The 109,710-nt window shown below is 67.1% G+C and carries 115 protein-coding genes, 1 tRNA gene and 1 pseudogene (2 of these 117 cut by a window edge); 50 read left to right on the plus strand and 67 right to left on the minus strand.

Annotated elements, in window-relative coordinates; genetic code table 11:
• Positions 1-418 carry the 5' portion of an aspartate-semialdehyde dehydrogenase gene (locus ACE3TH_RS06100; protein WP_374598351.1) on the minus strand. 629 nt of this gene lie to the left of the window's left edge, so only the first 418 of its 1,047 coding nucleotides appear in the window; its start codon is at positions 416-418; its stop codon lies beyond the left edge, outside the window.
• Between the two features lie 218 nt (positions 419-636).
• Here ACE3TH_RS06100 and zapE point away from each other — a divergent pair, with 218 nt between their 5' ends.
• Both zapE and ACE3TH_RS06110 read left to right on the plus strand, forming a co-directional pair.
• On the plus strand, positions 637-1,740 hold the full coding sequence (zapE, locus tag ACE3TH_RS06105) for a cell division protein ZapE (protein ID WP_374598352.1): 1,104 nt from the start codon (positions 637-639) through the stop codon (positions 1,738-1,740).
• A gap of 69 nt (positions 1,741-1,809) precedes the next feature.
• On the plus strand, positions 1,810-2,337 hold the full coding sequence (locus ACE3TH_RS06110) for a hypothetical protein (protein ID WP_374598354.1): 528 nt from the start codon (positions 1,810-1,812) through the stop codon (positions 2,335-2,337).
• A 7-nt stretch (positions 2,338-2,344) separates the two neighbouring features.
• Here the strand turns inward: ACE3TH_RS06110 and ACE3TH_RS06115 are convergent, their stop codons facing one another.
• From ACE3TH_RS06115 to ACE3TH_RS06160, 10 genes are all read right to left on the minus strand, one after another.
• Positions 2,345-3,631: a folylpolyglutamate synthase/dihydrofolate synthase family protein gene (locus tag ACE3TH_RS06115; protein ID WP_374598356.1), complete on the minus strand. Its 1,287-nt coding sequence runs from the start codon at positions 3,629-3,631 to the stop codon at positions 2,345-2,347.
• Positions 3,632-3,641: 10 nt separating this feature from the next.
• The gene (gene accD, locus ACE3TH_RS06120; RefSeq protein ID WP_374598358.1) at positions 3,642-4,571 is read right to left on the minus strand and encodes an acetyl-CoA carboxylase, carboxyltransferase subunit beta; all 930 of its coding nucleotides are present in this window, start codon (positions 4,569-4,571) and stop codon (positions 3,642-3,644) included.
• Between the two features lie 9 nt (positions 4,572-4,580).
• The gene (trpA, locus tag ACE3TH_RS06125) at positions 4,581-5,411 is read right to left on the minus strand and encodes a tryptophan synthase subunit alpha (RefSeq protein WP_374598559.1); all 831 of its coding nucleotides are present in this window, start codon (positions 5,409-5,411) and stop codon (positions 4,581-4,583) included.
• Positions 5,408-5,827 carry a hypothetical protein gene (locus tag ACE3TH_RS06130; RefSeq protein WP_374598360.1) on the minus strand — a complete coding sequence of 140 codons (420 nt, stop codon included), beginning with the start codon at positions 5,825-5,827 and terminating at the stop codon, positions 5,408-5,410. The genes trpA and ACE3TH_RS06130 overlap by 4 nt, the downstream gene beginning before the upstream one ends.
• Positions 5,824-6,276: a hypothetical protein gene (locus tag ACE3TH_RS06135; RefSeq protein ID WP_374598362.1), complete on the minus strand. Its 453-nt coding sequence runs from the start codon at positions 6,274-6,276 to the stop codon at positions 5,824-5,826. Before ACE3TH_RS06135 ends, ACE3TH_RS06130 begins: the two co-directional genes overlap by 4 nt.
• Positions 6,277-6,280: 4 nt before the next feature.
• Positions 6,281-7,465: a tryptophan synthase subunit beta gene (trpB, locus tag ACE3TH_RS06140; RefSeq protein ID WP_374598561.1), complete on the minus strand. Its 1,185-nt coding sequence runs from the start codon at positions 7,463-7,465 to the stop codon at positions 6,281-6,283.
• Positions 7,466-7,538: 73 nt separating this feature from the next.
• Positions 7,539-8,168: a phosphoribosylanthranilate isomerase gene (locus ACE3TH_RS06145; protein WP_374598364.1), complete on the minus strand. Its 630-nt coding sequence runs from the start codon at positions 8,166-8,168 to the stop codon at positions 7,539-7,541.
• Between the two features lie 31 nt (positions 8,169-8,199).
• Positions 8,200-9,414 carry an NAD(P)/FAD-dependent oxidoreductase gene (locus tag ACE3TH_RS06150; RefSeq protein WP_374598366.1) on the minus strand — a complete coding sequence of 405 codons (1,215 nt, stop codon included), beginning with the start codon at positions 9,412-9,414 and terminating at the stop codon, positions 8,200-8,202.
• A gap of 52 nt (positions 9,415-9,466) precedes the next feature.
• Entirely contained in the window at positions 9,467-10,156 is a 690-nt protein-coding gene (locus tag ACE3TH_RS06155) for a pseudouridine synthase (RefSeq protein ID WP_374598563.1), read from the minus strand.
• 80 nt (positions 10,157-10,236) lie between these two features.
• On the minus strand, positions 10,237-11,139 hold the full coding sequence (locus ACE3TH_RS06160; RefSeq protein ID WP_374598368.1) for a class I SAM-dependent methyltransferase: 903 nt from the start codon (positions 11,137-11,139) through the stop codon (positions 10,237-10,239).
• 73 nt (positions 11,140-11,212) lie between these two features.
• Between ACE3TH_RS06160 and recQ the strand changes: the two genes are divergently transcribed.
• Positions 11,213-13,090: a DNA helicase RecQ gene (recQ, locus tag ACE3TH_RS06165; protein WP_374598565.1), complete on the plus strand. Its 1,878-nt coding sequence runs from the start codon at positions 11,213-11,215 to the stop codon at positions 13,088-13,090.
• Here recQ and trxA read toward each other — a convergent pair.
• The 7 genes from trxA to ACE3TH_RS06200 all read right to left on the minus strand — a co-directional run bounded on the left by trxA (position 13,087) and on the right by ACE3TH_RS06200 (position 23,173).
• Complete coding sequence (gene trxA / locus ACE3TH_RS06170; protein WP_374598369.1) at positions 13,087-13,425, minus strand: thioredoxin; 339 nt, start codon at positions 13,423-13,425, stop codon at positions 13,087-13,089. The genes recQ and trxA overlap by 4 nt on opposite strands.
• A 109-nt stretch (positions 13,426-13,534) precedes the next feature.
• Positions 13,535-16,981 carry a double-strand break repair helicase AddA gene (gene addA / locus ACE3TH_RS06175; RefSeq protein ID WP_374598371.1) on the minus strand — a complete coding sequence of 1,149 codons (3,447 nt, stop codon included), beginning with the start codon at positions 16,979-16,981 and terminating at the stop codon, positions 13,535-13,537.
• The gene (addB, locus tag ACE3TH_RS06180; RefSeq protein ID WP_374598373.1) at positions 16,978-20,049 is read right to left on the minus strand and encodes a double-strand break repair protein AddB; all 3,072 of its coding nucleotides are present in this window, start codon (positions 20,047-20,049) and stop codon (positions 16,978-16,980) included. Before addB ends, addA begins: the two co-directional genes overlap by 4 nt.
• The gene (gene murU / locus ACE3TH_RS06185) at positions 20,046-20,741 is read right to left on the minus strand and encodes an N-acetylmuramate alpha-1-phosphate uridylyltransferase MurU (RefSeq protein ID WP_374598567.1); all 696 of its coding nucleotides are present in this window, start codon (positions 20,739-20,741) and stop codon (positions 20,046-20,048) included. Before murU ends, addB begins: the two co-directional genes overlap by 4 nt.
• A gap of 20 nt (positions 20,742-20,761) precedes the next feature.
• Positions 20,762-21,850, minus strand: a complete 1,089-nt coding sequence (amgK, locus tag ACE3TH_RS06190; RefSeq protein ID WP_374598375.1) for an N-acetylmuramate/N-acetylglucosamine kinase AmgK — start codon at positions 21,848-21,850, stop codon at positions 20,762-20,764.
• Positions 21,843-22,310 (minus strand): tRNA (adenosine(37)-N6)-threonylcarbamoyltransferase complex ATPase subunit type 1 TsaE, encoded by a 468-nt coding sequence (gene tsaE, locus ACE3TH_RS06195; protein ID WP_374598377.1) that lies wholly within the window; start codon positions 22,308-22,310, stop codon positions 21,843-21,845. The genes amgK and tsaE overlap by 8 nt, the downstream gene beginning before the upstream one ends.
• Positions 22,307-23,173, minus strand: coding sequence for a GNAT family N-acetyltransferase (locus tag ACE3TH_RS06200; RefSeq protein WP_374598379.1), 867 nt, complete (start codon positions 23,171-23,173; stop codon positions 22,307-22,309). Before ACE3TH_RS06200 ends, tsaE begins: the two co-directional genes overlap by 4 nt.
• 104 nt (positions 23,174-23,277) lie before the next feature.
• Here ACE3TH_RS06200 and ACE3TH_RS06205 point away from each other — a divergent pair, with 104 nt between their 5' ends.
• Positions 23,278-25,392, plus strand: coding sequence for a prolyl oligopeptidase family serine peptidase (locus tag ACE3TH_RS06205; RefSeq protein WP_374598381.1), 2,115 nt, complete (start codon positions 23,278-23,280; stop codon positions 25,390-25,392).
• Positions 25,393-25,496: 104 nt separating this feature from the next.
• On the opposite strand, the gene ACE3TH_RS06210 is transcribed toward ACE3TH_RS06205, so the two are convergent.
• Positions 25,497-25,835: a hypothetical protein gene (locus tag ACE3TH_RS06210; protein WP_374598383.1), complete on the minus strand. Its 339-nt coding sequence runs from the start codon at positions 25,833-25,835 to the stop codon at positions 25,497-25,499.
• Between the two features lie 210 nt (positions 25,836-26,045).
• On the opposite strand from ACE3TH_RS06210, the gene ACE3TH_RS06215 reads away from it, so the two are divergent.
• Together ACE3TH_RS06215 and ACE3TH_RS06220 are read left to right on the plus strand one after the other, a co-directional pair.
• Positions 26,046-26,897, plus strand: a complete 852-nt coding sequence (locus tag ACE3TH_RS06215) for an alpha/beta hydrolase (protein WP_374598385.1) — start codon at positions 26,046-26,048, stop codon at positions 26,895-26,897.
• A gap of 110 nt (positions 26,898-27,007) precedes the next feature.
• The gene (locus tag ACE3TH_RS06220; protein WP_374598569.1) at positions 27,008-28,453 is read left to right on the plus strand and encodes an AMP nucleosidase; all 1,446 of its coding nucleotides are present in this window, start codon (positions 27,008-27,010) and stop codon (positions 28,451-28,453) included.
• A 1-nt stretch (position 28,454) separates the two neighbouring features.
• Here ACE3TH_RS06220 and ACE3TH_RS06225 read toward each other — a convergent pair whose 3' ends face one another.
• From ACE3TH_RS06225 to ACE3TH_RS06245, 5 genes are all read right to left on the minus strand, one after another.
• Positions 28,455-28,958, minus strand: coding sequence for a phasin (locus ACE3TH_RS06225; RefSeq protein WP_374598387.1), 504 nt, complete (start codon positions 28,956-28,958; stop codon positions 28,455-28,457).
• Positions 28,959-28,978: 20 nt separating this feature from the next.
• The gene (locus tag ACE3TH_RS06230; RefSeq protein ID WP_374598389.1) at positions 28,979-29,734 is read right to left on the minus strand and encodes a creatininase family protein; all 756 of its coding nucleotides are present in this window, start codon (positions 29,732-29,734) and stop codon (positions 28,979-28,981) included.
• Positions 29,735-29,842: 108 nt separating this feature from the next.
• A complete protein-coding gene (locus ACE3TH_RS06235; protein ID WP_374598391.1) occupies positions 29,843-30,439 on the minus strand; it encodes a TetR/AcrR family transcriptional regulator in 597 nt (198 codons plus the stop codon).
• Positions 30,439-32,031 carry a DHA2 family efflux MFS transporter permease subunit gene (locus tag ACE3TH_RS06240; protein ID WP_374598393.1) on the minus strand — a complete coding sequence of 531 codons (1,593 nt, stop codon included), beginning with the start codon at positions 32,029-32,031 and terminating at the stop codon, positions 30,439-30,441. Before ACE3TH_RS06240 ends, ACE3TH_RS06235 begins: the two co-directional genes overlap by 1 nt.
• A gap of 4 nt (positions 32,032-32,035) precedes the next feature.
• Positions 32,036-33,130, minus strand: coding sequence for an HlyD family secretion protein (locus tag ACE3TH_RS06245; RefSeq protein WP_374598395.1), 1,095 nt, complete (start codon positions 33,128-33,130; stop codon positions 32,036-32,038).
• A 162-nt stretch (positions 33,131-33,292) separates the two neighbouring features.
• On the opposite strand from ACE3TH_RS06245, the gene nth reads away from it, so the two are divergent.
• A complete protein-coding gene (gene nth / locus ACE3TH_RS06250; protein WP_374598571.1) occupies positions 33,293-34,018 on the plus strand; it encodes an endonuclease III in 726 nt (241 codons plus the stop codon).
• Here nth and ACE3TH_RS06255 read toward each other — a convergent pair.
• Together ACE3TH_RS06255 and ACE3TH_RS06260 are read right to left on the minus strand one after the other, a co-directional pair.
• Positions 34,015-35,073, minus strand: a complete 1,059-nt coding sequence (locus ACE3TH_RS06255) for a serine hydrolase domain-containing protein (RefSeq protein WP_374598397.1) — start codon at positions 35,071-35,073, stop codon at positions 34,015-34,017. The two genes, nth and ACE3TH_RS06255, sit on opposite strands and share 4 nt — an antisense overlap.
• A gap of 43 nt (positions 35,074-35,116) precedes the next feature.
• Positions 35,117-36,001 (minus strand): RimK family alpha-L-glutamate ligase, encoded by an 885-nt coding sequence (locus tag ACE3TH_RS06260; RefSeq protein WP_374598399.1) that lies wholly within the window; start codon positions 35,999-36,001, stop codon positions 35,117-35,119.
• A gap of 45 nt (positions 36,002-36,046) precedes the next feature.
• On the opposite strand from ACE3TH_RS06260, the gene ACE3TH_RS06265 reads away from it, so the two are divergent.
• Complete coding sequence (locus ACE3TH_RS06265; protein ID WP_374598401.1) at positions 36,047-37,081, plus strand: adenosine kinase; 1,035 nt, start codon at positions 36,047-36,049, stop codon at positions 37,079-37,081.
• Here the strand turns inward: ACE3TH_RS06265 and ACE3TH_RS06270 are convergent.
• Genes ACE3TH_RS06270 through ACE3TH_RS06280 form a run of 3 tightly spaced genes read right to left on the minus strand, consistent with a single transcriptional unit; the run spans position 37,068 to position 38,405 of the window.
• A complete protein-coding gene (locus ACE3TH_RS06270) occupies positions 37,068-37,613 on the minus strand; it encodes a Smr/MutS family protein (RefSeq protein ID WP_374598403.1) in 546 nt (181 codons plus the stop codon). The genes ACE3TH_RS06265 and ACE3TH_RS06270 overlap by 14 nt on opposite strands.
• 10 nt (positions 37,614-37,623) lie before the next feature.
• The gene (locus ACE3TH_RS06275) at positions 37,624-37,884 is read right to left on the minus strand and encodes a helix-turn-helix domain-containing protein (protein WP_374598405.1); all 261 of its coding nucleotides are present in this window, start codon (positions 37,882-37,884) and stop codon (positions 37,624-37,626) included.
• A 23-nt stretch (positions 37,885-37,907) separates the two neighbouring features.
• Positions 37,908-38,405: a DUF2975 domain-containing protein gene (locus tag ACE3TH_RS06280; RefSeq protein ID WP_374598573.1), complete on the minus strand. Its 498-nt coding sequence runs from the start codon at positions 38,403-38,405 to the stop codon at positions 37,908-37,910.
• Between the two features lie 533 nt (positions 38,406-38,938).
• Between ACE3TH_RS06280 and rdgB the strand changes: the two genes are divergently transcribed.
• On the plus strand, positions 38,939-39,541 hold the full coding sequence (gene rdgB / locus ACE3TH_RS06285; RefSeq protein WP_374598407.1) for an RdgB/HAM1 family non-canonical purine NTP pyrophosphatase: 603 nt from the start codon (positions 38,939-38,941) through the stop codon (positions 39,539-39,541).
• Between the two features lie 29 nt (positions 39,542-39,570).
• Here rdgB and ACE3TH_RS06290 read toward each other — a convergent pair whose 3' ends face one another.
• The 4 genes from ACE3TH_RS06290 to ACE3TH_RS06305 all read right to left on the minus strand — a co-directional run bounded on the left by ACE3TH_RS06290 (position 39,571) and on the right by ACE3TH_RS06305 (position 43,495).
• Entirely contained in the window at positions 39,571-40,260 is a 690-nt protein-coding gene (locus tag ACE3TH_RS06290; protein ID WP_374598409.1) for a thioredoxin family protein, read from the minus strand.
• A gap of 15 nt (positions 40,261-40,275) precedes the next feature.
• Positions 40,276-42,492, minus strand: a complete 2,217-nt coding sequence (locus tag ACE3TH_RS06295; protein WP_374598411.1) for a protein-disulfide reductase DsbD family protein — start codon at positions 42,490-42,492, stop codon at positions 40,276-40,278.
• Between the two features lie 85 nt (positions 42,493-42,577).
• Positions 42,578-43,021 carry an OmpA family protein gene (locus ACE3TH_RS06300; RefSeq protein ID WP_374598576.1) on the minus strand — a complete coding sequence of 148 codons (444 nt, stop codon included), beginning with the start codon at positions 43,019-43,021 and terminating at the stop codon, positions 42,578-42,580.
• A 132-nt stretch (positions 43,022-43,153) separates the two neighbouring features.
• On the minus strand, positions 43,154-43,495 hold the full coding sequence (locus ACE3TH_RS06305; protein ID WP_374598413.1) for a YMGG-like glycine zipper-containing protein: 342 nt from the start codon (positions 43,493-43,495) through the stop codon (positions 43,154-43,156).
• 188 nt (positions 43,496-43,683) lie between these two features.
• On the opposite strand from ACE3TH_RS06305, the gene ACE3TH_RS06310 reads away from it, so the two are divergent.
• Together ACE3TH_RS06310 and ACE3TH_RS06315 are read left to right on the plus strand one after the other, a co-directional pair.
• Complete coding sequence (locus ACE3TH_RS06310) at positions 43,684-44,643, plus strand: diacylglycerol kinase family protein (RefSeq protein WP_374598415.1); 960 nt, start codon at positions 43,684-43,686, stop codon at positions 44,641-44,643.
• Complete coding sequence (locus tag ACE3TH_RS06315; RefSeq protein WP_374598417.1) at positions 44,643-45,494, plus strand: metallophosphoesterase; 852 nt, start codon at positions 44,643-44,645, stop codon at positions 45,492-45,494. The genes ACE3TH_RS06310 and ACE3TH_RS06315 overlap by 1 nt, the downstream gene beginning before the upstream one ends.
• A gap of 73 nt (positions 45,495-45,567) precedes the next feature.
• On the opposite strand, the gene ACE3TH_RS06320 is transcribed toward ACE3TH_RS06315, so the two are convergent.
• Both ACE3TH_RS06320 and ACE3TH_RS06325 read right to left on the minus strand, forming a co-directional pair.
• Positions 45,568-45,894, minus strand: coding sequence for a hypothetical protein (locus ACE3TH_RS06320; protein ID WP_374598419.1), 327 nt, complete (start codon positions 45,892-45,894; stop codon positions 45,568-45,570).
• Between the two features lie 74 nt (positions 45,895-45,968).
• Complete coding sequence (locus ACE3TH_RS06325; protein ID WP_292172962.1) at positions 45,969-46,349, minus strand: DUF883 domain-containing protein; 381 nt, start codon at positions 46,347-46,349, stop codon at positions 45,969-45,971.
• A 144-nt stretch (positions 46,350-46,493) separates the two neighbouring features.
• Between ACE3TH_RS06325 and ACE3TH_RS06330 the strand changes: the two genes are divergently transcribed.
• Together ACE3TH_RS06330 and maiA are read left to right on the plus strand one after the other, a co-directional pair.
• Positions 46,494-47,147: a fumarylacetoacetate hydrolase family protein gene (locus tag ACE3TH_RS06330; RefSeq protein WP_374598421.1), complete on the plus strand. Its 654-nt coding sequence runs from the start codon at positions 46,494-46,496 to the stop codon at positions 47,145-47,147.
• Entirely contained in the window at positions 47,144-47,776 is a 633-nt protein-coding gene (maiA, locus tag ACE3TH_RS06335) for a maleylacetoacetate isomerase (protein WP_374598423.1), read from the plus strand. The genes ACE3TH_RS06330 and maiA overlap by 4 nt, the downstream gene beginning before the upstream one ends.
• Positions 47,777-47,821: 45 nt before the next feature.
• On the opposite strand, the gene ACE3TH_RS06340 is transcribed toward maiA, so the two are convergent.
• Entirely contained in the window at positions 47,822-48,712 is an 891-nt protein-coding gene (locus ACE3TH_RS06340; protein WP_374598425.1) for an alpha/beta fold hydrolase, read from the minus strand.
• Between the two features lie 62 nt (positions 48,713-48,774).
• Between ACE3TH_RS06340 and ACE3TH_RS06345 the strand changes: the two genes are divergently transcribed.
• Complete coding sequence (locus ACE3TH_RS06345) at positions 48,775-49,407, plus strand: glutathione S-transferase family protein (RefSeq protein WP_374598427.1); 633 nt, start codon at positions 48,775-48,777, stop codon at positions 49,405-49,407.
• A 12-nt stretch (positions 49,408-49,419) separates the two neighbouring features.
• On the opposite strand, the gene ACE3TH_RS06350 is transcribed toward ACE3TH_RS06345, so the two are convergent.
• Entirely contained in the window at positions 49,420-50,772 is a 1,353-nt protein-coding gene (locus ACE3TH_RS06350; protein ID WP_374598429.1) for a peptidoglycan DD-metalloendopeptidase family protein, read from the minus strand.
• 383 nt (positions 50,773-51,155) lie between these two features.
• Here ACE3TH_RS06350 and ACE3TH_RS06355 point away from each other — a divergent pair, with 383 nt between their 5' ends.
• The 7 genes from ACE3TH_RS06355 to ACE3TH_RS06385 all read left to right on the plus strand — a co-directional run bounded on the left by ACE3TH_RS06355 (position 51,156) and on the right by ACE3TH_RS06385 (position 57,252).
• Entirely contained in the window at positions 51,156-54,398 is a 3,243-nt protein-coding gene (locus ACE3TH_RS06355; protein WP_374598431.1) for a YdbH domain-containing protein, read from the plus strand.
• An 80-nt stretch (positions 54,399-54,478) separates the two neighbouring features.
• Positions 54,479-54,664, plus strand: coding sequence for a YnbE family lipoprotein (locus tag ACE3TH_RS06360; RefSeq protein WP_296167400.1), 186 nt, complete (start codon positions 54,479-54,481; stop codon positions 54,662-54,664).
• Between the two features lie 18 nt (positions 54,665-54,682).
• A complete protein-coding gene (locus tag ACE3TH_RS06365) occupies positions 54,683-55,045 on the plus strand; it encodes a DUF1318 domain-containing protein (RefSeq protein WP_374598434.1) in 363 nt (120 codons plus the stop codon).
• A 14-nt stretch (positions 55,046-55,059) separates the two neighbouring features.
• The gene (locus ACE3TH_RS06370; protein WP_374598435.1) at positions 55,060-55,314 is read left to right on the plus strand and encodes a hypothetical protein; all 255 of its coding nucleotides are present in this window, start codon (positions 55,060-55,062) and stop codon (positions 55,312-55,314) included.
• Positions 55,315-55,345: 31 nt separating this feature from the next.
• Positions 55,346-56,158 (plus strand): tryptophan 2,3-dioxygenase, encoded by an 813-nt coding sequence (locus ACE3TH_RS06375; protein ID WP_374598437.1) that lies wholly within the window; start codon positions 55,346-55,348, stop codon positions 56,156-56,158.
• Positions 56,159-56,245: 87 nt separating this feature from the next.
• On the plus strand, positions 56,246-56,731 hold the full coding sequence (locus tag ACE3TH_RS06380; RefSeq protein WP_374598439.1) for a PA2169 family four-helix-bundle protein: 486 nt from the start codon (positions 56,246-56,248) through the stop codon (positions 56,729-56,731).
• Positions 56,731-57,252, plus strand: coding sequence for a GNAT family acetyltransferase (locus tag ACE3TH_RS06385; protein WP_374598441.1), 522 nt, complete (start codon positions 56,731-56,733; stop codon positions 57,250-57,252). Before ACE3TH_RS06380 ends, ACE3TH_RS06385 begins: the two co-directional genes overlap by 1 nt.
• Positions 57,253-57,308: 56 nt before the next feature.
• Here ACE3TH_RS06385 and rplS read toward each other — a convergent pair whose 3' ends face one another.
• From rplS to ACE3TH_RS06400, 3 genes are all read right to left on the minus strand, one after another.
• Positions 57,309-57,737, minus strand: coding sequence for a 50S ribosomal protein L19 (gene rplS / locus ACE3TH_RS06390; RefSeq protein WP_296167389.1), 429 nt, complete (start codon positions 57,735-57,737; stop codon positions 57,309-57,311).
• A gap of 1 nt (position 57,738) precedes the next feature.
• A complete protein-coding gene (gene trmD / locus ACE3TH_RS06395; RefSeq protein ID WP_374598443.1) occupies positions 57,739-58,503 on the minus strand; it encodes a tRNA (guanosine(37)-N1)-methyltransferase TrmD in 765 nt (254 codons plus the stop codon).
• An 83-nt stretch (positions 58,504-58,586) separates the two neighbouring features.
• Positions 58,587-59,813 carry an NAD(P)/FAD-dependent oxidoreductase gene (locus ACE3TH_RS06400; RefSeq protein WP_374598445.1) on the minus strand — a complete coding sequence of 409 codons (1,227 nt, stop codon included), beginning with the start codon at positions 59,811-59,813 and terminating at the stop codon, positions 58,587-58,589.
• A gap of 122 nt (positions 59,814-59,935) precedes the next feature.
• On the opposite strand from ACE3TH_RS06400, the gene ACE3TH_RS06405 reads away from it, so the two are divergent.
• Positions 59,936-60,829, plus strand: coding sequence for a hypothetical protein (locus ACE3TH_RS06405; protein ID WP_374598447.1), 894 nt, complete (start codon positions 59,936-59,938; stop codon positions 60,827-60,829).
• 485 nt (positions 60,830-61,314) lie between these two features.
• Positions 61,315-61,515 (plus strand): hypothetical protein, encoded by a 201-nt coding sequence (locus tag ACE3TH_RS06410; RefSeq protein ID WP_374598449.1) that lies wholly within the window; start codon positions 61,315-61,317, stop codon positions 61,513-61,515.
• 80 nt (positions 61,516-61,595) lie between these two features.
• Here the strand turns inward: ACE3TH_RS06410 and polA are convergent, their stop codons facing one another.
• On the minus strand, positions 61,596-64,511 hold the full coding sequence (gene polA / locus ACE3TH_RS06415) for a DNA polymerase I (RefSeq protein ID WP_374598451.1): 2,916 nt from the start codon (positions 64,509-64,511) through the stop codon (positions 61,596-61,598).
• A 48-nt stretch (positions 64,512-64,559) separates the two neighbouring features.
• Positions 64,560-66,221 carry a thiamine pyrophosphate-binding protein gene (locus tag ACE3TH_RS06420; RefSeq protein WP_374598453.1) on the minus strand — a complete coding sequence of 554 codons (1,662 nt, stop codon included), beginning with the start codon at positions 66,219-66,221 and terminating at the stop codon, positions 64,560-64,562.
• A 100-nt stretch (positions 66,222-66,321) separates the two neighbouring features.
• On the opposite strand from ACE3TH_RS06420, the gene ACE3TH_RS06425 reads away from it, so the two are divergent.
• A complete protein-coding gene (locus tag ACE3TH_RS06425) occupies positions 66,322-66,459 on the plus strand; it encodes an entericidin A/B family lipoprotein (RefSeq protein ID WP_374598455.1) in 138 nt (45 codons plus the stop codon).
• 61 nt (positions 66,460-66,520) lie between these two features.
• Here the strand turns inward: ACE3TH_RS06425 and truA are convergent, their stop codons facing one another.
• The 6 genes from truA to ACE3TH_RS06455 form a co-directional block, all read right to left on the minus strand.
• Entirely contained in the window at positions 66,521-67,267 is a 747-nt protein-coding gene (gene truA, locus ACE3TH_RS06430) for a tRNA pseudouridine(38-40) synthase TruA (RefSeq protein WP_374598457.1), read from the minus strand.
• Between the two features lie 12 nt (positions 67,268-67,279).
• Positions 67,280-68,218: a methionyl-tRNA formyltransferase gene (gene fmt / locus ACE3TH_RS06435; protein ID WP_374598459.1), complete on the minus strand. Its 939-nt coding sequence runs from the start codon at positions 68,216-68,218 to the stop codon at positions 67,280-67,282.
• A 70-nt stretch (positions 68,219-68,288) separates the two neighbouring features.
• Positions 68,289-68,516, minus strand: coding sequence for a hypothetical protein (locus ACE3TH_RS06440; RefSeq protein ID WP_296167416.1), 228 nt, complete (start codon positions 68,514-68,516; stop codon positions 68,289-68,291).
• On the minus strand, positions 68,516-69,106 hold the full coding sequence (locus ACE3TH_RS06445; RefSeq protein WP_374598461.1) for a peptide deformylase: 591 nt from the start codon (positions 69,104-69,106) through the stop codon (positions 68,516-68,518). Before ACE3TH_RS06445 ends, ACE3TH_RS06440 begins: the two co-directional genes overlap by 1 nt.
• A 57-nt stretch (positions 69,107-69,163) precedes the next feature.
• Entirely contained in the window at positions 69,164-69,511 is a 348-nt protein-coding gene (locus tag ACE3TH_RS06450) for an acyl-CoA thioesterase (protein WP_374598578.1), read from the minus strand.
• A gap of 96 nt (positions 69,512-69,607) precedes the next feature.
• Positions 69,608-69,684: transfer RNA gene (locus ACE3TH_RS06455), tRNA-Arg, on the minus strand.
• 154 nt (positions 69,685-69,838) lie between these two features.
• Here ACE3TH_RS06455 and ACE3TH_RS06460 point away from each other — a divergent pair.
• The 3 genes from ACE3TH_RS06460 to arfB are packed head-to-tail and all read left to right on the plus strand — an operon-like array spanning position 69,839 to position 72,026.
• On the plus strand, positions 69,839-71,167 hold the full coding sequence (locus ACE3TH_RS06460) for a hypothetical protein (RefSeq protein ID WP_374598463.1): 1,329 nt from the start codon (positions 69,839-69,841) through the stop codon (positions 71,165-71,167).
• Positions 71,164-71,625 (plus strand): YaiI/YqxD family protein, encoded by a 462-nt coding sequence (locus ACE3TH_RS06465; RefSeq protein WP_374598465.1) that lies wholly within the window; start codon positions 71,164-71,166, stop codon positions 71,623-71,625. The genes ACE3TH_RS06460 and ACE3TH_RS06465 overlap by 4 nt, the downstream gene beginning before the upstream one ends.
• Positions 71,622-72,026 carry an alternative ribosome rescue aminoacyl-tRNA hydrolase ArfB gene (gene arfB, locus ACE3TH_RS06470; protein ID WP_374598467.1) on the plus strand — a complete coding sequence of 135 codons (405 nt, stop codon included), beginning with the start codon at positions 71,622-71,624 and terminating at the stop codon, positions 72,024-72,026. Before ACE3TH_RS06465 ends, arfB begins: the two co-directional genes overlap by 4 nt.
• A gap of 14 nt (positions 72,027-72,040) precedes the next feature.
• Here arfB and ACE3TH_RS06475 read toward each other — a convergent pair whose 3' ends face one another.
• From ACE3TH_RS06475 to ACE3TH_RS06485, 3 genes are all read right to left on the minus strand, one after another.
• Entirely contained in the window at positions 72,041-72,565 is a 525-nt protein-coding gene (locus tag ACE3TH_RS06475) for a hypothetical protein (protein ID WP_374598469.1), read from the minus strand.
• Positions 72,566-72,646: 81 nt separating this feature from the next.
• Entirely contained in the window at positions 72,647-74,248 is a 1,602-nt protein-coding gene (gene ubiB / locus ACE3TH_RS06480) for a 2-polyprenylphenol 6-hydroxylase (protein WP_374598471.1), read from the minus strand.
• Positions 74,236-75,012 (minus strand): class I SAM-dependent methyltransferase, encoded by a 777-nt coding sequence (locus ACE3TH_RS06485; protein ID WP_374598473.1) that lies wholly within the window; start codon positions 75,010-75,012, stop codon positions 74,236-74,238. The genes ubiB and ACE3TH_RS06485 overlap by 13 nt, the downstream gene beginning before the upstream one ends.
• A gap of 113 nt (positions 75,013-75,125) precedes the next feature.
• On the opposite strand from ACE3TH_RS06485, the gene ACE3TH_RS06490 reads away from it, so the two are divergent.
• Entirely contained in the window at positions 75,126-75,425 is a 300-nt protein-coding gene (locus tag ACE3TH_RS06490) for a 4a-hydroxytetrahydrobiopterin dehydratase (RefSeq protein WP_374598475.1), read from the plus strand.
• Positions 75,426-76,220 (plus strand): SDR family oxidoreductase, encoded by a 795-nt coding sequence (locus ACE3TH_RS06495; protein ID WP_374598477.1) that lies wholly within the window; start codon positions 75,426-75,428, stop codon positions 76,218-76,220.
• 140 nt (positions 76,221-76,360) lie between these two features.
• Here the strand turns inward: ACE3TH_RS06495 and ACE3TH_RS06500 are convergent, their stop codons facing one another.
• The 4 genes from ACE3TH_RS06500 to ACE3TH_RS06515 form a co-directional block, all read right to left on the minus strand.
• Positions 76,361-77,713, minus strand: coding sequence for an amidohydrolase family protein (locus ACE3TH_RS06500; RefSeq protein ID WP_374598479.1), 1,353 nt, complete (start codon positions 77,711-77,713; stop codon positions 76,361-76,363).
• On the minus strand, positions 77,713-79,197 hold the full coding sequence (locus ACE3TH_RS06505; RefSeq protein WP_374598481.1) for an amidohydrolase: 1,485 nt from the start codon (positions 79,195-79,197) through the stop codon (positions 77,713-77,715). The genes ACE3TH_RS06500 and ACE3TH_RS06505 overlap by 1 nt, the downstream gene beginning before the upstream one ends.
• A 139-nt stretch (positions 79,198-79,336) precedes the next feature.
• Positions 79,337-80,266 (minus strand): electron transfer flavoprotein subunit alpha/FixB family protein, encoded by a 930-nt coding sequence (locus tag ACE3TH_RS06510; RefSeq protein ID WP_374598483.1) that lies wholly within the window; start codon positions 80,264-80,266, stop codon positions 79,337-79,339.
• Positions 80,267-81,031, minus strand: coding sequence for an electron transfer flavoprotein subunit beta/FixA family protein (locus tag ACE3TH_RS06515; RefSeq protein WP_374598485.1), 765 nt, complete (start codon positions 81,029-81,031; stop codon positions 80,267-80,269).
• Positions 81,032-81,151: 120 nt separating this feature from the next.
• Between ACE3TH_RS06515 and ACE3TH_RS06520 the strand changes: the two genes are divergently transcribed.
• Positions 81,152-81,481 (plus strand): hypothetical protein, encoded by a 330-nt coding sequence (locus ACE3TH_RS06520; RefSeq protein WP_374598487.1) that lies wholly within the window; start codon positions 81,152-81,154, stop codon positions 81,479-81,481.
• Between the two features lie 9 nt (positions 81,482-81,490).
• Here ACE3TH_RS06520 and ACE3TH_RS06525 read toward each other — a convergent pair whose 3' ends face one another.
• Entirely contained in the window at positions 81,491-82,063 is a 573-nt protein-coding gene (locus ACE3TH_RS06525) for a cob(I)yrinic acid a,c-diamide adenosyltransferase (protein WP_374598580.1), read from the minus strand.
• A 5-nt stretch (positions 82,064-82,068) separates the two neighbouring features.
• Complete coding sequence (locus ACE3TH_RS06530; protein WP_296169316.1) at positions 82,069-82,275, minus strand: twin transmembrane helix small protein; 207 nt, start codon at positions 82,273-82,275, stop codon at positions 82,069-82,071.
• Positions 82,276-82,395: 120 nt separating this feature from the next.
• On the opposite strand from ACE3TH_RS06530, the gene ACE3TH_RS06535 reads away from it, so the two are divergent.
• Positions 82,396-83,517, plus strand: coding sequence for a hypothetical protein (locus ACE3TH_RS06535; protein WP_374598489.1), 1,122 nt, complete (start codon positions 82,396-82,398; stop codon positions 83,515-83,517).
• 93 nt (positions 83,518-83,610) lie between these two features.
• Here ACE3TH_RS06535 and ahcY read toward each other — a convergent pair whose 3' ends face one another.
• Complete coding sequence (gene ahcY, locus ACE3TH_RS06540) at positions 83,611-85,002, minus strand: adenosylhomocysteinase (RefSeq protein ID WP_374598491.1); 1,392 nt, start codon at positions 85,000-85,002, stop codon at positions 83,611-83,613.
• Positions 85,003-85,176: 174 nt separating this feature from the next.
• On the opposite strand from ahcY, the gene bioB reads away from it, so the two are divergent.
• Both bioB and ACE3TH_RS06550 read left to right on the plus strand, forming a co-directional pair.
• Positions 85,177-86,184, plus strand: a complete 1,008-nt coding sequence (gene bioB, locus ACE3TH_RS06545) for a biotin synthase BioB (RefSeq protein ID WP_374598582.1) — start codon at positions 85,177-85,179, stop codon at positions 86,182-86,184.
• Positions 86,185-86,218: 34 nt separating this feature from the next.
• Positions 86,219-86,617 carry a Tat pathway signal protein gene (locus ACE3TH_RS06550; protein ID WP_374598493.1) on the plus strand — a complete coding sequence of 133 codons (399 nt, stop codon included), beginning with the start codon at positions 86,219-86,221 and terminating at the stop codon, positions 86,615-86,617.
• Between the two features lie 9 nt (positions 86,618-86,626).
• Here the strand turns inward: ACE3TH_RS06550 and ACE3TH_RS06555 are convergent, their stop codons facing one another.
• A complete protein-coding gene (locus ACE3TH_RS06555; protein WP_374598495.1) occupies positions 86,627-87,601 on the minus strand; it encodes an ABC transporter ATP-binding protein in 975 nt (324 codons plus the stop codon).
• 187 nt (positions 87,602-87,788) lie between these two features.
• On the opposite strand from ACE3TH_RS06555, the gene ACE3TH_RS06560 reads away from it, so the two are divergent.
• The 4 genes from ACE3TH_RS06560 (at position 87,789) to ACE3TH_RS06575 (ending at position 89,355) form a co-directional block, all read left to right on the plus strand.
• On the plus strand, positions 87,789-88,085 hold the full coding sequence (locus tag ACE3TH_RS06560) for a hypothetical protein (RefSeq protein WP_374598497.1): 297 nt from the start codon (positions 87,789-87,791) through the stop codon (positions 88,083-88,085).
• Between the two features lie 70 nt (positions 88,086-88,155).
• Entirely contained in the window at positions 88,156-88,395 is a 240-nt protein-coding gene (locus tag ACE3TH_RS06565) for a zinc-finger domain-containing protein (protein WP_374598499.1), read from the plus strand.
• A gap of 44 nt (positions 88,396-88,439) precedes the next feature.
• The gene (locus ACE3TH_RS06570; RefSeq protein ID WP_374598501.1) at positions 88,440-88,910 is read left to right on the plus strand and encodes a PaaI family thioesterase; all 471 of its coding nucleotides are present in this window, start codon (positions 88,440-88,442) and stop codon (positions 88,908-88,910) included.
• A 55-nt stretch (positions 88,911-88,965) separates the two neighbouring features.
• Complete coding sequence (locus ACE3TH_RS06575; RefSeq protein ID WP_374598503.1) at positions 88,966-89,355, plus strand: hypothetical protein; 390 nt, start codon at positions 88,966-88,968, stop codon at positions 89,353-89,355.
• 16 nt (positions 89,356-89,371) lie between these two features.
• On the opposite strand, the gene ACE3TH_RS06580 is transcribed toward ACE3TH_RS06575, so the two are convergent.
• The 3 genes from ACE3TH_RS06580 to ACE3TH_RS06590 all read right to left on the minus strand — a co-directional run bounded on the left by ACE3TH_RS06580 (position 89,372) and on the right by ACE3TH_RS06590 (position 92,247).
• Positions 89,372-90,448 carry a hypothetical protein gene (locus tag ACE3TH_RS06580; protein ID WP_374598505.1) on the minus strand — a complete coding sequence of 359 codons (1,077 nt, stop codon included), beginning with the start codon at positions 90,446-90,448 and terminating at the stop codon, positions 89,372-89,374.
• A gap of 81 nt (positions 90,449-90,529) precedes the next feature.
• Positions 90,530-91,291, minus strand: coding sequence for an ABC transporter permease (locus tag ACE3TH_RS06585; protein ID WP_374598584.1), 762 nt, complete (start codon positions 91,289-91,291; stop codon positions 90,530-90,532).
• Between the two features lie 2 nt (positions 91,292-91,293).
• A complete protein-coding gene (locus tag ACE3TH_RS06590; protein WP_374598507.1) occupies positions 91,294-92,247 on the minus strand; it encodes an ABC transporter ATP-binding protein in 954 nt (317 codons plus the stop codon).
• A gap of 70 nt (positions 92,248-92,317) precedes the next feature.
• On the opposite strand from ACE3TH_RS06590, the gene ACE3TH_RS06595 reads away from it, so the two are divergent.
• The 3 genes from ACE3TH_RS06595 to ACE3TH_RS06605 all read left to right on the plus strand — a co-directional run bounded on the left by ACE3TH_RS06595 (position 92,318) and on the right by ACE3TH_RS06605 (position 95,196).
• Entirely contained in the window at positions 92,318-93,229 is a 912-nt protein-coding gene (locus tag ACE3TH_RS06595; protein WP_374598509.1) for a DUF1206 domain-containing protein, read from the plus strand.
• Between the two features lie 81 nt (positions 93,230-93,310).
• Positions 93,311-93,859, plus strand: coding sequence for a lipocalin family protein (locus tag ACE3TH_RS06600; protein ID WP_374598511.1), 549 nt, complete (start codon positions 93,311-93,313; stop codon positions 93,857-93,859).
• Positions 93,860-93,873: 14 nt separating this feature from the next.
• Positions 93,874-95,196: a sorbosone dehydrogenase family protein gene (locus tag ACE3TH_RS06605; RefSeq protein ID WP_374598513.1), complete on the plus strand. Its 1,323-nt coding sequence runs from the start codon at positions 93,874-93,876 to the stop codon at positions 95,194-95,196.
• Positions 95,197-95,268: 72 nt separating this feature from the next.
• On the opposite strand, the gene ACE3TH_RS06610 is transcribed toward ACE3TH_RS06605, so the two are convergent.
• Positions 95,269-95,862: a hypothetical protein gene (locus ACE3TH_RS06610; RefSeq protein ID WP_374598515.1), complete on the minus strand. Its 594-nt coding sequence runs from the start codon at positions 95,860-95,862 to the stop codon at positions 95,269-95,271.
• Between the two features lie 331 nt (positions 95,863-96,193).
• Here ACE3TH_RS06610 and ACE3TH_RS06615 point away from each other — a divergent pair, with 331 nt between their 5' ends.
• The 6 genes from ACE3TH_RS06615 to ACE3TH_RS06640 all read left to right on the plus strand — a co-directional run bounded on the left by ACE3TH_RS06615 (position 96,194) and on the right by ACE3TH_RS06640 (position 102,077).
• On the plus strand, positions 96,194-97,993 hold the full coding sequence (locus ACE3TH_RS06615) for a long-chain-acyl-CoA synthetase (protein ID WP_374598517.1): 1,800 nt from the start codon (positions 96,194-96,196) through the stop codon (positions 97,991-97,993).
• Positions 97,994-98,070: 77 nt separating this feature from the next.
• Positions 98,071-98,940, plus strand: a complete 870-nt coding sequence (motA, locus tag ACE3TH_RS06620; RefSeq protein ID WP_374598519.1) for a flagellar motor stator protein MotA — start codon at positions 98,071-98,073, stop codon at positions 98,938-98,940.
• Between the two features lie 111 nt (positions 98,941-99,051).
• Positions 99,052-99,333 (plus strand): hypothetical protein, encoded by a 282-nt coding sequence (locus ACE3TH_RS06625; protein ID WP_374598521.1) that lies wholly within the window; start codon positions 99,052-99,054, stop codon positions 99,331-99,333.
• Positions 99,334-99,486: 153 nt separating this feature from the next.
• Positions 99,487-99,822: a hypothetical protein gene (locus tag ACE3TH_RS06630; protein WP_374598523.1), complete on the plus strand. Its 336-nt coding sequence runs from the start codon at positions 99,487-99,489 to the stop codon at positions 99,820-99,822.
• Positions 99,819-101,633, plus strand: a complete 1,815-nt coding sequence (gene mnmC, locus ACE3TH_RS06635; protein ID WP_374598524.1) for an FAD-dependent 5-carboxymethylaminomethyl-2-thiouridine(34) oxidoreductase MnmC — start codon at positions 99,819-99,821, stop codon at positions 101,631-101,633. The genes ACE3TH_RS06630 and mnmC overlap by 4 nt, the downstream gene beginning before the upstream one ends.
• Before the next feature lie 30 nt (positions 101,634-101,663).
• Entirely contained in the window at positions 101,664-102,077 is a 414-nt protein-coding gene (locus ACE3TH_RS06640; protein WP_374598526.1) for a DUF6491 family protein, read from the plus strand.
• Here the strand turns inward: ACE3TH_RS06640 and scpA are convergent.
• A complete protein-coding gene (gene scpA, locus ACE3TH_RS06645) occupies positions 102,074-104,218 on the minus strand; it encodes a methylmalonyl-CoA mutase (protein ID WP_374598528.1) in 2,145 nt (714 codons plus the stop codon). The two genes, ACE3TH_RS06640 and scpA, sit on opposite strands and share 4 nt — an antisense overlap.
• Positions 104,215-105,615, minus strand: a complete 1,401-nt coding sequence (locus tag ACE3TH_RS06650) for a methylmalonyl-CoA mutase family protein (RefSeq protein WP_374598530.1) — start codon at positions 105,613-105,615, stop codon at positions 104,215-104,217. The genes scpA and ACE3TH_RS06650 overlap by 4 nt, the downstream gene beginning before the upstream one ends.
• A gap of 634 nt (positions 105,616-106,249) precedes the next feature.
• Here ACE3TH_RS06650 and ACE3TH_RS06655 point away from each other — a divergent pair.
• The 4 genes and pseudogenes from ACE3TH_RS06655 to ACE3TH_RS06670 all read left to right on the plus strand — a co-directional run.
• Positions 106,250-106,519, plus strand: a pseudogene (locus tag ACE3TH_RS06655) (Arm DNA-binding domain-containing protein); the annotation flags it as partial.
• Between the two features lie 231 nt (positions 106,520-106,750).
• The gene (locus ACE3TH_RS06660; protein WP_374598586.1) at positions 106,751-107,578 is read left to right on the plus strand and encodes a tyrosine-type recombinase/integrase; all 828 of its coding nucleotides are present in this window, start codon (positions 106,751-106,753) and stop codon (positions 107,576-107,578) included.
• 46 nt (positions 107,579-107,624) lie between these two features.
• On the plus strand, positions 107,625-107,816 hold the full coding sequence (locus ACE3TH_RS06665; RefSeq protein ID WP_374598532.1) for a hypothetical protein: 192 nt from the start codon (positions 107,625-107,627) through the stop codon (positions 107,814-107,816).
• Positions 107,813-108,751: a hypothetical protein gene (locus tag ACE3TH_RS06670; RefSeq protein ID WP_368925184.1), complete on the plus strand. Its 939-nt coding sequence runs from the start codon at positions 107,813-107,815 to the stop codon at positions 108,749-108,751. Before ACE3TH_RS06665 ends, ACE3TH_RS06670 begins: the two co-directional genes overlap by 4 nt.
• Positions 108,752-108,757: 6 nt before the next feature.
• Here ACE3TH_RS06670 and queE read toward each other — a convergent pair whose 3' ends face one another.
• On the minus strand, positions 108,758-109,405 hold the full coding sequence (gene queE / locus ACE3TH_RS06675; RefSeq protein ID WP_368925185.1) for a 7-carboxy-7-deazaguanine synthase: 648 nt from the start codon (positions 109,403-109,405) through the stop codon (positions 108,758-108,760).
• An 84-nt stretch (positions 109,406-109,489) separates the two neighbouring features.
• Positions 109,490-109,710, minus strand: partial view of a helix-turn-helix transcriptional regulator gene (locus ACE3TH_RS06680; RefSeq protein ID WP_368925187.1) — the 3' portion only. Its footprint extends 184 nt past the window's final position; the window shows 221 of its 405 coding nt (coding positions 185-405); its start codon lies off the right edge, out of view; its stop codon occupies positions 109,490-109,492.

The raw sequence follows: 109,710 nt of genomic DNA on the forward strand, positions 1-109,710 counted from the left end.
TCAGAGCCACGACCAGCTGCGCCGTCGAGCAGTTGGGGTTGGCGACGATGTTTTTCTTGGTGGCCAGCTTGATGTCGTCGGGGTTCACCTCCGGCACGATCAGGGGCACGTCTGGGTCCATGCGGAAGGCCGAGGAATTGTCGATGACGATGGGACCCAGCTTGCCGATCTTCTCGGACCAGGCGCGCGAGGCGTCGCCGCCGGCGCTCATCAGGACCAGGTCGACCTGCGAGAAATCGAAGCTGTCGATATCCTGGCATTTGATCGTCTTGTCGCCCCAGGACACCTCGACACCCTTGGACCGGCGCGAGGCGACAGCGTGCATCTCGGCCACAGGGAAGTTCAGCTCTTCCAGGATGTTCAGCATTTCGCGCCCGACGTTGCCGGTAGCGCCCACGATGGCGACCTTGTAGCTCATATTGGTGTGTCCTTCGGACGCCCTATCGCTCGCCGCGCGGCGGCTCGCTGCTTGAGGGCTTTGGGGGTAGTGCGGGAGGTTCCTGCATGTAGGCCTTCCGGGACGCGAAGCAACGGTTTTTGGCGGATGAACGGTCAAGTTCACGGCTAAGTGGCATTTGGCCCCCTATGCGGCGGGTCCGGCTTCCCCCTGTTGCTAGACGCCGTTAAGCGAGGGCCATGACGTCGCGCATCCGCTCCGCCTATGACATCCGCATCGAGGAAGGGGTCATCGCGCCCGATCCGGCCCAGGCTCCGCTGATCGCGGCGATGGAGCGGCTGGAGGAGGATTTGGCCCGGCGCGGTCTGTTCGGCGGCCTGCCCGAGGTGCGGGGGCTCTACATCTGGGGTCCGCCGGGGCGGGGCAAGTCCATGCTGATGGATCTGTTCGTCACCTCGACGCCCGAGCCGAAAAAGCTGCGGGCCCACTTCCACGCCTTCATGGCCCGCATCCACGATCTGGTCCGTCAGTGGCGCGAGGGGGATGCGAAGACCCGCAAGGCCGTCTTCGGCACGCACAAGGGGGACGACCCCATTCCACCGATCGCCGCCCTGATCGCGTCGGAGGCAAGGCTGCTATGCTTTGACGAGCTGCAGGTCACCGACATCGCGGATGCCATGATCCTGGGACGGCTGTTCGAGGCTCTGTTCGAGAAGAAAGTGGTCCTGGCCGTCACCTCCAATCGCGCGCCGGACCAGCTGTATCTGAATGGCATTAACCGCCAGCTGTTCGTGCCCTTCATCGAACAGATCGAGGCGCGGTGCGAGGTCGTGTCCCTGACCGGCGACCGCGACTGGCGCCTGCATCGGCTGACTGGTGGCAAGGTCTGGTTTTCGCCCATGGACGAAGCGGCGCGACAGGGGTTCGAGGACCTGTGGAGTGACCTGCGCGGCGGCGAGCCTGAGGAGCCCGCGCACCTGACCGTCTTGGGCCGCGACGTGGTCGTTACGCGTACCGCCGGCAGCATAGCCCGCGCCACCTTCGCCGAACTATGCGGCAGACCGCTGGGCCCGCAGGACTATCTGGCCATAGCCGCGCGCTTCCATACCCTGTTCCTGGAGGATGTGCCCTTGCTGACGCCGGCTAATCAGCAGGAGGCGCGTCGCCTGGTGACCCTGATCGATGCCCTGTACGAAGCCGGGACGCGGCTCGTCACTCTGGCCGCCGCCGCGCCCGAAGCGCTTTATCCCGAGGGCGTGGGAGCATTCGAGTTCGAGCGTACCGCGTCGCGCCTGAACGAAATGCAGGCGGCCGACTGGATGACACGCGAGCGGTCGGTCTAGGCTTCGGCCTTAATTCCGCTGGACCCTGCGGTGCAACTGCATGGTCAGACAGTCTGAGAGACCTCGCCTATGCGCCTGCCCGCCCTGATCGCCGCCCTGGCCCTGAGTGCCGCTCTGCCGACTGCGTCGCTGGCCCAGACACCAACACAGACGCCCGCAGCGGCACCGGCCCCCGCCGTCGGCGTCACGGTGGCCGACGCCCGAGCCTGGCTAACGGGCTTGGGCGGATCGGTGGGTGAGCCGGAAGCGGTGACCGGCGCCCAAATCCTGCGCGTGGCCGACGAGCCCCTGCCCTGGAACCTGACCTTCTATGCCTGTTCGACCCTGTGCGATGATCTGCAGTTCAGCGCCGTCTTCACCGGCCCCCTGACCATCGAACAGGCCAATCAGTGGAACCTGCAAAGCCGCTATCTGAAAGCCGCCTTCTCTCCGGCCCCGGCGTCCGGCGGCAACCCCAGCATCGTCCTACAGTACGACGTCCTTCTGACCCAAACCGGCCCGGAGCAGCTTCAGGAGCCGACGGTCATCTGGCTCCAGCAACTGCGTGGATTTGCTCGTATGCTGACGGGCGAGACGGTGGCTCCGGCGCAGCCGTAACCGCCAGTCAGTTGGGCCACGTCTCGCGGCTGGCCCCCAGCACCTCGCCTGCGAGATACAACGAGCCGCAGATAACGACACGCCCGGCCCCGAGGGCGAGGGCCCGCGACAGGGCCTCCTGAACCGAGGTCATAGGCGTGGCCCCCAGGCCGTGACCACGTGCCACCGCTGCGAGCGCTTCGGGCTCTGCTGCTGCGCCGTCGAAGGGTACGGTGAAGACGTGGGCAGCGCTGTCGCTAAAGGCGTCAAAGAAGCCGCCCGCATCCTTGTTGCCCAACATGCCGACGATCAGGGCCAGAGGGCGAGGCGCTTTCGCCTGTCGCTGAGCCAGGGCCTCGGCCAAGGCGCGAGCGGCATGGGGGTTGTGCCCGCCGTCCAGCCACAGTTCGGCATCCGCCGCACGCGCCATCTCGCCATAGGTGCCTGTCGTGAGACGCTGCATCCGTGCGGGCCAGCGTACGGCGGTCAGGCCCTCGACGATGGCGTCCTCCGGCAGGTCCAGCTCAAGCGCCACGGCGACAGCCAGCCCGGCATTATCGATCTGATGCGCACCGACGAGCGCAGGCAGCGGCAGGTCCAGAAACCGCTCCTGATCCTGATAGGCCATACCGCCCCGCTCGGCGAAGGCGTCGAAGTCCGTGGCCATGACAGTGAGCGGGCAGTGCACCGCCTCGGCGGCCACGGTGATGGCGTCCATCGCGTCTTCGGACTGACGACCGATCAGGCCGCGCGCGCCGGGCTTGAGGATGCCCGCCTTTTCTACAGCAATGCCGCGCAGGGAGGTGCCCAGGAACTCGGCATGGTCCAGATCGACGGGGGTGATGACGCTGAGCAGCGGGCGCGCGATGACGTTGGTCGCATCCAGCACTCCGCCCAGGCCGACCTCGACGATAGCCAGGTCGGCGGGCGTCTCGCTCATGGCCAGAAAGGCGGCGGCGGTGGTGCTTTCGAAGACGGTGGCTTCGCCTCCAGAAAGCGAAGTGACGCGCTCGATCCGGTCCAGGATGGCGTTCAGCGGCGCATCCTCGATCAGCCGCCCCGCCAGCCGGATGCGCTCGTTGAACCGCACCAGATGCGGCGAGGTATAGGTGTGGACCGTCAGCCCGGCGGCCTCGGCGATGGCGCGGATGAAGGCGACGGTCGAGCCCTTGCCGTTGGTCCCGGCCACGTGAATGACCGGCGGCAACCGGTCCTGCGGATCGCCCAGGGTGGCGCAGAGCAGGCGCATCCGGTCCAGAGACAGGTCGATCCGCTGGGGATGACGGGCGCGGAGCCTTTCGGAAATCGGGTCCATCGACGCGGGATCAGGCCGCGCGACGCTGGCCGTCCATCAGCATCGACAGAATGCGTCCCAGGGTGGCCGGCAGGTCGGCGCGGGTCACGACCTTGTCGACCATGCCTTTTTCCTGAAGGTATTCGGCGCGCTGGAAACCCGGCGGCAGTTTCTCGCGGATGGTCGCCTCGATCACGCGTGGTCCGGCAAAGCCGATCAGGGCCCCCGGCTCGGCCAGATGAACGTCACCCAGCATGGCATAGCTGGCGGTCACGCCCCCGGTGGTCGGGTCGGTCAGGACGACGACGAAGGGCAGTTTTGCCGCCTTCAGCTCCTGAATGGCCAGGGTCGTGCGCGCCATCTGCATCAGGCTGAGCGCGCCCTCCTGCATGCGGGCGCCGCCGGCGGCGGTATAGCAGACCAGCGGCACGCCGCGGCTGACAGCCTCCTGTGCCGCCTTGATGAAGGCCTCGCCCGCGGCCATGCCCAGCGAGCCGCCCATGAAGGTGAAGTCCTGGACGATGACCACGGCGGGCGTCCCGGCCAGCTTGCCGAAGCCGATGGCCATGGTGTCCTTGCGGCCCGCGGCCTTGCGGGCCGCGGCCAGACGGTCCTTGTAGGGTTTGCCGTCCGAGAACTTCAGCGGATCCTCGGGCACGTCGGGCGTGTCGATTGACTGATACTTGCCCTCATCGAAGGTGGCGGCCAGGCGCGTCGGGGCGTCGATCCGCATATGACGACCCGACGGCGTGACCCACAGGCTCGCTTCCAGATCCGGGCGATACAGCATCTCGCCGCTGTCCGGATCCTTGACCCAAAGGTTGTCGGGCGTCGCATCGCGACGGTTGACGATCTTGCGCACGCCGGGAGCAAAGCGCGACAGCCAGCCGCCACGCTTTTCGGCAGGCTTGACGGCCTCGGGTTTTGCGACGGGGGCGGCGGGTTTGGTCTTGTCGATCATGGCGCGGCTTTAGACGGTTTCCGGCGTCCGCGCATCCCTGACCGCATCGGCCAGCTGGCGGACCTTGGCCAGAACGCGCGGGGCAGCAGGTTCGTTCGCGTCCAGGGCGGCGGCGACCTCGTCGACCAGAACCGAGCCGGCCACGACAGCATCGGCGACGCGGGCGATCTCGGCGGCCCGCTCGGGCGTCTTGACGCCAAAGCCGACGGCGACGGGCAAGCCCGAGGCCTTGCGCACCCGCTCGACGGCCGGGGCAACCGACAGGGCCTGGGCCTCCTTGACGCCCGTCACACCCGCGACCGAGACATAATAGACGAAGCCTGATGTCCGCTCGGCGATGATCTTCAGTCGCGCATCGTCCGAGGTCGGCGTGGCGAGGCGGATCAGGGACACCTGGGCCTCGTCCAGTGCATCCGTCAGAGGCGCAGCTTCCTCCGGCGGGCAGTCCACGACGATCACCCCATCCACACCACTGGCGGCCGCGTCGCGCGCGAAGGCCTCATAGCCGTAGGACTCGATCGGGTTGAGATAACCCATCAGGATCAGGGGTGTATGCGCGTCGCCCTGCCGAAAAGCGGCGGCGAGGTCGAGAGTGCCCTTCAGCGTCAGCCCGGCCTGAAGCCCGCGCAGTGCGGCGCGCTGGATCGGCGGACCTTCGGCCATCGGATCGCTGAACGGAAAGCCCAGTTCGATGATGTCGGCCCCGGCGGCAGGAAGGCCGCACAGGATCTCCAGTGCCTGATCGCGTGTGGGGTCTCCCGCCATGACATAGGCGACGAAACCGGCGCGGCCTTCGGCCTTCAGCGCGGCGAAGCGGGCGTCGATACGGGCTGTGGTCATGGCGCGACCGAACCGTTCGAAGTCTGACATGGCTGATCGGGTTCGACCATCAATCCGATGTAAGCGGGGATGCCTGGCGCAGGCTGGGGATGTTGCCGAAAATCCCAGAAGCCGGCCACAGTCAACCGGTCGCAGCTTGCTGCGGCGTTCGCCTTTTGAAAGAGGATGATGTTGGCCTGTCCCCCCGCCGGAATCCAGCCGGCCGAGCGGACCTGCTGTAGCTGCGCATTGAACTGGGTGGCGGCTTCTTCCATCGGAAAAGTGATGCACTGCATCGCCTGATTTCCCCGGCTGATGACGTCACGCATGCCGCCACAGTCGGGAGCGGGCGTTGTCCCTGGTACGAAGGGCAGGGTGGTGGCGGATGGGTTTTGCGAGGTTAGGGCCAGGGCGAGAGCAGCGGCGATGAAGCTCATTGTGCGGGAGCGCTTTCAGCTGGTGCGGTCGAGCAGATGTCGCCCGGAATAGTTGCGAAGGCCAAATAGGCCGGAGCGCCGGGCGCGGGAACACGGCTCTCGTCGGTGAAGGCTCTCATTTGAAATGCGTCGCATCCACCGCCATCGCGACGGCGCACGTAGACAATCAGATTCTCGTCGCCAGCGCCGACCAGCCACCCCTGTTGCGCAAAGTCGCTCGTATAGGCATCGGCCACGGCCTGCATCCCTGCCTGCGTCGATGCAACACAGAAGGCGATGCGTGCCAGCTCAGCCAAGCCACCGCACGTGGGATCGACCGTCGTCCCGGCAACATTTGGAAGCTCCACATTCAGTGCCGGGCGCGTGGTGTTTTCGGCAGCCTGAGCGGCCTGCGAGGGAGCCACTGAAAACAGGCTGGCTGAAATCGCGACGATTGCCAAAATACTCATGCGCTCAAATCTCCACGCCCAGATGGGCCGCTACGGCAAAGATATCCTTGTCGCCCCGTCCGCACATGTTGAGCACCACATCGCCGCCCTTGCCAATCTCGCTGGCGATCTCGCCGATGCGGGCCAGGGCGTGGCTGGGCTCAAGAGCCGGGATTATCCCCTCCAGCTTGGCGCACAGCTGGAACGCGTCCAGCGCCTCGGCGTCGGTGGCGGCGCGGTATTCGGCGCGGCCCATGTCCTTCAGCCAGGCATGCTCCGGCCCGATGCCGGGATAGTCCAGTCCGGCGGAGATCGAATGGCCCTCAAGGATCTGGCCGTCTTCGTCCTGAAGCAGATAGGTGCGGTTGCCGTGCAGAACGCCGGGTCGACCGCCCTGTAGCGAGGCCGCATGGTCAGGCCCGTCCAGCCCGCGGCCGGCGGCCTCGACCCCGATCAGCCGCACCCCGGCATCGTCGATGAAGGGGTGGAAAAGGCCGATGGCATTGGAGCCCCCGCCGATGGCCGCGACGCAGGCATCCGGCAACTTGCCCTTGCGGGCCAGCATGGCGGCGCGCGTCTCCTTGCCAATCACGCTCTGGAAGTCGCGGACCATGGCCGGATAGGGGTGCGGGCCAGCCGCCGTGCCGATCAGATAATAGGTGTCCTCGACATTGGTGACCCAGTCGCGCATCGCCTCGTTCATCGCGTCCTTCAGCGTGCCACGGCCCGAGGTCACCGGCACCACCTCGGCCCCCAGCAGCTTCATGCGAAAGACGTTGGGCGACTGACGCTCGACATCGGTCGCGCCCATGTAGACGACGCATTTCAGGCCGAACCGGGCGCAGACGGTGGCGGTAGCCACGCCGTGCTGACCGGCCCCGGTTTCGGCGATGATCCGTGTCTTGCCCATCCGCATGGCCAGAAGGATCTGGCCCATGCAGTTGTTCACCTTGTGCGCGCCGGTGTGGTTCAACTCATCGCGCTTGAACCAGATGTTCGCGCCTTCGAAATGGTCGGTCAGTCGCTCGGCCAGATAAAGCGGGCTGGGCCGACCGACATAGTCGGTCAGGAAGCCATCCAGCTCGGCTTGGAACGAGGGATCCGCCTTGGCCGCCTCATAGGCCGCCGTCAGCTCGTGCACGAGCGGCATCAGGGTCTCGGCGACGAACCGACCGCCATAGGGGCCGAACCGGCCCTCGGTGTCGGGCATGGCGTACTGGTTGGGGATGATGGCGTTCACAGGCGTGATCTCGCAGGCAGCGAAGGCGGAAATGCGGTCTCCGTCACACAGCCTGAAGGAACGCCGCGATCCGGGCTGCGTCCTTAACACCGGGGGCGCTTTCGACGCCAGAGGACACGTCCAGCATCGGTGCGCCACTGATCGCCGCAGCCCGGGCCGCATTCTCGGGGTTCAGTCCGCCGGCGAGGAACCAGGGGCGGAGATAGGTGCGCCCTTGCATCATGGACCAGTCGAACCGCGCGCCCATGCCGCCGGGCAGCGTCGAGCCCTCAGGCGGGCGGGCGTCGAACATCAGATGGTCGGCCACATTGTCCCAGAGATCGGCGACCTCAAGATCGGCGGGCACCGAGATAGGCAGGGCCTTGATGATCCCGGCTCCGGTCAGACTGCGCGCCTGCTCTGCCTGTTCAGGGGTCTCTCGCCCATGCAGCTGGATCAGGTCCGGTTTCAGGATCAGGGCTATCTCGGTCAGCAAGGCGTGGTCAGCGCCAACCGTCACAGCCACGATCTTCGCTCGTCCGCGCGCCCGCTCGAACAGGGTCGCGGCATGCAGCGGGTCGATGTGGCGCGGGCTTTTTGGAAACACGACCGCCCCCACGAAGGCTGCGCCATGGTCCAGCGCGGCATCCAGGGTGTCGGGCGTCGTCAGGCCGCAGATCTTGACGTCAGTCATGAGTGGCAGGTGCGCTCCCCGTCGGCGGTGGTCAAGGGGCGTAGAGGTCCGCATCCGGATCGGTCTTGCCGCGGATCGCCGCCGCGACGATTTGGCTGGCGATCACCGAATAGGTGATGCCGTTGCCCCCCAGGCCCATGACGGCCCAGCTGTGGTCCATGTCCGGAACAGGGGCGATCGAGGGCAGGCTGTCGCTGCTCTCGCCGAAGGCGGCAGCCCAGCTGTAGTCCACCTCGAACTCCAGGTCGGGAAGAATGCCTTTCAGCTTGGCGGCGATCGTGTCGCGCTTGCGCTTCCGCTTGGCCTGGTCCTCATGGGCGTCGGGCGATTCCTCGTCCTCGCCGCCGACGATCAGCCGACCGTCACCGCCCATGCGGAAATAAAGATAGGGGTCGGACGCTTCCCAGACGAGGGTGTCCTTCAGCCACCGGGGACAGGTCGCGCGCGGCTTGGAGGCCAGGGCCCAAGAGGAAATGATCCTCGCGCCCGGCGTCGGCACGCCCTCGGGGAACTCGTAGCCGCAGCAGAAGATCAGATGTTTCGCCCGCACCGCGTGGCCGGCGTCGGTCAGCAGGGTAACTCCATCCGGATCGCTCACCGCCTTCATGACTTCGACCGGAGAATAGACCCTGGCCCCGTTGGCCTCGGCCCGGCGCAGCAGGCCGGCGGCCAGACGTCCCGGATCGGCACTGGCCGAGCCCGTGTTGAATATGGCCCCGGTACGATCGATGCCGAACCTGTCGCGCAGTTCGGCGGGCCCGACATAGGTGCTGTCCAGACCGATGGCGGCGCGGGCCTCGGCCTCGGCCTCCAGCGCGCGATGCCCATAGGTGTCGCCGGCCAGATAGAGCGACGACTGTTCCTTCAGGCCGCAGACGATCCGCTCTTCGGCGACGATCCGCTTCAGCGCCTGAACCGCATCGAACGACCGCAGATAGGCCCGTCGCGCCTTCTCCGCCCCGATCTTTTCGGTCAGGGCGGTCAGCGGCAGGTCGATTTCCCACTGCAGCATGGCGGTCGACGCCAGGGTCGACCCCGTCAGCGGTGGACGACGATCCAGCACCGCCACGGAATGATCCCGGCTCAGTTCGCGTGCCATGAAGGCCCCGGTGACGCCGGCCCCGACGATGGCGACATCGACGGAGATAGCCTCCTTCAAGGGATGCACGGGTACCCCCAGGCCCGGGCTGTCCGCCCAGAGCGGTCGGCTGGTCCGCAAATCCCGCTTGTTTGTCGCGCCGCTCATGTTGGTCGTCTCCAGGGCGCAGGCTAAAGCGGCAACGAGCCTTGCGGTTCCGTCAGGCGAAAATCAGCGCAGTCTCGTCCGGCGTCATCAGCCGCCACTGGCCGGGTTCCAGGTCGCCCGGCAGGCTCAGCCCCCCGATCCGCTCGCGGTGCAGGGCTTCGACATGATTGCCGACCGCCGCGAACATGCGGCGCACCATGTGATAGCGCCCTTCCGTCACCGTCAGCCGCGCCTCGGTCGGCGACAGCACCTCCAGAGCGGCAGGCGACAGGGGCTTGTCCTCGCCCTCCAGCACCAGACCGCCCGCCTCGAACATCGCCTGTTCGGTGCCCACCAGCGGTCGGGCCAGGGTGGCGCGGTAGACCTTGGCCACATGGCGTCTGGGCGAAATCACCCGATGCAGCAGGTCGCCGTCGTCGGTCAGCAGCAAGAGGCCCGTCGTCTGCTTGTCCAGCCGCCCGATGGTCGAGATGGCCGGGTCGCGCCTACGCCAGCGGTCGGGCAGGACGTCATAGACCAGCGCCCCGTCCTCCTTGCGCGAACAGGTCATGCCCAGCGGCTTGTGCAGCATCATGACCAGCCCGGCGGGCGGGTCCAGCGGACGGCCGTCCACCTGCATCCGGCTCGGCAGATCGGGCGTGACGCTGATGCGCCTGGACACATCGGTCAGCTCGACCCCGTCCAGCATGATGCCGCCCGCCCGACCCAGCCGCGCCATCTCTGTGCGCGAGCCATACCCCATCGAGCCCAACAGCTTGTCCACTCGGCTTGTTGGGACTTTCTCGTTTGCCCTATCGCCCGTCGAGCTAGTTGAAGGCAGGGTCACTTCACTGCCTCGAACAGTTTGTAGCCGCCCGCATCGGCGACCATGCGTACGCGCTTGAAGGCGGCATTCAGCTCGGCCTCATAGGGCAGGTGCCGGTTGGCGACGCACCACAGGACGCCGCCCTTGCCCAGCATCTCGGCGGCCTTGCGGATGAAGGCCTGACCCAGGCGGCGATCCTCAGCCCCGCCGTCGTGGAAGGGCGGGTTCATGACCACGAAGTCCAGATCGCCCGCGGCGTCCAGCGTGCGAACGTCGGCCCAGTCGATGGTGACGCGGGCGTCCTCGACATTGCGCCGCGATGCCTCGACTGCGCGCCGGTCCAGATCGAGCATGTGCAGGCTCGTCACGGCGTCTGACTTCAGCACGACAATGCTCAATGCCCCGTAGCCACAGCCCAGGTCCGCCCCGCGCCCCTTCATCGGCGGCAGGTACCGGGCCAACAACAGCGATCCGGCATCGATCCGGTCCCAGGCGAAGACGCCCGGCTGTGACCAGGCGTCCAGCCCCTCGACCAGGCGCGGAGCGCCTGCCGCAATGGCTTCATCCAGACCTGTCGCCGTCTCGGGCGCGGTGACGGCACAGCGGCGATGGTGAGCCTTGGCGGTCTCTCCGACGGTGACGCCCAGCGCCTCCAGCTCCTTCTTCAGGCGCGAACCGCCCTTGTCCTTGGCCGCCATGACGTCCAGCCGCCCACCGGGCTTCAGCGCCCGCAGCGCCAGGGCCAGGGCATAGCGCCGCTCCAGCACGCCGGGCGGGGCGTAAATCATGATGTCGTCGACCGAGCCTGGCGCGACGTCTTCCAGCGAAGCCGAACCGGGGATCAGGGGTGAGACCTGGGTCGCGCTACCGGGCGGATCGAAGACAGCGGGCGGCCGGCCATAGAGGAGGGTGATGGTCATCTTGGCCTCCTTATCCGCTTTCAGGCCAGAGGCGAAGCTGGCGAGCCCGGAACAAATCCGGCACAAGGCCCCGATGCTGGCCGACTCAGTCCGTAACGCCCCCCTGCCTACCCTTGGCGACGCCCGCGCGACCCTGGAGCGGGTCTGGGGACATGCCGATTTTCGTGGACTGCAGTCAGAGGTCGTTGCGGAGATTCTGGCTGGCCGGAATGTGCTGGCGGTATTGCCGACCGGCGGGGGCAAGTCCGTCTGCTATCAAATCCCGGCCATGCTGCGCCCCGGTCTGGGGCTGGTCGTCTCGCCCCTGATCGCCCTGATGACGGATCAGGTCGAGGCGCTGAAACAGCAGGGCGTGGCCGCGGCGCGGCTGGATTCGGGCGTCTCGATGGACGACCGGTCGGAAATCTGGCGTCAGGCGCGGGCGGGTCAGCTGGACCTGCTCTATGTCTCACCCGAGGGACTGGCGCAGCCGCATCTGATCGATCGGCTCCGCGATCTGCCGCTGTCGCTGATCGCAATCGACGAGGCCCACTGTGTCTCGCAGTGGGGACATGACTTCCGGCCCGACTATCGTGGCCTTGGGCGGCTGGCTGACCTGTTTCCGGATGTGCCGCGCATCGCCGTGACCGCCACCGCCGATGCCCGCACGCGCGAGGACATCGTCGCCTCCCTGCGGCTGGACGGGGCCCGGGTGCTGGTCGACAGCTTCGCCCGCCCCAACCTGCAACTGTCCGCCGAGCGCAAGGAGAACGGCTCGCGCGCCAGGGCCGACGGCCATGTGATCGAACTGGTCCGCCAGCGGCGGGGCAAGTCCGGCGTCGTCTATTGCGGCAGCCGCGACGGCTGCGAGCGGGTGGCCGGGGCCCTGCGCGACGCCGGCGTCAATGCCATCGCCTATCATGCGGGCATGGATGCCCGTCAGCGCGACCGCCTCTTGGCCCGCTTTCTGGCCGAGGACGGGGCAGTCATGGTCGCCACCATCGCTTTCGGCATGGGGGTGGACAAGGCCGATGTCCGCTTCGTCATCCACGCCGATCCGCCCGGGTCGCTCGAGGCCTATTGGCAGGAGATCGGGCGCGCGGGCCGCGACGGCGAACCGGCCGAGGGCATCACGCTCTACGGTCCCTCCGACATCGCCTGGACGCTGAAGCGACTGGACGGTCGGCCGATGGCCGAGGAGGTCAAGGCGGTGCAGGCGTCGAGGGCACGCCGCCTCTATGCCATGCTGGATGGCGCGACCTGTCGCTCCCAGGCCGTGCGCCGCTATTTCGGAGAGACGGACGCGCGAGTCTGCGGCGTCTGCGACCTGTGCCTCGATCCGCCCGCCGTGTTCGATGCCACGGTACTGGCCCAGAAGGCCCTGGCGGCAGTCCAGCGCCTGGGCGAGCGGTTCGGCAAGACCCGCATCATCGATCACCTGCTGGGCAAGACGCGGGACGTCCAGAGCTGGGAGACGGCGCTGTCGACCTGGGGCATCGGGGCAGACACCGCCACCCACACCTGGCGTGACGTGGTCGATCACCTGATGTTCGACGGCCTGCTGGTCGAGGATCCCAACGAGGGCAAACCCCTGATCCGGCTGGGCGACCCGGAGGCCGTGCGTGCGGTCTATCGCGGCGAGCGGATCGTGGAGGTCCGCAAGGCACCGGCCCGTGCCTCAACGTCTCCGCGCGAGCGCACCCGCACCGGCCGCAACGCCGCGCTGGAGACCATGGACGCCGATGTCCGCGCCCGCTTCGAGGCCTTGCGCGCCTGGCGCCGCGACCGCGCCGCCGAACAGCGCGTGCCCCCCTATGTCATCTTCCAGGACAAGACCTTGCTGGAAATCGCGATCCGACAGCCTCGCGATCTCGCCGTGCTCGCCAGTATCGCCGGCGTCGGTCAGTCCAAGATCGAACGCTATGGATCAGCCGTAGTGGATCAGCTCGCCCGGACGGCCGAAAGCCTCTAGGCGGCAGATGGACCGATGCCGGCCTCGGCCAGCCATTCGACGATCTTGCCCTTGGGCATGGCACCGACCTTCATCGAGGTCATCTGACCGTCCTTGAACAGCATCAGGGTCGGGATGCCCTTCACGCCCAGTTTAGACGGGATCATGGGAGAGTCGTCGATGTTGACCTTGGCGATGGTCACCTGGCCGGACAGTTCGTCGGCGATCTGCTCCAGGGCCGGGCCGATTTGCTTGCAGGGGCCGCACCACTCGGCCCAGAAATCGACCAGCACAGGCGTGCTGGACTTCAGAACGTCAGCGTCGAAGCTGTCGTCGGTGACTTTGACGGTGGCCATGAGAAACGATCCTTCTGGCCCGCTGGGCGGGCTGATTGCAGAGCCCTGAGTCGGGCCGTTGGCGGGAATGTGGGGATGCGGGCCGCTCCGGTCAACGCGCCTTTCGGACCTAGTGCGACAGTGCGGCAGCCAGCAAGGTATCGGGCACCGGCATCAGCCTGGGCCCATCGGTCCAGACCAGCGCAGCTTCGACCGGGCGATCCGGATAAAGCTGTCTCAGGATAGAGACATACAGCGCGGCTTGAAGCACATAGGCCGGGTCGGCGTCCTCAATCCGGTCCGGCGCAGGTCGGTTGCTCTTGAAATCGACGACCAGAATGCGGTTCGGCTCGATCACCAGCCGATCCATGCGTCCCGAGATAGGTATGCCCTCCACGATGCCGGTCAGAGCCACCTCGGCGCGCGATCCCTGCCCGAACACGGGCGCGAAGCGAGGGTCGTCGAGAACGCCGAAAGCGGCCTCGATCATCTCCTGTCGTTGAGCCTCGTGGATGTCCCGTTCACGCGACAGCATGCGCGACGCCGCTTCCGGCCGGCCGCCAGGCGCGATATCCGGCAGCCTCTCCAGCAGGCGGTGGATCAGGTCACCCCGGCGGAACCGGCCCAGCAACGCACCTGATTCCGCTAGAGGCGACGGCGCAGCGATACGAACGGCACCCTCCATCGTCGAAGGCGACGCAAAGCGGGCGGCGGTGTCGGGTGCTGGTGTCGCGCGCGCCCAGGCCGGGACCTCGATCCTGGCAGCGACAGCGCCGACACCCGCCGCAAGAACGTCCGGATCGACGCCGAACCGCTGCCGCCCGTCGCCGATGTCGCGCACCTGTGCACCCAGCCGCTCGAAGGTCTCGGTCAGGACCGCCCACCAGCTGCCCTCGTCATAGCCGAGCTTCGACTTGCCGCTGCCGCGTCCCAGGATCACGATCCGGTCTCGTGCCCGCGTGAGCGCCACATAGAGCAGGCGCAGGGTCTCGGCATCGACCCGGTCCTGACGCGCCTGACGCGCCTCGCCCGACGCCTCGCAGTCTTCCTTTTCCGAGCCGGGGCACATCAGCCAGGCCTCGGTGCCGTCCGGTTGTTCCACCGCCATCAAGGTCGGCCCCTGCGCTTTGGCCCGCGCCGTGGTGTCCGGCAGGATGACGATCGGGGCCTCCAGCCCCTTGGCCCCATGCACCGTCATGACCCGCACCTCGCCCCGCGCCCCCTCCAGCTCGCGCTTCACCTCGACGTCAGCCGCCTCCAGCATGGCCAGGCAGGTTTCCAGATCGGTCGCGCCGCGCTGTTCGGCGGCCAGAACCTGGTTCAGCGTTTCGTCGATCGCCTCCTCCGCCTCGCGCCCCAGCCGGGTCAGGAAACGCGCCCGGCCCGAGACGCCGGTGTCGTCCACCCGGTTCAGCATGGCCGAAAAGAAGGCGAAGGGATCGCGATCCCGCGTCTCGATCGCAAAGGCCAGGAGGTCGCGTGCCCGCCGCCACTCCGGACGCTCGTCCGCCCGCGCCTGCAGTTCGCGCCACAGCCTGCGCCGCTTGGGATCGGCCCCGGCCAAGGCATAAAGCCCCGCCTCATCTACGTCGCAGAAGGGACTGCGCAGGATGCCCGCCAGGCTGAGGTCATCGTCAGGATAAAGGACGACCCTTGCCATAGCGATCAGGTCGTCGAAGACGATGTGCGACGACAGCTTCAGCCGGTCCGCCCCCGCCACCGGAACCCCTGCGGATTTCAGGGCGCGGATGATCTCCTCGAAGGTCGCATCGCGGCGGCGGACCAGCACCAGAAAGTCGCCGTAGCCACAGCGGCGAAGCTCGCGCCTGCCCTTGTCCTGAACCGCCACGCCGGTCTCGACTTGGCGCTTGATCTCGCGGGCCAGGTCGCCGGCCATCCGCTTGCGCGCGCTCTGGACCGGCTCCTGATCGACCGGATCATCCCAGGCGTCCCGCTCGGGCGGCTTTTCGTCGATATAGAGCGGCCACAAGTCGATGCAGCCGTGATCGGCCGTCCGCATCGCCTTGTGCGGCGGAATGGCCGCGATCTCCTGCCCGACCAGCGCAGTGGTCCGCTCCGGCCCCTCGAACACCGCATCGACGAAGGCCAGAACCTCGGGCGTGGATCGGAACGACGTGGCCAGTTCGACACCCTGAAACGCCTGTCCTGCTCCGCGCACCATACTGTCGTACCGCTGCGCCTCCTGTCGCAATCGCTCGGGCCGGGCACCCTGGAAAGAGTAGATCGACTGTTTCTCGTCGCCGACGGCGAAGACGGTCCGGTCCACATGCCCCGCCCCGAACCGCTGCGATCCCTCGCCCGCAAAGAAACCTTCGGTCAGGGCGCGCAGGATGTCCCACTGCTCTGGGGCCGTGTCCTGGGCCTCGTCGATCAGGACGTGTTCGATGCCGCCGTCCAGCTTGTACAACACCCAGGCGGCGCTGGACCGGACCGTCAGCAGCTCGACGGTGCGTGCGACCAGGTCACCAAAATCGAGCGCGCCCTTCGTCTCCTTGGCCTGGTCGTAGAGCGCGCCGTGCGCCTGGGCCAGGGTCAGGACGTGGACGGTGTCCTCGGCGGCGCGCGCCTTGCGCACCTGTCCCAGTGCCGAGACCACCTTGTCTTGCATAGCCGTCAGCCAAGCCTTGGCATCAGGCGGTGCTTTGCTGGTCGCGATCCGGGACCTAGCTTTGCCTTCGGTCAGAAAGACCCCGGCTACCGCCGGAAAAGTCCAGTCCGCGCTCCGCATCCGATCGGCGCACTTTTGGTCATCCGCACCGCCGGTCGCCATCTGTTCGGCGACGGCCAGCCATTCGGATCGGTCCAGCCAGCGCATGAAGTCGTCCTGGATCGACGCGACATCTCTTTCGGGATCGGCTCCGACGAGGGCGTGAGGACCTGGAGCCAGCCCCTCCACCACGCGGCGCGTGTAGTCGATCAGGCGGACGCGATCCTGCTCGATCCGGGCCAGCAAAGCTTCGAAATCGGGCCAGCTGAGCTCGACCGCGAAATGGGCGTAGGCCCGGCCGATCACGCCGTCCTCGTCCTTCAGGGCTTCCCGCGCCAGGTCCTCGCGCGCGCCGTGCGACAGGGCCGTCGCGGCCTGATCTTCCAGCACGGTGAAGCCCGGCGTGATGCCCGCCTCGATTGGAAACCGGCGCAGCAGCTTTTCGCAAAAGGCATGCAGGGTCTGGATCTTCAGTCCGCCCGGCGTGTCCAGGGCCTTGGCGAACAGCTGCCGCGCCTTGGACAGATCCTGATCCGCTAACGTCTCGGCGTCCCGCCCGTCCAGATCAGCCAGCGAACGGGCCAACGCCCGATCATCCATGACCGCCCAGGCCCCCAGCCGATCGAACAGCCGGGCCTGCATCTCGGCGGCGGCGGCCTTGGTATAGGTGACGCACAGAATCTCGCCGGGCTGGACCTCCTGCAGCAGCAGCCGCGCCACGCGATCCACCAGGGTCGAGGTCTTGCCCGACCCCGCATTGGCGGTGACGAAGACCGACTGGCGCGGGTCCGCCGCCGCGATCTGATAGGGGTCGGGCAGGATGCGGGCGGAAGACGGGTTGACGCTCATGTCTCACCCTCCTCGCCGCCCACGACATGCCATTCCCAGACGCGGGCCAGATGGTCGTAGTTGCCGCCGAAATTGCCCATGAACTGCGGCGCGACCCAGCTCAGATAGGGCGTCCGCTCGCTGTCGAACCGCGCCACCCGCGCCTTCAGCCCGGCCAGCGCCGCATCGGACAGATGCGCCGCCTCCGCCCCTTCGGCCAGGGTCTTCGCCTCCCCCGGCACCTTGCGGCCGACGACGCGGACATAGGTCAGTTCCTCGGGCTGGACGGGGCCGGAGGTCTTCGATCCGGCCTCGGCCAGAATGGCGCCGGTCAGGGTCAGCTGGGGCGAAAAGCCGGTCTTCAATTGTTTGGCAGAAGGGATTTGTCCCGTCTTGAAATCCATCACCGCCGCGCCCGACCCCGACAGCTCGATCCGGTCGGCCTTGGCGGTCAGGATGAAGGGCCCGGCTGGGGCCTCGAACGTCAGGGACAGCGTCTCCTCCACGCGGATGTCGATGCCGCGCGCCCGCCTGCGCATCTCGAACCCGGCCAGCCATCGGGCCGCATTGCGCGCCAGCGGGGCCTCGCGCGCCATGGCCGCGTCCTCGAAGCCGTGATGGGTCAGCTCTTCATGCAGCAGTCTGGAAATCTCGCCCTCGCAATCATCGGGCAGGACGTCGGGCCAGCTCAGGGTCAGCCGTTCGACCGCCTTGTGTACCGCCTGGCCGCGAGCGATGGCCTCAGCCGACTGACCGGGCCGATCAAGCTGACGCAGATTCAGCACATAGCGGGCATAGACCGCGTAGGGATCGCGCACCCAGCGCTCGACGCCTGTGACCGGCAGCTGTCGCGGACGCCGCTCGACCGGCGGGCGGGGCGCGGGGCGGCGGGCATAGTCCGGCGTGGCGCGGGCCGGGGCGTCCAGGGCGCGGGCTTGCTCGAGCCGCACCGATGGCTGGCGCAGGCTGAGAGGGGTGTCTTTGGTGTTTGCCCCGCGCGTCAGCATCTCGAGCCGCCATAGCCAGCGCGACTTGACTGCCGGCTGGCCCCCGCGCCGCTCGGAATGGACCAGGATGGCATCGTCGGCGCAGGCCGCCTGGACGAAATCCTGGGCGGTCTGGCCCAGACGTCGTTCGGGCGGCGGCAGGCTCAGGCTCTGACGCATCGGCCGCGACAGAAAGGGGTCGGACGGGGCGGCATTGGGCCAGACGCCCTCTTCCAGCCCGGCCAGGATCATTCGGTCGGCCCGCACCAGCCGGGCCTCGATGGCCCCCAGAATGCGCAGACGCGGCTGGTTGGCCCCGCCCGTCCGCACCGTCTGTTCGGTCAAAAGCGTCGACACCAGATCGGCCATCTCGGCCGGCGTCACCGGCGGCAGGGCCGCGCCACCCTGGATCAGACTGGACAGCAGGGCGGCCGCCGCCTCTCCATCCGGTCCAGCCCAGACCTGTGCTCCGGCCAGGCTCTCGATCAGGCGGGTCAGGCCGCGCGCCGCCTCGTCCAGAGACGCGTTCGGTAACAGAGGGGACCGCGCCCTGTCCGACAATGATTCCAGTCGATCCAGAAGTTGTCCGGCAATTGCGACATCGGCGCTTGTCCGATCCGACGGCGGCTGACCGTCGTCGCGTGGCTGCGTAGCCTTCAGCAGGGCGCGCCGGGCCCCAGCCCAGTCACGGCGGCGAGGACCACGCAGGGCATGACGCTCCAGCGCCGACACCGCCTGCTCATAATCGGCTTCATGCAGATCGATCCGGACCACTGCATGCTTCAACAGGCCCAGCAACACATGGGGATCCAGAGGCTCGGCCATGAACCGGGCCGCAAGATCAACCAGCCGCCCCGCCGCCATGCGCGACAGCGGCTGGCCGGACGAACTGTCCGCTGTGATCCCCCATCGCTCCAGCCGCGCCTCGACCCGCCGGCCCAGGGCCAGATCGGGCGTGACCAGGGCACAGGTCTTGCCGGGCGCTTCCAGAGTCTCGCGCATCATAAGGGCGATGGCGGCGGCGGCATCTTCCTCGGCCCGAACCGTGACGACGGACAGGCCTTCCAGTCCCTCGGCGATGGGGTCGACGGAGCGGACGCTGGCGGCACGGGCGCGAAGATCGCGGATCGTATCGCGCCAGTCGGCGGTGGCCTGGGCCGGGCGCAGGGCCTCGTTGAGCAGGCGCTGGCGGGCACGGCCACGCGATGCGGCCTCAGCTGGCTCGGGCGGCTGAAACCAGGGTCGGACCTGATCGCGCGCGACTCCGGCCCGGTTCAGCAGTCGCCACAGGGCGTTCTGCGGATGCTGCTCGCTCATCCCCAGGCCTTCCCAGACGCGGGCATCCAGATCGAAATCCAGTCCGGGCAGAACCACGCACCCTTGCGGCGAGGCGGCGACAGCGGCGAGAACATCGGCGGCGGCCGGCGCGGAGCCGGTCGAACCGGCGGCGATGACGGGCTGCTGCGGTGGGCGCTCGGTCCAGGTCGTGGCCAGTAGACGCAGCAGCTTTGCCCGCCGCCAGGCCGGGTCGACCAGACCCATGGCCTCCAGCCGTCGGGGCCAGGCCTCGACCGCCAGACCCAGGAACTCCGCCGACGCCTGCCAGTGCTCGGCCAGATCGCCCTCAACCAGGGTGGCGACCCGCGCCATGTCCTCGACCTCTTCGAGCTGGCAGGAATCGAGAAAGCCTCCCAGCGCATCGGCCATCTCCAGCGCACGCAGGGGCGTAAGGCCGGGCCGGAACTCCTCCGCGATCATCCGCGCCATTTCGAACCGACGGGTCAGGGGGGCGATGGCGGGCGGCAGGTCCAGGCCCAGCTCGCCGGGCGCGAACGGCGGCTCGTCCTCTTCCAGATCGCCCAGCGGTCGGATTTGGGGCAACAGCAGGGATCGACCCTCGGCCTGACGCGTCAGGGCCGAGGTAAAGGCTCTTGCCGCGCGGCGATTGGGCAGCAGTATAACGGCGTCGGACAGGGCCTCGGGCGGATGCTCGCCCAACCAGGCCAGAACGCCCGCCGCCAGATCGTCCAGAAACGGCCGACGCGCCTCGATGGCGTACCAGCGGGGGATGGCCCCCGAGAAGAGATCGAACGCCGTGCTCATCCGCTCTGCGCCAGCCGGGCCTCGGCCTCGTTGCGAGCCTGAGGATCGCCGACATGCATCCAGTCACCGTCCAGCACGCAGCCGTACAGTCGCCCCGCCGCCGCCGACCTCCGCCACAGGCCGCTCAGCGAAAACGGCCCCTCCGGCCCCTCGGCGACATAGTCGGGTCGACAGATGTGGACGCCCATATAGGCGAAGGGCGCAGACGCCGCCTCGCCCCTGAATGTCAGCTTCCCATTGTCCGCCAAAAAGAAGTCCCCGTCGCCCTCGAACCCGATGGAGCCCTCGCGCCGGGCCAGCAGCAGAGCCGCATCCATACGTTTCGGATCCCACAGCCGGGACAGCTCGGAAAGCGCATCGCCCCGGTCCAGCCAGACGCTGTCGATATTGGCCACGAACACCGGCGCGTCGCCCAGCAGGGGCGCGGCCTTCTTCAGACCGCCGCCGGTCTCCAGGAGTTCGGCCCGTTCGTCGGAAATAACGATCTCGGGCCCGCGCCGCCGTGCCGCCAGATGCGCCTCCAGCCGATCGGCGAACCAATGCACATTGACGATGGCCTTTTCGACGCCCGCGTTCGCCAGCCGGTCCAGCACATGGTCGACCAGGGCGCGCCCCCCGACCTCGACCAGAGCCTTGGGCAGGTCGTCCGTGAGCGGACGCATGCGGGTGCCCAGACCAGCGGCGAGCACCATCGCGGTTTTGGGGGCAGTGCTCATCGGCGGCTGTTCTCCGGCACATGACGGGCGAACCAGTCGCGGACAGGCTCCAGCCCTGCCTTGCCCAGATTGGCATTCAGATGCCGCCACATGCGCGGCATGAATGCGCGATACCGCGGCTTGCCGTCACGCACGATCAGGCGCGCGAAAATGCCCAGGATGCGGGCCTCGTTCAGTGTCGCGAGACCGGCATAGTCCTGCATGAAGGCCTCGCGCTCGACCTGGGGACGCAGAGCGAAATAATGGTCCAGGGCCCGGGCCTCCAGCGCAGGCGACACATCCCGCCGCGCATCCTGCAGCAGGGAATGCAGGTCCCAGGACGGATGGGCCTTCACCGCGTCCTGAAAGTCGATCATGCCGACCATCGCGGGTCCTGCCTGGCCCTTCAGCCGGATCAGATTCTCCGCATGGTAATCCCGGTGCGCCATGACGCTGGCTCCCGCGTCGCCCTGCGCAATCACCGGTGCCCAGGCGGCACGCCAGTGGTCGACGGCGGCGGCGTCAAGCACCAGACCCCGATCCAGCTGCGGCATCCACTCAACGAACAGATCGGCCCCGCCCCGCAGCGCGGTCGCATCATAGCTCTGCAAAGGCCAAGCGCCCGCCGCGCCCTTCAGGACATCCGGGGTCGGGGCGTCATGCAGTGTCGCCAGCGCCTCGACCGCCGCCAGATAAAGCGGCTCTTCCGGCTCGCCCGCGTCGATGACCCGCGCAAAAAGATCGTCCCCGAAATCTTCAAGAACGGCCAGACCGGCCGGGGCATTGACCGCGATGATTTCGGGCGCGGACAGACCCAAGGAGCGCAGATGCGCGGCCACGGCCGCGAAGGCCTCGATGCGGCCTGCGGACAGGCGGGCCGTGGCGTTCCAGCCGGAGGCGCGACGCTGCTCGGGCGTCCAGGCGGGGTCGGCAGGCGGGCTTTCGGCGGAGGCCGCCTGATCCATCAGCATCAAGGTCGTCCCCGATGGCAGGGTCAGGCGCTCATAGCGTCGCGTGGAGGCATCGCCAGGCAGGGGTGTACGCGCGGCCTCGCCGAGGCCGGCGGCCTTCAGAAACTCGACGCGTTGTTGCTCGCGGTCAGACATGCAGATCCTTCAGCTTCGTCTCCCACGCCCCTACGCCAGAAACGGTCGCAACACGTCCCTCGCCGTCTTCGGATAGTCTGACGACCAGCCGGTTCGGCCCCAGCCAGGCAGCGGGATCCTCGCCCAGACGCTCGGGCCATTCGATGACGGCAAAGCCGGTGTCCAGTGCCTCGTCCAGCCCGATCTCGACGGCCTCTTCCGGCCGGGTCAGGCGGTAGAGGTCGAAATGTGCGACGGGCGGATCACTGTCGTAGAACTGAACCAGAGTGAATGTTGGGGAGGGCACATCTTCTTCGGGCGTGGTGAGGGCGCGGATCAGACCACGCGCCAGGGTCGATTTGCCCATACCCAGCGAGCCGTGAAGTAGAAGGGCTTCGCCCTGTCCCAGGTGTGGGGCAAGCGCAGCCCCCAGCCGTGTCGTGGCCTCGGCATCGGCCAGGGGGATCGTCAGCCGGCTCATGCGAAATTCGCGTCCGGCTGGCCAGGCAGGACCCGTTCGGTGAAGGCCTTTAGCGCATAGGTCGCCTTGCCCGCATCGATGTCCAGCCGTTGGGCCGGGATCGGCTTGCCAACCTTCAGCTGGAAGGCCCCGCGCTTCTTGTTCAGCAACTCGTGAAACAGGGTGATGTCCCGCAGTTCCTGCGAGAACCGGTCGAACAGATGGAACAACTTCGACGTCGGCCCGGCCACATGGATGGGAATGACGGGCGCATCGTATTTACGGGCCAGCGACGCCGCCGTCTGGGCCCATTCGGGATCGGTCAGGCTGCCGTCCTTGCCCACGCGCGCCAGCCGCCCGGCGGGAAACATGACGATGCAGCGTTCGGCCTCGAACGCTTCCTTCGCGGCCTGGAGCGTGGCGCGGGTCTTTTCGCGCGTGCGCTTTTCATGGACCCATTCGACCGGAATGATAGCCTCTCCCAGACGCGGCGCGACGCGGATGGCATCGGCATTGGCAAAGAAGATGGCGTCGTCCCGGCGCTTTCGAACCGCATCGAAGACCGCGATTCCGTCGGCGATCCCCGTCGGATGGTTGGCCACGATCAGACAGCGCCCCGTCGCCGGTATCCGCTCCAGGTTCATCGTCGAGACGCGCAGATCCAGCAGATTGCTGACGTATCTCAGCGCCTCCTGTCCCGACAGCGGCAGGATGGCATCGGCCATGCGCACGGCATGTCGAAACCCCAGCAGGCGATAGAGCAGCGGCTGCACCGCCGGCCAGACCACCGACCGGGTCAGGCGCGGGGCCCGCTCGGCGATCAGCACCTCGCAGATGTGCGGTTCAGGCTTTGTCTTTACGGGGGCCGGAGCGGTCAGGGTCATGCAGGTTCGGTTGTCGCCGTTTGCAGGGGCCTCCGCAAGCGGCCCGGCTTTGACTGTGTGGATGACGGTGCTAGGCCAGTCGCCTGATTGAGGAGAACCGTCCGATGCGTCACCGCTCCCTGCTTGCCGGCGCCTGCTGCGCCCTCGCGCTCGTCGCCGCCGTCCCGGCCCTGGCCGAGGCCCCGACCTCAGCCTCGCCTGCCGAGGCGACATCCGCCCAGGGCCAGATGCCCTTCACCTATCAGGACATGATCCCGGCCAATCGCCTGGGCGATCCGCAGGTGTCGCCGGACGGGCGCTGGGTCGTCTATTCGGTCACGACCACCGATGTCGCGGCCAACAGCCGGGCCGGTGCCCTGTATGCTCTGGACCTGACCAATCCGGGCGAGCCTGTGCGTCTGGCCATCAACGAGGGCGGGGCCAATACGGCGCGCTGGGGCGCGGACGGAAAGCTGTACTTCCTGTCGGGCCGGTCGGGCTCCAGCCAGGTCTGGCGGGCCGAGGCCGACGGCAGCGGACCGGTGCAGGTCACCAACCTGCCCACCGACGTCAATGCCTATCGCCTCAGCCCCGACGCCGGGCGCGTGGTTGTATCCCTGGCCGTCTATCCCGAGGCCGAAAGCCTCGCGGCCTCGGTCGAACGGGGTCAGGCCGTGGCAGCGCAGAAGAATACGGGCAAGGTCTATGACCGCATGTTCGTGCGCCATTGGGACACCTGGAACGACCACACCCAGAACCATCTGTTCGTCCAGGACATTGGCACCACCGGAGCGGCGACGGGCGAGCCGGTCTGGGTTACGCGCGGCTTTGACGGCGACACCCCTTCCAAACCCTTCGGCGACGAGAGCGAGTTCACCTTCACCCCCGACGGCCAGTCCATCGTCTTTTCTGCTCGTCAGGCCGGACAGTCCGAGCCGTGGAGCACCAACTTCGACCTCTATCAAGTCGCTGTCTCGGCACCGGGACAACTGAACAACCTGACCGTCGACAATGAGGCCTGGGACACCGGCCCCGTCTTTTCGCCCGACGGTCGCACCATGGCCTATCGCGCCATGGCCCGGCCCGGCTTCGAGGCCGACAAATACGCCATCTTCCTGCGCGACGTGGCCTCGGGTCAGGTACGCCAGATCGCGGCCAACTGGGACCGCTCGGCCGACGGCCTGCAATGGTCCAGGGACGGCCAGACCCTGTACACCACGGCTGGTGACATCGGTCAGACCCGCCTGTTCGCCATCGACGTGACGAGCGGCTCTGTCGTGCCCATCACGGGCGAGGGCCATGTCTCGGCCTTTCAGCAGACGCCGTCCGGCTTCGTCTTTGCCCAGGACAGCCTGACCCGACCCAGTGAACTGTTCGTCAAGACCTTCCGGGGCCGCGAGATGCCGACCCGGATCACCAATGTGAACCCGCAACTGGACGACCGCGCCTTCGGTGAGGCCGAGCAGTTCACCTTCGCCGGCTGGAACGGCGAGGAGGTCCACGGCTATGTCATCAAGCCCGCCAATGCGGTGGAAGGCCAGAAATATCCGGTCGCCTTCCTGATCCACGGCGGGCCGCAGGGGTCGTTCGGCAACAGCTGGTCCTATCGCTGGAACCCCATGACCTATGCGGGTGCCGGCTATGCGGTGGTGATGATCGATTTCCATGGATCGACCGGCTACGGCCAGGCCTTCACCGATTCGATCAGCCAGCACTGGGGCGACCGGCCGCTGGAAGACCTCCAGAAGGGCTGGGCCGCCGCGCAGGAGAAGTACGACTTTATCGACGGCGAGAACGCCTGCGCGCTCGGCGCCTCATATGGCGGCTATATGATCAACTGGATCGCGGGCAACTGGTCGGGCGCGTTCGACTGCCTGGTCAACCATGACGGGGTCTTCGACACCTTCGGCATGGGCTATTCGACCGAGGAGCTGTGGTTCACCGAATGGGAATACGGCGGCACGCCGTGGGAGAATCCGCGCGGCTATCAGCAGTTCAACCCCGCTAACCACGTCCGCAATTGGCGCGATCCGATGCTGGTCATCCAGGGCGATCTGGACTTCCGCATTCCGACCGCCCAGGGCCTGTCGACCTTCACCGCCCTTCAGCGCAAAGGCATCGACAGCCGGCTGGTGGTCTTCCCGGACGAGAACCACTGGGTGCTGCGCCCGGCCAACAGCCTGCAGTGGCACAACGAGGTCTTCGGCTGGCTGGACAAGTATCTGAAGACGGCGGAGTGATCCGGGCCTGACAGCTGAAAGCCCCGCAGTCGCGCAGACTGCGGGGCTTTCTTGTTGGGGGCGCTATCACTCGGCCCGCGGGTCCTCGTTGCTTAAGCGCGAGATCAGCGGGCGGCGACAGACCGGGTCAGGTTGACGTAACGGTCATGCTCGCGGGCCGTCATGCAGCGCGGCGTGGACCAGGTTTCGCCCGTGCGGCGGACGTCGATGGCCTGACGCGCCGTGATGAACACCGGGGCAGCGCCATATTCGCGTGTGAATGCCACGCGGGTGGCGGCGTCGGCGTCGCAGACCATCACGGCGCGGGGCTGAGCCACCTGCTGCGACGCGCGAGGCGCGGGCGGAAGCTGAGCCTGATTTTGCGTCGAGAAATTCTGGGCCAGAGCGGGGGCGGCGCTGACCAGAACCAGCAGGCTTGCGGCCGAAACAGCGGACAGGCGCATCGGAAATCCTCCAAATCCTCCCGAATTCGCTCCGGGTTCGGACAGAAGAATGCGCGCTTTCCTGGATTTGTAAAGGTTTGACGACAGTTCGAGGAATGAAAAATGACGATCGGGGCGCGGCGAGAGCGGCAGACCATTAATTTCGCTCGCGATTGAGCCGAACCGCCGCTTCGTGCGTATCTGACGTGCAACCCCGCCTGAAGGATGCCCATGACCCGAAGAGGCCTGTTCGCCCCCCTGCTGGGCCTTGCCGCCGCCGCCTGTTCGCCACTGTCACTGCTGAATGCCGTGGGACCACGCGATCGCGGGACCGGGCGTGTGGCACGCGACCTGCCCTATGGCGACGACCCCCGTCAGAAGATGGACGTCTATGCGCCTGCCCAGGCGACAAATCTGCCCGTACTGGTCTTCTTCTACGGCGGCGGGTGGGATTCGGGCGATCGTACCGTTTATGGCTGGGCCGCCCAGGCTCTTGCCGCGCGCGGCTTCGTCGTCTTCGTGCCCGACTATCGTCTTGTGCCGCAAGTGCATTTCCCGGCCTTCATCCAGGATGCGGCGGCGGCTACGGCGCGGGCAGGCGAACTGGCGACGACCTATGGCGGCGATCCGGCCCGCCTGGGCGTCCTGGGCCATTCCGCCGGTGCCCATCTGGCCATGATGATCACTCTGGACCGCCGCTATATGGCGGCCGTGGACCAGCCGGACCTGATCAAGGCCGCCGCGGGCCTGGCGGGGCCCTATGACTTCCTGCCGTTCGATGTGGCTGCCTCGCGCAATGCCTTTGGCCGCGCGCCGGACCCGACCCTGACCCAGCCGGTGACCTTTGCCCGCGCCGATGCCCCGCCGCTGTGGCTGGGGCACGGCACCGACGATGTCGTGGTCCATGACGAGGACACCATCATCCTGCGCGACCGGATGATCGCCGTCGGCGGACGCTGCGAAGCGAAGCTTTATCCCGGCCTGAACCACGCCGACCTGATCGCGACCTTCTCGCCCCTGTTTCGCAAGAAGGCCCCTGTGCTGGATGACGTGACGACATTTCTGCACCGCGAGTTGGGCTGACTGCGCGCTCAAGCCGCGAGCGACCGCATGGCGAGCGCCAGCGCCTCAACAAAGCGTGGCTGTCTCGCCAAGGTCATCTTCTTCCGCTAGGGGAGATCATGACAAACACGATGACAGCCTCGACGCAGGCACTGGCGGCCCTGGATCGCCTCGAAACCCTCTACGCCCAATCCGTCGCAAACTTGCGCACCGCCGTGGGCACCTTCCTGAAAACCGGCGAGCGCGCCGATGGCGAGGCCCGGGCCAGAGGCCTGTTCGCCTATCCCGAGCTGCGGGTCAGCTGGTTCGGTGACCGGCCCGACAATCTGGCCAGCCGCGCCTATGCCCGCCTGTCGCGACCCGGCGTCTATGCCACCACCGTCACCCGGCCCGACCTGTACCGGTCCTATCTGCTGGAACAGCTGACCCTGCTGGAACAGGACTATGGCGCGACGTTCGAGGTGCGACCGTCAGAGCAGGAAATCCCGTTTCCTTATGTGATGGACGGCTCAGACGTCGTTCTGGACCGGACCCAGACCGCTGCTGTCGCCCGCTATTTCCCGACCACCGACCTGGCCCATATCGGCGACGAGATTTCCGACGGCCTGTTCAACCTCGACAACGACTTTCCCCTGGCCCAGTTCGACGGCCTGCGGACGGACTTTTCGCTGGCACGCCTGCGCCACTACACCGGCACGCCGGTCGAGGACGTCCAGTCCTATGTCCTGTTCACCAACTATAACCGCTATGTCGACGAGTTCGTGCGCTGGGCCTGTGCTCAGCTGAGCGACCCCGACAGCGCCTATGAAACCCTGTCGTGTGCAGGCGGCGTGGTGCTGACGCGCGACACGCCGGATCTGGAGGCGGCGGCCATGGATGCGGCCTGGAAGAAACACCAGATGCCGGCCTATCACCTGACCGCGCCGGGCCATGCGGGCATCACCCTGGTCAACATCGGGGTCGGGCCGTCCAATGCCAAGACGATCTGCGACCACCTGGCCGTCACCCGCCCGCACGCCTGGATGATGATCGGCCACTGCGGTGGGCTGCGTCCCAGCCAGACGATCGGCGATTATGTCCTGGCCCACGCCTACTTGCGCGATGACCATGTGCTGGACGCGGTCCTGCCGCCGGACATTCCGATCCCTTCGATCGCCGAGGTTCAGCGGGCCCTCTACGACGCCGCCAAGCAGGTGTCTGGCGCGCCGGGCGAAGAGGTCAAGCGCCGCCTGCGCACCGGCACGGTCGTGACCACCGACGACCGGAACTGGGAGCTGCGCTATTCCAAGTCGGCGCTGCGCTTTAATCAGAGCCGCGCCGTCGCCATCGACATGGAGAGCGCCACCATCGCCGCCCAGGGCTATCGCTTCCGCGTCCCTTACGGCACCCTGCTGTGTGTCTCGGACAAACCCCTGCATGGCGAGATCAAGCTGCCGGGTCAGGCCAACCGCTTCTACGAGGGCTCCATCTCGGAACACCTTCAGATCGGTATCCACGCCATCGACCTGCTGCGGGCCGAGGGCAACCGCCTTCACTCCCGCAAGCTGCGCGCCTTTGACGAGCCGCCGTTCCGCTAGATCAGGGCTTCAGGCGCTTGGCGTTGGCCTCGGCCGTACGGTGGATGGGCTTCAGCGCCTCGGCCTGACCCTTCAGCAGTTCGGTGTTGAGGGTCAGCATCTGGCCCGCCGCGCGGCTCCACCAGCCCAGGGCATAGCTGTAGTGCGCCTGCATCGCCGCCGCCGGGGTCGAGGCCCCGGCGATGGCCGAGGCGGCGCGGCTGGCGAGACCGGCCTCGGTCACGGCATTCGCATTCAGCCTCTGGCCGATGTCGCCGAAGGTCTGGCCCAGAACCGCCGCCGATTCCGACAGGGCCTCGACCTTTTCGCTGGTCATCAGCGACAGTTCCTTCAGATCGACCTTGGCCGGGTCGGTCATGCCCTCGGCCATGATCTTCATCCGGGCGGCAATGACGTCCCCGGCGGCCGTCAGCATCTCGCCGCCGGACCAGGCCGTGTCGCCGGCCCTGGCCGCGTTCCGGTTGAGCTTGCGGCCCGTCTTCAAGGCGCGATCGGTGGGAGTCATGAGCCAGCCCTGCGCCTCATTCAGCCCTGCGGCAAGATTTCGTTCGAGAAGTCGGCCACATCTTTGAGCAGGGCCGGCACGGCGGCGTCGATGATGGTCTGGCCCTTTTCCGGACTGGCCTGGGCCGGGTCGGAGCCGATGCGTCCGTCGGGGAAGCGGGCGCGGTAGTCGAGCGCATCGCGGATTGGGCCGGACGGTGCGATCTGCGGGCTGTAGGCAGCCGTCTTGATCCGGTCGGGATAGGCCGCCTGGGTCACCGCGATCTCGGACGGCGTCGCATGCATGCCGTGGCCGGTCGGGAAGATGCGGTTGCACAGGCTGTTGACGCCCGGCAGGTCCCACCAGTTCTTGAGCTTCAACACGAACGGCGGCTGTTCCTCGACAAAGCTCCACTCCGCATAGATTTCCGCGAAGGTCGCCTCGATGGTGGCGACATTGCCGCCGTGGCCGTTCAGGAAATAGATCCGCTCGAAGCCGTGACGGCTCAGCGACGACACCCAGTCGGTGATCGCGGCCATGAAGGTCGAGGGGCGCAGCGATATCGTCCCCGCAAAGGCCAGATGATGCTGGGCCATGCCGATGTTGAAGGTCGGCGCGACGACCAGGCTCTCATCAGTCTTTTCCGCCGCATGGGCGATAATCTCGGGGCACAGCCAGTCGGTACCCAAGAGACCAGTCGGCCCGTGCTGCTCGTTGGAGCCGATCGGCACCACGACGGTCTTTGTCTGCTTCAGCCGCGCGTCGATCTCAGGCCAGGACGACAGATGGATCAGCATGGGCGACGCTCCGTGAACTATGATGACCGTGGTTTAGGCCGATTGGCGATCAGGGCCAACGGCCCGGCCTCAAGCAGCGCTAGGCGCGATAGGCCAACGTGAAAAGTTTCAGCCCGGCGCGAACGCGCGCATGAATCGCTCGGCCGTCTCCCGGGCCCGCGCCTCCAGATCGAACGGCGGATGAGGGATATTCAGGATCGTGCGCAGATGGCCATGGCCCATGATCATCCCGACGTACATTTCCGCCGCGGCGTCCGGATCGGGGATCGACAGCCTCCCCAGACGATCCTCTTCCGCCAGCCAGGCCGACAGCCGTCGCAGGCCCTCCGCCGGACCGGCGCGATAGACGGCCTGGGCCAGTTCGGGAGCCGTCGGCGACATCAGCGCCACGCCGCGCAGCGCATCCGGCCCCGTGTCGCCGCGCATCTTGTGCAGCAGCCCCTCGGCATAGCCGGCCAGCACCGCCGCTGGCTCGCCGCCGGTGCGCAGTGGCTCGGTCAGGGCCGCCGCGCGCCGCGCCGCCAGGGCCTGGCCGATCTCCACCTTGGAGGCAAAGCGGTTGTACAGGGTCTGGCGCGAGACACCCGCCCGACGCGCGATGGCTTCCATCGAGGTCAGCGCACCCTTTTCGGCAAACAGGGCCAGGGCCGCATCCAGAATGGCCTCGGTCTTCGCCTCGTCGACCTGTCCCGCCACACGGGCCATCAGTGGGCATCCATCGCCGGACCCGCAGCGCCGGGCTTCACCGGACGGGCCAGCAGGGTGACGAAACCCGCAAAGGCGCAGGCGATGGCCAGCAGCGCGAAGGCGTCGCCGAAGGCCAGGGTCGTGGCCTGTCGTTGCAGCATGCCATAGACCGCCTTCATCGCCGCTCCCGCCGGATCGATGGAGCCGGCGAACCGCTCCTGCATGCCCGCCAGCATCGTCGCCATCCGGTCGTCGGTGACCGGTATGGCCTGGGTCAGCTCATTCATGTGCAGGGCCGTGTTCTGCGTCAGGGAGGTGTTCAGCATCGCCAGACCGAACGCCCCGCCGACGTTACGCGACAGGTTCACCAGGCCCGAAGCGTTCTTGACCATGTGATCGGGCAGGGTCGACATCGTCACCTGTTGTGCCGCGATCATGGCCAGCATGACCCCGACGCCGCGCATGGCCTGCACACCCGCGAACTGCCAGAAGCCCCATTCGGTCGTGACCACATGCGCATCCCACATGCCCCAGGCGCACAGCATGAAGCCCGCGAACATCAGGATGCGCAGGTCCAGCAACCGCACCAGCCGCCCGGCAAAGGGGGCCGTCAGGAACATCGACAGGCCCGACACCACCATGGTCGTCCCGACCTCGGCCGGCGAATAGTCCTGTACCCGTGACAGGAACAGCGGCAACAGGAAGGTCCCGCCGAAAAGGGCCGCCCCGACGGTGAAGGTCATCACCACCCCCACCATGAAGTTGCGGTTGGCAAAGGCCCTCAGCTCCACGATCGGATTGCGATAGGCCAGCGACCGCCAGACGAAGGCCGGGCCGGTGACGACCGCAACGACGGTCAGCAGCAGGATCATCTCATCAGCGAACCAGTCGTTCTTTGACCCCTCCTCCAGCACGAACTGCAGGCTCATGAGGAAGGTCGCCATCAGCGCCAGGCCCCACCAGTCGAACCCCTTGGACAGGGACGGATCGCCCTTGTCGAAGTTGGCGTAGCGCCCGACCAGAAACAGCACCAGCACGCCGGGGACGACGTTGATGAAGAACAGCCAGCGCCAGCTCAGCCATTCCGTCAGATGCCCGCCCAGCGTCGGCCCGATGGTCGGGGCCAGGGTGACGATCAGGCCCATGACGATACTGGCCGTAACCCTCTGTTTCGGCGGAAAGGCGGTGAAGGCCACGGCGAAGACGGTCGGGATCATGGCCCCGCCGACGAACCCCTGAAGCGCGCGAAAGAAGATCATCGCCTCGATCGAGGACGACATCCCCGTGGCGATGCTCATCAGCAGAAAGCCGGAGCAGGAGACCAGAAACACTTTCTGCGTACCCCACAGCCGCGACAGATAGCCCGACAGCGGGATCATCACGACCTCGGGGATCAGATAGGCGGTCTGGATCCAGCTGATCTCGTCCGCCGAGGCCCCGATGCCGGACTGGATCTGGGGCAGGGACGAGGCGACGATCTGGATGTCGAGAATGGCCATGAACTGGCCGATCACCATGCCGGCAAAGCCCAGCAGCAGGATGGTCCAGTTGACGGCGGGTGCCGCCGGGGGCGCGCCGCTGTCGGTCAGTGTGGGGGCGGCGGCCGTCACGGCCCTAGCGCCCGAGCTCGGCCGTCTGGGTCACCCCGGCGGCCGCCTCGGCAAAACTCAGCCCGCCCGGGCTCTTCAAATCGACCTTGACCGCGACCGACAGTCCGGGGCGCAGGGTCGCGCCGGCGCGGTCAACGCGGATGCGCACGGGCACGCGCTGGGTGATCTTGGTGAAGTTGCCGGTCGCATTCTCGATGGGGATCAGGGCGAACTCCGAGCCCGTGGCCGGGGCGAAACTGTCGATATGGCCGGTCAGGTCCTCGCCCGGAAAGGCGTCGGCGTGGATCTGCACCGTCTGCCCCAGACGCAGGCGATCAACCTGGGTCTCCTTGAAGTTGGCGACGATGTAGGCGTCGCCCAGCGGCACGATGGACAGCACCTGTCCGCCCGGCCGCACATATTGTCCGACGCGCACGCCGCGCGCGCCGACCACACCGGCGACGGGCGCGCGGATGATGGTCCGCTCCAGCGTCAGCCGAGCCTGTTCCAGCTGGGTCCGCGCCTGCTGCACGGCTGCCAGCGACTGTGCGCGGGTCGAGCCCAGAACGCCGACCGTGCGCTGTTCGGCGACGAGGGCAGCCTGCGCCTCGGCGACCGAAGCCTGGGCCGTGCGGGCTCCGGCGCGTTCGGTCTCGATCCGCTGCTGAGAGACCCAGCCCTGCTGAGCCAGGCGGTCATAGCGTTCGACCTGCTGGGCGGCCAGATCGGCCTGGGCGCGGGCCTGGGCGACGCCGGCAGCACGGCTGGCGATGGTGGCCTGTTCCTGGATGGCGCGGGCATCGACGTTCGCGACCGCTGCCGTCACCGCCGCCAGATTGGCCTCGGCCTGGGCCACGCCGGCCTTCGCATCCCGGTCGTCGAGCCGCAGAAGAACCTGCCCAGCCTCCACGCGCTGGTTGTCGGCCACCAGCACCTCGACGACATAGCCGTCGATCTGAGGGCTGACGCTGGTGGTGTCGGCATGCACAAACGCATTGTCCGTGCCCTCCCAGCGCTGCTGACCCTGCCACCAGACCACACCGCCGATGGCGATGGCGACGGCAGCGATCCCGCCGACGATCAGGGGCAGGCGTTTCTTGAGAACGGGCGACAGGGCCATGGGACACTCTCGAGAGGAGAAGAACGTGGCGCATAAATGGACAAGAGTGTCCAAAAATCAACTCTCGTCGTTTCGCTGGCGCATCGCACCGCGTTTCGAACTGAGCGAGCGGTCGTGAACAGCGCGCTTGACGGCGTGTCTTCAGACGGCGAAGCCGAAACCATGCCGCTCGCGCCGAAGCCGCCCCGACCACGCCCTAAGACGCCCAAGCGCGCGCCCCGCGCCCTGGGCTGGCCGCCGGACGAGGGTCGGGTCGAAACGATCTTCCAGCGGCTGGCGGCCACCATGCCGGAGCCGAAGACCGAGCTGGATTTCACCGACCCGTTTACCCTGGTCGTCGCTGTCGCCCTGTCGGCCCAGGCGACGGACGTTTCGGTCAACAAGGCCACGGACAAGCTGTTCAAGGTCGCCGACACCCCCGAAAAGATGCTGGCGCTGGGGGAGGAGGGGCTGGTGCCCTACATCGCCTCCATCGGCCTGTATCGCGGCAAGGCGAGGAATGTCATCGCGCTCAGCCGGATCGTGCTGGAGCAGCATGGCGGTGTCGTGCCCCTGAACCGCGCCGAGCTTCAGGCCCTGCCCGGCGTGGGGCGAAAGACGGCCAGCGTGGTGCTGAACGAACTGGGCATCGAGCCGGCCATCGCGGTGGACACCCATGTGTTCCGCGTCTCGCACCGCCTGGGTCTGGCCAATGCCGCCACGCCGGACAAGGTCGAGGCGCAGCTGCACCAGGTTGTGCCCGCCGCCTGGCTGCCCAAGGCGCACCACTGGCTGATCCTGCACGGCCGCTACACCTGCACGGCGCGCAAGCCGAAGTGCGCAGTCTGCGTCATCTCCGACCTGTGCCCCTCGCGCGGCGACCTGATGGCGTCGGGAGAGGCGGCCTAGGCCCCACGCTCGGCGGCGGGGATGAAGCCGTTGGCCAACAGGGCATGCAGGGCCTGCACATGGCCATCGCGGGCCTCGACCGGGGCGGAATCCGAAGTCATCACCACCGTCAGCCGCAGGTCCGGCACGACGAAGACCATCTGGCCGCCATAGCCCCAGGCGTAGAAGACGTCATGGCCGCGTGCCTTGCGCATCCACCAGCCATAGCCGTGGCCGTCGCCCGTCCAGCGCGAGTTTCCGCGCGGTTGCCACGACGCCTCGACCCAGCCCTCGGGCAGGACCCGGACACCCTCATGCACGCCGTCGTTGCGATAGAGCTCGCCGAAAGCCAGCAGGGCGCGCGGCGACAGGCGCATCTCGTTACCGCCGAAATAGATGCCCTGCGGATCGGCCGGCCATTCGGGAATGGTCAGGCCCAACGGCTCACCGAGCAGTTCGCGCGTCAGGGCCAGGGTGGACCGCCCCGAGGCCCGGGTCAGTACCGCCGAGGTCAGGTGCGAGGTGCCGGTGGAATAGATCAACGTGCCGCCCGGATCGCTCTCGAACGGCTGGGCCAGGGCGTAACGAACCCAGTCGCGGCTTGACACCCAAGCCCCGTAGTTCGCTCCGGACGTCGAGGCCAGACCCGCGCGCATCGACAGCAGATGGCCCACGGTCAGCGCATTCAGGCGCGGATCGGGATTGGCCGGAAAGCGGTCGGACAGGAAGGCAGCGACGCTTTGATCCACCCCGGTCAGCAGCCCCTTGCCGATCGCCACCCCGGCGACGGCGGCCAGGACGGATTTGGACGCCGATTTGACGTTGACGGCCGTGTCCAGCCCCGGCCCACGCAGGTCCTCCTCGATCAGGGGCTGGCCGTCCCGCGCCACGATCAGAGCGCGCATCTTGGGCAGATCACGCGCCGCCTCGACCGCCGCTGCCGTCAGGGTGGAATCCAGGCCTTCGGTGCGCGGGGCAGACGCCGGGGCAGGCCCCGGCGACTGGCCACAGGCGGCCAAGGGCACTGACAGGGCGGGCAGACTCAAGCCGGCGGCGAGGAGGTGTCGGCGTTTCATGCCAGTCGACATGGGGACGCCGGCCCGACCGCGACAGGCGACCTCACGCCGCAGTCGACGCCAGCCTCGCCTTCACCGCCGCTGCGAACCGCCGTCCGCCCTCGGGCGCGGAGCCCAGATAGAAGTCCGGCTCGATCAGCTCCGCCTCCATGAGCAGCCAGCCGCCGTCGGGGCCTCGCGCCATGTCGATACGGGCATACAGCAGGTCTTCGTCGATGGCGGCCAGCGTCCGCTGCGCCAAGTCCCAGGCTCCCTGGGGCGGCTCGGGCAGGGCGACATACTGGCCGCCGTACTGGACCTGGATGCGGAAGTCGCCGTTGACGGGCCGCTTGTTGACCACGTGACTGAGCCGGCCGCCGAAGATCAGCAGCGACGTCTCCCCCTCCGTTTCGATGGACGGCAGATAGGGCTGGATCATCGCGGGCCCGTCTGGCGCACCCTGCATGGCCTCCCCGCGCGACAGACGCAGCGTCTGCCAGGCCCCGCCCGACACGCGCGGCTTGACCACCACCGTCCCGGTGCCGAACCGGTCGAAGGCGGCATCGACATCGGCCTGGGTTACGCCCTCGACCCACTGCGTCTGCGGCATGGCCACGCCGCGCTCGGCCAGCCGCTGCAGATAGGACTTGTCCGAGTTCCAGGTCAGCACTGACGGCGGATTCAGCATCCGCACCTCGGCCGCCTCCCAGGTGGCGCAGGCCTGCACCCACCGCGCATGATCGCGGTGATAGCCCCAGACGATCAGCGGCAGGACGAGCGGAAACGCCGCCAGCCGCGACCCGTCCTCGACATGGTCCGTCCAGGCCATCGGTTCGACCGCGATCCCCTCCGTCGCCAGCGCCGCCTGCAACCGCTCCAGCACGCCTGGCCACTGGCCGGCATAGGACGGATCGGACGGGTCGGGGGTCAGGACGGCGATCTGGGTCATGGCGGCGATCTAGCGCGAAAGCCCCGCGCCGGGTAAGGCCTCGCGATGACCCAGAACACCTCGCCCGAAATTCTCTTCGACGTCTGCGCCGTCGGCAATGCCATCGTCGATGTGCTGGCCCCGTGCGACGACGCCTTCCTGACCGCCCAGGGCCTGACGCCCGGCTCCATGCAGCTGGTCGATGCGGGCCAGAGCGCGGCGCTCTATGACGCCATGGCGGCGGGGGTCGAGGCCTCGGGCGGATCGGCAGGCAATACCGTCGCGGGCGTCGGCTCCTTCGGTGGACGCGCAGCCTATGTGGGGAAGGTGGCGGACGACACCCTGGGCGGCGTCTTCACCCACGACATCCGCGCCGCCGGCGTGGCCTTCGACAGCCCGGTCCTGACCGGCGGGGCCGAACAGGGTCTGGGCACCGGTCGCTGTCTGATCAATGTGACGCCCGACGGCCAGCGGACCATGTGCACCTTCCTGGGGGCCGCCAACCAGCTGTCGGCCGACGACATCGACGCCGACCAGATCGCGGCCTCGGCCATCGTCTATCTGGAGGGCTATCTGTTCGACCCGGCCCCGGCCCGCGCCGCCTTCGAGGCCGCCGCCGCCGCCGCCCACGCCGCCGGCCGCAAGGTCGCCATCACCCTGTCCGACACCTTCGTGGTTGCCCGTTGGCGTGCCGAACTGCTGACCTTCATCGAAGCCTCGGCCGACATCGTGCTAGCCAATGAAGCCGAGCTGATGGCCCTGTTCGAGACGGAAGATTTCGACGCCGCCGCCGCCCGCCTGGCCGCCATGACCGAGGTCGCCGCCATTACGCGCGGGGCCGAGGGCTCGGTGCTTCTGTCGGGCGGCGACCGAGTCGAGGTTGCCGCCTTCCCGGTCGACAAGGTGATCGACACCACCGGCGCTGGCGATCAGTACGCCGCCGGGGTCCTGCTGGGGCTCGCACGCGGCCTGTCGCTGAAGGACGCAGGCACGCTGGGGTCGCTGGCGGCGGCGGAAGTCATCGCTCACTGGGGACCGCGACCCATGACGTCACTTGAGGCGCTGGCGAAAGAGGCCGGACTGAGCCTCACCCCCGCCTGATCGTCACATACAGCGCTCCGTCGCCGCCGTGGTGCCGCGCCGCCGGGGCGAAGCCGGACACGACGCCACGCAGGGCCGGGCCGGTCAGCCATTCATGGACCGAACCCCGGATCACGCCTGTGCTGCCGCGACGCCCCTGACCGGTGATCACCAGCACCGAGCGATAGCCGCGCGCCTGGGCCCCCATCAGAAAGGCGGTCAGAACGTCCTGGGCCTGGAACCGGCCATAGCCGTGCAGGTCGATCCGCGCCTCGATCGGATCGCGCTCGCGCGACAGGCGGCGCTGGCGACGCGGTTCCAGCACCTCCGGCACGCTGCGGGAGGCGGGAGGAGATACGGGCGGAGAAAAGGACGGCAGGGGCCGAGGCGCAGCCTTGAACTTGCCGGTCGGATGCGGCGCGGGGGGCGGATCGGGCTGAACCGCTCCGACCACGATGCGCGGAGCCTTCTTCGGCCGCGACGGGGTCACCGATCCGGCCACGCGGGACCAGATGCGCCGGTCGTCGGGGCTCAGGTCGTCGCGTCTGCTCACGGGATCGGGCTCATGTCGTGCCGGGCGCGGCCCCGTCGGCATCCTCGTCCGAGCCCTGATCCTGCGGGCCGGGGGTGTAGGCCAGGAGGTCGCCGGGCTGGCAGTCCAGTTCGCGGCACAAGGCGTCCAGCGTGGTGAACCGCACGGCGCGGGCCTTGCCCGTCTTCAGGATCGACAGATTGGCCAGGGTGACGCCCACGCGATCGGCCAGCTCGGTCAGCGACATGCGCCGTTCAAGCAGGATGCGGTCAAGCTGGATGCGGATGGCCATAAGGATGCTCTAACCCAAAGCGTCTAGATCGTCAGTTCGGATTCGCGGCGCAGGCGCGCCCCTTCCTTGAACACCTCGGCCAGGACGAAGACGACCAGCACCGAAAAGGCCGGGGTCACCAGGTCAAACAGGCTCGGCGGCTCCAGCTCTCCACGGACCAGTCGCGAGACCAGGCTCTGGCCCAGCCAGGCTCCGCCGGTCACGACGGCCAGGATGATGCCGATCTGGCGCAGGCGTCCAGTGTTGGCCGGCTCGAACGGGTCGCCGATGCGCAGCGTGTTCACGATACGGCGCAGGTGCCGCAGGATCAGGGTGAAACCGCCGAAATAGCCGGCGAAGGCTCCGATGCCAAAGAGGATATAGGCGCGCGGCACGGGCACGCTGGTGCCGCCGTCTTCGCCGGTCGCGGTCAGGCCCATCGGCCCCATGGGCACGAACGCCATCACGATGAAAAGTAAAAGGGTGGCCAGGGTCAGCAGAGCCAGAATCCAGAAGGCCGCCCAGAGCGCGACGCTCAACAGGCTGGACACGGATCCGAAAGAGAGGCCCGGCAATCGCGCCGGTGTGCGGCTGGCCGCAGATCGCAGTTTCGGCACGCGCATTCGTCAGGGCCTATTCGTCGTCAGGCCGGGGCAGAGGGCGAGGATGCCGCGCGGGGTCCGGCGAACCCACACGCGGTCTTAACTCTCGCGCTTGTCATGCCGATCGTCAAAGCTCCGTTTTGTTCTTACAGACCTTGGACGAGCGTCGCGATCAGGGCGACCGGCAGGGCGGCGAGCAGCAGGGTGTTGATCACGCCGTGGCCGATCTTTTCGATGAAGTAGGAAGCGTTCATGGTGTTCATTGTCGTTCTCCGTTGATCCTGAGTGAGGGATGTTTTCACCCCTCGTTTTGTTTCCGCTGCATCGATCTTGCCGTTTTCGGCTGGATCGGAGAACGTCGCGGCGTCCGTCCTTGAAACAGTAGATAGGCCGTGCGCTGAACGAAGTCATGTTACATATCGTTTAACGATATTAAACTTTGGCAATGGATTGTAACGGAGCGGTTGAGGGCGATGAATCTGAAGCTAATCAAGGGGATGCGTCTGGTCCTGGCGACGCACAATCCCGGCAAGGTGCCCGAGATCGAGGCCCTGCTGGGCGGACATTACAGCGTCGTCACCGCCGGCAGCCTGAACCTGCCCGAACCGGACGAGACCGAGAGCACCTTTGTCGGCAATGCCCTTTTGAAGGCGCGTCAGGCGGCGGACCTGTCGGGCGAGGTCGCCATCGCCGACGATTCCGGGATGTCGGTCGCGGCACTGGACGGTGCCCCTGGCATCTTTTCCGCCCGCTGGGCCGGGCCGGACAGGGATTTCGCCTTCGCCATGAAGAAGGTCGAGCAACGGCTGGAGGAAATCGGCTCGAACGATCGGTCCGCCTGGTTCACCTCGGCCCTGGCCGTGGCCTGGCCGAACGGTCCGGCGGTGGTGGTCGAGGGCCGCGTCGACGGAACCCTGACGTTTCCGCCCCGGGGCACGCGCGGCTTCGGCTATGACCCCATCTTCATCCCGGACGGCCACGACCAGACCTTCGGCGAACTCGACCCCGCCTTCAAGGACTCCATCAGCCACCGGGCCAAGGCCTTCGAAAAGCTGCGGGATGCCTTGATCGATTAGCCTCTATTGCTTGGCGACAGCGGGTTGCATTACCCCTCCAGTGTCTCGGGGTATTTGATCGAACAGCCGTAGGGCGTGGCAAAGGCCGTCTGGACCGGGCGGCCCGCCTTCATGTCGGCCAGGGCGGCGCGGACATAGTTGTTGGCTCCGTTCAGGTCCTCGGGCTTGTTGGTCGGGCGGTCGTCGATGCCGCCGACGAAGCGCAGGATGCCGTCGCCGTCGATCACCCGCATGTCCGGCGTGGTCTTGGCGTCGAACAGCTTGCCGACCTCGCCAGTCGGATCCAGCAGCAGATGGGTCGATGCCCCATTGGTCCGCGTGCGCCAATCCCGCGCCGCCTGTCCTTCCACGAAGCCCTGGGTGCCCGGTGCGGACGAGATGATGGTCAGCCAGACGACGCCGTCGGCCACGGCCTCACGCTGCAGCGCCTGCATGGCTCCGGTGTAGTGTTTGATCACATAGGGACAGCCCTCATTGGTCCACTCCAGCACGACCGTCTTGCCGCGGAAATCCGACAGGGAGCGCGGCGTCCCCTCGGCGTCGACCAGGGTGAAGGCGGGCGCGGCCTGACCGGCGGATGGCGGCGCGGCGTTGGTCGCGGCGACGGCTGCGGGCGCTTCGGCCTTGTCTGGCGCAGCGGGCTCCTGCTGGCAGGCGGTCAGGGCCAGGGCGGCGAAGGCGACGGACAGGAGGCGAGAAGAGACGGGCAGGCGGGTCATCGGGCAACTCCTTTTCTAGGGACGAATATCCTCCAGGGCGTCGATCACGACACCCTCGGTCAACAGCTGGGGCAGGATGCGCGGCTCGTTCGAACCGGGCGCGTAAAGCAGATAGAGCGGAACGCCGGAGCGGCCGTGCCGCTGCAGTTCGGCGGCGATGACGTCGTCGCGCCGGGTCCAGTCGCCGACCAGATAGACGGCATCGGCCTGTTCGATGGCCGCGCCGACCTTGGCGGACGACAGGGAGGTTCGCTCGTTGATCTTGCAGGTCACGCACCAGTCGGCGGTAAAGTTCACCAGCACGGGACGGCCCTCGGCGAGCGCGGATTGAACCGCAGTTTCCGACCACGGGGTGCTGGCCAGTGTGGTGCCGGCCTCGGGCGACGAGTCTGCGGGTAAGGCTGCGGCCGGCACGCGCGCCGCAAGGACCAGTGTGCCTCCGGTCAAGATCAGGGCCAGTACGCCCGACACCAGATGCAGGACCCCGCGTCGGCCGGCCATGCGTTCCGCCTGACCGCCGCCGATCAGCCAGACCCCCGCCGCCAGCGACAGACCGGCCACGAACAGCAGACCCAGAGCATCTGTACCCGACTGGCGTCCGAACACCCAGGCCAGCCACAGGGCCGTGCCATACATCGGAAAGGCCAGCAGCCCCTTCAGCCGCTCCATCCAGGGCCCGGGACGCGGCAGGCGGCTCAGCAGGCCGGGCGTCAGGCTGACGATCACGAAGGGAAGGGCCAGACCCAGCCCAAGTCCTAGGAAGACTCCCAGCGCCAGCGGCCAGGGCATGACCAGTGCTGCGCCCAGCGCGAAGGCCATAAAAGGTGCAGTGCAGGGCGCGGCCACGACCACCGCCAGCACGCCGGTGAAGAAGGCCCCGACGCCGCCGGGCAGCCGCGACAGGGGCCCGGACCCGGCCCCTTGCAGCCCTGCCCCGACATGGAAGACCCCGGACAGATTCAGCGCGACCGCCAGCATCAGCAGCGCCAGACCCGCCGTGACTGGCGGCGACTGCAGCTGAAAGCCCCAGCCCACGGCCTCACCCGCCGCCCGCAGGCCGAGCAGCAGACCGGCCAGCAGCAGGAAGGTCGTCAATACGCCGGCCAGAAACGCGAGGCCGTCGCGCCGGGCCTTGGCCGGCTCATGCGCGGCGGATGCCAGCGACGCCGCCTTCATGGCCAGTATGGGAAAGACGCAGGGCATCAGGTTCAAGATCAGCCCGCCCAGAACGGCGAACAGCAGGGCTTGGGCGAAGACGGCCAGGCTGGTGCCTCCGGCGGTTGGGGCCGCTGCGGGGGCGGATGAAGCGGACGCGTCGGGTGCCGCCGTCAGGGATCCCGAACCGGTCGCGCCGGGCAGGGCGTCCCCGGCCTGGGCTGTGATCTCGAATGCGCCCTGGGCCGTGACGAGGACACCCTGAACAGGCGCGGTGATCCCGGCGGCGCGCGTTGCACCTCCGGGCGTCAGGCGCAGGGTCAGCCCCTGCGGGCCCCACGCTCCGGTCTGGGGTGCGGGATGGCTGATCACGCCCGTGCCGAAGGGGAAGAAATAGCTCGGCCCCGGGTTCTGGCCGGTCAGAGGGCCGCCGGTCGCCGTCAGGACCAGCTGATCGCCCTCAGCTGCGATCCGCGCCGCGATCCCGGCAGGACGGGGGGCCTTTTCCAGCACCGTAGCGATCGCCGTCCCATCGCGTGGGTTCAGGGGTGCAACTTCCTCCCGGATCGGCAGGACCAAGGTCAGGGTCAGTTCGTCGGGCACGCACATCTCGGCGCTGCAGACCAGAAACAGGGCCTCGACCGTCAACGGCAGACTGGTCCCAATCCGCGCACTGGCCGGAATCTCGATCGGCACCGGCAGATAGACCACGCCGGAATAGCCATAGTTCATCAGTCCGGACAGTCGCTGGCGCTCTGGCACCGGCCAGACGATCTCGCCCGCCGTGATGCCTGCGGGCAGGGTCCAACTGAGTGTCGTCGCCCCGCCAGAATCGCCCGGATTGCGCCAATAGGTGTGCCAGCCAGGCTTGATCGTCTGCTTGATCGCGACCACCGCGGTCGAGCCGGGCGCAGCCCAGGCCGACATGGGCACCAGTTCCGCCTCGATCCGCTCCGTCCGCTGCGGGCCGGGCGACGCGACGCGGCTGACCGTCGGTTCCAGCCCAACCTGAGCCGCCGCCTGCACAGGCGACAGACACAACGCCAGCAGGATCAGTAGTTTGACGAAACGTGTCACGAGGCCTCCGTGAGGTATCGACGCGACCTTAGTCGTCCGCGCCGATCCGCGTCCACCGATGCCGGTTCCCGCGCGGCGTCACGTCTCAGGTGCGCGGCGAGGCCTCGACCAGAACTTCGGTCCGCCGGCGCATGGGTTCGTTGACGCCCGCGGTCGTCGCGCCCTCGGCTCCCACGCCGTCCACGTCAAACGCCGGTGCCGGCCAACCCGCCGCTTCCAGTGCCTCGGCCACCGCGATGGCCCGTCGCTCCGACAGGCTCTGATTGGCATTCGCAGCGCCGCTGGCGTCGGCCAGGCCGATCACCTGCACCTTGTCGATGCGGCAGCCCTGAAGCTGTGTCGCCGTCAGCCCGATGGCCTGCCTAGCCACATCCGTCAGCCGCGCCTCGCCCTCGGCGAAATAGACCTCGAACCGCTTGGCCTGACAGGCCGACGGTTCTGCCACGATATCGCTACGGCTCATGGTGGGGGCCAGATTGCACCCCGCCGTCGTCAGCCCAACCGCGACCAGCCCGCCCACCAGAAACATTCTCACAAGCCCACCCTCCATACTCGATCACGCACCGTCGCAGCCCTCGCGCCCCAGCGCCAGCCCCCAGCTACAAAAAGGGCGGCGCGTCTCTCGACCCGCCGCCCTCTTCGTCACATCTACGATTCCAGATTAACGGCGACGCTGGCCGTTTTCCCAGTAGCACTCGTTCTGGCGACCATCGTAGCAGTAGTAGTAGCCGCCGTTGCTGTCGCGGTAGCGCTGCTGGTTGGCACGGTCTTGCGCGGAGCCTCGCACGGCACCGGCTACACCACCGACGGCACCGCCAATCAGGGCACCAGTCGCGGCATTGCCGCCGCCGACATTGTTGCCGATGATGGCACCAGCAACTGCGCCGATACCTGCGCCGATTGCGCCCTGACGGGTCGCTTCATTAGTGCCGCCGTAGCCGTCGCTGGCACATGCGCTGGCCATCATGCCGGCTGCAGCAATAGCGAGAATTGCCTTTTTCATGGTGAATTCCTTTGTTCCCGGGTTCGCCCCTGTCGTCCCAAACGCCAAGTTGCCGCACCGGTTCCGGAAATGGCCAAGGTTATTGCGCAGCCCTCCCCCTAGAAGGCTTATGAGTACGTGGTGTGATCCAATGGTGACGCTGGGCTGAAAAGCACGGAACATCGAGCAGATAAGGACGTTCGGGCGGCATGACAGACATCGAGATCCCCGACAGTTCGGCCACGGTCGACAAGATTGCGAAACCAACGCTGTCCAGCCACGTGCCATTGGGCAAAGTCATTATGCTGGTGAACTCTCTCTCTGGCAGCGTCGGCAATCAGGCTGCGGCCGAAGCCGAGGCGATCTTTGCCGACTATGATTGCGAAGCCGACGTAGTGTCGCTGGAACCCGGGCAGTTCGACGAACAGATCCGCGCGGCCATCCACGCCTGTCCCGACGCGCTGTTCGTGCTGGCCGGCGACGGCACGGCGGGAACCATCGCCTCTCAGGCCGGGCCGAACGGCCCGCTGATCGCGCCCTTGCCGGGCGGCACCATGAATATGCTGCCCAAGGCGCTTTACGGCACCGCCGACTGGAAGGCCGCGCTGCGGCTTGCGCTGGAAGAGGGGGCGGAACAGGATGTAGCGGGCGGCGAGGTCTCTGACGGCGCGGTCAAGCAGGCTTTCTATTGCGCGGCTATTCTGGGCGCTCCAGCGCTGTGGGCACCGGCCCGCGAGGCGATCCGGACCGGCAAGTTCAGCCTGGCCTGGAATCATGCGCGCAAGGCCATGAAGCGGGCCTTTTCCGGGCGGTTGCGGTTCTCGCTGGATGGGGCGGCGACCAGGCGCACAGGGGCGCTGGTACTGATCAGCCCGATGATCTCAAAGGTTATGGACGAGAATACCGGTCTTGAGGCCGCCGCCATGGACCCGACCGATGCGGCCCAGGCATTCCGGCTGGCCGCCCATGCGGTGATGAACGACTGGCGCAATGATCCCTCGGTGACGACCCAATCCACGCGAAGGGTCGAGGTCCGCGCACGATCCAAGATTCCGGCCGTCATCGATGGCGAGCCGCTGATGCTGAAACAGACGGCCAATGTGCGGTTCATCAAGAAGGCGTTTCGCGCCTTGGCCCCCAATCCCCCGGCCGCGGCGGACACCGTTTAATGGGACGTGTTCTTCAATTTTCGGACATCCATTTCGGTTGCGAGCACAAGCAGACGGTCGAGGCAGCGCTGGACTATGCTCACGCCACTCCGTCGGACCTGATCCTGATCACGGGCGACATCACTCAACAGGGCCTGCCTGACGAGTTCGAGGCCGCCGGGCGCTGGATCCGGCGCATGCCCGAGCCCCGCTTCGTCATAGTGGGCAATCACGACGTGCCCTACTGGAGTCTGCTGGCGCGGCTGTTCCGGCCGTGGAAGGCGTTCGAGCGGGCCACCGGCCATCCGGCGCATGACCATCAGTTCCTGAGCCCTGCCGTCATGGTGCGCGGCGTGGTCACGGCCCGCGGGTGGCAGGCGCGGGCCAACTGGTCAAAAGGCGTGATCGATCTGGATCAGACCCGTAAGGCCGCCGAGGCCCTGCGTCAGGCGCCGGTGGGGACATTGCGCATCCTGGCCTGTCACCACCCGCTGGTCGAGATGATCGGCACGCCGATGACCGGCGACGTCAAGCGCGGCGATGCGGCGGCCCTGATCTTTCAGGAAGCAGGGGTCGATCTGATCACCACGGGTCACGTGCATGTGCCGTTCGCCCTGCCCATCGCGCTCGGGGACCGCTGTTCCTATGCTGTCGGGTGCGGGACGCTGTCGCATCGCGAGCGGGGCGCGCCGCCCAGTTTCAACCAGATCGACTGGGACGCCCACACCATTACCGTCACCGTCATGGCGTGGACTGGTGAGCGATTCGAGGCCGACAAGGTCTGGACCCTGCCCCGTCGTCAGGACACGCGAAAGGCCCGTACAGCGCCCGATCCCAACGCCCCTGGCGAACGCGAGATGGCCGCCAGCTGATCGCCGTGTCGGCAAAAAGAGAGGGCCGGCGGATGTCTCCGCCGGCCCTTTTGTCATGTGCTTTAAATGCAGCTCAGTACCGGCGACGACCGTGCGATTTCTCGGTGAAGGCCGCGGCGACCATGGTGGCCAGGGCCGGGTTCCTCAGGAAAATCCAGCCCCCCGCCAGCGCAGCGACAGCACCTAAAATCGGGCGCTCACGGAACAACGAAAAGGCCCGCTGTCCGAGGCCGACCGGCTCGTCATCTTCCTCATGGTCACTGTCGCCCTTCAAATAGACGAGGGTCACGATGAGAGCCGTCAAGGCGAACAGACCAAAGGTAATGGCAGCGGCACCCATTTCGGGAACGACCAGGCAAAGGGCGAAGAAAATGGTTGCGCCCAAAGCCACGATGGCCACGAAGCCTGCACCGGCAGCGATGGCGACGGCGACGGCCTTCTTGACCAGTCCCCTGGCCAACCCCCCGCCGAGCATCAGCGACGACGACCCGACAGGAGCAGGCCCAGCACCACGCCGACGCCCAAAGCGATAGCGGTGGACTGGATCGGACGTTCCTGCACGCGCTCGACGACATATCGCTGGGCTTCGTCGAACCGCTCGGAGGCTTCATCATAGTATTCGCGGCCACGTACGCGGGCGGTGTCGTAATAGCCACGAGCGCGTTCACGCACGACCTCGGCCTGTTCGCGCAACTTCGCCTCGGCTTCCGACGCCTTTGCGCGGACCTTGGCTTCAGCAGCCGTGGCCTTCTCGCGCAGCGCGGCCTTTTCTTCGGCACCCAGCACCTTGAGGTCGTCCTTCAGAGTGTTGAGATCATCTTTGACGGCTGCCCGTGCGGTCTTGTTGTTGGCCATGATGCGAACTCCTGTCGTCAAGCGTGACGGTTAGATAGATAATCTTGCGAGGGAACGCCACTCCACCATCGCGGTTCCCGCAATGCAGCAAGACAAACGCCCTCGTCCGATGGCGCTTCTGGAGCGGTCGCGATAGAAAACGTCATGACCGATTGGCTGTTCCCGCCCGCCCCCACGCCCAGCCTGCCCATCGCCGGGCGCAACGCGCGTTTCCCCGTGCGACGCATCCTTTGTGTCGGTCAGAACTATGCGGCCCATGCGCGCGAGATGGGCCATGAGCGGGCCGAACCCTTCTTCTTTTCCAAGCCGGCGGATGCGGTCGTCACGGACGGGGCCGACCCGGTCTATCCGTCCGCCACCAGCGATCTGCATCACGAGGTCGAGCTGGTCTGCGCCATCGGGCCGGACGGCGACATCGTCGGCTGGGCCGTCGGCTGCGACCTGACGCGCCGCGACCTTCAGGCCGCCGCCAAGGCCAAGGGACGGCCCTGGGATGCGGCCAAGGGTTTCGACCGGTCGGCCCCCTGCGGAGCCCTGACGCTGGGGGCCCTGCCCGACCCGGCGGCGGCGATCGCCCTGACCGTCAACGGCCAGACGCGCCAGTCGGGTCGACTGGACGACATGGTCTGGAGCCCGGCAGAGGTTCTGAAAAAGGCGCGCACGCTGTGGGAGGTGCGCGCGGGGGATCTGATCTTCACCGGCACGCCGGAGGGCGTCGGCCCGCTGGTGCCCGGCGACCGGGTCGAGGCCATGATCGCGGGCCTGTCGCCGCTGTCTTTCACGATGAGGGCCCGATGATCCTGCACGGCTACTGGCGCTCCGGTGCCGCCTATCGCGTCCGTATCGCCCTGGCGTTGAAGGGGATCGCCTATGAGACTCAGGGGCACGATCTGCGCAGCGGGGCCCAGAAGACGGCGGACTATGTCGCGCTGAACCCGCAGGGCATGGTGCCCGCGCTGCAGATCGAGGGCGCGGTCCTGACCCAGAGCCCGGCCATTCTGGAATGGCTGGAGGAGACCCATCCGCAGCCACCCCTGCTGCCCGTCGATCCTCTGGATCGGGCGCGGGTGCGGGCCATGGCGGCGCTGATCGTCTGCGACATCCATCCGCTGAACAATCTGCGGGTCGGCAAGAGCCTGCGCGAGGATTTCGGGGCCGACCAGGCGGCGGTCGATGCCTGGGCCGCGCGCTGGATCGTGCCGGGGTTGACCGCGCTGGAGGCGCTGGTCGCGCGCGACGGCGACGGCTGGTGTTTCGGCAATGCGCCGACGCTCGCCGATGCCTGTCTGATCCCCCAGATCTATTCGGCGCAGCGGTTCAACGTGCCGCTCGACGCCTTTCCCCGCCTGCTGGCCATAGACGCAACAGCCCGCGCGCATCCGGCCTTCATCGCCGCGCATCCGGATCGGCAGCCAGACGCGGACTAACCGCGCTCAACCAGTGATACTCCGCGCGTGGAGCGATAGCGCAGGTCAGGCCAGAAACCGGTCCACGGCTGCGAGGAACCGCGTCGGCTGGTCGATCATGACCATATGCTCGGCCCCCTCGATCCGCTCGAAGGTGGCGGGCGTCGGCAGGCGGGCATAGGCGGCACGGAACAGGGCATCGGTGCGGCTGCGGGCCGAGGACTCGTCCGGGCTCCAGCCATAGGCCACCGTGACGGGCACCCGCACATCGGCCAGCCGGGGCCGCAGATCCACGGTCATGACTTCATACAGGGCTTGGGCCAGCACGCGACGGTCGCCGCCTTGCCAGCCGATGGAGCCGAACAGGGCGTCGCTGGCCCCGCCCAGCTCGACCCCCATCTCCCGCCCCCGCGCCAGCAGGACCTCGTCACCCAGGAACTGCAGGGCCTGATAGGCGACCTGGGCCAGAGGCTCGACATCTGCCGTCGTCGCCCGAGGGCTGATCAGGGCTGGGAAGAAGGGCGAGGAGTCCACGGTCATCAGGCGACCGACCGCGCCACCCGCATCGGCGGCGACACGCACACCGATCTGGCCGCCCATCGAATGGCCGATGATGGCGGGGCGGTTCAGCCGCTGTTCGGCGATGTAACGACGAATCTCATTGGCGATCGAGGCAAGAAGCGGCCCACTGCCGTTATCCTGCGCCTGAAGATCGCCGAAGCCCCGCACGGACACCAGATGCAGCCTGTACCGGCGCTCCAGCCGCGTCGCCGTGCCGCGCCAGACCTCGGCGGTCGAGGCCAGGCCGGGGATCAGGATCAGGTCCGGTCCTTGACCACGAACTGACAGGGCGATGCGGCGGGACTGGAAAGGTGCCTGCGCCCAGGCCGTGCCGCCCGTCGAGCCGGCCAGGATCAGTCCGCCCATCAATCCCAGAATGTCGCGCCTATGTGTCATGTCGCCGTCGTGCCAAGTTCGCGTCGAGGATCGCATTGGGTGACAACGCGAGGGAAGCCGAAATGAGCCAGCCGTCCGACGAAATCGTCCTCTACACCAACCCCATGTCGCGCGGTCGCATCGCGCGCTGGATGCTGGAGGAGGTCGGCCAACCCTATCGCACCGTGGTTCTGGATTACGGCACGACGATGAAGGGCGACGACTATCTGGCCATCAATCCGATGGGCAAGGTACCGGCCATCACCCACCGCGGGGTGACGGTCACCGAATGCGCCGCCGTCTGCGCCTATCTGGCCGATGCCTTTCCGCAGGCCGGCCTGGCCCCGGCATTGGATGACCCGAAACGGGGGACCTATCTGCGCTGGATGTTCTTTGCCGCCGGACCGCTGGAGGCGGCGGTGACGGCCAAGTCGCTGGGTCTGCTGGCTCCGATGGAGAAGTCCGGCATGGTCGGCTATGGCTCGTTCGATCAGGTCGTCGATGCCCTGGAGACGGCGGTCGCCGACGGGCCCTGGATTCTGGGCGACCGCTTTTCGGCGGCGGACGTCTATTTCGGCAGCCAGATCGCCTGGGGCCTGCAGTTCAAGACCTTGCCCGAGCGCAAGGCTTTCAAAGCCTATGCCGGTCGACTGCAATCACGCCAAGCCGCAGAACGGGGCCGGGCGCTGGATGATGCGCTGATGGCACCGGCCTAGGGCCGTATCCGATCAGCCCCGGGTCGAGGCCGGACGCAGGGCCGCGCTCTGAACCTGCGGACGACGTTCGCCACCGGCGGCGCGGATGCGGTCGATGCGGGCCTTTTCGGCGCGGAAGGCGGCCAGATCGGCTCCGGCCAGGACTGTGCCTTCCTCGGTGCGGATGCCGGCGGGATTGATCCGCTGGCCGTTGCGCCAGATTTCATAGTGCAGGTGCGGCCCGGTCGAGGCACCGGTCGAGCCGACATAGGCCACGACCTGGCCCTGACGCACGCGCTGGCCGGCGCGAATGCCCGAACCATAGCGCGACAGGTGGCCATAGCCGCTTTCCAGACCGTTGGAATGGCGGATACGCAGCCAGTTGCCATAGCCGCCCCAGCGCCGTGCCTCGACCACCACACCGTCGGCGGGGGCCACGACCGGCGTGCCGGAAGCGGCGGCGAAGTCGATGCCTTGGTGCATCTTGCGATAGCCGGCGATCGGGTGACGACGGAAGCCGAAGGAGGAGGAGACGCGGAAGCCCCGCTCCAGCGGTGTGCGCATGAAGGCCGAGCGGGTATTCTTGCCCGTGGCGTCAAAATACTGGGCTTCCTTCGCGCCCGCAGGCTGGAAGCGATAGAAGGCCACGCCCTTCAGCTCGGCATACAGCAGACCGTCGGTGGCAATGGTGCGACCCGCCTCAGTGACGGTGCGACCAAAGACATAGGTGAACTGGTCGTTGGAATGGATGTCCCGATCCATGTCGAACTTGTGCGAGAACAGACGTCCGGCCACGCGGGTGATGTCGGCCGGCACCCCGCCGCGACGGGCGGTCCGCGACAGCGAGCCCTCGACCTTGCCGCTCAGAACGACCGTTTCATGCGTGACGCGCTCTTCGAGCGCACGCAGGCGAAGGGCACCGTCGAAGCTGCGCGAGACGGTCACCTGGGTCGCGGGACCTGTGCGCATGGTCAGACCGATCAGGCGGGCATCGCCGCGGCCGCCGCGCGGACGCGAAATGGCGGTCTCGAACTTCTGACCCGCACGCATGGCGGTGACATCGACCGCATTGGACAGGGTGGCGGCGACGGCGGAGGCTTCTTCCGGTGCGATCCCGGTGCGGCGCACGGCCTGTTCGAACGTTTCGCCGCGACGAATCTGGACGGGAACGGCTTCAGGTGCCGTCAAACCGTCCGGGGCGCTGGCGGTCGCTAGGGCATTGGCTTCCAGCATGGCCAGCTGGGCGGCGCTGGGGGGTGGAACAACTTCGGCCTGAGCGGGTTGATATGCACGTCCTGCGAACAGCGCCACCGTCAGCGCGGCCACGGCCGTCATGGCATGTGGCGCAATGCGCATCGGCTGACGACGTGGGTCGAACTGAGCCATCGGTCCCCGAAACATAACGACGCCGGTCGGCGCCAAGCCACTGGTAATCGGTACTCCGCGACGGGCGCTTTGTCCCGTTGCGAGACGGGGCGTATACCCCGTCCGTCCCATGATGGGAAGACAGCATGTTACAAACTGTTAACCGCTGCGACGACATCGGTCAGTTGCGCCGTCGCACTCGCACCCCGGCTGAGCATCTTTCGAGTAGTCGTGGGGTTTTCTTCAAGATCAGCGAGTGCCAAAGAATCCCTTGCCTTGAAGCGTAGCGCAGTGTTGGACAGGTGGCTGATCTGACACTCTACTGTGGTTCGTTCGCAACGGGCCTGATGCTGTTTTCCGGAGCCTGTCTTGTCTGCCGTATTCCCAGAGAATGATTCTCAAGGATGTCGCGTTTGAGCGCGGAGGCTGGCAACGCGGCTACGAAGGTCAAACCCCGCATACGGGTATGGCGACGGCTGGGGCTGGCCCTCGGCGTGCTCGCCGCCATCGTCCTGGTGCTGACAGCTGCGCTTTATCTGAATCGCCGGGCGGCGACGCGTGAGGTGCTGATCGGCTGGCTGGAGCGTCAGGGGGTCGAGGCTGACATGCAGGTCGAGCGGGTTGAGCTGGACGGCATCGTGGCCAGTATCCGCATCGGCGATCCGGCCAATCCCGACGTGATTATCGAGCGGGTCGAGGTCGATTACGCCGTGGCCGCGCCCTGGTCGCGCACCGGCTTGGGGGTGACGCCCAGTCGTATCCGTCTGATCCGCCCCGTCGTGCGGGCCGGCTTCCGGGATGGGGAGCTGACCTTCGGCTCTCTCGATCCGCTGATCGACCGCTTCACTGGCCAGCCTCCTCGTCCCGATAGTCGGGGACCGCTCGTGCTGGTCGAACAGGGGCGGCTGCAGCTGGATACCGACTATGGCCTCGTTACCGTTCTGGCCGATGCGCGGGTCGACAATGGCAAGCTGATGCAGATGAACGCCCGCCTGCCCGAAACCGCCCTGCGCAGCGGCGATATCCAGGCCCAGGGCCTGAAGGCCACGGTTCAACTGTCGACGACGGGCGACCGGGTCGACGTGCGGGCCAGCGTTTCGGCGGATGCGGCCACTGTATCGGGCGTGTCGACCGAGGCGGGGTCCATCAGTCTGACCGGCACTGTGCCCTATCCCGACCTGAAAACGCGCCGTGGTGACGGGGTGGCGAACCTTCAAGCCGTGGTGGCGGCGCGTCGGCTCCGCTCCGGCGCGACAGATGCGCGTGACCTCAGCGCCCGCCTGAGTTTCGAGGGCCAGGTGCAGGGCTGGATCGAAACTTTCGAAATCGACGGTGACACCGCAGCCGACATCCGTGCAGCCCGTCTCGAGGCCGCTGATGCCACCGCGACCGGTGCCCGGCTGGTGCTGGAGCGCAATCCGGTTTCAGTGTCGCGCAACGCCGATGGGCTCGCCTGGCGTGTCGATGGGCCGCTGCAGATGACGGCGGCCCGCGCGTCCGGGGCCGGCCTGGATGGAGAAAGCGTGCGGTTGTCCTCGCGCGCCTTCACCCTCGGCGGTCGAGGTGAGGCCGTGGAGCTCCAGGCCCCTCTGACGCTTCAGGCCCGTCGCCTTACATGGGACGCGCTGTCGCTCAGCGACGTGGATGGGGCGGTCAGCCTCGACGCCGTGGTCGATCAAGGCTTCCGCGTCACCGGCACCGGGCACCTGCGCAGCGCAGGCGGGGCCTGGCCCCTGTTCGGTCTGGCGGCACCCGATGACATCGCCGAACTGGGGGCCATGAAGCGGGCGCTCGGCGATTTCGCCGTCGATATCCCGGCCTTCACGCTTGCGGCCTCTTCGGCCTCCACGCGCGTGACACTGGACCGCCCCGCGACACTGACGCCCAGAAACGGCGGTGTGCTGACGATCAGACCGGCAGCGACACCGATCTACAGCGCCCGCGACGGGCAGGCGGGCGGCGGAGCCCTGTCCCTGACGGCTACGCGCGGTCAGGGTTTGCCGGAAGCGGTCTTCGACATCCCCGCCTGGCGACTGACACCCGGCGGCTTCAACGCGACCCTGGACGGTCGTGCGGCGCTGGACTTCGATCTGGCTAGAGGCATTGCGCTGCAGACGCGCGGCGAGCTGGCCTCGTCCAACGGGCGTCTGACCTATCTAGCCGCCAGCTGCGTCCCCCTGACCGTCGAGCGGCTGGAGCTGGACGATAGCGACGTTACAGCGATCGCCGGCCAGATCTGCCCCGCCGACCGCCCGCTGGTGACCGTGATCGACGGCGGCTGGCGTGCGGAGGGTCTCATCGCGGGCCTGAACGCTTCGGCGCCCTTCCTGGCGCTGAACTTCACCGACGCCAAGGGCAGGTTCGTCGCCACCGGAGGACCGTCCGGCGTGGGGCTGGAGGCACAAGTCGCCTCGGCTCGTGTCGTGGACGCCACCACCCCCGCCCGCTTCAATCCGGTCACGACCCAGGGCTCGGCCCGGCTTGCCAATGAAAACTGGACCGGCACCTTCGATCTGACGCGCCGAGGCACGGCGCTGGGCCGCATGACGCTGGCGCATGACGGGCGGGCCGGGGCGGGTGGTCTGACCATCGATGCGCCGTCCATCGTCTTTGCCGAGAACGGTCTTCAGCCCGACGACCTCAGCCCCCTGGTCTCCGATTTCATCCAGTCGCCCGCCACGGGCTCGGTCGGCTTCCAGGGCCGGATCGACTGGTCGTCGGACACCGACGGTTCCAGCTCGGGTCGCCTGACCATTCCCGGCCTGGACTTCGTCAGTCCCGGTGGTCCGGTGAAGGGCCTGCGCGGCACGGTCGACTTCACCAGCCTTGCCCCCCTGGTCACCGCGCCGGACCAGCGGCTGACCATCGACACCCTGGAATCGGTCGCGCCGATCACGGATGTCGCCGTCACCTTCGACCTGGCCGCCGATGCCTTCATGATCGACGGCGGAGAGATCAACATCGCGGGCGGCAAGGTGACGGTCGAGCCGTTCGCCGTGCCGCTGGATATCTCCAAGGGCTTTTCCGGTGTCATCATCCTGGACCGGGTCCAGCTGGGCGATATCGTGGCCAACTCCGGCTTTGCGGACAAGGTGACGATGGATGCGGTGGTCTCCGGTCGGCTGCCCTATACCTACGACCCGACCAACGGCATCCGCATCCAATCCGGCACGATGGAAGCGGTGCAGCCGGGTCGCTTGTCCATTTCGCGCGACGCGCTGACCGGCGTTCAGGCGGGCGGCGCGGACGGCGAGGTGCCACCCAATACAGTTCAGGACCTGGCGTTCCAGGCCATGGAAAACCTGGCCTTCGACGTCCTGACGGCCCAGCTCAACAGCCTGGACGAAGGCCGGATCGGCGTCATCTTCCACATCAAGGGCCGACACGAGCCGCCGCAGTATCAGGATTTGCGCGTGACAATCCCCGACCTGATCAGCCGCGAATTCCTGAACCGGCCCATCCCCCTGCCGTCCGGCACATCGATCGACCTGACGCTGGATACGACGCTGAACGCCAATGAACTGGCCGGGGATCTGCTGGAGCTCAATCGTTCCCGCAACGGCGAGGTCAGCACACGCCCGCCAGAAGTGGAGCCCGAAGCATCACCCCCGACGCCAGCGCCCGCGGTTCAAGCCGCCACACCATGACGCCCGCACCTTGGCCGTTCAGAACCTGTTCACCCTGCAAGGCGTTATTGGGCGGGGACAGACCTAGACGGAGACCCCTCATGACCCGCAAGCCTTTGACCGTCGCCCTGCTGGGTCTGGCCCTCGTCGGCGCAGCTGCCTGCACCCCGACGATCCGCCTGCAGGTGGACCCGATCCAGATCTATGCGAAACTGGACGCCGACGTCCGCGTTCGTCTCGACAAGGAGCTTCAGGACCTCCTGGTCGAAAATCCCAACCTGTTCTGAATGCGAAAGTTGACCATCATGTCGTTCCGCAAAGCCTTCGTCGTCACCGCCGCCGTTGCCGCGCTCGGTATTGCGGCCGGGGCCGCCCTCGCCCAGACGCCTGCTCAGAAGTCCCTGATCGATGCCGCCAAGGCGCAAGGCACCGTGGGCGAACAGTCCGACGGTTATCTGGGCTTTCGCACCCCGTCGTCCGACGGCTCGCTGACCCAGGCCGTTCAGGCGACCAATGACGCCCGCCGCGCTGCCTATGCCCGCAGTGCGCAGGCTGCCGGGACCGCGCCCGATGTGGCCGCCGCCCGCGCCTTCGAGACCATCGTCCTGCCGCGCATCAGCTCGGGCCAGTGGTACCGCAATGCCTCGGGCCAATGGGTTCAGCGCTAGGCGGGTCTGACGCCGTGGGCACTGTTCGACAGCTGCTGATCGTCCTCTCCGTCGCCTTCGTCTCGACCGTGGCGGTCGGAGCGGCCTGGGTGGCCATCGGCGGTGGCGACCTGCCGATCCACGGCTGGATCGCGCTCAGCCTCGGCACCGCCGGCACCGTCGCCATGACCTGGGTGCTGATGCGGCTGGCCTTTCGCTCCGACCGCGAAGGATGGGACGCCCGCGCCGATGACACCTCCGACCTGAGGCGCAAGTCCCCCGAGGCTTGAGCCCATCGCCACGACGGGCGATAGGTCGCCCATGACCGCACCCGCCGACACGTCCCGCGCCGACATTACCTATGCCGCCTATTTGTCGCTCGACGATCTGCTGGCGACCCAGCACCCGTTATCCGACGAGCACGACGAGATGCTGTTCGTCGTCATCCACCAGACCAAGGAGCTATGGCTCAAGCAGATCTTGCACGAGGTGGCGCAGGCCCAGGCCCTGGTCCGCGCTGGCGATCTGGTCCCCGCCTACAAGAGTCTAGCCCGCGTCAGCCGTATCCAGGCCGTCATGACCATGAGCTGGGACATCCTGGCCACCATGACCCCCGCCGACTATCTGCGATTCCGCGGCGTGCTCGGCTCGTCCTCCGGCTTTCAGAGCGATCAGTTCCGCCGGTTCGAGGCCATGCTGGGCCTGAAGGACGCCCGCTTCCTCAAGTTCCACACCGAACGCCCCGAAGCCCTCGCCGCGCTTCAGGCGGCCATCGACGCGCCCAGCCTGTATGACGACGCCCTGGCCCAGCTGGCGGCGGCCGGCCTGCCTGTGCCCGCTGAGGTGCTGAACCGCGATGTCAGCCAGCCCTATGCGCCGTCGCAAGGCGTCGAGGATGCCTGGCTGGAGGTTTACCGCGACACCACCCGCTGGTGGCCGCTGTATCAGTTGGCGGAAAAGCTGGTCGATCTGGACGACGCCTTGCTGACCTGGCGGCACAAGCATGTGGTGACGGTCGAGCGGATCATCGGCCGCCGTCGCGGCACGGGCGGCACCGAGGGCGTGGCCTATCTGACCGAGACGCTGAAACGCCGCTGCTTTCCCGAGTTGTGGTCGCTGCGCACGGAACTGTAACCGCGCCTAGACGATTTGGGTCATGCTGCGCCGCAACCTCCGCCGTTTCGGGCCGTTCTAGGCTCCTGACATCTGCGGAGACCTCTCATGACCGACGCCAACCGCCACGACATCCAGGTCCTGAATGGCCTGATCCAGTCGATGATCGACAGCGCCGAAAGCTATGGCGAGGCCGCCGCCGAGACCACCAACCCCGAATACGGCGAGCTTTACGCCCGGCGCGAGGCTGAGCGTCGCGCCCTGGCCGAGGACCTGTCCCACCATGTGCGTCTGCTGGGCGGCGAGCCTCAGACGTCGGGCTCCATCATCGCCAAGGCACAGCGCGCCCTGACCGACGTCAAACACGCCCTGATGCGCAATGAGGCGACGGTGGCCGGCGGCCCGGAACAGGCCGAGGACGCCATCAGCGCCCGCTTCGACAAGGCCGTCGCCGACACCGCCATCTCGGCCACCACCCGCGAAACCATCCGCCGCGTCCACGCCGCCATCCGCACCGGCCATGCTGAGATGAGCGAGCTGAAACACACCCTCGAGAGCCGCCAGACCGCCGAGAGCGGGCTGTTTCCGAGCTGATGAAAATGCGTGGGGGCTTCGACTGGATCACGAAAGCGGTCTTCGCCCTTGGCGGGCTTCTGCTCATGGGCATTGCTCTGGGCCTGATGGTCTATGCGCCGATCACTCTGGTGCGCGCTTTCACCCAGACCGAGGGCCTGGACGTCGAGCTGTTCCGCTCGATCGGCTATCTGATCGTCGCCATCGCCGTCTTCGACGTTGCCAAATACATCTTCGAGGAAGAGGTGCTCAGCGATGACGAGCGGCGTAACGCCGCCGAGACGCGGCGGTCACTAACCAAATTCGGTTCCACCATTGTGATCGCGGTCCTTCTGGAAAGTTTGGTCATGACGTTCGAGATTGCGCGCGAGGAGCCTGCCGAGCTGATCTACCCCGTCTTCCTCATGCTGGCCGGCACCGCCCTGTTTCTCGCTCTTGCCATCTTCCAGCGCCTCAGCGCCTCTACCGAGCGCATGGTGCAAGAACGCGACCCGGAAGCGGCCGCGACACCGCCCAAGCCTTCAACACGGAAGCGCGCATGAAAAAGGCCCCGGCGTTTCCACCGGAGCCTTCTTCAATCTCAAACCTATGAAGCGGCTTAGGCTTCGGTGTCGGCGGCCTTTTCGGCGGTGCCGGTTTCCGGAACGGCCACGCCCTTGGCGGGACGCACGGTCTGCTTTTCGGCGATCCGGGCCGACTTGCCGCGACGGTCACGCAGGTAATACAGCTTGGCGCGACGCACGACGCCGCGACGCTTGACCTCGATCGCGTCGATGTTCGGCGACATCAGCGGGAAGACGCGCTCGACGCCCTCGCCGAAGCTGATCTTGCGCACGGTGAAGTTCTCGTTGATCCCGCCACCGGCGCGGGCGATGCAGACGCCCTCGAAGGCCTGGATGCGTTCGCGCTCGCCTTCCTTGATCTTGACCATGACGCGCAGCGTGTCGCCGGGCTGGAAGTCGGGAATGGCGCGTTTTTCGGTCAGGCGGGCTTTTTCTTCCGCCGCGATGGTCTGCAGGATGTTCATTCTATTCTCCTCGAGCTTTGTCGCTCTTTACCTGTGATTTGGCGGAAGCGTGTTCCGCGGTGGTCTTGTCCAGATGCGCCGCCCAGAGGTCCGGCCGTCGCGCCTTCGTCGTCTCTTCCCGCTGCGCCTGACGCCACTCGGCCACCCTGCGGTGGTCGCCCGACACCAGAACCTCGGGTATTTCCAGTCCCTCGAACGTCCGCGGTCGCGTGTACTGCGGATGCTCCAGAAGACCGTCCTCGAAACTCTCCGACGACAGGCTGTCTGCCGCGCCGAGCACTCCGGGGATCAATCGCACGCACGCCTCGATCACCACCATCGCCGCCGCCTCGCCACCGGCCAGGACCGCGTCGCCGACGGCGACTTCCTCGAACCCGCGCGCGTCCAGCACGCGCTGATCCACCCCCTCGAACCGGCCGCACAGGACGGTGATCCCGTCATGCGTCGCCCATTCTTTCACGCGTGCCTGGGTCAGGGGCCGACCCCGGGCACTCATGTACAAAAGCGGCCGCGAAGACCCCGCAACGCTGTCGAGCGCCCGGGCCACCACGTCCGCCTTCAATACGGCTCCGGGTCCGCCACCCGCAGGGGTGTCGTCCAGGAAGCCGCGCTTATCCTCGGAAAAGTCCCGAATGTCCAGCGTCTGCAAGGCCCACAGCCCCTTCTCGCGCCATGCGGTGCCGATCAGGCTCACCCCCAGCGGCCCTGGAAAGGCCTCGGGGAACATGGTCAGGACAGTGGCGGTGAAGGGCGGACGGGTCGTCATGGCGGGGGCACATACACCAAACCTCACCATTCAGCGACCTGTGCGCTCAAGCACCGAGCGACCGCGTCGCGAGCGTTAGCGCCCTAGCAATGTTGCCCCGCTGCCCAGCCCGACGACCAGGCCCACTGGAAATTATAGCCGCCCAGCCAGCCGGTGATGTCGACCGCCTCGCCGATGACGAACAGGCCGGGGACCGAAGTCGCGGCCATGGTCTGCTGGTCCAGTTGGTCTGTCGCCACGCCGCCCAGCGTCACCTCGGCGGTGCGATAGCCCTCGGATCCGACCGGCTTAACGGTCCAGGCGTTCACCGCCTCGTCCAGCCGGCGCAGGGTCTTGTCGCCGATCTCGGCCAGCTTGCCCTTGACGCCTTCTCGTTCGGCGATGCTTTCGGCCAGGCGGCGTGGGACGATGTGGCCCAACGCGGTGTGCAGCATCTGCTTGCCATTCTGCTCCTTGGCGGCCTTCAGCCGGGCATAGACGTTCTCGCCCGGAGCCAGGGCCGCGGTGATCGCCTCGCCCTCGCGCCAGTAGGAGCTGATCTGCAGGATCGACGGACCGGACAGCCCGCGATGGGTAAACAACAGCCCCTCTTTGAAGGTTGGCCTATCGCCCTTCGGGCTGCTTGAGGCCGTTCGAACCTCCGCCTCGACCGACAGGCCGGACAGGGGGGCCAGCTTTTCGAGCAGGCCCGGCTCGAACGTCAGCGGCACCAGGGCGGGGCGGGTCTCGGTGACCCGAAGGCCGAACTGGCGGGCGGTGTCATAGGCCCAGCCGGTGGCCCCCATCTTGGGGATCGACTTGCCGCCGGTGGCCAGCACCAGGGAGGGGCAGCGCACGACCGAGCCGTCCGACAGGGCCGCCTCAAAGCCATCGCCGTGACGTGCCACCCGATCCACGCCCGTGCCCATCTTCAACACCGCCCCGGCGGAGCGCATGTCGTCCGTCAGCATCCGGACGATCTGTTTGGCGCTGTCGTCGCAGAACAGCTGGCCCAGGGTCTTTTCGTGCCAGGCGATGCCGGCGCGATCGACCCGCTTGATGAAGTCGTGCTGGGTGAACCGCTTCAGGGCGCTGGTGGCGAAACGGGGGTTCTCGCCCAGGAAGTTGGCGGGCGTCGTGCCCAGATTGGTGAAGTTGCAGCGCCCGCCGCCCGAGATGCGGATCTTTTCGCCGGGATTGCGGGCGTGATCGACGATCAGGACCGAGCGGCCGCGCCGCCCCGCCTCGGCCGCGCACATCATGCCGGCGGCTCCGGCACCGACGATCAGGACGTCGATGGATCGTAAGGATGAGGCGGCGGATGTGACCATGAGGCCCCATACATCGTCGGAGGTGTCTGGCGAAATGGGCCACCGTAATGGTTTCGCATACCGGCGATTGACTTGGCCGCGGCGTTTTGAATAGCTGCGCTTGTCGGAAGGGGAGAGAGACGATGAAGCGGCTATTGGGGGCGACCGTCGCGGTGGCGGCGATCATGGGGGCGTCGGCGGTGGCGGCGCAGGACTATTCGCTGAGCCCCAACTATGGCGAGGTGCGGCTGAGTTCCGGCTTTTCGCCTGACCCCTATACCGTCTCGGTGACGGCGGGCGGGACGATCGACGCGGCCAAGCTGGGCTCGCCCTGTTCGGGCCGCATCAGCGATGCGCCGGACGTCCAGGTGACCTATTCGCCCGGCAGCCTGCCGCTGATCTTCCGCACGGCGTCGGACAGCGACACGACCCTGGTCGTCAATGCGCCGGACGGCCAGTGGTACTGCGACGACGACGGCTTTACCGACCTGGGGGCCGAGGTGCGGTTCAACAATCCGCGCAGCGGCAACTACGACGTCTGGATCGGCACCTTCGGCGGCGGCACGGCGGCGGCGACGCTGTATGTGACCGAGCTGAACGACGCCAGCGACTATGGCGGCGGCAACTCTGGCGGGGGCGGCACGATCGACGCCAGCCTGACGGCCACCTATGGCGAGGTGCGGCTGAACTCCGGCTTCGCGCCCGACCCGCACCGGGTCAGCCTGACGGCCGGCGGCAGTATCGAGGCCTCGACCGCGGCACGCGATTGCAGCGGCATGGTCGCGGCGGCCCCGGACTATCAGATCACCTATTCGGCCGGCAGCCTGCCGCTGGTGATCCGCACCGAGTCGGGATCGGACACCACCCTGCTGGTCAACGGGCCGGGCGGAGAGTGGTACTGCGACGACGACAGCGGCGGCGGCACCAATGCCCAGGTGCGGCTGAACAAGCCGTCGTCGGGCGTCTACGACATCTGGGTCGGCACCTTCGGCAGCGCCACGGCCTCGGCCAGCCTGCTGATCACCGAGGTGCCCTGAGGGCCCGGCGACCCGCCATCAGGGTCGCCTTTCCACCGCAAGCGGCGAAAAACCGAACCGGCCCCCTGCACAGAGTGGGGGGCCGGGGTCGGCGCGTGGACATTGCGGCCAGGCCTGGGCGGTCAGGCGGCATCGGGGGCGGGGCTGTCAAAGACCGGTCAGGCAGGGCGGGCCCGCGGAGGGCCCGGAGCATTTTATAACCCGGCGAGCCCATAGGACGGGAAAAGGGCGCGGCGCGGGGGGGTAGGGCGGCTTTCGGGGCGGCGTATCGGACAAAATGGGCCACCTGAGGGGTCGGGAAGGGCAACAGGAGCAGGGTCGGGAATCTACCCTTCAGAGAGGGTCGGGGGTGCCGACGTTCGCTGTGGAAAATCAGAACAAAGCAAGAACAACTGTCTTGCCAAGGGATGTGCGGCGGGTCTTGTGTGAGGGCCTCGCCGTCCCCCGCCCAGACACTTGCCCAGAGCCCCGCAAAGAGACCCGTCATGACCGTCAAGCCCGATGCCGCCCCCGATCTGCTGGCCTCGCTGAAGGGCCTGGACCTGACCAGCGCCGACGGCCGCGCCGGCATCCGCACCCTGCTGTCGGAGATCGAGCGCCTGTCGCCCGGCCTGATCCTGCAACAGGCCGCCGGGATTGAGCTGCAACGCGTGGGCATCCGCCGCCCGGCCCGCGAGGCTTCGTGACGGGAGTCCCGCGCTTCGCCTTTAGCTTAGATTATTCCACCTTTGCCCAAGCCGTCCTTTTTGGCTGCTGCTAGCTCCCCCTAATGCGCCTCGTCCCAGTTCGCCGCCGCCCGCGCCTCGACCACCAGCGGCACAGATAGCGCCACGGCCGGTTCCGCCGCCTTTTCCATGACCCGCTTGATCACGGTGATGGCGCGGCCGGCCTCGGCTTCGGGGGCCTCGAAGACCAGTTCGTCGTGGACCTGGAGCAGCATGCGGGTGCTCAGGCCTGCCTCCGCCAGGGCCCCGGGCATGCGCATCATGGCGCGGCGGATGATGTCGGCGGCGGCACCCTGGATGGGGGCGTTGATGGCGGCGCGTTCGCCGAACTGACGCTCGGCGGCGGACTTGGACTGGATGGCCGGGATGTGGATGCGGCGGCCGAAGACGGTGGAGACCGTGCCGGTTTCGCGCACCAGGGCCTTGGTCGCATCCATGTATGTGCGGATGCCGGGGAAGCGTTCGAAATAGGTCTTGATGTAGGCCCCGGCCTCGCCCTGGTCGATGTTCAGCTGATTGGCCAGGCCGAAGGCGGAGATGCCGTAGACGATGCCGAAGTTGATGGCCTTGGCTCGCCTACGGGTCTCGGGGTCCATCTGGTCGACGGGGACGCCGAACATCTCGCTGGCCGTGGCGGTATGGATGTCGATGCCGGCGGCGAAGGCGCGCTTCAGCTCCGGAATGTCGCCGATATGGGCCAAGAGGCGCAGCTCGATCTGGCTGTAGTCGGCTGAAATCAGGACATGGCCGGGCGAGGCGATGAAGGCCTGGCGGATCTGGCGGCCGGTCTCGGTACGGATGGGGATGTTCTGAAGGTTCGGATCGCTGGAGGCCAGGCGGCCGGTGGTGGCGGCGGCGAGCTGATAGCTGGTGTGGACGCGGTCGGTGGTCTTGTCCGCCGCCTCGATCAGGGCGTCGGTATAGGTGCCCTTCAGCTTTGACAGCTGGCGCCAGTCCAGCAGGACGCGCGGCAGGTCGTGGGTGAGGGCGAGCGTCTCCAGCGTGGCGGCGCCGGTCTCCCACTGACCACTGGCGGTCTTCTTGCCGCCGGACAGGTTCAGCTCTCCGAACAGGATGTCGCCGATCTGTTTGGGGCTGCCGATGTTGAAGGGGCGGCCGGCGATCTGATGGGCCTGGGTCTCCAGCTCGGCCATGCGCAGGCCGAACTCGCTCGACAGGCGCTTGAGGCGGTCGGGGTCGACGCGGATGCCGGCCCGCTCCATGTCGGCCAAGACGGCGGGCATGCCGCGCTCTAGCGTCTCATAGACGGTGACCAGACCCTCCTCGGCCAGGCGGGGCTTGAGGACATTCCACAGGCGCAGGGTGACGTCCGCATCCTCGGCCGCATAGCGGGTGGCGGCGACCAGATCGACATGGCGGAAGGATTTCTGGCTCTTGCCGGTGCCCGCCACCTGTTTGAACGGAATGGGGTCGTGGCCCAGGTGCAGGCGCGCCAGCTCGTCCATGCCGTGGCCGTGCAGCCCGCCCTCCAGCACATAGGAGATCAGCATGGTGTCGTCGATGGGGCCCACGCGGATGCCGCGCTGGGCCATGACGGCCAGGTCGTATTTGCCGTTCTGGACGACCTTGAGCACGCCCGGGTCCTCCAACAGGACCTTGAGCCGGGCCAGGGCCGTGGGCTTGTCGATCTGGGTCGGGACGGGGGCGCAGGCGTCGTCATTGTCGGTGCCGCCGAAGTCGAGGCCGCCCGCGCTGGCCGTCGGCTCGGCCTCGTGCGTCAGGGGGATGTAGCAGGCGTCATTGGGCCCGATGGCCAGGGAGATGCCGCACAGGCCTGCATGCGTCGCCGACAGGGCCGAGGTCTCGGTGTCGAAGCCGACGATGCCCGCCTCTGTGGCCCGGGCGATGAAGGCGTCCAGCGCCTCGAGCGACTGGATGCAGACATAGGCGTCCAGGTCAAAGGTCTGGTCGGCGACTGGGGCCGTGGCTTCCTTGGGCGCATAGCGGGGCGTCATGACCGGGGCGGTCAGGGGCTTTGGCCGAACCACGAAGGCGGTCCCCTCCTTGGCCGGGGCCACGCCGTCTCCGACGCGGTTGCGAAGGCTGCGGAACTCCATCTGGTCCAGGAAGTCGCCCAGCACCTGGGGGTCCGGGTGGCGCACGACGAAGTCGTCGATGGGCTCGGGCGCAGGCGCGTCGCAGGTCAGGCGCACCAGCTCGCGGCTGAGCAGGATCTGGTCCTTGAAGTTGATCAGGGTCTCGCGCCGCTTGGGCTGTTTGATCTCGCCGGCGCGCGCCAGAAGCGTGTCCAGGTCGCCGTATTCGTCCAGCAGCTGGGCCGCCGTCTTGGGGCCGATGCCGGGGGCACCGGGGACGTTGTCGACGCTGTCGCCGATCAGGGCCTGAAGGTCGACCATCTTCTCGGGCAGGACGCCGAACTTCTCCATGACCGCATCCTCGGCCAGGCGGCGGTCCTTCATCGGGTCCCACATGATGACCCCGCCGCCGATCAGCTGCATCAGGTCCTTGTCGGAGGAGACGATCACCGCCTCGCCGCCGGCGTCGCGCGCCTTGCAGGCATAGGTGGCGATCAGGTCGTCGGCCTCATAGCCGGGCAGCTCCAGACAGGCGACGCCGAAGGCGGCGGTGGCCTCGCGCACCAGCGGGAACTGGGGGATCAGGTCCTCGGGCGGGGCCGAGCGGTTGGCCTTGTACTGATCGTACAGATCGTTGCGGAAGGTCTTTTCCGAATGGTCGAAGATGGCCACCAGATGGGTCGGGCCGTCCGATCCTTTCATGTCCTGCAACAGCTTCCACAGCATGTTGCAATAGCCCTGGACCGCCCCGACCGGCAGGCCGTCCGACTTGCGCGTCAGCGGCGGCAGGGCGTGATAGGCGCGAAAGATATAGGCCGAGGCGTCGATCATCCACAGCCGCAACGGCGGGCCTTCCTGGGTGAGGGGGCGGTCGGGGGTCTCGGTGGCGGCGTCGGTCATGCGGCGAACATAGGCGGGCGGATCGCCGCCGTCATCGCCGGTTTTCCGCTACTTCGCCCGCAGGCCCGTGATCGTGCGGTTGGGGGCGATGTCCTCGGCCGAGGTGATCAGGTGAAGCAATGCGGGGCGGCCGGCCTTGCGAGCGGCGTCCAGGGCGGCGGGGAAGTCCTCGGTGCGCTCGCAGCGGATGCCGAAGGCCCCGAAGGCCTCGGCATATTTGACGAAGTCGGGGTTGTTCAGATCGGTGGCGATGACGCGGTCGGCGCCGGGATAGTGGCCCTCCTGATGCATGCGGATGGTGCCATAGGTGCCGTTGTCGACCACGATGACGACGGCGTTGATGCCGTACTGGACGGCGGTGGCCAGTTCCTGACCGGTCATCAGATAGTCGCCGTCGCCCGCCACGCAGATGACCTCGCGGTCGGGATGCAGGCTCTTGGCCGCAAGCGCCGCCGGATAGCCATAGCCCATGGCCCCCGACGTCGGAGCCAGCTGGGTGCGGCAGGCGCGGTGGCGATAGAAGCGGTGCAGCCAGGCGGCGAAGTTGCCGGCCCCGTTGGTCACGATGGCGGTCGGCGGCAGGGCCTGACCCAGATGGGCCATGCATTCGCTCATGTTCACCACGCCGGTGACCGGTACGGGGGTGGAGAAGGCCTGGTAGTGATCGTGGGCCTCCTTGGCCTGATCGTGCCAGGTGCGGCCCGGGTCGATGGCGGACAGCGCGTGGGCGGCCAGGGAATTGTCGGCCGTGGCGCTGAGCGAGGGGGTCCAGACGCGGCCCAGTTCCTCAGGCCCGGGATGGATGTGAACCAGCGTCTCTGCCGTGCGGGCGCGGTCGAACAGGGTGTAACCCTGGGTCGGGTTTTCGCCGAGACGCGCCCCGATGGCGATGAGCAGGTCCGCCTCCTTCGCCCGCTTCATCAGTTCGGGATTGCAGCCCAGGCCCAGATCGCCCGCATAGTTGGTTCGGGCATTGGACAGGATGTCCTTGCGCCGGAACGACAGGCTGACCGGCAGGCCCAGGCGTTCAGACCAGTCACCGATGGCGGCGGCGGCCTCCTCCGTCCAGCCCGAGCCGCCCAGGACCAGCAAGGGCCGCTCGGCCTGCGACAGGCGGTCACGCACGGCCTCGACGAAGGCGGGGTCCAGCGCCGCTCGGGCGGGCACGACGGGGCGGATGGGGGCAGGACCGCCGTCCTCGTGCAGTATGTCTTCAGGCAGGGCGATGACCACCGGCCCCATCCGGCCCTGCTGGGCGGTGGCGAAGGCGCGCTCGACGACCTCGACGGTGCGGTCCGGGCTCTCGATCTCGGTCGCCCATTTGGCTAGGCCGCCGAAGACCTCGCGGTAGTCGACCTCCTGAAAGGCGCCGCGCCCGCGGTCGGTCAGGGCGATCTGGCCGACGAACAGGATCATCGGGGTAGAGTCCTGATGCGCCGTGTGTACGCCGATGGAGGCGTGGGTCGCGCCCGGCCCGCGCGTGACCATGCAGACCCCCGGCTTGCCGGTCAGCTTGCCATAGGCCTCGGCCATGTTGGCGGCCCCGGCTTCATGACGGCAGGCGATGACTTCGATCTTGTCGCGCACGTCGGCCAGGGCATCCAGCACGGCCAGATAGCTCTCGCCCGGCACGCAGAAGACGCGGGTGACGCCGTTCATCACCAGGGTTTCGACGAGACGGCGGGCGGCGGTATGGGCGGGCTGGGTCATGAGCGGTCGCTTAGCAGATCGCGGGCGCATCTGGCCATGCAACCGAACGGTCACGCTTGGCGTTACGGCGCGGGTTCAACACCAGTGAAGGGGATTTCCCATGAAAAAGATCATCGCTCTGTCCATTGCCGCCGCCGCCCTGGCCGTATCGGCCTGCAACACTGTGTCCGGCGTCGGCCGTGACGTCTCGGCCGCGGGCCAGGCCGTGTCCTCGGGTGCCGAGCAGGCCAAGAACTAAGGGTCGTCTCCGACCCGAATGACGAAGCCCGCCGGTCTCCGGCGGGCTTTTTCGTTTTTGATCAGGATGGACCGTAATCAACGCCTGTCAGATAGAGCCCCGCCGAGGGTGCCACTGGTCCGCAGGCGGCGCGGTCGCGAGCGTCCAGCGCAGCCTCAAGGTCGATAGGGGTCCAGCGGCCCAGGCCGACCTGAACCAGTGATCCCGTCATCGACCGCACCTGGCGATGCAGGAAGCTGCGGGCCTCGAAAATCAGATGCACCTCGTCGCCGACGCGGGTGACACGCGCGACGTCCAACGTCTTTTCCGGCGACTTCGACTGGCAGTTCACATCGCGGAAGGTGGTGAAATCGTGCAGCCCGACCAAGGCCTGTGCCGCCGCCTGCATGGTTTCGACGTCCAGAGGCTGTTTCACATGCCAGACGCGACCCCGGTCCAGCGCCGGGCGGCCGGGCCGGTTGAGGATGCGATACAAATAGCGTCGGCCCGTCGCCGAAAACCGGGCGTGCCAGGCGTCGTCCACCGCTACACACTCCAGGACCGACACGGCCTCCTCGACCATGTGGGCGTTCAGGGCATTCATGACGGTAGAGGCGGGCCAGGCCTTGTCGAGATCGAAACTGATCACCTGACCCGTGGCATGGACACCCGTATCGGTCCGGCCCGCCGCCGCCAGTCGCACGGTCTGGCCGCAGAAGGCGGTGATAGCGGTCTCGACCGCGCCCTGCACTGTCGGCTGGTCGGCCTGGGCCTGAAAGCCGTTATAGCCCGAGCCGTCGTATTCGAGGGTCAGCCGGTAGCGAGGCATGGGAGGTGCGTCCTAGCGCTCGCCGCCTGAGGACAGGACGGTGCCGGCTGGCAGGGCCAGACCGCGCAGCATCTCCGGTGCCGACTGCGCCGCCTTGCCCGCGCGCTGAACCCGGATCAGGCGCACCGCCCTCTCGCCGCAGGCGACGGTCAGGGCGTCGTCCAGAACCGTGCCGGGGGCGGCGCTGCCCTCGGCGACGTGGGACATCAGGGCCTTGATGCGGATCGGGCCGTCAGTACCTGCGACCTCGAACCAGGCTCCGGGAAAGGGCGACAGGCCGCGGATATGGGCATCGACCTCGGCGGCCGGGCGCGACCAGTCGATGCGGGCCTCGGCCGAGGTGATCTTGCGGGCGTAGGTCGGCTCGCCTGCCTGCTCCGTGCCGGTCACCCCACCGCGCTCGATGGCGGCCAGCGCCCGGGGCCAGAGGCCCGCCCCGATGTGCGACATCCGCTCGGACAGGCTGGCGGCCGTGTCGTCGGGGCGGATATCCATCACCTCCGACAGCAGGATCGCCCCCTCGTCCAGCCCCTCGGACATGCGCATGATCTGAACGCCCGTCTGGCGGTCACCGGCCATGATGGCGCGCTGGATCGGGGCGGCCCCGCGCCAGCGCGGCAGCAGTGACCCATGCAGGTTGAAACAGCCCAGACGCGGAGCCTCCAGCACCTCGGTCTTCAGGATTTGGCCATAGGCCACGACGCAGGCGGCATCCAGATCCAGGCTCAGGAATGTGGCGATGGCCTCAGGCGACTTCATCGAGGCGGGCGTGAAGACCGGCAGGCCCATGGCCTCGGCAAAGGCCTGAACCGGCGACGGCGTCAGCTGCTGGCCCCGTCCCTTGGGTCGCGGCGGCTGGGAATAGACGGCCACCACCTCATGCCCGGCCGCGATCAGTTCGGCGAGGGACGGCACGGCGAACTCGGGCGTACCCATGAAGGCGAGGCGCATCAATCAGCGCCCAAACCTGCGCTCAAGCAGCGAGCCGCCGCGTGGCGAACGTTAGCGCCAAGGACAATCATTATTCCCAGCGGGTCGAAACGCCGCCGCCTTCGTCCCATTCGCCACCCGCATCCAGAACGTCGTCGAAATCGAGCAGACGGTCCAGGACCACGCCGGCGATGACGCCCAAGGCGGCGACGCCGACCAGGGTGGCCAGGCTGCCGATGCCGATCTTTTCATTGCGCGTCAGGCGGCGACGACCCATGGGATCGACGATGCGGTCGCGGTGGCGTTTCAGACGGGCCATCAGGCAGCCAACCTTGCGTTCTTCTTGACCTTGGCGATGGCGCGGTCGCGCTTCAGCCGGGACAGGTGATCGATGAACAGCACCCCGTTCAGATGGTCCATCTCGTGCTGGATGCAGACGGCGTACAGGCCCTCGCACTCTTCTTCGACGGGCTCGCCCTGATAGTTCAGGTAGCGGATGCGGGCGCGGGCGGGGCGTTCGACGGCGTCGAAATAGTCCGGGATCGACAGGCAGCCCTCTTCGTAGGGCAGGGTTTCTTCCGAGGTCCACAGTATCTCGGGATTGACGAAATAGCGGGGGTTCCGGCGCTCCGCCTCCCACTTCGCCCGATCCTCGTCGCTCATCTCGGCGGGGTCCTGCTCGCAGACCACGCCGTCCTTGTCGCCCAGGTCCATGACGATGACGCGGCGGGTGTCGCCGATCTGGACGGCGGCCAGGCCGATGCCGGGCGCGTCGTACATCGTCTCCAGCATGTCATCCATCAGGGTGCGCACCTCGTTGGTGATCGGCCCTTCGACGGGCGTCGAGACTTGCTTCAGCACCGCCAGGTCGGCGGCATTGTCGATGGTGAGGATGCGACGGATGGCCATGCCCGGCAGGTAGGCCCAAGGGGCCCAAAGGTCAAGATTTCCGACCGTTTCGCTGGGTTATGCGCCCAGGGTCGGCAGGGGCCTGGGATTGCGGTCCTGGTCGATGGCCACATAGGTGAAGACGCCCTCGGTCACCCGCTCGGACGTGGCATGGGCCTGATTGCGCGGCCGTTTCCAGGCCTCGACATGGACGCGGATGGAGGTGCGGCCGGTCTTGATCACACGGGCGTAGATGGACACCTCTTCGCCCACCGAGACCGGCTTGTGGAACACCATGGCGTCCAGGGCCACTGTGGCGCAGCGGCCCTGCGCCAGTTCAAAGGCCGGTGTCGCCCCGGCCAGGTCCATGTGCGCCAGCAGCCAGCCCCCAAAGATGTCACCCTCGGGATTGGTATCCGCCGGCATGGCGATGACCCGGCCCACAGGCTGGCCCAGCGGCTGGTCCGGGAGCGCGGGTACGGGGGCGTCGGTCACGCGGATCGTTTCCTGAGCAATAGAAAATGGCGCACCCGACACGATTCGAACGTGTGACCTTTGCCTTCGGAGGGCAACGCTCTATCCAGCTGAGCTACGGGTGCGTCTTTGCGGCGATGCGCGGACGAAGGGCCTTACAGCAGGATGCGGCGGCCCTCAATCCCGAATGCGTGACGGGTGACAACGACGGCTTGAGCGCGATGGCGGCCACGCCTAGCCTGCGTCACCGTTATCGTCGCTTCTGTTGGGAGAGCGCCCATGCGCCGTCTGATCCTGGGGTTCGCCCTCCTGCTGGGGGCCTGCGCGTCCCAGCCCATGGCGACCGTCACGCCAGAGACCCTGTCGCCCGCACCGATCGAGGCACCGCTGGATCCCATCGCGCGGGACTATGTGGCCCTGATCCTCGAGATCGGCGAGCGAGAGCCGGGCTATGTCGATGCCTATTACGGCCCGGCGGAATGGCAGGCGGCGGCCAAGGCGGCCCCGCGCGACCTAGCCCAACTGGCCGCAGGTGCGGATGATCTGACGGCGAGGCTGAACGCGGTGCCTGCGTCCGCACTTGATGCCGGCAGCCGTCAGCGCAAGTCCTATCTGCTGGCGCATGTCAGCGCCGCGGCGGCCCGCATCCGTATGCTGTCGGGCGAAAAGCTGGGCTTTGCCGATGAGGCCGAGGCCCTGTTCGGCATCCGGCCCGAGCTGCGACCGCTGGCCAGTTTCGATCCGATCCTGGCGCGGATCGACGCCCTGGTGCCGGGGCAAGGCGACCTGACCGCGCGCGTCACAGCCTTCAAGGCGCAGTATCAGATTCCGAAGGATCGGCTGCAGGTCGTTATGGACGCCGCCATCGCCGAATGCCGCCGCAGGACGGTGCAGCATATCGCCCTGCCGGCCAATGAGCGGTTCACCCTCAGCTTCGTCGGCGACAAGCCGTGGTCGGGCTACAACTACTATCTCGGCGATGCGGCCAGCCGGATCGAGATCAATGCGGACTTCCCCATCTATACCGAGCGGGCGATCGATCTGGGGTGCCACGAGGGCTATCCCGGACACCACGTCTACAACGCCCTGCTGGAGCGGACCTTCGTGCGCGAGAAGGGCTGGGTGGAGATGAGCGTCTATCCCCTTTTCAGCCCGATGTCGTTTGTGGCCGAGGGCAGCGCCAACTATGGCATCGACCTGGCGTTTCCGGGTGACGAGGCGATCGCCTTCGAGCGCGACGTGCTGTTCCCTCTGGCTGGGCTGGACCCCTCGACGGTCGAGGCCAAGGCCGAGCTGATGGCCCTTACGCGGCAGCTGGCGCGGGCGGAATACACCATCGCCGACAACTATCTGGCCGGACGGGTCGGGCGCGAGGAGACGATCGCGCGACTGGTCAAATATGCGCTGGCGGAGCCGGACAAGGCCGCCCAGCGCCTGCGCTTCATCGACACCTATCGTAGCTATATCATCAATTACGGTCTGGGTCGGGACGTGGTGCAGGCGTGGGTCGAGCGCCCCGATGCGCCTTGGGGCACCGATCACTGGCAGGGCATGGAGACGCTGCTGTCCAGTCAGATCCTGCCCGTGGACCTGATCCCCGGAGCATGAGCGATCCGCGCATCTTCATCGACGCCGACGCCTGTCCGGTGAAGGACGAGGTGTATCGGGTCGCGGCCCGCTATGGCCTGCATGTATTCGTCGTCTCCAACGCCTTCGTGAACACACCGCGCGAAAGCTGGATCGAGCGGGTGATGGTCGATGCCGGACCGGATGTGGCCGACGACTGGATCGCCGAGCGCGCGGGCCCGGGCGACATCGTGGTGACCTCGGACATTCCTCTGGCCGATCGCTGTCTGAAGGCGGGGGCACAGGCGCTGAAGTCGAACGGGCAGCCATTCACGGCGGACTCCATCGGCTCGGCCCTGGCGGGGCGGGAGATCGGCGAGCATCTGCGTTCGATGGGCGTGGCGACCAGCGGACCGCCGCCGTTCGGGCCCAGGGATCGCTCGGCGTTTCTTCAGGCGCTGGACCGGGCGGTGGTCATGGCGCGGCGCGTGGCGCGATGACGACCATTCCGGAGAGCGAGCTGGAGTTCCGCTTCTTCCGCTCGGGCGGACCGGGCGGCCAGAACGTCAACAAGGTCTCGACTGCCGTGCAGATGCGTTTCGATGCCCGCAACTCGCCCTCGTTGAGCGAGCCGGTGCGGGCACGGCTGATGAAGCTGGCGGGCAGTCGGCTGACGCTGGACGGCGTGATTGTGATCAGCGCCGTGCGGTTCCGAACCCAGGAGCGCAACCGGGCTGACGCCATCGCGCGGCTACAAGCCCTGGTCGATCAGGCGTCAATCGCTCCGACCTATCGGGTCCCAACCCGCCCCACGCGCGCGTCGAAGGAGCGGCGGCTGGAGGGCAAGGCCAAGCGGTCGACGATCAAGAGCGGGCGGGGGCGACCCATGCAGGACGACTGACCGGCTTGTCCACTTTACTGGGTGGCCGAGGGTGCCGCTGCCGCTGGTTGCGCCGGGCGGAACAGGAGCGCCGCAACCTTGCCGCCTTCCTCCATGCCAACAATCCATTCGGTTTCTGCGTTGGCGAAGTTGACCACGAACATATCCGCGCCGCTACGGCTACCCACGAAATCAAGAGACTGAATGGCCCCTAGGCCCTGCATGAGAGGAAGGATCGTCGGAGCTTGCGCTCGCATCTGGGTAGCCAGATCGTCGGTCATCAAGGCGTAATCAGGCGTGCCGGCTTGAAGACCGGCAATGATGGTACGGAGTGCCTCTTCGGACGCCGCGTTGGCCGGTGTTGGCGACATAGCCGGCGCAGCCGCCGCAGGAGCGGCTTGTACAGGTTGGGGGGGCGTGCGCGGTGCGGGTTGTGCCGTGGCCGGCCGATCAAACGTATTGGGCACGGTTCCGGCAGCGACTTGAGCTGCTGCCGCCGATGGCAGGAAGAGGCTGACGGCCAAAGCAACGGGGCCGGCGAGGATCAGATAGTGCTTCATGGGCTTAGAACTCCAGAACTAGGCAGCGACCATAGTGCAGCCGGGATGAACGGCAGCCAACCCGATCCGGTTCAAGGCAGCTCAGACGATGCCGGGCCAAAGCGACAGAACAAGGGCGGCGACCGAGGCGGCGAGGGCGAGGGTCACGCCGACGACGAGCCAGGCGGGAGTATAGGCTTCGCGCACGACGATCGTCTGGGTCTCCGGCGGGTTCTGGACCAGGCGAGACGCCGCCTTAAGGGTGGCGCGGATTTCGGTCACGGCATCGCGCACCTGGGCCTGGGGGCCGAGCTCGCGGCGAATCCAGCGTTCGACGACAGGCTGGGCGGCGGCCCACAGATCGTGGTCGGGGTTCAGGCGGCGGGCCACACCCTCTACGGAGACCATGGTCTTCTGCAGCAGGATCAGCTCGGGCCGCAGCCGCATGTCGAACAGATCCGTGATCTCGAACAACTGACCCAGCAGCCGGCCCATGGAAACCTGGGACGCGGCCTTGCCGATCACGGGCTCACCCACCGCCCGCAGGGCCTGGGCGAAGGCTTCCACGGAGTGTTCGGGCGGGACATAACCGGCCTCGAAATGCACCCGGCTGATGCGGTCGTAATCGCGGGAGATGAAGCCCCACAGGATCTCGGCAAGATAGCGCCGCTCGGCCGGGCCCAGCCGTCCCACGATGCCGAAGTCGATGGCCGTCAGCTCGGCCGGGGCATGGCAGAACAGATTGCCTTCGTGCAGATCAGCGTGGAAGGTCCCGTGGTCCAGCGCCTGGATCAGGAAGGATCGCACGACGTTGTCGGCCAGGGCGTCGACATCCAGGCCCGGCTGAAGGATGGCGGCGGGGTCGGTCATGGCCAGGCCGGTGGCCCATTCCATGGTCAGGACACGCTTGCCCACCCCGTCCCAGACGACGGTCGGCGCATCCATGTGGCCGCCCAGTTCGGTGCCGCGATCCTTGGTCATCACCTCCTTGATCTCGGAGGCGGCGGCCGCCTCCAGCCGCATGTCCAGCTCCAGCTGAAGCGCGCGGGCGATGGTCTCGACGAAGGCCTCGGGTTGCAGGCGGCGCGACAGGGGCACGAACCGGTGCGCCATCCGCGCGGCCAGACGCATGGCGTCCAGCCCTTGGGCCACCTTGCGCTCCACGCCAGGGCGCAGGATCTTGACGGCGACCTTGCGCCCGTCGGCCAGATGGGCCGGATGCGCCTGGGCCAGGGAGGCGGCGGCGACGGCGGGGCCGAAGTCGGTGAACAGGCTCTCGACCGGACGGCCCAGAGACCGCTCGACCTCGCGCCGGGCCTGATCCAGAGGAAACGGCGGCAGATTGTCCTTCAGCCGGCCCAGGTCGCGCGCAAACTCCACGCCGAAGATGTCGGCCCGCGTGGCCAGGACCTGACCCAGTTTGATGGCGACCGGCCCCAGATGTTCGAAGGTGCGGCCCAGCCGCTGGCCTGGGCGTCCATCGCGGCCCTCGCGACCGGCGAACATGTGCAGAATATGCGCGATCCAGCGCACCCAGGGCGGCAGCAGGGGCGTGATCTCGCGCGGCACCAGGGCGTCATGGCGCACCAGCACCGCCAGCCAGCCCAGCAGGCGGAATGACGACTCGACTGGATGGCGCACCTTTCGGATCGGTGGCGCGGGCGGCGGCGTGGCGGCGTCGATGCGGCGGGTCAGATCGCCCACCCGTGATGGATGGCGGCGACCCCGCCCGACAGATTGGTGACGGTGACGCGGCTGAAGCCTGCGGCCTCGATCATGGCCTTGAAGGTCGGCTGATCGGGGAAGCGGCGGATGCTCTCGACCAGATACTGATAGCTGTCGCGGTCCTTGGCCACCCAGCCGCCGATACGCGGAATGGCGTTGAAGGACCAGGCGTCATAGGCCTTGCGAACTACCGAGGCGGTGGGGCGCGAAAACTCCAGGCACAGGAACCGCCCGCCGGGCTTCAGCACCCGCCTGGCCTCGCGCAGGGCCTGATCGATGTCGGCCACATTGCGGATTCCGAAGCTGATCGAATAGGCGTCGACCGAGGCGTCGGGCAGCGGCAGGGCCATGGCGTCGCCGACCGACCAGGCCATCTCGGGCTCGCCGCCCTTCTGCACCCCCGCCATGATCATCTCGGCATTATAGTCCAGCACGATGACGCGGGCGTCCTCTCCCCCGCATCGCTGCTGGGCCGCGCGGGCCATTTTGGAATAGCGGCGCGCCATGTCGCCGGTGCCGCCCGCGACGTCCAGGATGACCTCGCCGGGGCGGGGGTTCAGCTTGGCCGCCGCTGCATCTTTCCAGAGTCTGTGGACGCCGCCGCTCATCAGGTCGTTCATCAGGTCGTAGTTGGAGGCGACGCTGTCGAACACGCCGCGCACCATCTGCACCTTTTCGGTCGCGTCCACGTCGCGGAAGCCGAAAGAGGAGGTCTTCTTGGCAGTGGCGGTATCGTCGGTCATTCAGGCGGTGTAGCCGTTGGCGAGGGCGGCGTCACCGGTCCGTGTGGTCGCGTATCAAGTCTGCTTGTGGCGACGGGTCCGGCGCGATACGGCTGATCCAAACAGGAGCGCGCATGACCAACCGGATTGACCCTGCGGAAGCCTTGCAAGGCCTGCCCCACTGGCGCGTGGACGAGGGTGAGCGCGAGGCCATCGCGCGGTCGCTGACTTTCGCCGATTTCAACGCGGCCTTCGGCTTCATGACCCGCGTCGCCCTTCTGGCCGACAAGGTCGATCATCATCCGGAATGGTCCAATGTCTACAACCGGGTGAGCGTGCTGCTGACGACCCATGATGCCGGCGGGGTGACCCAGCGCGACATCGACATGGCCCGCTTCATCGAGGAAGCCGCCGCCGCCCTGGGAGGCAAATAGATGGCTGTTGAACGCAAGGGCCGGGCCGAGGGCAAGGCTGCGCTGATCACCGGGGCCGCCGGGGGGCTGGGGGCGGCCATGGCCTGGATGCTGGCGCGCGAGGGGTCGAAGGTTGCCCTGACCGACGTCAATCTGGACGGGGTCGAGCTGCTGGCCGAGACGATCAATGGCGAGGTGCCGGGTGCGGCCTTTGCCTATGCACACGACGTGGCGGACGAGGCGGACTGGGTTTCGGTCATCGAACGCGCAGTCGCCGACATGGGCGGGCTGTCGATCCTGATCAACAATGCCGGGATCGGCGGGGCCTTCGTCTGGTCCGAGCAGGATACGCTGGAGAACTGGCGCAAGGTTCAAGCGGTGAACATCGAGTCCATCATGTTGGGCTGCAAGCACGCCATGCCGCATCTGAGGGAGTCGGGCGCGGGTTCTATCGTCAACATCTCGTCGGTGGCGGGGCTGGCGGCGGCGCCGGGCATGGGGGCCTATAACGCCACCAAGGCCGCGGTGTGGATGTATACCAAGACCATCGCCCTGGAGGCGGCCAAGGCCGACTGGAACGTGCGCTGCAACTCGGTGCACCCGGTCTTCATCAAGACGCCGATCCTGGATCCCTTCGTGGCTATGGCCGGTGGCGACGAGGGCAAGGCGCACGAACGGCTGGCGCGCGGCATCCCGCTGAAGCGGATCGGCGAACCGGACGATGTGGCCTATTGCGTCCTCTATCTGGCGTCGGACGAGAGCAAGTTCGTGACGGGCTCTGAGTTCAAGATCGACGGCGGCATGCTGGCGCAGTAGGCGCGAAGGGCGCGCCTACTGCCATTCCTGTTGGGCCGCGGTCGTCGGCCCTTCGGGACCTCCCGACCCGACGCGGCCTGGCGGCTCAAGCACGCTCCGCGCTCAAGCAGCGAGCGACCGCGTCGCGAGCGTTAGCGCCCTTAACGCGTATAAGCCGGTGGCATGGCCCCTTCTCCGCCGTCGCGATAGCGGTCGCGCAGCAGGAACTGGCGGCTGGTCGGGGCCTGTTCCTGACCGTTGACGAAGATGGTCTCGGCCTGGCTGAGCGGTTCCAGAGGATCGCCGGACCAGACCACGACGTCGGCGGCGGCCCCGGCGCGGAGCTCTCCGAACTGGCCGGGCATGCCGAAGATGCGGGCCGGATTGACGGTCAGGGCCGCGATCGCCGCCTCATAGGGCAGGCCGTGCGAGACGGCGTTGCCGGCGTTGTAGCGAGCCTCGCGGGCGCGGTGGATCGAGCCTTCATTGCCCTTGATGGCGATGACCACACCGGCCTGATTCAGGGCAGCGGCGTTCTGCATCCGCGCGGCGCGCGTCTCCAGATTGCCGGGCAGGTTGGAGATGGGGTTCAGCAGAACCGGCACCTGTGCCGCCGCGATCTGGTCGGCGACCAGCCAGGCTTCCTCGGCCCCGTCCAGGATGACCTTGACGCCTTCCTCGCGGGCGAGGCGCAGCACCTGCTGGATGTCGGCAGCACGGCGGACCGTGACGATCAGCGGCATCTGGCCGTTGGCGACCGGGATCAGGGCCTCCAGGTCGGCGCGGGACAGCGAAAGATCGCGCAGACCCGCCCGGTCATAGGCGGCCTTGTTGCGGGCATAGAGGCGGACCTCGGCCAGGGTTTCCTTGAACTGGGTGAACTGGGCGCCGCGCGCGCCGCCGACGATTCCGGCCCCCGCTTCTCCGAACGGCGCGACCATGGCCACGCGCGGCTTGACCAGAATGTCGGTGCCTTCCGCCAGGTGGATGATCGCGGCCTGGCCGGCGAACAGGCCGGGCGATTGCAGGCCGCCCTCGCCGACGCCGGCGAAGTCGCTATCGTCATGGCTGTGACCGCCGCCTCCGCCACCGGCGTGGCTGGGCATGACGATGGCGCGGGTGATGCCGCCCAGACGGGCGACCGGCAGGGTGAAGGACCAGGGGTCTAGACCATAGGAGACGTCGAACGAGGCGCTGATGGAGTTGGCGCCGTTCGACAGGTCGTCCGAGCCGCCGACCGACGACACTTCAGAGCCGCCCAGCCCACTGTCGACCGCGACGAAGCCGGGCGAGACGACCTTGCCACGTGCATCGATGACGCGGGCCCCAGAGGGGGCGGCTCCGCTGCCGACCGAGACGACGCGGCCGTTCTGGATGACCACGGTGCCGTTCTCGATGACCGAGGAACCGGTCAGGACGCGGCCACCGGTGATGGCGGTCAGTTCCTGGGCCAAGGCGGGCGAGGCGATGGCCACAGCCGAGGCTGCGGCGAGGATGAGGGTCCTGAGGCGCATCAGCGGGCTCCCTGCGTGACGTTGGCGGCGGAGCGGCCGAAGCCGGGTTGGCCCAGTTCGTAGTCGGAGACCGGCTGATAGGCCGGGTTCATGCGGTCGAAGGTCAGGCCCCCGTCGATGAAGACCTGATCGGCGCGGGCGTAGACGCTGAACGGATTGGCGCTCCAGATCACGACGTCGGCGCGCTTGCCGGCCTCCAGCGATCCCGTCTGATCCGCGATGCCCAGCGAGCGGGCGGCGTTCAGGGTGATCCAGCGGATGGCGCGTTCCTCGGAGATGTCCATGCCGATCCGGCGACCGGCGGCCAGGGAGGCGGCGGCTTCCTGATTGAGGCGCTGGGTCAGTTCGGCGTCGTCGGAGTGGATGACGGCACAGCCGTTCTCGGGCGCATCGACCAGGGCGGCATTGGCCTCAATCCCGTCCAGGCTTTCCATCTTGAAGCCCCACCAGCCGGTCCACATGTCGGCGCAGATGCCCTCGCGCGCCAGCATGGGCGCGACCTTGTAGGCCTCGATGGCATGGTGGAAGGCGGTGATGCGGAAGCCGAACTCGCGCGACAGATCGACCATCTGTGCCATTTCGTCGGCGCGGTAGCAGTGGTTCTGGACCAGGATGGAGCCATCGAGAACGCCGACAAGGGTCTCGTTCTGAAGGTTGCGGGTCGGGGGCGAGCCCTCGCCGTCCTCGCGCCACTTGTCCCATTTGGCCTTGTAGTCGCGGGCCGCGATGAAGGCGGCGCGATAGCCGGCCATATTGCCCATGCCGGTGGCGGGCGACTGGTTGCGGCTGCCATAGACGCGTGAGGGATTCTCGCCGCAGGCCATCTTCAGGCCATAGGGCGCGCCGGGCATCTTCATGCCCTGCATGGTGACCGAGGGGATGTTGCGCACCGTCACGCCGCGTCCGCCGAACAGATTGGCCGAGCCGGGCAGGATCTGGAGCGTGGTTATGCCGCCCGCCCGTGCATGGTTGAAGCCGGGGTCCTGAGGCCACAGGGAATGTTCGGCCCAGACCTGGGCGGTGTTGGGGCTAGTCGCCTCGTTGCCGTCGCTCATGCCGGTCACGCCGGGCGAGGGATAGACGCCCAGGTGGCTGTGGGTGTCGATGATGCCGGGGGTCACGAAGCGGCCGCGCGCATCCACGCTGCGGTGTCCGGCCGGGATGGCGGTGGAGGCGTCGCCGACGGCGACCACGCGGCCGTCCGTGATGACCACGACGCCGTTCTCGAACCGGCGTCCGGCCCCGTCGAAGACCGTGCCGCCGACGATGGCCATGTTCTCGCGCGGCAGGCCGCGATAGGTCGAGGGGAAGGGATCGGGATTGGCCGAGGCATCCAGACCGGTCGCCAGCGGAGCCCGCTCGGCGCGGTCCGAAGAGCCGTTGCTTTCAGTGTTGTCGTCACCAGTGGTGGCGCAGGCCGAGACGCCCAGGGCGACAGCGGCCAGTACCGCGAGGCTGACGCCCCGCATGCGATCGATCTTCATTCGGAACGCTCCCCGCGCGCCACCCCCTGGAGGCGCTGAACGGGGCGCATAGAAGACACTGCGGGGGCCGGCGTAAACCCCCCCGCGTCATCATTCCTCGCGCAATCGGGAAATCATCCGAAGGCGCGAGGAAATCGGATCAGCCCAGCGCCGTCATCAGCTCCGGCACGGCGGTTTTGTAGTCGGCGACCAGGCCGTAGTCGGCGACCTGGAAGATCGGGGCGTCGGCGTCCTTGTTGATGGCGACGATGATCTTGGAGTCTTTCATCCCGGCCAGATGCTGGATGGCGCCCGAGATGCCGATGGCGATGTAGAGGGCAGGCGCGACGACCTTGCCGGTCTGGCCGACCTGATAGTCGTTGGGGGCGTAGCCGGCGTCGACGGCGGCGCGCGAGGCTCCGACAGCGGCACCCAGCTTGTCGGCCAGGGGGTCCATGACGGCGTGGAACTCTTCGGCGGAGCCCAGGGCGCGGCCGCCGGAGACGACGATCTTGGCGGCACCCAGGTCCGGACGGTCGGACTTGACCATCTCCTCGCCGACGAAGCTGGCCTTGCCGGTGTCCGAGCCCGAGACGGTCTCGACCGAGGCCGAGCCGCCCTCTGCGGCGGCATTGAAGGCCGTCGGGCGCACGGTGATGACCTTCTTGGCGTCCGAGGACTGGATCGTCTCCAGCGCATTGCCCGCATAGATGGGGCGCACGAAGGTGTCGGCGGAGACGACTTCGACGATGTCGGAGATGGGGGCGACGTCCAGCTTGGCGGCGATGCGCGGCATGAAGTTCTTGCCATCCATGGTGGCGGGCGACAGGACCGCATCATAGCCGTCGGCCAGGGCGACGACCGTGGTCGCGACCGCCTCGGCCAGATGGTGACCCAGCTCACCGCTCTCGGCCAGCAGAACCTTGCGCACGCCGGCGATCTTTGCGGCAGAATCGGCGGCGGACTTGGCATTGTTGCCGACGACCAGGACGTCGACATCGCCCCCCAGGGCCAGGGCGGCGGTCACGGTCTTGTGGGTGGTGTCGCGGACACCTGCGCCGTCGTGATCGGCGATGACGAGAACGGCCATTTACAGCGCTCCTGCGGTCTTGAGCTTGGACACCAGTTCGGCGGCGTCTGCCACCTTGATCCCGGCCGAACGGGTCGGCGGGGCCGTGACCTTGACCACCTTCAGACGCGGAGCGGTATCGACGCCATAGTCAGCGACCGCCTTCATCGCGATCTCCTTCTTCTTGGCCTTCATGATGTTGGGCAGCGAGGCATAGCGGGGCGTGTTCAGGCGCAGATCGACCGTCACGACCGCCGGCAGGGGTGCCGACAGGGTCTGGTTGCCGCCGTCGACCTCACGCGTGACGGTCGCCTTGCCGCCGGCGACGTCGATCTTGGCGGCGAAGGTGGCCTGGGGCCAGTCCAGCAGGGCGGCCAGCATCTGGCCCACAGCATTGTTGTCGCCGTCGATCGACTGCTTGCCCATCAGGACCAGGTCCGGCTTTTCTTCCTCGACCACGGCCTTCAGCAGTTTGGCGACGGCCAGGGGCTCCAGGTCGGTGTCGGACTGGATCAGGATGCCGCGATCCGCGCCCATGGCCAGGGCGGTTCGGATGGTTTCCTGGGCCTGCTGCACGCCGATGGAGACCACCACGATCTCGTCGGCGGTTCCGGCGGCATGATGCTCCTTGCCTTCCTTCATGCGGACGGCTTCTTCGACGGCGATTTCGTCGAAGGGATTCATGCTCATCTTGACGTTGGCCAGATCGACGCCGGTCTGGTCCGCTTTCACACGGGCCTTGACGTTATAGTCGATCACCCGTTTGACGGGGACGAGTACCTTCATTGCGCTGTCCATATGTTCGCCGGAATATGGGGGCAGGGAATGGAACGGCTGTCACGGCCTGTCAACGTAACGCAGCGTCAAGGGCTCTCAACAGTCCGTGCGCGAAATGAGGAAACCGCGATGAACCGCCTTCTGACCATGAAGCGCCTCAGCATCCTGTTCGCGGCCCTGTTCGTGGTCGGTGTGGGCGGCCTGATGGGCTACAAGGTACTGGTCACCGAGCCGAACGAGCGCTGTCAGGCCAAGGGCCAGTGGTGGGATCCGGAAGGCCAGGAGTGCGTCACCCCGATCTTCCTGCCCGACATCACCGGTCGCCCCGTCGGCCAGAGCCGCGCGGACGCCTCCGCCGAGAAAAACCGCGAACTGGTCGAAATCGAGGACGCGCTTGCGGCCCAACGTCGCGCCGCCGCTGCGGATACAGCCCGTCAGCGGCAGGCGCTGGAGAACTGACGGGATAGCCTAGCGCGTCGCGCCTGGCTTCCATTTGATGTCTTCGGCACCGTTGGCATTGGCGCGGCGGGCGGCGCAAAACAGGTGGTCGGACAGGCGGTTCAGATAGTGGATGGCGGCGGGGGTGACGGCCTCTCCGGCCTCGACCAGTCGGACGGCCTCGCGCTCGGCCCGGCGGGCCACGGTGCGGGCCAGATGCAGATGCGCCGACAGGGGCGCGCCGCCGGGCAGGATGAAACTGTCCAGAGCTTTCAAGCTCTCGTTCATCCAGTCGATCTCGGCCTCCAGCCGGTCGACCTGGCTGTCGATGATGCGCAGGGCCTCCCATTTCGGAGCCGGGTCCAGTGGCGTCGCCAGATCGGCCCCCAGGTCGAAGAGCTCGTTCTGAATGCGGGCCAGCATGGCGTCGATGCGGTCGTTCTGGCCCGAGTGCAGCCGGGCCACGCCGATGACGGCATTCAGTTCGTCAACGCAGCCATAGGCCTCGACCCGCGCATCGCTCTTGGACACGCGCACGCCAGAGGCCAGCCCGGTCTGCCCGTCATCGCCGGTCTTGGTGTAGATGCGGTTCAGGACGACCACGGCGCTCAGGCCCCGTAGGTGGATTTCCACCACATGCCGACAATCAGCAGGACGATGGCCAGGGCCTGTAGCGCCACGCGCAGCCGCATCAGCTTGTTGGAGTTCGATCGCGCGTAATCTCCGCCCCGATAGAGCGAATAGATGCCGAAGCCGAGGGTGACCGCCACGGCGCCGATGGCCGCCAGAATGAGGATGTCGAATACGTTGCCCATGTCCTCAACCTAGGCCGCGCGCCGCCCATGCGCCATAGGTCAGGCTGCGACATGGTGGGTCAGGCCAGAGCGTAGCCGCTAAGGGCATGGTCATCTTTTTCGGTCAAACACGGTTCGACCATGACCGACCGCTCCGTCCGCAACCTTGTCCACTTACGCAGCTCCGCCTCCACGGCGCGGGTGCTGAATCTGCTTAACGTCTACAAGGATCACGGCGACGAGGAGGAGTGGGCGGAAAAGCCCCTGTTCCGTACGCCCCAGCTCAACCGCTCGATGATCATCAAGCACAGGCTGCGCCGCGACGAGCTGGATGCCTTTCCGATCAAGCGCCAGGTGGCGACCAAGATCGTCATTCCGATCGACACCAACGACCTGCGAACCGGGGGCCGGTTCCTGTTCGTCGGTCAGCGCCATTTCGAACGGCTGATGAAGGAGGCGTTCGGGGTCGAGCACGACCATCCTGATATCGCCACGCTGAAGCTATTGGACCGGCTGCCGTCGCTCGATCCGTTCCTGCTGCGCGAACAGTTGAAGCGGAACGGGGTCGAACCCGCGCCCTGCTATCTGGCGATCAGCGAATCCGACATGGCGCGGATGCTGCATTTCGTTGAGGAGGAGATCCGTCCGCTGGTGACGCTCAGCCTGGGTGGCGAGAATGCCAACTCCGCCTCGTCGCGGCGTCTGGCCGGCAAAATCCTGTCTAATGAGCCGGGCGACCGCATGGAGGCCCTGCGGCACACCCTGCGGCTGGAGCCCGAGGACTATCAGGAAGGGATCTTCTGCTGGAAGGGCTTCCTCTACTACAAATGGGTGCTGAACAGCCTGCGCGGCGAGATCGACGGCGTGGCCAAGGCCGTGCGTACGGTCAAGCCGATCGGCAAGGTTGATCGTTCGGCCAAAGAATATCTAGACCGGGGCCGTGAGGTGCTGAGCGACCGGATTACCCAGACCTGCGCCGAGGTTTCACGCACGCTGAAAGTCTATGACGACGCCTATGTCGGCCTGTCGGTCGAGGGTGGGGCCAATGCATTTCGCGATTTCCTGCTGGCCGCTCCAAAGATGTTCGCGCGTCTGGGCGACCAGCTGGGCGCGGTCCAGCATGTGGTCAGCTTCTGGCGGTTCCGGTTCGGGCCCAACGCCAATCCGGTCAGCGTCGACGAACTGATCGACATCTTCATGGACTTCGAGAACGGCCTGGCCGGCCGAAGTCAGGAACTGGGCCAGTCGATGATCGCGGCCTGATACGAAAAGGGCCGGAAGCTTGACGCTCGCGGCCCAGTTCATTTCACCATCTCGCTCAAGCAGCGAGCGACCGCGTCGCGAGCGGTAGCGCCCTTAGTATCTATAATGATCCGGCTTGAACGGGCCTTCGGTCGGGACCGAGATATAATCGGCCTGTTCCTTGGACAGGGTCGTCAGCTTGGCCCCCAGTTTGCCAAGGTGCAGCATGGCGACCTTCTCATCCAGGTGTTTGGGCAGGACATAGACCTGGTTGTCGTACTTGGCCTTGTTGGTCCACAGCTCGATCTGCGCCAAGGTCTGATTGGTGAAGCTGGCGCTCATCACGAACGACGGGTGGCCCGTGGCATTGCCCAGGTTCACCAGACGGCCCTTGGACAGCAGGATGATCTTCTTGCCGTCCGGGAATTCGACGTGATCGACCTGGGGCTTGATCTCGTCCCACTTCATGTTCTTCAGGCCCGCGACCTGAATCTCGGAGTCGAAGTGGCCGATGTTGCAGACGATGGCGTTGTGCTTCATCGCCCGCATGTGATCGACGGTGATGACGTCCTTGTTGCCGGTTGCGGTCACGAAGATGTCGGCCTTGTCGGCGACGTCGTCCAGGGTCTGGACATCATAACCTTCCATGGCGGCCTGAAGGGCGCAAATGGGGTCGATCTCGGTCACGATCACGCGGGCACCGCCCTGACGCAGCGAGGCGGCCGAGCCCTTGCCCACGTCGCCATAGCCGCAAACCACGGCGACCTTACCCGATAGCATGACGTCGGTGCCGCGACGGATCGCGTCGACCAGGCTTTCGCGGCAGCCGTACAGATTGTCGAACTTGGACTTGGTGACGCTGTCGTTGACGTTGATGGCCGGGAACGGCAGGTCGCCCTTCTTGGCCATTTCATACAGGCGGTGGACGCCGGTGGTGGTCTCTTCCGACACGCCGCCGATGGCGTCGCGGATAGCGGAGTAGAAGCCGGGCTTTTCCTTCAGATACCGCTTCATGACGGCGAAGAGGGCCTCCTCTTCCTCGTTCTGCGGGTTGTCGAGCACCGAGGCGTCCTTCTCGGCCTTGGGACCCAGGACGCACAGCAGGGTGGCGTCGCCCCCGTCGTCCAGAATCAGGTTCGGATAGCCGCCGTCTGCCCATTCGAAGATCTTGTGGGCATAGTCCCAGTATTCTTCCAGCGTCTCGCCCTTGGTGGCGAACACCGGCGTGCCGTTGGCGGCGATGGCGGCCGCGGCGTGGTCCTGGGTCGAGAAGATGTTGCACGAGGCCCAGCGCACTTCGGCGCCCAGAGCTTCCAGCGTCTGGATCAGCACGGCGGTCTGGATCGTCATGTGCAGGCTGCCGGCGATGCGGGCACCCTTCAGGATCTGCGACGGACCGAACTCCTCGCGCAGCGCCATAAGGCCCGGCATTTCGGTTTCCGCGATCGCGATCTCCTTGTTGCCGAAGGGGGCCAGCGAGATGTCGCGTACGATATAGTCGGTCATGGGCGGGGGTCCGGTCGATAAGAGTTGCGCGCATATAGACCGCCCACCCCCTCGCGGCAAGAAACCCATAAGGATGTCTTTATGTGTTTGGCGGTGGCGCGACCCCTGTAACAGCTTGGCGGCACGGTTCGGTGGCGCTAATCAGCGGCCATGACCCAAGCGACCGCTCACCCCATGGCCACGCCCCGCAACGACTGGACACTGGAAGAGGTCGAGGCCCTGTTCGCCCGCCCCTTCATGGAGTTGGTCTATGACGCGGCGACCGTGCACCGCGCCTGGTTCGACCCGTCAGAGGTGCAGAAGTCGCAGCTGCTGTCGATCAAGACGGGCGGCTGTGCCGAGAACTGCGGCTACTGCTCCCAGTCCGCCAGTTTCCAGACGGGGCTGAAAGCCGAAAAGCTGATGGACACCACCACCGTCCTGGCCGAGGCGATGGCGGCCAAGGCGGGCGGAGCCAGCCGCTTCTGCATGGGGGCGGCCTGGCGCGAGCTGAAGGATCGCGACACGCCGAAACTGGCGGCGATGATCTCAGGCGTGAAGGCCCTGGGGCTGGAGACCTGCGCGACCCTGGGCATGCTGACGGCCGATCAGGCGCGTCAGCTGAAGGATGCAGGCCTCGACTATTACAATCACAACCTGGACACCGGCCCGGAATACTACGCCGAAGTGGTCACGACACGCACCTATGACGACCGGCTGGATACGCTGAGACATGTGCGCGATGCGGGCATGTCGACCTGCTGCGGCGGCATCGTCGGCATGGGCGAGGCCCGACGGGATCGCGCTGGCCTGCTGCATGCGCTGGCGACCCTGCCTGTGCATCCCGACAGCCTGCCGGTCAATGCCCTGGTGCCGGTGACCGGCACGCCGCTGGGCGACCGCGTCAAGCGTGAGGGCGAGATCGATCCGATCGAGTTCGTGCGTACGGTGGCCGTGGCGCGGCTGGTCTGTCCGCGCGCCATGGTGCGCCTGTCTGCCGGGCGCGAGACCATGAGCCCGGAGATGCAGGCCCTGTGCTTCCTGGCCGGGGCAAACTCGATCTTCGTGGGCGGCAAGCTACTGACCACGCCCAATCCCGAGCAGGACGAGGATGCCCAGTTGTTCGCCCTGCTGGACCTGAAGTCCATGGCTCCGCAGATCGCGCCTTCACAAACACAGGTGGCACAGACGCAGGCCGCGTAACCGGACCTTAAGCGCCCTGTGCGAGGGTCCGGCCATGGATCGTCGCGCTCTTCTCGGCCTCGCCGCCGTTGCCGTTTCGGTGCCCTCCGCCGCTGCGGCCTCGGGCGGGGGTGGTGGTGCTGCGCCACAGGCGACCTTCATGCGTCTGCCGACCATCACGGGTAGCGTCTCGGGGGCCAGTGGCCGTCGCGCTGTCATGTCGGTCGAAGTCGGTCTGGATGTGCAAGATGCCGCTCTGAGAACCCGCGCCACCCAGTCGGCCCCGCGTCTACGCGCCGCCTATAATACGGTGGTGCAGCGGGTGGCCTCGACGACCCTGCCCGGCATGGCCCCGGATGTGGAACGTCTGGTCGCCGAGCTTCAGGCCGCGACCAATGCGACCCTGGGACGGGCCGGTGCGCGCCTGCTTATCGGGACTGTGATGGTGGTCTGACGACCCGCCTCAATCCCTCGTCGGGTCGGCCTGTTTGTCGTCGCCGTAGGTGAGGGCCAGGAAGACGTCTTCCAGATCGGGGTCTTCGGTGGTGATGTCGGCGATGGTCACGCCGGCGGCGCGGACGGCGGCCAGGACGTGTTCGACCGAGGACTGGCCCTTCTTGTAGCTGACCGAGAACGATCCGTTGGGCCGGGCGACAGCCTCGAACCCGGTCAGTTGCGGCAAGCTCTCCAGCGGACTGTCAGGCGTCACCACCACATTGCGGGTGTCCAGGCGGCGCAGGAGTTGCGGGGTCGGTTCACAGGCCACGACCGAGCCACGGTTCATGATGGCGATGGTGTCGCACAACTCCTGGGCCTCTTCCAGATAGTGGGTGGTCAGGAGGATGGTCACGCCTTCGGCATTGATGCGCCGGACATAGTCCCACAGCTGACGGCGCAGTTCGACATCCACACCGGCGGTCGGTTCGTCCAGGATCAGGATCGGCGGGTTGTGAACCAGGGCCTTGGCGACCATCAGGCGACGCTTCATGCCGCCGGACAGGGCGCGGACATAGGCATTGGCCTTGTCCGACAGGCCGAGGGCGGCCAGCAGTTCGTCGCTGCGGCGCTCATGGGCGGGCACGCCATAGAAACCGGCCTGAACCTCCAGCGCCTCGCGCGGGGTGAAGAAGACGTCGGCCACGATTTCCTGTGGCACGACGCCCAGGGCGGCGCGGGCATCGCGTGGCTGCTGGTCGATGTCGCGACCCCAGATGGCGGCGGTGCCCCCGGTCTTGTTGACGATGCCGGCCAGGATGTTGATCAGGGTCGACTTGCCCGCGCCATTGGGGCCCAGCAGGCCGAACATCGAGCCGCGCGGAATGACCAGATCGACGCCGTTCAGCGCGGTCTTGGGCGGCGACTTCTTGTTGCCCGCATAGGTCTTTTCCAGCCCCCGCACCTCGATGGCATTGACGGGCAGGGTGTCGGTCTGGGTCATTAAGTCGGCTTTGTCGGAACGTTCGCGGAGCTGCGGGTGCGCATAGGTATGGGCTGTCCGGCTCCGCGCCAAGTCCGGGACGAAAAGGTGCGGGTTCGGATGACGTGTCAATGACGCTTGACAAGGAGTGCCGTCATGTCTAGCGTGCTTGTCATTGTGTAGCGCATCCTTGACGGAGATGATGACGATGAAACCTCTCAACCGCACCCGTATCATCGGCTTTGCCGCCATGGGCGTCTGTGTCCTGGGCTATAGCGGCATGGCCCTGGCCATCGTGCTGGGCAAGACCGAGGTCCTAACGACCACCCAGTCCTTCATCATGGCCGGTATTTCGGCCGTGATCGGCGAGATCGGGCTTTGGGTCGGGGCCGCCTGCCTGGGGCTGACGCTCTACAAGAAGCGCAAGGCCATGCTGGACCGACTGATGGGGCGCAGGCCCGCAACCGCAGGGTCTTCTGGTTTGGATGTTAGAGAGCAGGTTTGACCTCGGGGGCGGGTCCGCATAGGACTCGCCCGCGTTCACTCCGAGCCCTATCCAGCCCTGTCAGGTCGACATGCCGCCGCGCCATCCCGACGTCTTCGTTCCCCCGCCCGAGCAACTGATCGTGGCGACCAAGCGTGTGGCCTGTGACGGCGGCGGCGGCGTGCTGGGGCATCCGCTGGTCTATCTGGACATGGGCGAAGACGACTTCGTCGAGTGCGGCTATTGCGATCGGCGCTTCGTGCTGAGCGACCACCCGCATGCCGAGAGTGAATATCTGGACCCGGCTGCCAGGCCCCCGGAAGCGCACTGATCGCACAGGGTTGCGTTTGAAAACGGACGTGCGATAGTCCTCGCATGACTGCCGCTTCCTCCGCCACCGCCGCCGCCTTTGCCACCATGACCGGTCGCGACCTGCTTCAGGCCGTGATCGATGGCCAGCTGAAGGGCGCGAGCATCGCCGACAGCCTGACGTTCGAGCTGGTCGAGGTCGGCGACGGCTTCGTCGCCTTCGAGGGCCAGACGGGTCCGCATCTGCTGAATCCCGCCGGCATGGTGCATGGCGGCTGGTGCCTGACGTTAATCGACAGCGCGGCGGGCTGCGCGGCCCATTCGACCCTGCCCGCAGGCGTCGGCTATTCGACGCTGGAAACCAAGGTTAACTTCGTGCGCCCCATCGCCGTCGACATGGGCCGGGTCCGCTGCGAGGGCCGGGTGATCAATCCGGGCCGCCAGATCATCACGGCGGAGGGCACGGTGAAGGATGCGGCCGGGCGTCTGCTGGCCCACGGCACCTCGACCCTGATGATCCTGCAGCCGAGAGGCTGAAACCGCTCGTTAATCGACGCGGCGCACCTTGCCCTTTCCAGCCGGGAGAAGTGGCGTGTCGACCATCCAGACCAACAGCTATCGTCGTCCGCGCGATCATTTCGAGCCCGAGGACAACGACCCGCAGGAGCAGCGACGCATTCGCGGCCTGCTGGAGCAGATCGACTATTCCGCCTTCATCGCCAATCGCGAGGTTGTCAGCCAGACGCTGCCGCCCCTCGACCCGGCGGTGTTCCAGCGCCTGGCCGTCCTGACGGCCACTTCACGGGCCAAATGGGTGGCCGAAGCGCTGCGTCTGTCGGAATCGGGGGCACCCGCCACGCCGGACCAGATCGCGCGCTTGACCTCGGCCCGCACCGCCTATGAGGAACTGGGCGAGGCCTATGAAGGCCTGCGCCGCATGGTCGAGCGCGGCTATGTGGCGATCAAGTCTCCGCCGGGCTGATCCCTTTCGCTGAGCCCTAGTCCAGCGGCTGGGGCCGGGTCACGACAGGCGCGTCCGGGTCGCTGCTGGGCGGGGCCGCCGTCGTCGGAGCCGGGCCTGCGGGCGGCGTCGGCGCAATCTCGATCACAACAGGCGGCGGCGTCTGTGCCTGGGCGGTCGTCGTCGGCGCGGGTGTGCTGGCCGGAGCCGGACGCGTGACGGTGGGTGTCGTCGCTCCGGTCGCCGCCGCGGGCTGCGTACGCGCCGGAGTCGGAGCGGGGGTTGCTGCCGGGACCGTGGCCGGCGCGGGCGTGTCGTTCGAGGTGGCCGGAGCCGGGGCGGCATCGACCGCGGGGGCAGTGACAGGCGCGATGGCGGACGGCGTCGTCACGGCGGCAGGAGCTTCCACGATCGGCGGAACGACCGGCGCGCGGTTGATCCACCAGATGCCCGCCGCGACGACGGCCAGGGCCGCGACGGCACCACCGGCGATCAGGGGCCTTCGGCTGGTTTTGTGGGGTGCGCGCTGGCGTGCGGGTAGTGCGCTCGGCGCAAAGACAGCGGAGGGCTTATCGGGGGTGACAGGAACAGGCGCTGCGGCGCGAGATTGAAGCGGCGCGGCGACCGGAGCCAGAGCCGGAGCGACGAGCACCGCCGGGGCCGCCGTGGCGGCCGCTGGCACCATGGTCGGTGTCGGCAGCGGACGCACTGTCAGATCGGGCGCAGGCGGCGCGGCCGGTGACCGATCAGAGGCAGGCGGCGGGACCGGCGGCGTGGCCGACTGGGTCTGCCGCTGCGTCGGCAGGGGCGGAGTCGGCTTGAAGGCCGGACGGGGGATCATCGAGCCGGAGAAGATGTCCGGGCGCGTGCCCATCGGCTGCGGTGGTTGCTGCTGCGGCACGGCGGACAGAGGCGTGGCGATCACGGGCGGTTCGCGCCGGAGTGCCTCCTGGCGCGCAGGTTGTGGTTTTGGCGGCTCGGGCAGGGGCGGCAGGCGTTCGCCGCGCGGCAGGGGACCGGCGCGGAAGGTCGTCTGGGGCGGGCGGCCCCAGATCGCCGGCTTGCGGAAGGGCTCGGCTGGCGGTGTGGACTTGGGATCGTTGTCGGTCGGCATTAGGGCTCCCGCACCGTGGTCGGCGCGTCTCGCGGGCGTAGTCGGCTAGGGTGAGGGCCGATCTGGCCCGTTTCGTGACGGTCAGTTCTTCAGACGATAGCCCGTCTTGAACATCCAGCCCACGACACCCAGGCAGATCAGAAAGAAGGCGGTCATGGCCCCGACGCTGACGCCGACGCCCACATCGCTGACGCCGTAGAAGGCCCAGCGGAAGCCGTCGATCAGATAGACCACCGGATTGAAGAGGGTCACGGTCCGCCAGGCGGGCGGCAGCATGTCGATGGAATAGAAGGCCCCGCCCAGGAAGGTCAGGGGCGTCACCACCAGCATGGGGATGAACTGCAGCTGTTCGAAGCTGTTCGACACCAGGCCGATGATGAATCCGAACAGACTGAAGGTCACCGAGATCAACAGCAGGAAGCCCAGCATGGCGACAGGATGCTGGATCTGCAGCGGCACGAACAGGGCAGCGGTCGCCAGCGTCACCAGCCCGACCAGCATCGACTTGGACGCCGCGGCCCCGACATAGGCGGTCACGGTCTCCAAAGGCGACAGCGGCGCCGACAGGATCTCATAGATGGTGCCCGTGAACTTGGGGAAATAGATGCCGAAACTGCCGTTGAAGATCGACTGGGTGAAGACCGACAGCATGACCAGGCCCGGCACGATGAAGGCCCCATAGGGCACGCCCCCGACTTCCTCCATCCGGCTGCCGATGGCCGAGCCGAAGACGACAAAATACAGGGCCGTGGTGATAACGGGCGTCACCAGGCTGCCGAAGATGGTGCGGCGGAACCGGGACATCTCGAAGTGATACAGGGCCCAGATGCCCCAGCCGTTGATGGTCATGCGGCGGCTCCCGTGGCGGGGGTGGTCGTATCGCGATGGACCAGGCTGACGAAGATGTCCTCCAGCGAGCTCTGGCGCGTGTTCAGGTCCTTGAAGGCGATGCCCAGGTCCGACAGCTTGCGCAACAGGGACGGCACGCCGGTGCGTTCCGCATTGGAATCGAAAACGTACTCCAGCTCATTGCCCTCGGCCTTCAGCGACAGCTCCCACTCCGCCAGTCCGGGCGGCAGGGTATCCAGCGGATCCTGCAGGTTCAGGGTCAGGGTCTTCTTGCCCAGCTTCTTCATCAGGGCGGTCTTTTCCTCGACCAGGATCAGTTCGCCTTTCAGGATGACGCCCACGCGGTCGGCCATTTCCTCGGCCTCCTCGATGTAGTGGGTGGTCAGGATAATGGTCACGCCACTGTCCCTCAGCCGGCGGACCAGTTCCCACATGTCACGGCGGAGCTCGACATCGACGCCGGCGGTGGGCTCGTCCAGGAACAGGATGTCGGGCTCATGGCTCAGGGCCTTGGCGATCATGACGCGGCGCTTCATGCCGCCGGACAGGGTCATGATCTTGTCGTTGCGCTTGTCCCACAGGCTGAGGTCGCGCAGCACCTTTTCGACATGGGCTGGATTGGGCGAACGGCCGAACAGGCCGCGACTGAAGTTGACCGTGGTCAGCACCGTCTCGAAGGCGTCGGTGGTCAGCTCCTGGGGCACCAGTCCGATCTTGGTCCGGGCCCGGCGATAGTCGGACTGAATGTCGTGGCCGTCGGCGATGACCGTGCCGGTCGAAGGCGTGACGATGCCGCAGATGATGGAGATCAGGGTCGTCTTGCCCGCACCATTGGGACCCAGAAGGGCGAAGATTTCGCCCTTGCCGATGGTCAGGTCCACGCGCTTCAGCGCCTGCAGGCCCGACTTGTAGGTCTTGGTCAGACCGTCGATCTGGATGACCGGATGCATGAATGCCCTCCCGTGAGCGATGCGCAGATAGGCGCGGGTCCGCGACCCTACAAGCCGGACGCCCACAAGAATGGGCGAAGCGGAGCCTTATGGCCGGCTGTGCATTTGCAGCCTCGTGTCGATCCTGTCGCAAGTCCTGCCCCGCCGCCTGATGCGGAACCTGCCGTCCACAGACCGGCTGCTGGAAGGGGCGGCGCGCGTCGGCTATGGCGCGCGCGGCTTTGTCTATCTGTCTGTCGGTCTGATCGCCTTGATGGCGGCGATGGACTTGATGCAGGACGCAGTCGGCACCAGCGGCGCTGTCGGCTGGCTGGCCCAGCGGCCATTCGGACGGGTGTGGCTAGTCCTGCTCGGCGTCGGTCTGTGGGCCTTTGTGCTGTGGCGGGTGCTGCAGTCCGTGTTTGATGCGGACCGGGAAGGCACCTCGCTGAAGGCCTGGGGCATGCGGGCAGGACAGGCGATCAGCGGTGTCGTCTATGGCCTGCTGGCCGCGGGTGTGTTCGAACTGCTGGACGAGGTGCAGGCCAATCCCGCCGCGGAGGACATCGCCGAGAACCAGCAGAAGGCAGCAGCTCTGCTGGAAATGCCGTTCGGGGACTGGCTGCTGATCGGAGTCGGACTGGCGGTTGGCGGTGTGGCGATCGGCAATATGGTGCGCGGCTTTCGGTCGGACTTTTCCAGCGACCTGGCCTGTTCGGCCGACATCTGCCGCCGCGTCGTGCCCGTGGCGCGGGCAGGCTATGTGGCGCGAGGGTTTGCCCTGCTGCCGCTGGCCCTGTTCGTGATCATCGCGGGCTTCCGGGCCAGCGCGGCGGAGGTCTCCAGCTTCGGGGCCGGGCTCGATGCGCTGGAGCGGCAGCCGGGCGGGTCGATCATCCTGTCGCTGACGGCCATCGGGCTGGTGGCCTTCGGGGCCTTTGCTTTTGTCGAGGCGCGATATCGTCGGATTCGAGCGCCCGACGACCTGAACCCGCTGAATTGAACATTCGCGACGTCGCGGCCTGCGTCCGGGCGGAACCTGCGCCGTATATCAAGGGTTCTCGTCTTCTGCCGGAGCATGACCATGTCGCTGAAATCGCTCACCGCCGCCCCTCTCATCGCCGCTGCCGCCCTTGCGCTCAGCGCATGTGTAACCGCCCCCTCGCCGGATCAGGTGCGCGCGCCCCAGCCGCTGAAGCCGATCGATCCTGAGCGGTTCTACAGCGGTCGCTGGCTGGAGATCGCCCGGCTGCCCATGGGGATCACCGACGGCTGCGTGGCGGGCGCCACCAACTATGTTCTCGTCAACCCGACCCGTGTCGATGTGCGAGACACCTGTCAGGTGGGTACGCCGCAAGGGCGTGAAAAGGCGATCGGTGCGCGGGGCGAGATCATGGACCCCGGCACCAATGCCAAGTTGAGAGCGCGGTATCTGGCCGGGTTTGTGACCTGGGACTACTGGGTGCTGGACCGCGCCGACGACTACAGCTGGTTCATCTCGGCCGATCCCACGTTCAACAAGTTGTGGATCTACACGCGCGAGGTGCCTGACGCCGCCGAGCGTGAGCGGCTGGTCGCCCGGGCTGCGGCGCTCGGCTATGATGTCAGCCGTCTGGAATTCCCCGAGTTCTGATCTCCGGAGCCGAGATGACACGATCGTTCAGCCAATCCCGCCTACTGGCGGCGGCCGCCTGTATGACGCTGGCGGCCTGCGCCGGACCGGCGGCGCTGGACCCCTCCGCCGGATTCGGGCCCAATCCTACCCTGCCCGAACCGACATCGTCGCTGCTGCCCCGGGTCAAGATCGCCGATGCGGTCGGCTGGCCCGCAGGGCGGATGCCGGTCGCCGCGCCGGGGTTCAGGGTTCAGGCGTTCGCGTCCGGCCTGGATCATCCGCGCTGGCTCTATCGCCTGCCCAATGGCGATATTCTGGTGGCCGAATCCAGCGCGCCGCCCAAGCCGGACGGCAAAAAGGGCGGCTTCCGTGGCTGGGTCCAGGGCCTGATCATGGGACAGGCGGGCGCGACCGTCCCCAGCGCCAATCGCATCAGCCTGCTGCGCGACGCGGACGGCGACGGCGTGGCCGAAACGAAGACGGCCTTCCTCGAAAACCTGATGTCGCCCTTCGGCATGGCTCTGGTCGGTGACACCCTCTATGTCGCCAATGCGGATGCGGTCGTGGCCTTCCCCTATCGCACCGGCCAGACACGGATCGAGGCGGCCCCGCGCGCGGTTGCGGCTCTGCCAGCAGGGCGCAATCACCACTGGACGAAGAGCCTGGTCGCCTCGCCGGATGGATCGCGGCTGTATGTCGGCGTCGGCTCCAACTCCAACATCGGCGAGAACGGCCTGGAGGAAGAGGAGGGGCGCGCCGCCATCTGGGAAATCGATCCGGCGACGGGCGCGCACCGCATCTTCGCCTCTGGCCTGCGCAACCCGGTCGGCATGGATTGGCAGCCGGACAGCGGCAAGCTGTGGGTCGCGGTCAATGAGCGGGACGAACTGGGCAACGATCTGGTGCCCGACTACATGACCTCGGTCACGTCGGGGGGATTCTATGGCTGGCCCTGGAGCTATTACGGCCAGGTCGTCGATACGCGCGTAAAACCCGCGCAGCCTGACAAGGTCGCGTCCGCCCTGCGCCCCGACTATGCGCTGGGGGCCCATACGGCCTCGCTGGGCCTGACGTTCGGCGAGGGCGACAGCTTCCCCGCACAATATCGCGGCGGGGCCTTCGTCGGTCAGCACGGCTCGTGGAACCGGTCGCCCCGCAGCGGCTACAAGGTGATCTTCGTGCCCTTCGCCAACCGTATGCCCGCCGGCATGCCGCAGGACATCCTGACGGGCTTCCTGAACGAGAACGAACAGGCCATGGGTCGGCCAGTCGGGGTTCAGTTCGATGCGACCGGGGCACTGCTGGTCGCCGACGATGTGGGCAATGTGATCTGGCGGGTCTCTGCCGCCTCCTAAGGCAAAGCGACAGACAAAAAGCCCCGGCAGGATCGTGCCTGCCGGAGCTCTCTTCTGGAACTTAGTCGCCAATTAACTGGCGGGCTGGACCACGATCACCGGTGCTGGAGCGGTCGGCGTGACCGGTGTCGGGGTGGGCGCAACCGTGACCGGGGCCCGGTTCAGCGTCGACGTCGGGTTGGGCGTCGTCGTGGCCGGTGCCGCGTTATAAGGCTGCGGGCCTGACAGAACCGGAGCCTCTTCTTCGGGCGGTGCCACGGGCGCGGCAGCACGCGTCGCGGCACGACGGACGGGGGCCGCCTCACGTTGGGTCGATGCAGTGCGAGTAACCGGCGCCGGAGCAGGAGCCGGTGCCACCTCCACCGGCGCAGGGGTCGCGGCGGATGTCAGAGGCGCGGCGGCGACATCATTGCTCAGCGGCTGGCTGACGATCGGGGCGGGCGTCGTGGCCTCGGCCTCGGCCATCTGGGCCTGTTCGCCACCATTCATCAGCATGACGGCACCGACGCCACCCACGGCCAGCACGCCGATGGGTGCCAGGATCATCCAGGTCTTGATGCCGCCCTTGCTCTTGCGGCTCTGACGGCTGCGGGCATAGGCGGGAACGTAAGGGGCGTCGCTGTTCAGCGTGCGGTCGTTGGTTTCGTCTGTATAGGTTACGGACATGTCTTTCACCTCCATTAGCGAGGTCCTGAAAACCGATGCGACAGAACAGAGTTCCGGAAAAACAGCTTTGCCGTGAAGAAACACCGATACGGTCACACATGAGGCGGGCGATGGATCGAACTGTGTTTCCCGAAACGGGAAATTTCGTCGATTTACTGGACGTCGTTGGCTAACTGACCTTGCGTCAACATCGTCTATCGCTTGCCGCCATCGTCCCAAACGACATTCCGATGCGATAAACGGCGCGAATATCGGCTGACCGGTTGACCCCGGCGGGCGGCTTGTCCATCAACCTCTTACGGGTGAATTCAGCGAAGGGCATGGGTTGGCGATGGGTCTGGTGGCGAACATCAAGCGCGACATTCGCTTCGCCAAGGGGCTGAACCGCCTGTTCAAGCGCATCAAGCCGATCGAACTGGATAGTTCGGTCCTGGTCTGCGACGACTGGGAAGAGGCCGTCGACAAGTTCGGCGACAACATCGCCATCCAGGACGACCACCGCAGCCTGACCTATCGCGAACTGGACGCCATGGCCAACCGGTTCGGCCACTGGGCCCAGAGCCGTCGGCTGAAGCGCGGCGACACGGTCGCCCTAGTCATGCTGAACCGCGCCGAATACATCGCCGCCTGGATGGGGTTCGCCAAGGTCGGGGTGGGCACTGCCCTGATCAACACCAACCTGACCGGCCACGCCCTGGCGCACTGCCTGTCGATCTCCAATGCTTCGCAGGTCGTCACCGACCTGGAATGCTGGCGCAATGTCGAGGATGCCCGGCTGCTGTCGGGGCGAAACCTGATGCTGTGGGTGCTGGGTCTGGGCGACGGCGACGAGGCCGACAATCGTCGGGGTCTGGACAAGCCGGTGCGCAGCGGATCGTCCGTGCGGCCCAACCGCTCGCTGCGGTCCGGCCTGACCAATCGCGATACGGCGCTGTACATCTACACATCGGGCACCACCGGCCTGCCCAAGGCGGCAAAGATCATTCATGCGCGGGCCCGCACCTATATGCGCGCCTTCGCAGGCGCGACGGCGGCGACCGACAAGGATGTGACGTTCAATGTCTTGCCGCTCTATCACTCGACCGGCGGTCTGGTCGGCATCGGCCCGGCCCTGCTGAATGGCGGCAAGCTGATCCTGCGCCGGCGGTTCTCGGCCTCGACCTTCTGGCCCGACGCCAAGGCGACCGGGGCCACCCTGTTCGTCTATATCGGGGAGCTGTGCCGCTATCTGGTCAACTGCCCGGAGAATGCGGACGAGAGGGCGCACAAGCTGCGTCTGGCCTTTGGCAACGGCCTGCGCCCCGATGTCTGGGACGACTTCCAGAAGCGGTTCCGCATCCCCGACATCCTGGAGTTCTACGGCTCGACCGAAGGCAATGTGTCGCTGTTCAACTTCGACGGCAAGGCGGGGGCGATCGGGCGCGTGCCCGGGTTCGTGAAGAACAAGATCAACTTCAAGCTGGTCAAGTTCGACATCGATACCGAAGAGCCCCTGCGCGGCAGCGATGGCCTGTGCCAACTGACCGGACCGGGCGAGGTCGGCGAGGCGATCGGCAAGATCAGCGACGACCTGCGCCACAGCTTTTCCGGCTATGCCGACAAGGCCGCGTCGGAGAAGAAGATCCTGCGCGATGTCTTCGTACGCGGCGACCGCTGGTTCCGCACCGGCGACCTGATGCGCCAGGACTCCGAGGGCTATGTCTATTTCATCGACCGGATCGGCGACACCTATCGCTGGAAGGGTGAGAACGTCTCCACCGCCGAGGTCGAGCAGCGGCTGGCTGACGCGCCGGGCGTCAAGGAGGTCATCGCCTATGGCGTGCCCATCCCCGGTCAGGAGGGCAAGGCCGGGATGGTGGCCCTCGTTCTGGAAGGCAAGTTCGCCGCCGCCGCCTTTGCACAGTGGGTCGAGGCCGAACTGCCGTCCTATGCGCGGCCTTGCTTTGTGCGGGTGATCAAGTCGGCCGAGACGACGGGGACGTTCAAATATCGCAAGATCGACCTGGTCGCCGACGGCTTCGATCCGGCCAAGGTGGATGGCGCGCTCTATGTCCGCGGCGGCAAGACCGGCTACACCAAGCTGACGGCGGCGGCGCGGGCGGCGATCCTGAGCGGCGAGACGCGTCTCTGATCGATCACGGTTCGCAACCGCCCCTTAATCATTAACGGTGATCATGCGCGCCTCTCCTGCCAGGATGCGCCTGCCTCATGTTTCAGATCATCGGTATCGTCGTGCTCTTCGGCATGGTGTTCGGCGGCTATACGATCGCCGGCGGCAAGATGGGGGTCATCCTTCACTCCCTGCCCTATGAGATGATGATGATCGGCGGGGCGGCCGTCGCGGCCCTGCTGATGTCCAACTCACCCGCGACCCTCAAGGGCGTCGCCGGCAGCTTCGGGCGCATCTTCGCCGGACCCAAGTGGAAGAAGCAGGATTACAAGGACCTGCTGTCCCTGCTGTTCCAGCTGACCAAGACGATGAAGTCCAAGGGCGTCATCGCCTTGGAAAGCCATATCGAAAAGCCCGGCGAGAGCACCATTTTCCAGCAGTACCCCAAGGTGCTGAAGGACCATTTCGCGACCGACTTCATCTGCGACACCCTGCGGATGATGACCATGAACCTGGAAGATCCTCACCAGATCGAGGACGTCATGGAAAAGCAGCTGGAGAAGCACCACCACGAGGCGCTGGGGCCCGCACACGCGCTGCAGCACATGGCCGACGCCCTGCCGGCCCTGGGCATCGTCGCCGCCGTGCTGGGGGTGATCAAGACCATGGCCGCGATCACCGAGCCGCCGGAGGTTCTGGGCGGCATGATCGGGGGCGCGCTGGTCGGCACTTTCCTGGGTGTGTTCCTGGCCTATGGTCTGGTGGGGCCGCTGGCGGCGCGCCTGCAGCAGCTCGTCGACGACGACGCCTCCTATTACAAGATCATCCGCTCGGTGCTGGTGGCCCATCTGCACGGAAACGCCGCCCAGATCTCGATCGAGATCGGTCGCGGCGACATTCCGTCGACGGCCCAGCCGTCCTTCGCCGAGATGGAAGAGGCCCTCTCGGCCGCACCTGCGGCGGCGTGATCGGCGTTCACGAACGCGTGATAATTTCGCTTGCCTGACGGTCAGCCTTGGCGTTCACTCCCCCTCGCGGGGGCGTCTGATCCCGCATAACCTTCTGAAAGGCTAAACATCATGCGCATTACCGCTCTGGTCGCTGCTTCGGTCGCCGCTCTGGCCCTCGCCGCCTGCACCCCCGCCGCCGAAGACAAGGCCGCCGACGCCAATGAAGCCGCCGCCGACGCGACCGAGGCCGCCGCCGCCGCGACGTCTGAGGCCGCCGAAGCCACCACCGAAGCCGCCGCTGCAACGGCCGACGCCGCTGCCGCCACCGCCGAAGGCGCGATGGCTCCGGCCACCACGCCGGCTCCCGCGACCGAAGGCGCCATGGCCCCGGCTCCGGCCCCGGCTCAGTAAGACGAGCGACATCGGCTTTTAGGCCGAACGGTTGAAAGGGTCGCCCTCGCGGGTGGCCCTTTTTCGTTGGACGAGGCCGTGGCCAGACGGTGCGACCGCACCGATTGTCTGATAGTCGTGGCGCTCGCCTTCCAACTGACAGAGACCCGATCCATGCGCCTGCCTCGCGCCGCCCTGTCCGTGACGTTCGTCGCCGTACTGGCGATCGCCGCATGCAGCAAACCGGCCGAAGAGGTCGCGACGGAGGCGCATTCGGCCGAGGCGGCGGACGGCGACCATGCCGAGGCACCGGCGGAAGAGGTCGTCACCATGGAACAGGCTGTCGCCGACGCCCGCGCCGCCGCCGAGGCGCCCGCCGCCCCGGTCCCGGCGAGCGCCCCGCCCGCCTCTGACGCGCCTGGTGCGGATCACGACACGGCATCGGGCGATCATGCGACCCCGACCCCGGCAGCGCCTGCAGCCGCCGCTCCGCACACGTCGGGCCATTGAGCGACGACCGCTCGCCCCGGCTGCTCTGGGCCGAGGACGGCTCACCACGCTCGGGCCGGTTCCATGACGTCTATTTCTCGAAAGAGGATGGCCTGGCCGAGAGCCGGGCGGTCTTCCTGGCCGGATGCGGCCTGCCAGAGGCCTGGGCGAGGCGGCGGCATTTTACCGTGGCGGAACTCGGGTTCGGGACCGGGCTGAATATCGTGGCCCTGCTGGACCAGTGGCGACGCGAGCGTCCCGCCGGAGGTCATCTACACATCTTCTCCGTCGAGGGCTTTCCGCTGAGCCGCGAGGAGGCCTCGCGCGCTCTCATAGCCTGGCCCGAGGTGGCGGAGATCACCGAAGCCCTGCTGGACCGCTGGCCGTCCGGCACGCCGGGATTCCACCGGTTGGACCTGTCCGAGTTCGGCGCGACCCTGGATCTCGCCATCGGGGATGCGGCGTGGGCCCTGGACCAATGGTCGGGACAGGCCGACGCCTGGTTCCTGGACGGGTTCGCGCCCTCGACCAATCCCGGCATGTGGTCGGACGCGGTGATGGACGCCATCGCGGCACGGTCTGCGCCGGGAGCGCGGGTCGCCACTTTCACGGTCGCGGGGGCTGTGCGGCGCGGCCTGTCCGAACGCGGCTTTCAGGTCGATAAAAGGCCCGGTCACGGCCGCAAGCGCGAGCGGCTGGAGGCGCGGCTGCCGGGCGAGACACCAGGGCAGCCAGTCCCGAGCGTCGCCGTGATCGGCGCGGGCATCGCGGGGGCCGCCCTGGCGCGAGCCTTCGCCGCCCTGGGTTATCGCGTGACCGTGATGGAGGCCGAGGCGGCGGGCGCGGGCGGATCGGGCTTTCCGGCCGCTCTCGTCACACCCCGGCTGGACGCGGGCGATCTCGACATTGCCGCCCTTCACGCCCAGGCGCTGGAGCGGGCGGGCGACCTCTACGGCCAGATCGAAGGGGCTGTGGTGGCGAAAAGCGTACTGCAGCTGGAACAGGCTGCCCGCGACGGGGCCCGCTTTCGCAAGATCGCGGAGCAGCCGATCTGGCCTGCGGGCGCGATGACGGTGGTGGATGCGACCACCGCATCGGCGCATCTGGGCGAGGCGGTCGACAGCGGTGGACTGATGATGGCCTCGGCGCTGGCGGTGCGGCCTGCGCCTGTGCTCGAAATCTGGCTTGGGACGGGCGACCGCCTGACCGCGACCATTTCCGACATTCAGCGGGCGGACGGGCGCTGGTGCCTGCTATCCGATGCTGGAGAGGTCGTGCTGGAGGCTGACGTCGTGGTTCTTGCCGCCGGATGGGGCAATGCCGCCCTCTCTGCCGATCTGTTACTGGCCCCCGTGCGAGGCCAGGCCGACTGGGCCGAGGACGACGCCTTGAAGGTGCCCGCAGTCGCCTGGGGCGGTTATCGGGTGCCGACCGGGCGCGGGGTTCTGTTCGGCGCGACGCACGATCGCGGGCGCACGGACACGATCACTTCGGCGGAGGACACGGCTCGCAATCTGGCGACCCTGGCGGCTCGCCTGCCTCACGCGTGTCAGGCTCTACCCCCGACGATCCACAGCCGCGCCGCCGTCCGCGCCACGACGCCCGACCGCCTGCCGCTGGCGGGGGCGGTGCCCGGAACAGAGGACCTGTATGTGCTGGGCGGGCTGGGCTCACGCGGGTTCTGCGTCGCCCCGCTGCTGGCGGAGCATGTCGCAGCCCTCGTCACCGACACGCCGTCGCCCCTGCCGCGCGATCTGGCCATCCGTGTGTCGCCGGCGCGCCACCGGGCTACGCCGCCTCTTGCGGAACAGACGACAAAGTCCGAGGCTTGATCGACAGCGGGGGCTGTCGAGGAGTGAGCCATGCGTATCGCCGCAATCGCCATGATGATCCCGTCCCTGCTCGCGGCCTGTGCGCCCACGTCGGGCGACGTGGGGCCGTCGGCGTCCGGGAGCCGGCCCGAGCGACAGTGTTTTGACGTCAGCCAAGTCGACAACTTCCGTCAGGGCCGGATCAGCGAGGTCTATCTGAAGGTCGGACGCAATGATGTGTATCGGCTGGATGCCGCGGGCGGATGCAACGATCTGGATTTCGCCTATCGGCTGGCCATCCTGCCAGATGGCGCAGGCCTGAGCGGCAGCCGTTTGTGCACCGACGACTGGGCGCGTCTGGTCGTGCCGGGATCGACAACGCCCGCCAGTGTCTGCCGCGTGCGGATCAGCAAGCGACTGACGGCGGAAGAGGTCGAGGCCCTGCCCGCTGCCTACAGACCCTAACCCTTCTGGGCGTAGCCCAGCCGCTGGTTCAGCTTTTCGATCAGGTCGATGGCCGTATCGGCGATGACGGAGCCAGGCGGATAGACGGCGGCGGCCCCCATTTCGATCAGGGTCTGGACGTCGCCTGGCGGGATCACCCCGCCGACGGTGATCATGATGTCCGGCCGCCCCAGCTTTTCCAGCTCGGCCTTCAGCTCCGGCACCAGCGTCAGGTGGCCGGCGGCCAGGGAGGAGGCTCCGACCACGTGAACGTTATTGGCCACGGCGTCGCGCGCGGCCTCGGCCGGGGTCTGGAACAGGGGTCCGGCGACAGCCTCCAGCCCCAGGTCGCCATAGGCGGTGGCGACCACTTTCTGGCCCCGGTCGTGACCGTCCTGACCCAGCTTGGCGATCAGGATGCGCGGCGGCCCGCCGTCGTTCTCGACGAAGGCGGCGACCATGTCGCGGGCTTTGGATACCTTTGGATTTTCCCCGGCCTCCTTCGCATAGACACCCTGGACAGTCTGGACTCTGGCGACATGGCGACCGAAGGCGGCTTCCAGCGCGTCTGAAATCTCGCCGACCGTCGCATGGGCGCGAGCCGCCTGAACGGACAGCTCCATCAGATTGGCCTTGCCCCGCGCCCCTTCGGTCAGGGCATTCAGCGCGGCCTGCGTCTTCGCCTCGTCGCGTTCGGCCCGCAGCTTCTGCAGCTTCTCGATCTGGCGGGCGCGGACCTCGGCATTGTCGACTTTCAGCATTGGAATGTCGTCGAGGGTGTCGTTCAGATAGCGGTTCACGCCCACGACCGTCTGCTGGCCCGTGTCGATCCGAGCCTGAGTCTTTGCCGCCGACTCTTCGATCCGCAGCTTGGGGATGCCCGCCTCGATCGCCTTGGCCATGCCGCCCAGTTCACGCACTTCGGCCATGTGGGCCCGTGCCCGCTCGGCCAGTTCGTGGGTAAGCCGCTCGACATAGTAGCTGCCACCCCAGGGATCGATGACGCGGGTCAGCCCGGTCTCCATCTGCAGCAGGATCTGGGTATTGCGCGCGATCCGGGCCGAGAAATCCGTCGGCAGGGCCAGGGCCTCGTCCAAGGCGTTGGTGTGCAGGCTCTGCGTCTGACCGCCCGCCGCCGCCATGGCCTCGACCATGGTGCGCGGCACATTGTTGAACACATCCTGGGCCGCCAGCGACCAGCCCGAGGTCTGGCAATGGGCGCGCAGGGACAGCGACCTCGGGTCGGTCGCGCCGAACTCGGCCTTGACCGCCTCGGCCCACAGAAGGCGGCCCGCGCGCATCTTGGCCACCTCCATGAAGTAGTTCATGCCGATAGCCCAGAAGAAGCTGAGGCGCGGCGCGAACCGGTCCACCGCCATGCCCGCATCGACACCCGCCCGGATGTATTCCAGCCCGTCGGCCAGGGTGTAGGCCAGCTCGATATCGGCCGACGCCCCCGCCTCCTGCATGTGATAGCCGGAGATGGAGATGGAGTTGAACTTGGGCGTCTCCTCGGCTGTCCAGGCGAAGATGTCGGCGATGATCCGCATCGAGGGCGCGGGCGGATAGATGTAGGTGTTCCGGACCATGAACTCCTTGAGCACATCGTTCTGGATCGTGCCGGTCAGGGCGGCATGAGGCACGCCCTGCTCCTCCGCCGCCACGACATAGAGCGCCAGGATCGGCAGGACCGCGCCGTTCATCGTCATTGAGACGGACATCTGATCCAGCGGAATGCCGTCGAACAGGGTGCGCATGTCAAGGATGGAATCGATCGCGACCCCGGCCATGCCGACGTCGCCCGCCACGCGCGGATGGTCGCTGTCATAGCCCCGGTGCGTGGCCAGGTCGAAGGCGATGGACAGCCCCTTCTGCCCCGCCGCCAGGTTGCGGCGATAGAAGGCGTTCGATGCCTCGGCGGTGGAGAAGCCCGCATACTGGCGGATCGTCCAGGGATTGCCCGCATACATGGTCGGATAGGGGCCCCGCACATAAGGCGCGATGCCGGGCAGGCCGTGGATGAAGTCCAGTCCTTCCACGGCGCTGGCGTCATAGGCAGTCGCGACGGTCAGCCCCTCGGGCGTGCGCCAGGCGTCGCGCTCGGGCCCGGTGCCCGTGGCGGAGGTGTCGAGAACGACGCGGGAGAAATCGGGGAAGTTCATTGCGTCTCTCCCGTGTCTCGCGTCTCGAAGACGGCGGCGAAGCGGATGGGCGTGAGGGGCTCGCAGGTGTCACCGCCGCCATGGGCCGAGGTGATCGGCTCATCTGCGACGGGGACCGGACGCGGCTCGGGATCGACGTATTTGGTCACGCCCACGATCTGGGCCGAGCCATTGGTCAGCGCCTGTTCGCGCAGGGCCCGTGCCCGGGCGACGCGCGGCTGGATCAGTCCGCCCTTCAGGGCCTCGACCAGACCGCCCTCGGCTTGGATGATCTGGAACTCGGCCCAGGCCGCCTCGGCGAGGTCGCGGGTGCGGGCGTCGAGGTACCAGGAGCCGGAGGCCGGATCGTCCACCCGCCCCAGATTGGCCTCCTCCATCAGCACCAGCTGGGTGTTGCGCGCCTGACGCCGGGCAAAGGCGTCGGGCCGTCCGGCCGCGCGTGAAAAGGCATCGATCACCACGGCATCCGCCCCGCCGACTGCGCCCGCAAAGCCCGCCGCCGTCAGCCGCAGAAGATTGGGCCAGGGATCGAGCCGGCTCAGCATCCGCCGCGACGATCGCGCCTCGATCGTGGCGGGGGCGTCGAATCCAAAGGCTCCCGTCAGCGTCTTCCACAGCATGCGCAGGGCCCGCACCTTGGCGAGGCCGTCGAAGTATTCGGCGTCGACTGACACGCCCATAACGGTCGCCCGGAGCGCGGCCTCGGCCGTCATGCCCGCATCGGTCGCCGACCTGGCCAGGGCCACGGCATTGGCGAGGACGAAGGCCAGCTCCTGGGCGATGGAGCCGCCCGTCTCATGCACCACGCGCCCGCCGGCCATGAACAGGCTGGCGTCCGGATAGGCCCCAGCATGCCGCGCCGCCGTGTTAGCCGCCAGTTCCAGATGCGCCTCAATGGGGCGCGGCGACGCCCCCGCCGCGGCAAAGGCGGACAGGGGGTCCAGATGGAACATCAGTTTCGCGCGCGGCGAGCCCTTGCCCACCACCGCCAGGGCATTGGCCGCATCCGGCCCGTCCAGACCCGCATCCAGCCCGACCGCTGCCAGTTCCAGCGCGACGCCGTCCAGCGCGCGGGCCAACGGCTCGCTGTCGTTCAGGATCGCGCCTTTCATTATCACCGAAGCAGCCCCACCCGTGAGATCGGTCAGCACCGCCGCATTGACGGCGCCCGGCGCATCGCCCTCGACAAGCGTCCGCAAGTCCCAGGCCCGGCCCTCCGCATCCGACGGGCGTGGCGCGAAGATGGGCTCGACCGTCGTCGCCTCAGCATAGAGGGGCCGCACCACCAGCTGGTCCGCATCCAGATGGACCAGGCTCTCCAGAGGCCGGTCCTTGAGCGCCTTCTGGGCCAGCGCACGCCATTGGTCGGGGGAGGGGGTCTCGAACAGGTTCGCCATGCCGCTTCATTGCCTCGCACGCGCGAGCGGGTCCAGCCCGCAGAAGGCCGAACCGGACGTCAGTGATGCGAGGAGGCGATGGTGGACGCGACAGGGATTGAACCTGTGACCCCTACGATGTCAACGCGGCCAAGCTTGAGTGCAGCTCGTTTCTCCGCGTAACATTTTCTCACAATTTCAATAAGTTGTTTCAAAATCGCGTTTCGCGGCTGTTCGGGAAATTGCACCGAGTTCTGCATTCTCTGCCCCACTAGCGCCCCACTAGATTTTCGGACCAGGGCGACGGACCACTATAATTAAAGCGCTGAAAACGCTCATCTTCCGAATTTCGGCATGCCATGAGCATCCGAGCCAGCGTCGATTTTTGATGCATTCCGGGAAGGCTCGGACGGCCGTCGTTTCCCGGCGCTTCACTTCATCTGAGAACCCGTCGATGGCCGTAGGCTATTGCGGCCAGCGCGTTTCACGCCGTCTCAGGCGGTTTCAAAGCCGAATATATTCAATGCATTGGGTTCCCATCGCTGGGTTTGCGCGATACCGCCGGGACAATGCTCTGAGTGTTTTTCGGTCCGGGCTCATCAGGGTTCGGGGCCTTCAGACACGTCTCTCGGGTGTACGGAACACGGAGGGTTCGATGCCGACCACGACTGTGACCACAGACCGCCAGATCTCAGCGCTGAAGCCACTTTCACGGGTATACGAGGTCGCGATTGGAGATGCCCGTGGCCTCTACGTACGGGTCTTTCCGACCGGGACACGGAATTTCGAGCTGCGATACACCTGCGATTCCGGCTCCCGGCGAAGACTGGGGATCGGGACATGGCCTGAACTGAGCCTCGCGCAGGCGAGAGTGCGCGCAGGAGAAAATCGCGTCGCCGTTCAGGATGGAAGTGATCCCGCGGCCGAGCGCGCGCAGAGACGTCTGGAGGCTCGCACGGGCGAAACCCTGGCCGAGCTCGCCGAGTCTTACTGGTCCGCGGCAAAGCGGGGTCTGCACGGCGGTCGGCGCCGGCCCAAACGCGAAAGCACCATCAGGACCGAGCGTGGATGGTGGGACAACCACATCCGCCCCAAGCTCGGCCAACGCTTCTACCGCGACCTCAAGAGACGCGACATTCGGCTTTTCATGAAGGAGATGACCGACACAACTGATCTTGCGCCAGCCAGTCTGGCGTCCGTGGGTGCGGTCCTTCAGTCCATCCTTCAGTACGCGGTCCAGGAGGAGAAGCTGGAGTCGAACCCCGCGCTGGGCCAGGCCAGGCCTCTGGCTTTGACCTCCCGGGACCGCATGTTCTCGGACCAATCCCTAAAGGTGATCTGGGAAGTCATCGAGGGCGCCGCCGAAGCCAGGCCGATAGGTCCGCTGACGGGTGAGGCGTTCAACGCGATCTCGCCAACGACAGCACTGGCCCTTCAATTCCTGCTGCTGACCCTGACACGTCGGTCAGAGGTGGCGGAGGCGCGATGGAATGAGTTCGATCTGCGCGCCGGAACGTGGACGATCCCCGCGGGGCGAGCCAAGGCCCAGCACATTCACGTGGTCCCCCTGACGGCGCGCATGGTCGAAGTGCTTCGCAAGGTTCGTGCGCGTCACCCCACCGGCAGCGTGGTGTTTCCCGCTACCCGTAAGGACGGGGTCGCCATGGAGCCGCGCCTTCTGACCCGATCGGTCGCCCGCATTTGCGAGCGGTACGACCTGCCGAAAGGCTCGCCACACGACTTCCGTCGTTCCGGCGCGACCACCCTGATCGGACGCTATCATGTGAACCGCATGCTGGCCGGCCTGATCCTCGGGCACACAATCAAGGAGGGCGCGGCGGCGACCAGCGTCTACGACCGCTACAGCTACCTGCCGGAGAAGCATCGAGCGCTGGAGATCTGGGGTGACCATCTCGCCGGTCTCGAGCGCGCCCATGAAGCCCCCCCGCCCGCGCTCGGCTGGTTCGGGGCCGCCTCGCAGTGATCGAAACCGGGGCCTGATTGCCCTCGTGACGAAAGAGAGCCATATCTTGTCCATGAAACTCAACTCGCGAGAGTCCCTCGACACCGGATCGAAGCTTGTCCGGGAGTTCGGCAGCTGGACCGAGGTGCGTCGCCAGAGCCGGCCGAACAAGCACGGCGTCATGGTGTTGCAGGTCAAGCGAGAGGACCGCGAACGCGCTTCCCCGCAGGACCATAAAGTCGCCTCCGGCGAGCGGTGAGCCTCACCTTCAATCTGATCCTGGCGCTGTTTCTGCTGGCGCCGGGCTTGGGAATGTTCGCCGGCGTCTACACTGGTGGACGCGCGCCCTTCCGACCCGCCCCCGCCGAGCCCGGTTCGATCCACGCCCTGGCTTTGGTGTCGATCGGGGCATTGCTCTGCCATGCCCTGTTCGCATGGCTGTTCGCGGGCATGGACCTCTACTGCGGTCACGGTCCCTGTTTCGCCGTCGGCTTCGACCCAAACCCCTACGAGACGATCCTCGACCTCCGCCAGATCCTGGCCGCGAGCGGCACCAATTCGCCTCCCCCGGGTGAATTGAGTTCTGGCGGGGTCGCCTGGCTTTTCACCATCCTTCTGATCATCGGCTTCGTCGGCTTCCTGTTCGGACTTCTGGCCATGCTGGTCGTCAACCGGACCGGCCTGATGCGCGCCACGGTCTACGGGTGGGCGGACGAGGTGCTGCGCGGCGCGGACACCAAGGCTCATGTGTTCACCGCCTATGTGCTGACCGACACCGAAAAGGATGGAAACCTTCTGGGCTACGAAGGCTCGCTCATCGACATGCGCCAGTCCCCGTCCGGGGAGATCCGCGTGGTCGTGTTGAAGGATGTTGAGCCGTTCGTTGTCCAGATGGAGAGCAACTCTGCGCGGCGGAAGCCGGAGCCCATCGAGGCCAAGTCCTCGGATCTCATCAATGTGCTGACCATCGAGGGCGCGCACATCAAGAACATCGCGTTCCGCGCCTTCCTCGATCCCCGCGCCCTGACCCAGGCCGAGTACGACCGGATGGAGGCCGAGGGCGAGTTCGAGGTCGACGAGAACGATGACGACCTGGCCGACGGAGAGCCCATCGTGCCGGCGACGGTGTCGGTGGACCCAAAGCCGGCGGTGAAGAGACGTCGACCGCCGCGCAAACCGACCGGGAAGCGCTGACGGCGGCTAGCGGACGCCGATGTATTTGTGGGTCTGGACGCTGAGCCGCCATTTCGGGTGAGCGAGGCAATACTCGATGGCCGCCGCCGTATTGGCGGCCTGGTCCGGGCCATCCATCGGCTGAAGCCAGAAGCGCTCGAACGCCAGGTGCTCGAACCGGTCAGGCATGGCCTTGTCCTGCGGGAAGACCAGCTTCAGTTCCTGGCCCGACGTCTGGACGACCGGTGCGTCGGCCTTGGGGCTGACGCAGATCCAGTCGATCCCGTCCGGCGCCGCCAGGGTGCCGTTGGTCTCGATGGCGATTTCGAAGCCAGCCTCATGCAGGGCGTCGATGAGCAGGCGGTCCAGTTGCATGAGCGGCTCCCCGCCGGTGCAGACGACCAGTTTCGGATCTCCGTCGCGTCCCCGCCACATCGAGGCGACATGGGCCGCCATCGCCTCGGGCGAGCGAAACTTGCCACCGCCATCGCCGTCCGTACCCACGAAGTTGGTGTCGCAGAAGGTGCAGATCGCGGAGAGACGGTTCCGCTCCAGCCCGCTCCAGAGGTTGCAGCCCGCGAAGCGCAGGAAGACCGCAGTACGACCGGCCTGGCCGCCCTCTCCCTGAACGGTCAGGAAGACTTCCTTGGCTGAGTAGGTGCGGGAGAGGGTCACGCGGTCTCGGTACAGGGCTTTGGACTTCGCAGGAATCGGCGCGTCCAATCCTCACGATGGCTATCACGTCGCGGTCGTCGACGCTCAGAAATCGAAGGCGGTCTGGTTCTGGCATTGCGACGGCTTGCGTCGCTTGCGGACTGGCCCGGCCGCCTCGACCGGATCGCTCGCCTCGACCTGCGTCGTCCGTGTCGGGGCCCCGTGCAGCAAACGAGTCGTCGGCTCTGGACGATCCTCGATGACCTTCGGGACGCGCCGGGGTTCGGGCAGGCGTCGCGGCAGCCGGCTGCGCCGCCACTCGAGGA

Origin of the sequence: Brevundimonas sp. (assembly GCF_041919755.1) — a bacterium.
Classification (GTDB): Bacteria; Pseudomonadota; Alphaproteobacteria; order Caulobacterales; family Caulobacteraceae; genus Brevundimonas.

Coding starts and splice junctions, on each gene's coding strand:
- zapE (WP_374598352.1), top strand. CDS start 637: ATGACGTCGCGCATCCGCTCCGCCTATGACATCCGCATCGAGGAAGGG.
- ACE3TH_RS06110 (WP_374598354.1), top strand. CDS start 1,810: ATGCGCCTGCCCGCCCTGATCGCCGCCCTGGCCCTGAGTGCCGCTCTG.
- ACE3TH_RS06115 (WP_374598356.1), bottom strand. CDS start 3,631: ATGGACCCGATTTCCGAAAGGCTCCGCGCCCGTCATCCCCAGCGGATC.
- accD (WP_374598358.1), bottom strand. CDS start 4,571: ATGATCGACAAGACCAAACCCGCCGCCCCCGTCGCAAAACCCGAGGCC.
- trpA (WP_374598559.1), bottom strand. CDS start 5,411: ATGACCACAGCCCGTATCGACGCCCGCTTCGCCGCGCTGAAGGCCGAA.
- ACE3TH_RS06130 (WP_374598360.1), bottom strand. CDS start 5,827: ATGAGCTTCATCGCCGCTGCTCTCGCCCTGGCCCTAACCTCGCAAAAC.
- ACE3TH_RS06135 (WP_374598362.1), bottom strand. CDS start 6,276: ATGAGTATTTTGGCAATCGTCGCGATTTCAGCCAGCCTGTTTTCAGTG.
- trpB (WP_374598561.1), bottom strand. CDS start 7,465: ATGCCCGACACCGAGGGCCGGTTCGGCCCCTATGGCGGTCGGTTCGTC.
- ACE3TH_RS06145 (WP_374598364.1), bottom strand. CDS start 8,168: ATGACTGACGTCAAGATCTGCGGCCTGACGACGCCCGACACCCTGGAT.
- ACE3TH_RS06150 (WP_374598366.1), bottom strand. CDS start 9,414: ATGAGCGGCGCGACAAACAAGCGGGATTTGCGGACCAGCCGACCGCTC.
- ACE3TH_RS06155 (WP_374598563.1), bottom strand. CDS start 10,156: ATGGGGTATGGCTCGCGCACAGAGATGGCGCGGCTGGGTCGGGCGGGC.
- ACE3TH_RS06160 (WP_374598368.1), bottom strand. CDS start 11,139: ATGACCATCACCCTCCTCTATGGCCGGCCGCCCGCTGTCTTCGATCCG.
- recQ (WP_374598565.1), top strand. CDS start 11,213: ATGCTGGCCGACTCAGTCCGTAACGCCCCCCTGCCTACCCTTGGCGAC.
- trxA (WP_374598369.1), bottom strand. CDS start 13,425: ATGGCCACCGTCAAAGTCACCGACGACAGCTTCGACGCTGACGTTCTG.
- addA (WP_374598371.1), bottom strand. CDS start 16,981: ATGAGCGTCAACCCGTCTTCCGCCCGCATCCTGCCCGACCCCTATCAG.
- addB (WP_374598373.1), bottom strand. CDS start 20,049: ATGAGCACGGCGTTCGATCTCTTCTCGGGGGCCATCCCCCGCTGGTAC.
- murU (WP_374598567.1), bottom strand. CDS start 20,741: ATGGTGCTCGCCGCTGGTCTGGGCACCCGCATGCGTCCGCTCACGGAC.
- amgK (WP_374598375.1), bottom strand. CDS start 21,850: ATGTCTGACCGCGAGCAACAACGCGTCGAGTTTCTGAAGGCCGCCGGC.
- tsaE (WP_374598377.1), bottom strand. CDS start 22,310: ATGAGCCGGCTGACGATCCCCCTGGCCGATGCCGAGGCCACGACACGG.
- ACE3TH_RS06200 (WP_374598379.1), bottom strand. CDS start 23,173: ATGACCCTGACCGCTCCGGCCCCCGTAAAGACAAAGCCTGAACCGCAC.
- ACE3TH_RS06205 (WP_374598381.1), top strand. CDS start 23,278: ATGCGTCACCGCTCCCTGCTTGCCGGCGCCTGCTGCGCCCTCGCGCTC.
- ACE3TH_RS06210 (WP_374598383.1), bottom strand. CDS start 25,835: ATGCGCCTGTCCGCTGTTTCGGCCGCAAGCCTGCTGGTTCTGGTCAGC.
- ACE3TH_RS06215 (WP_374598385.1), top strand. CDS start 26,046: ATGACCCGAAGAGGCCTGTTCGCCCCCCTGCTGGGCCTTGCCGCCGCC.
- ACE3TH_RS06220 (WP_374598569.1), top strand. CDS start 27,008: ATGACAGCCTCGACGCAGGCACTGGCGGCCCTGGATCGCCTCGAAACC.
- ACE3TH_RS06225 (WP_374598387.1), bottom strand. CDS start 28,958: ATGACTCCCACCGATCGCGCCTTGAAGACGGGCCGCAAGCTCAACCGG.
- ACE3TH_RS06230 (WP_374598389.1), bottom strand. CDS start 29,734: ATGCTGATCCATCTGTCGTCCTGGCCTGAGATCGACGCGCGGCTGAAG.
- ACE3TH_RS06235 (WP_374598391.1), bottom strand. CDS start 30,439: ATGGCCCGTGTGGCGGGACAGGTCGACGAGGCGAAGACCGAGGCCATT.
- ACE3TH_RS06245 (WP_374598395.1), bottom strand. CDS start 33,130: ATGGCCCTGTCGCCCGTTCTCAAGAAACGCCTGCCCCTGATCGTCGGC.
- nth (WP_374598571.1), top strand. CDS start 33,293: ATGCCGCTCGCGCCGAAGCCGCCCCGACCACGCCCTAAGACGCCCAAG.
- ACE3TH_RS06255 (WP_374598397.1), bottom strand. CDS start 35,073: ATGAAACGCCGACACCTCCTCGCCGCCGGCTTGAGTCTGCCCGCCCTG.
- ACE3TH_RS06260 (WP_374598399.1), bottom strand. CDS start 36,001: ATGACCCAGATCGCCGTCCTGACCCCCGACCCGTCCGATCCGTCCTAT.
- ACE3TH_RS06265 (WP_374598401.1), top strand. CDS start 36,047: ATGACCCAGAACACCTCGCCCGAAATTCTCTTCGACGTCTGCGCCGTC.
- ACE3TH_RS06275 (WP_374598405.1), bottom strand. CDS start 37,884: ATGGCCATCCGCATCCAGCTTGACCGCATCCTGCTTGAACGGCGCATG.
- rdgB (WP_374598407.1), top strand. CDS start 38,939: ATGAATCTGAAGCTAATCAAGGGGATGCGTCTGGTCCTGGCGACGCAC.
- ACE3TH_RS06290 (WP_374598409.1), bottom strand. CDS start 40,260: ATGACCCGCCTGCCCGTCTCTTCTCGCCTCCTGTCCGTCGCCTTCGCC.
- ACE3TH_RS06300 (WP_374598576.1), bottom strand. CDS start 43,021: ATGTTTCTGGTGGGCGGGCTGGTCGCGGTTGGGCTGACGACGGCGGGG.
- ACE3TH_RS06305 (WP_374598413.1), bottom strand. CDS start 43,495: ATGAAAAAGGCAATTCTCGCTATTGCTGCAGCCGGCATGATGGCCAGC.
- ACE3TH_RS06310 (WP_374598415.1), top strand. CDS start 43,684: ATGACAGACATCGAGATCCCCGACAGTTCGGCCACGGTCGACAAGATT.
- ACE3TH_RS06315 (WP_374598417.1), top strand. CDS start 44,643: ATGGGACGTGTTCTTCAATTTTCGGACATCCATTTCGGTTGCGAGCAC.
- ACE3TH_RS06325 (WP_292172962.1), bottom strand. CDS start 46,349: ATGGCCAACAACAAGACCGCACGGGCAGCCGTCAAAGATGATCTCAAC.
- ACE3TH_RS06330 (WP_374598421.1), top strand. CDS start 46,494: ATGACCGATTGGCTGTTCCCGCCCGCCCCCACGCCCAGCCTGCCCATC.
- maiA (WP_374598423.1), top strand. CDS start 47,144: ATGATCCTGCACGGCTACTGGCGCTCCGGTGCCGCCTATCGCGTCCGT.
- ACE3TH_RS06340 (WP_374598425.1), bottom strand. CDS start 48,712: ATGACACATAGGCGCGACATTCTGGGATTGATGGGCGGACTGATCCTG.
- ACE3TH_RS06345 (WP_374598427.1), top strand. CDS start 48,775: ATGAGCCAGCCGTCCGACGAAATCGTCCTCTACACCAACCCCATGTCG.
- ACE3TH_RS06350 (WP_374598429.1), bottom strand. CDS start 50,772: ATGGCTCAGTTCGACCCACGTCGTCAGCCGATGCGCATTGCGCCACAT.
- ACE3TH_RS06355 (WP_374598431.1), top strand. CDS start 51,156: ATGTCGCGTTTGAGCGCGGAGGCTGGCAACGCGGCTACGAAGGTCAAA.
- ACE3TH_RS06360 (WP_296167400.1), top strand. CDS start 54,479: ATGACCCGCAAGCCTTTGACCGTCGCCCTGCTGGGTCTGGCCCTCGTC.
- ACE3TH_RS06365 (WP_374598434.1), top strand. CDS start 54,683: ATGTCGTTCCGCAAAGCCTTCGTCGTCACCGCCGCCGTTGCCGCGCTC.
- ACE3TH_RS06375 (WP_374598437.1), top strand. CDS start 55,346: ATGACCGCACCCGCCGACACGTCCCGCGCCGACATTACCTATGCCGCC.
- ACE3TH_RS06380 (WP_374598439.1), top strand. CDS start 56,246: ATGACCGACGCCAACCGCCACGACATCCAGGTCCTGAATGGCCTGATC.
- ACE3TH_RS06385 (WP_374598441.1), top strand. CDS start 56,731: ATGAAAATGCGTGGGGGCTTCGACTGGATCACGAAAGCGGTCTTCGCC.
- rplS (WP_296167389.1), bottom strand. CDS start 57,737: ATGAACATCCTGCAGACCATCGCGGCGGAAGAAAAAGCCCGCCTGACC.
- trmD (WP_374598443.1), bottom strand. CDS start 58,503: ATGACGACCCGTCCGCCCTTCACCGCCACTGTCCTGACCATGTTCCCC.
- ACE3TH_RS06400 (WP_374598445.1), bottom strand. CDS start 59,813: ATGGTCACATCCGCCGCCTCATCCTTACGATCCATCGACGTCCTGATC.
- ACE3TH_RS06405 (WP_374598447.1), top strand. CDS start 59,936: ATGAAGCGGCTATTGGGGGCGACCGTCGCGGTGGCGGCGATCATGGGG.
- ACE3TH_RS06410 (WP_374598449.1), top strand. CDS start 61,315: ATGACCGTCAAGCCCGATGCCGCCCCCGATCTGCTGGCCTCGCTGAAG.
- polA (WP_374598451.1), bottom strand. CDS start 64,511: ATGACCGACGCCGCCACCGAGACCCCCGACCGCCCCCTCACCCAGGAA.
- ACE3TH_RS06420 (WP_374598453.1), bottom strand. CDS start 66,221: ATGACCCAGCCCGCCCATACCGCCGCCCGCCGTCTCGTCGAAACCCTG.
- ACE3TH_RS06425 (WP_374598455.1), top strand. CDS start 66,322: ATGAAAAAGATCATCGCTCTGTCCATTGCCGCCGCCGCCCTGGCCGTA.
- truA (WP_374598457.1), bottom strand. CDS start 67,267: ATGCCTCGCTACCGGCTGACCCTCGAATACGACGGCTCGGGCTATAAC.
- fmt (WP_374598459.1), bottom strand. CDS start 68,218: ATGCGCCTCGCCTTCATGGGTACGCCCGAGTTCGCCGTGCCGTCCCTC.
- ACE3TH_RS06440 (WP_296167416.1), bottom strand. CDS start 68,516: ATGGCCCGTCTGAAACGCCACCGCGACCGCATCGTCGATCCCATGGGT.
- ACE3TH_RS06445 (WP_374598461.1), bottom strand. CDS start 69,106: ATGGCCATCCGTCGCATCCTCACCATCGACAATGCCGCCGACCTGGCG.
- ACE3TH_RS06450 (WP_374598578.1), bottom strand. CDS start 69,511: ATGCCGGCGGATACCAATCCCGAGGGTGACATCTTTGGGGGCTGGCTG.
- ACE3TH_RS06460 (WP_374598463.1), top strand. CDS start 69,839: ATGCGCCGTCTGATCCTGGGGTTCGCCCTCCTGCTGGGGGCCTGCGCG.
- ACE3TH_RS06465 (WP_374598465.1), top strand. CDS start 71,164: ATGAGCGATCCGCGCATCTTCATCGACGCCGACGCCTGTCCGGTGAAG.
- arfB (WP_374598467.1), top strand. CDS start 71,622: ATGACGACCATTCCGGAGAGCGAGCTGGAGTTCCGCTTCTTCCGCTCG.
- ACE3TH_RS06475 (WP_374598469.1), bottom strand. CDS start 72,565: ATGAAGCACTATCTGATCCTCGCCGGCCCCGTTGCTTTGGCCGTCAGC.
- ACE3TH_RS06485 (WP_374598473.1), bottom strand. CDS start 75,012: ATGACCGACGATACCGCCACTGCCAAGAAGACCTCCTCTTTCGGCTTC.
- ACE3TH_RS06490 (WP_374598475.1), top strand. CDS start 75,126: ATGACCAACCGGATTGACCCTGCGGAAGCCTTGCAAGGCCTGCCCCAC.
- ACE3TH_RS06495 (WP_374598477.1), top strand. CDS start 75,426: ATGGCTGTTGAACGCAAGGGCCGGGCCGAGGGCAAGGCTGCGCTGATC.
- ACE3TH_RS06500 (WP_374598479.1), bottom strand. CDS start 77,713: ATGCGCCTCAGGACCCTCATCCTCGCCGCAGCCTCGGCTGTGGCCATC.
- ACE3TH_RS06505 (WP_374598481.1), bottom strand. CDS start 79,197: ATGAAGATCGATCGCATGCGGGGCGTCAGCCTCGCGGTACTGGCCGCT.
- ACE3TH_RS06510 (WP_374598483.1), bottom strand. CDS start 80,266: ATGGCCGTTCTCGTCATCGCCGATCACGACGGCGCAGGTGTCCGCGAC.
- ACE3TH_RS06515 (WP_374598485.1), bottom strand. CDS start 81,031: ATGAAGGTACTCGTCCCCGTCAAACGGGTGATCGACTATAACGTCAAG.
- ACE3TH_RS06520 (WP_374598487.1), top strand. CDS start 81,152: ATGAACCGCCTTCTGACCATGAAGCGCCTCAGCATCCTGTTCGCGGCC.
- ACE3TH_RS06530 (WP_296169316.1), bottom strand. CDS start 82,275: ATGGGCAACGTATTCGACATCCTCATTCTGGCGGCCATCGGCGCCGTG.
- ACE3TH_RS06535 (WP_374598489.1), top strand. CDS start 82,396: ATGACCGACCGCTCCGTCCGCAACCTTGTCCACTTACGCAGCTCCGCC.
- ahcY (WP_374598491.1), bottom strand. CDS start 85,002: ATGACCGACTATATCGTACGCGACATCTCGCTGGCCCCCTTCGGCAAC.
- bioB (WP_374598582.1), top strand. CDS start 85,177: ATGGCCACGCCCCGCAACGACTGGACACTGGAAGAGGTCGAGGCCCTG.
- ACE3TH_RS06550 (WP_374598493.1), top strand. CDS start 86,219: ATGGATCGTCGCGCTCTTCTCGGCCTCGCCGCCGTTGCCGTTTCGGTG.
- ACE3TH_RS06555 (WP_374598495.1), bottom strand. CDS start 87,601: ATGACCCAGACCGACACCCTGCCCGTCAATGCCATCGAGGTGCGGGGG.
- ACE3TH_RS06560 (WP_374598497.1), top strand. CDS start 87,789: ATGAAACCTCTCAACCGCACCCGTATCATCGGCTTTGCCGCCATGGGC.
- ACE3TH_RS06565 (WP_374598499.1), top strand. CDS start 88,156: ATGCCGCCGCGCCATCCCGACGTCTTCGTTCCCCCGCCCGAGCAACTG.
- ACE3TH_RS06570 (WP_374598501.1), top strand. CDS start 88,440: ATGACTGCCGCTTCCTCCGCCACCGCCGCCGCCTTTGCCACCATGACC.
- ACE3TH_RS06580 (WP_374598505.1), bottom strand. CDS start 90,448: ATGCCGACCGACAACGATCCCAAGTCCACACCGCCAGCCGAGCCCTTC.
- ACE3TH_RS06590 (WP_374598507.1), bottom strand. CDS start 92,247: ATGCATCCGGTCATCCAGATCGACGGTCTGACCAAGACCTACAAGTCG.
- ACE3TH_RS06595 (WP_374598509.1), top strand. CDS start 92,318: ATGGGCGAAGCGGAGCCTTATGGCCGGCTGTGCATTTGCAGCCTCGTG.
- ACE3TH_RS06600 (WP_374598511.1), top strand. CDS start 93,311: ATGTCGCTGAAATCGCTCACCGCCGCCCCTCTCATCGCCGCTGCCGCC.
- ACE3TH_RS06605 (WP_374598513.1), top strand. CDS start 93,874: ATGACACGATCGTTCAGCCAATCCCGCCTACTGGCGGCGGCCGCCTGT.
- ACE3TH_RS06610 (WP_374598515.1), bottom strand. CDS start 95,862: ATGTCCGTAACCTATACAGACGAAACCAACGACCGCACGCTGAACAGC.
- ACE3TH_RS06615 (WP_374598517.1), top strand. CDS start 96,194: ATGGGTCTGGTGGCGAACATCAAGCGCGACATTCGCTTCGCCAAGGGG.
- motA (WP_374598519.1), top strand. CDS start 98,071: ATGTTTCAGATCATCGGTATCGTCGTGCTCTTCGGCATGGTGTTCGGC.
- ACE3TH_RS06625 (WP_374598521.1), top strand. CDS start 99,052: ATGCGCATTACCGCTCTGGTCGCTGCTTCGGTCGCCGCTCTGGCCCTC.
- ACE3TH_RS06630 (WP_374598523.1), top strand. CDS start 99,487: ATGCGCCTGCCTCGCGCCGCCCTGTCCGTGACGTTCGTCGCCGTACTG.
- ACE3TH_RS06640 (WP_374598526.1), top strand. CDS start 101,664: ATGCGTATCGCCGCAATCGCCATGATGATCCCGTCCCTGCTCGCGGCC.
- scpA (WP_374598528.1), bottom strand. CDS start 104,218: ATGAACTTCCCCGATTTCTCCCGCGTCGTTCTCGACACCTCCGCCACG.
- ACE3TH_RS06650 (WP_374598530.1), bottom strand. CDS start 105,615: ATGGCGAACCTGTTCGAGACCCCCTCCCCCGACCAATGGCGTGCGCTG.
- ACE3TH_RS06660 (WP_374598586.1), top strand. CDS start 106,751: ATGACCGACACAACTGATCTTGCGCCAGCCAGTCTGGCGTCCGTGGGT.